General features: G+C 38.2%; 95 protein-coding genes and 6 tRNA genes (1 of these 101 running past the window's edge). 63 read left to right on the top strand and 38 right to left on the bottom strand.

What is annotated here, in order from left to right:
- From BMY50_RS26115 to BMY50_RS26065, 11 genes are all read left to right on the top strand, one after another.
- On the top strand, positions 1-427 hold the 3' portion of the coding sequence (locus BMY50_RS26115) for a CaiB/BaiF CoA transferase family protein (protein ID WP_093332206.1). The gene continues 725 nt to the left of window position 1, outside the view; only the last 427 of its 1,152 coding nucleotides appear in the window; the start codon falls outside the window, past its left edge; it ends in the stop codon at positions 425-427.
- The gene (locus BMY50_RS26110) at positions 424-1,569 is read left to right on the top strand and encodes a CaiB/BaiF CoA transferase family protein (protein WP_093332203.1); all 1,146 of its coding nucleotides are present in this window, start codon (positions 424-426) and stop codon (positions 1,567-1,569) included. Before BMY50_RS26115 ends, BMY50_RS26110 begins: the two co-directional genes overlap by 4 nt.
- A 1-nt stretch (position 1,570) precedes the next feature.
- On the top strand, positions 1,571-2,803 hold the full coding sequence (locus BMY50_RS26105; protein ID WP_093332199.1) for an ABC transporter substrate-binding protein: 1,233 nt from the start codon (positions 1,571-1,573) through the stop codon (positions 2,801-2,803).
- A 13-nt stretch (positions 2,804-2,816) separates the two neighbouring features.
- The gene (locus tag BMY50_RS26100) at positions 2,817-3,887 is read left to right on the top strand and encodes a Gfo/Idh/MocA family protein (RefSeq protein WP_093332196.1); all 1,071 of its coding nucleotides are present in this window, start codon (positions 2,817-2,819) and stop codon (positions 3,885-3,887) included.
- 22 nt (positions 3,888-3,909) lie between these two features.
- Positions 3,910-4,356, top strand: coding sequence for a MaoC/PaaZ C-terminal domain-containing protein (locus tag BMY50_RS26095; RefSeq protein ID WP_093332188.1), 447 nt, complete (start codon positions 3,910-3,912; stop codon positions 4,354-4,356).
- Positions 4,357-4,367: 11 nt separating this feature from the next.
- Complete coding sequence (fucP, locus tag BMY50_RS26090; protein ID WP_093332183.1) at positions 4,368-5,660, top strand: L-fucose:H+ symporter permease; 1,293 nt, start codon at positions 4,368-4,370, stop codon at positions 5,658-5,660.
- Between the two features lie 82 nt (positions 5,661-5,742).
- The gene (locus BMY50_RS26085) at positions 5,743-9,192 is read left to right on the top strand and encodes a glycosyl hydrolase (protein ID WP_238383895.1); all 3,450 of its coding nucleotides are present in this window, start codon (positions 5,743-5,745) and stop codon (positions 9,190-9,192) included.
- Between the two features lie 350 nt (positions 9,193-9,542).
- On the top strand, positions 9,543-11,579 hold the full coding sequence (locus BMY50_RS26080) for an aceric acid hydrolase (protein ID WP_093332178.1): 2,037 nt from the start codon (positions 9,543-9,545) through the stop codon (positions 11,577-11,579).
- Between the two features lie 56 nt (positions 11,580-11,635).
- The gene (locus BMY50_RS26075; protein ID WP_093332172.1) at positions 11,636-13,051 is read left to right on the top strand and encodes a sialate O-acetylesterase; all 1,416 of its coding nucleotides are present in this window, start codon (positions 11,636-11,638) and stop codon (positions 13,049-13,051) included.
- A 42-nt stretch (positions 13,052-13,093) separates the two neighbouring features.
- Positions 13,094-15,409, top strand: coding sequence for a DUF5703 domain-containing protein (locus BMY50_RS26070; RefSeq protein WP_093332168.1), 2,316 nt, complete (start codon positions 13,094-13,096; stop codon positions 15,407-15,409).
- Positions 15,410-15,492: 83 nt separating this feature from the next.
- Positions 15,493-16,806: an acetylxylan esterase gene (locus tag BMY50_RS26065; RefSeq protein WP_202907948.1), complete on the top strand. Its 1,314-nt coding sequence runs from the start codon at positions 15,493-15,495 to the stop codon at positions 16,804-16,806.
- Positions 16,807-16,975: 169 nt separating this feature from the next.
- Here BMY50_RS26065 and rplI read toward each other — a convergent pair whose 3' ends face one another.
- The 3 genes from rplI to rpsF are packed head-to-tail and all read right to left on the bottom strand — an operon-like array spanning position 16,976 to position 18,069.
- Positions 16,976-17,419, bottom strand: a complete 444-nt coding sequence (gene rplI, locus BMY50_RS26060) for a 50S ribosomal protein L9 (RefSeq protein ID WP_093332158.1) — start codon at positions 17,417-17,419, stop codon at positions 16,976-16,978.
- A gap of 18 nt (positions 17,420-17,437) precedes the next feature.
- Complete coding sequence (gene rpsR / locus BMY50_RS26055) at positions 17,438-17,701, bottom strand: 30S ribosomal protein S18 (RefSeq protein WP_093332144.1); 264 nt, start codon at positions 17,699-17,701, stop codon at positions 17,438-17,440.
- Positions 17,701-18,069 carry a 30S ribosomal protein S6 gene (gene rpsF / locus BMY50_RS26050; RefSeq protein ID WP_093332139.1) on the bottom strand — a complete coding sequence of 123 codons (369 nt, stop codon included), beginning with the start codon at positions 18,067-18,069 and terminating at the stop codon, positions 17,701-17,703. The genes rpsR and rpsF overlap by 1 nt, the downstream gene beginning before the upstream one ends.
- Positions 18,070-18,317: 248 nt before the next feature.
- Between rpsF and BMY50_RS26045 the strand changes: the two genes are divergently transcribed.
- The gene (locus BMY50_RS26045) at positions 18,318-20,117 is read left to right on the top strand and encodes a DNA polymerase III subunit gamma/tau (protein WP_093332135.1); all 1,800 of its coding nucleotides are present in this window, start codon (positions 18,318-18,320) and stop codon (positions 20,115-20,117) included.
- A 76-nt stretch (positions 20,118-20,193) separates the two neighbouring features.
- On the opposite strand, the gene BMY50_RS26040 is transcribed toward BMY50_RS26045, so the two are convergent.
- Positions 20,194-20,607, bottom strand: a complete 414-nt coding sequence (locus BMY50_RS26040; protein WP_093332130.1) for a hypothetical protein — start codon at positions 20,605-20,607, stop codon at positions 20,194-20,196.
- Between the two features lie 652 nt (positions 20,608-21,259).
- On the opposite strand from BMY50_RS26040, the gene BMY50_RS26030 reads away from it, so the two are divergent.
- From BMY50_RS26030 to BMY50_RS26010, 5 genes are all read left to right on the top strand, one after another.
- The gene (locus tag BMY50_RS26030) at positions 21,260-23,101 is read left to right on the top strand and encodes a 7TM diverse intracellular signaling domain-containing protein (protein WP_238383894.1); all 1,842 of its coding nucleotides are present in this window, start codon (positions 21,260-21,262) and stop codon (positions 23,099-23,101) included.
- A gap of 287 nt (positions 23,102-23,388) precedes the next feature.
- Positions 23,389-26,337, top strand: coding sequence for a SusC/RagA family TonB-linked outer membrane protein (locus tag BMY50_RS26025; protein ID WP_093332121.1), 2,949 nt, complete (start codon positions 23,389-23,391; stop codon positions 26,335-26,337).
- 11 nt (positions 26,338-26,348) lie between these two features.
- A complete protein-coding gene (locus BMY50_RS26020; RefSeq protein WP_093332116.1) occupies positions 26,349-27,827 on the top strand; it encodes a RagB/SusD family nutrient uptake outer membrane protein in 1,479 nt (492 codons plus the stop codon).
- Positions 27,828-27,839: 12 nt separating this feature from the next.
- Complete coding sequence (locus tag BMY50_RS26015) at positions 27,840-29,318, top strand: glycoside hydrolase family 30 protein (RefSeq protein WP_238383893.1); 1,479 nt, start codon at positions 27,840-27,842, stop codon at positions 29,316-29,318.
- 164 nt (positions 29,319-29,482) lie between these two features.
- Positions 29,483-29,995: an OmpA family protein gene (locus BMY50_RS26010; RefSeq protein ID WP_093332112.1), complete on the top strand. Its 513-nt coding sequence runs from the start codon at positions 29,483-29,485 to the stop codon at positions 29,993-29,995.
- Positions 29,996-30,070: 75 nt separating this feature from the next.
- Here BMY50_RS26010 and BMY50_RS26005 read toward each other — a convergent pair whose 3' ends face one another.
- Positions 30,071-30,874 (bottom strand): (Fe-S)-binding protein, encoded by an 804-nt coding sequence (locus BMY50_RS26005; protein ID WP_093332107.1) that lies wholly within the window; start codon positions 30,872-30,874, stop codon positions 30,071-30,073.
- 66 nt (positions 30,875-30,940) lie between these two features.
- Positions 30,941-32,233 (bottom strand): (Fe-S)-binding protein, encoded by a 1,293-nt coding sequence (locus BMY50_RS26000; protein ID WP_093332103.1) that lies wholly within the window; start codon positions 32,231-32,233, stop codon positions 30,941-30,943.
- A 380-nt stretch (positions 32,234-32,613) separates the two neighbouring features.
- Here BMY50_RS26000 and BMY50_RS25995 point away from each other — a divergent pair.
- Positions 32,614-32,686: transfer RNA gene (locus BMY50_RS25995), tRNA-Phe, on the top strand.
- Positions 32,687-32,769: 83 nt separating this feature from the next.
- On the opposite strand, the gene BMY50_RS25990 is transcribed toward BMY50_RS25995, so the two are convergent.
- Both BMY50_RS25990 and BMY50_RS25985 read right to left on the bottom strand, forming a co-directional pair.
- Entirely contained in the window at positions 32,770-33,651 is an 882-nt protein-coding gene (locus BMY50_RS25990; RefSeq protein WP_093332098.1) for an NAD(P)-dependent oxidoreductase, read from the bottom strand.
- 98 nt (positions 33,652-33,749) lie between these two features.
- Positions 33,750-34,148, bottom strand: coding sequence for a winged helix-turn-helix transcriptional regulator (locus tag BMY50_RS25985; protein ID WP_093332093.1), 399 nt, complete (start codon positions 34,146-34,148; stop codon positions 33,750-33,752).
- Between the two features lie 391 nt (positions 34,149-34,539).
- Here BMY50_RS25985 and BMY50_RS25980 point away from each other — a divergent pair, with 391 nt between their 5' ends.
- Together BMY50_RS25980 and BMY50_RS25975 are read left to right on the top strand one after the other, a co-directional pair.
- A complete protein-coding gene (locus BMY50_RS25980; RefSeq protein ID WP_093332089.1) occupies positions 34,540-35,016 on the top strand; it encodes a copper resistance protein NlpE in 477 nt (158 codons plus the stop codon).
- A gap of 104 nt (positions 35,017-35,120) precedes the next feature.
- Positions 35,121-36,419, top strand: coding sequence for a DUF3472 domain-containing protein (locus BMY50_RS25975; RefSeq protein WP_093332084.1), 1,299 nt, complete (start codon positions 35,121-35,123; stop codon positions 36,417-36,419).
- Positions 36,420-36,470: 51 nt separating this feature from the next.
- On the opposite strand, the gene BMY50_RS28010 is transcribed toward BMY50_RS25975, so the two are convergent.
- The 4 genes from BMY50_RS28010 to BMY50_RS25960 form a co-directional block, all read right to left on the bottom strand.
- Complete coding sequence (locus tag BMY50_RS28010; RefSeq protein WP_139202335.1) at positions 36,471-36,680, bottom strand: hypothetical protein; 210 nt, start codon at positions 36,678-36,680, stop codon at positions 36,471-36,473.
- A 312-nt stretch (positions 36,681-36,992) separates the two neighbouring features.
- Positions 36,993-38,369 (bottom strand): RagB/SusD family nutrient uptake outer membrane protein, encoded by a 1,377-nt coding sequence (locus tag BMY50_RS25970; protein WP_093332075.1) that lies wholly within the window; start codon positions 38,367-38,369, stop codon positions 36,993-36,995.
- 26 nt (positions 38,370-38,395) lie between these two features.
- Positions 38,396-41,893, bottom strand: a complete 3,498-nt coding sequence (locus BMY50_RS25965; protein WP_093332070.1) for a SusC/RagA family TonB-linked outer membrane protein — start codon at positions 41,891-41,893, stop codon at positions 38,396-38,398.
- 498 nt (positions 41,894-42,391) lie between these two features.
- Positions 42,392-42,967: a thymidine kinase gene (locus BMY50_RS25960; protein ID WP_093332066.1), complete on the bottom strand. Its 576-nt coding sequence runs from the start codon at positions 42,965-42,967 to the stop codon at positions 42,392-42,394.
- 250 nt (positions 42,968-43,217) lie between these two features.
- Here BMY50_RS25960 and BMY50_RS25955 point away from each other — a divergent pair, with 250 nt between their 5' ends.
- On the top strand, positions 43,218-44,447 hold the full coding sequence (locus tag BMY50_RS25955; protein ID WP_093332062.1) for a hypothetical protein: 1,230 nt from the start codon (positions 43,218-43,220) through the stop codon (positions 44,445-44,447).
- A 69-nt stretch (positions 44,448-44,516) separates the two neighbouring features.
- Here BMY50_RS25955 and rodA read toward each other — a convergent pair whose 3' ends face one another.
- The 7 genes from rodA to BMY50_RS25920 all read right to left on the bottom strand — a co-directional run bounded on the left by rodA (position 44,517) and on the right by BMY50_RS25920 (position 52,488).
- Complete coding sequence (gene rodA / locus BMY50_RS25950; protein ID WP_093332057.1) at positions 44,517-45,782, bottom strand: rod shape-determining protein RodA; 1,266 nt, start codon at positions 45,780-45,782, stop codon at positions 44,517-44,519.
- 30 nt (positions 45,783-45,812) lie between these two features.
- Complete coding sequence (gene mrdA / locus BMY50_RS25945) at positions 45,813-47,747, bottom strand: penicillin-binding protein 2 (RefSeq protein ID WP_093332052.1); 1,935 nt, start codon at positions 47,745-47,747, stop codon at positions 45,813-45,815.
- A 54-nt stretch (positions 47,748-47,801) separates the two neighbouring features.
- Positions 47,802-48,242 (bottom strand): rod shape-determining protein MreD, encoded by a 441-nt coding sequence (locus BMY50_RS25940; protein WP_317040867.1) that lies wholly within the window; start codon positions 48,240-48,242, stop codon positions 47,802-47,804.
- Between the two features lie 67 nt (positions 48,243-48,309).
- Positions 48,310-49,143, bottom strand: coding sequence for a rod shape-determining protein MreC (mreC, locus tag BMY50_RS25935; RefSeq protein WP_093332043.1), 834 nt, complete (start codon positions 49,141-49,143; stop codon positions 48,310-48,312).
- 67 nt (positions 49,144-49,210) lie between these two features.
- Positions 49,211-50,233, bottom strand: a complete 1,023-nt coding sequence (locus BMY50_RS25930; protein ID WP_093332038.1) for a rod shape-determining protein — start codon at positions 50,231-50,233, stop codon at positions 49,211-49,213.
- A 155-nt stretch (positions 50,234-50,388) separates the two neighbouring features.
- Positions 50,389-51,915, bottom strand: a complete 1,527-nt coding sequence (gene purH / locus BMY50_RS25925) for a bifunctional phosphoribosylaminoimidazolecarboxamide formyltransferase/IMP cyclohydrolase (RefSeq protein ID WP_093332034.1) — start codon at positions 51,913-51,915, stop codon at positions 50,389-50,391.
- A gap of 63 nt (positions 51,916-51,978) precedes the next feature.
- Positions 51,979-52,488, bottom strand: coding sequence for a TlpA family protein disulfide reductase (locus tag BMY50_RS25920; protein WP_093332030.1), 510 nt, complete (start codon positions 52,486-52,488; stop codon positions 51,979-51,981).
- Between the two features lie 159 nt (positions 52,489-52,647).
- Here BMY50_RS25920 and purN point away from each other — a divergent pair, with 159 nt between their 5' ends.
- On the top strand, positions 52,648-53,235 hold the full coding sequence (purN, locus tag BMY50_RS25915; protein ID WP_093332026.1) for a phosphoribosylglycinamide formyltransferase: 588 nt from the start codon (positions 52,648-52,650) through the stop codon (positions 53,233-53,235).
- A 34-nt stretch (positions 53,236-53,269) separates the two neighbouring features.
- On the opposite strand, the gene BMY50_RS25910 is transcribed toward purN, so the two are convergent.
- From BMY50_RS25910 to BMY50_RS25895, 4 genes are read right to left on the bottom strand one after another with little or no spacing between them, the layout of a single operon-like run.
- On the bottom strand, positions 53,270-54,721 hold the full coding sequence (locus BMY50_RS25910) for a serine hydrolase domain-containing protein (RefSeq protein ID WP_093332023.1): 1,452 nt from the start codon (positions 54,719-54,721) through the stop codon (positions 53,270-53,272).
- Positions 54,722-54,745: 24 nt separating this feature from the next.
- Positions 54,746-55,495 carry a LytR/AlgR family response regulator transcription factor gene (locus tag BMY50_RS25905; RefSeq protein ID WP_093332019.1) on the bottom strand — a complete coding sequence of 250 codons (750 nt, stop codon included), beginning with the start codon at positions 55,493-55,495 and terminating at the stop codon, positions 54,746-54,748.
- Positions 55,492-56,535, bottom strand: a complete 1,044-nt coding sequence (locus BMY50_RS25900; protein ID WP_093332015.1) for a sensor histidine kinase — start codon at positions 56,533-56,535, stop codon at positions 55,492-55,494. Before BMY50_RS25900 ends, BMY50_RS25905 begins: the two co-directional genes overlap by 4 nt.
- A gap of 21 nt (positions 56,536-56,556) precedes the next feature.
- The gene (locus BMY50_RS25895; RefSeq protein ID WP_139202334.1) at positions 56,557-57,477 is read right to left on the bottom strand and encodes a LiaF transmembrane domain-containing protein; all 921 of its coding nucleotides are present in this window, start codon (positions 57,475-57,477) and stop codon (positions 56,557-56,559) included.
- Between the two features lie 194 nt (positions 57,478-57,671).
- Between BMY50_RS25895 and BMY50_RS25890 the strand changes: the two genes are divergently transcribed.
- On the top strand, positions 57,672-59,819 hold the full coding sequence (locus BMY50_RS25890) for a glucoamylase family protein (RefSeq protein WP_093332009.1): 2,148 nt from the start codon (positions 57,672-57,674) through the stop codon (positions 59,817-59,819).
- Between the two features lie 29 nt (positions 59,820-59,848).
- Here BMY50_RS25890 and BMY50_RS25885 read toward each other — a convergent pair whose 3' ends face one another.
- A complete protein-coding gene (locus BMY50_RS25885) occupies positions 59,849-60,577 on the bottom strand; it encodes a DUF2490 domain-containing protein (protein WP_093332006.1) in 729 nt (242 codons plus the stop codon).
- A gap of 100 nt (positions 60,578-60,677) precedes the next feature.
- Here BMY50_RS25885 and BMY50_RS25880 point away from each other — a divergent pair, with 100 nt between their 5' ends.
- From BMY50_RS25880 to rpsU, 4 genes are all read left to right on the top strand, one after another.
- Positions 60,678-61,970 (top strand): MFS transporter, encoded by a 1,293-nt coding sequence (locus BMY50_RS25880; RefSeq protein WP_202907947.1) that lies wholly within the window; start codon positions 60,678-60,680, stop codon positions 61,968-61,970.
- A 28-nt stretch (positions 61,971-61,998) separates the two neighbouring features.
- On the top strand, positions 61,999-62,841 hold the full coding sequence (locus BMY50_RS25875) for a hypothetical protein (RefSeq protein ID WP_093331999.1): 843 nt from the start codon (positions 61,999-62,001) through the stop codon (positions 62,839-62,841).
- Positions 62,834-63,973 carry a DUF6588 family protein gene (locus BMY50_RS25870; protein ID WP_093331988.1) on the top strand — a complete coding sequence of 380 codons (1,140 nt, stop codon included), beginning with the start codon at positions 62,834-62,836 and terminating at the stop codon, positions 63,971-63,973. Before BMY50_RS25875 ends, BMY50_RS25870 begins: the two co-directional genes overlap by 8 nt.
- Positions 63,974-64,133: 160 nt before the next feature.
- Positions 64,134-64,325 (top strand): 30S ribosomal protein S21, encoded by a 192-nt coding sequence (gene rpsU / locus BMY50_RS25865; RefSeq protein WP_093332233.1) that lies wholly within the window; start codon positions 64,134-64,136, stop codon positions 64,323-64,325.
- A 354-nt stretch (positions 64,326-64,679) separates the two neighbouring features.
- Here the strand turns inward: rpsU and BMY50_RS25860 are convergent, their stop codons facing one another.
- The gene (locus BMY50_RS25860) at positions 64,680-65,753 is read right to left on the bottom strand and encodes a hypothetical protein (RefSeq protein ID WP_093331983.1); all 1,074 of its coding nucleotides are present in this window, start codon (positions 65,751-65,753) and stop codon (positions 64,680-64,682) included.
- Positions 65,754-65,884: 131 nt separating this feature from the next.
- On the opposite strand from BMY50_RS25860, the gene BMY50_RS25855 reads away from it, so the two are divergent.
- The 23 genes from BMY50_RS25855 (at position 65,885) to BMY50_RS25745 (ending at position 87,482) form a co-directional block, all read left to right on the top strand.
- Entirely contained in the window at positions 65,885-66,592 is a 708-nt protein-coding gene (locus BMY50_RS25855; protein WP_093331978.1) for an XRE family transcriptional regulator, read from the top strand.
- Positions 66,593-66,779: 187 nt separating this feature from the next.
- Complete coding sequence (locus tag BMY50_RS25850) at positions 66,780-67,661, top strand: tyrosine-type recombinase/integrase (RefSeq protein WP_093331973.1); 882 nt, start codon at positions 66,780-66,782, stop codon at positions 67,659-67,661.
- A 14-nt stretch (positions 67,662-67,675) separates the two neighbouring features.
- Positions 67,676-68,023: a ribosome hibernation-promoting factor, HPF/YfiA family gene (gene hpf, locus BMY50_RS25845; protein ID WP_093331968.1), complete on the top strand. Its 348-nt coding sequence runs from the start codon at positions 67,676-67,678 to the stop codon at positions 68,021-68,023.
- Between the two features lie 329 nt (positions 68,024-68,352).
- A tRNA-Thr gene (locus tag BMY50_RS25840) sits at positions 68,353-68,425 on the top strand.
- Between the two features lie 7 nt (positions 68,426-68,432).
- Positions 68,433-68,513: transfer RNA gene (locus BMY50_RS25835), tRNA-Tyr, on the top strand.
- 96 nt (positions 68,514-68,609) lie between these two features.
- Positions 68,610-68,682, top strand: a tRNA-Gly gene (locus tag BMY50_RS25830).
- Positions 68,683-68,738: 56 nt separating this feature from the next.
- Positions 68,739-68,810 (top strand) — tRNA-Thr (locus BMY50_RS25825).
- A gap of 58 nt (positions 68,811-68,868) precedes the next feature.
- Positions 68,869-70,056, top strand: a complete 1,188-nt coding sequence (gene tuf, locus BMY50_RS25820; RefSeq protein ID WP_093331963.1) for an elongation factor Tu — start codon at positions 68,869-68,871, stop codon at positions 70,054-70,056.
- A 52-nt stretch (positions 70,057-70,108) separates the two neighbouring features.
- Positions 70,109-70,179 (top strand) — tRNA-Trp (locus BMY50_RS25815).
- Positions 70,180-70,259: 80 nt separating this feature from the next.
- Entirely contained in the window at positions 70,260-70,454 is a 195-nt protein-coding gene (gene secE / locus BMY50_RS25810) for a preprotein translocase subunit SecE (RefSeq protein WP_093332230.1), read from the top strand.
- A gap of 19 nt (positions 70,455-70,473) precedes the next feature.
- A complete protein-coding gene (gene nusG / locus BMY50_RS25805; RefSeq protein ID WP_093331960.1) occupies positions 70,474-71,019 on the top strand; it encodes a transcription termination/antitermination protein NusG in 546 nt (181 codons plus the stop codon).
- Between the two features lie 211 nt (positions 71,020-71,230).
- On the top strand, positions 71,231-71,674 hold the full coding sequence (rplK, locus tag BMY50_RS25800) for a 50S ribosomal protein L11 (protein WP_093331956.1): 444 nt from the start codon (positions 71,231-71,233) through the stop codon (positions 71,672-71,674).
- Between the two features lie 24 nt (positions 71,675-71,698).
- Complete coding sequence (gene rplA / locus BMY50_RS25795; RefSeq protein WP_093331952.1) at positions 71,699-72,397, top strand: 50S ribosomal protein L1; 699 nt, start codon at positions 71,699-71,701, stop codon at positions 72,395-72,397.
- A 2-nt stretch (positions 72,398-72,399) separates the two neighbouring features.
- Positions 72,400-72,918 carry a 50S ribosomal protein L10 gene (gene rplJ / locus BMY50_RS25790; protein ID WP_093331948.1) on the top strand — a complete coding sequence of 173 codons (519 nt, stop codon included), beginning with the start codon at positions 72,400-72,402 and terminating at the stop codon, positions 72,916-72,918.
- A 66-nt stretch (positions 72,919-72,984) separates the two neighbouring features.
- Positions 72,985-73,365: a 50S ribosomal protein L7/L12 gene (rplL, locus tag BMY50_RS25785; RefSeq protein WP_090971519.1), complete on the top strand. Its 381-nt coding sequence runs from the start codon at positions 72,985-72,987 to the stop codon at positions 73,363-73,365.
- Positions 73,366-73,524: 159 nt separating this feature from the next.
- Positions 73,525-77,334 carry a DNA-directed RNA polymerase subunit beta gene (rpoB, locus tag BMY50_RS25780; protein ID WP_093331943.1) on the top strand — a complete coding sequence of 1,270 codons (3,810 nt, stop codon included), beginning with the start codon at positions 73,525-73,527 and terminating at the stop codon, positions 77,332-77,334.
- A gap of 82 nt (positions 77,335-77,416) precedes the next feature.
- Positions 77,417-81,697, top strand: coding sequence for a DNA-directed RNA polymerase subunit beta' (rpoC, locus tag BMY50_RS25775; protein WP_093331939.1), 4,281 nt, complete (start codon positions 77,417-77,419; stop codon positions 81,695-81,697).
- 197 nt (positions 81,698-81,894) lie between these two features.
- Entirely contained in the window at positions 81,895-82,203 is a 309-nt protein-coding gene (locus BMY50_RS25770; protein WP_093331936.1) for a DUF3467 domain-containing protein, read from the top strand.
- Positions 82,204-82,279: 76 nt separating this feature from the next.
- A complete protein-coding gene (locus BMY50_RS25765) occupies positions 82,280-83,083 on the top strand; it encodes an SDR family NAD(P)-dependent oxidoreductase (RefSeq protein ID WP_093331931.1) in 804 nt (267 codons plus the stop codon).
- A gap of 83 nt (positions 83,084-83,166) precedes the next feature.
- Positions 83,167-84,885, top strand: coding sequence for a lysine--tRNA ligase (gene lysS, locus BMY50_RS25760; protein WP_093331928.1), 1,719 nt, complete (start codon positions 83,167-83,169; stop codon positions 84,883-84,885).
- Between the two features lie 339 nt (positions 84,886-85,224).
- Positions 85,225-85,830, top strand: a complete 606-nt coding sequence (locus tag BMY50_RS25755) for an RNA polymerase sigma factor (protein WP_093331923.1) — start codon at positions 85,225-85,227, stop codon at positions 85,828-85,830.
- A gap of 11 nt (positions 85,831-85,841) precedes the next feature.
- Entirely contained in the window at positions 85,842-87,137 is a 1,296-nt protein-coding gene (locus tag BMY50_RS25750; RefSeq protein ID WP_093331919.1) for a hypothetical protein, read from the top strand.
- 15 nt (positions 87,138-87,152) lie between these two features.
- A complete protein-coding gene (locus BMY50_RS25745; RefSeq protein ID WP_093331915.1) occupies positions 87,153-87,482 on the top strand; it encodes a hypothetical protein in 330 nt (109 codons plus the stop codon).
- 75 nt (positions 87,483-87,557) lie between these two features.
- Here the strand turns inward: BMY50_RS25745 and BMY50_RS25740 are convergent, their stop codons facing one another.
- Positions 87,558-88,859: an OmpA family protein gene (locus BMY50_RS25740; protein ID WP_093331912.1), complete on the bottom strand. Its 1,302-nt coding sequence runs from the start codon at positions 88,857-88,859 to the stop codon at positions 87,558-87,560.
- A gap of 201 nt (positions 88,860-89,060) precedes the next feature.
- Complete coding sequence (locus tag BMY50_RS25735) at positions 89,061-89,540, bottom strand: DUF4293 domain-containing protein (protein WP_093331907.1); 480 nt, start codon at positions 89,538-89,540, stop codon at positions 89,061-89,063.
- A gap of 145 nt (positions 89,541-89,685) precedes the next feature.
- On the opposite strand from BMY50_RS25735, the gene truA reads away from it, so the two are divergent.
- The 6 genes from truA to BMY50_RS25705 all read left to right on the top strand — a co-directional run bounded on the left by truA (position 89,686) and on the right by BMY50_RS25705 (position 96,756).
- Positions 89,686-90,459: a tRNA pseudouridine(38-40) synthase TruA gene (truA, locus tag BMY50_RS25730; RefSeq protein ID WP_093331901.1), complete on the top strand. Its 774-nt coding sequence runs from the start codon at positions 89,686-89,688 to the stop codon at positions 90,457-90,459.
- A 25-nt stretch (positions 90,460-90,484) separates the two neighbouring features.
- The gene (locus BMY50_RS25725) at positions 90,485-92,248 is read left to right on the top strand and encodes an ABC transporter ATP-binding protein (protein WP_093332227.1); all 1,764 of its coding nucleotides are present in this window, start codon (positions 90,485-90,487) and stop codon (positions 92,246-92,248) included.
- A gap of 134 nt (positions 92,249-92,382) precedes the next feature.
- A complete protein-coding gene (sucD, locus tag BMY50_RS25720) occupies positions 92,383-93,264 on the top strand; it encodes a succinate--CoA ligase subunit alpha (protein ID WP_093331895.1) in 882 nt (293 codons plus the stop codon).
- Positions 93,265-93,404: 140 nt separating this feature from the next.
- Complete coding sequence (locus tag BMY50_RS25715; protein WP_093331891.1) at positions 93,405-93,920, top strand: methionine-R-sulfoxide reductase; 516 nt, start codon at positions 93,405-93,407, stop codon at positions 93,918-93,920.
- Between the two features lie 195 nt (positions 93,921-94,115).
- Positions 94,116-96,374: a GH92 family glycosyl hydrolase gene (locus BMY50_RS25710; protein WP_093331887.1), complete on the top strand. Its 2,259-nt coding sequence runs from the start codon at positions 94,116-94,118 to the stop codon at positions 96,372-96,374.
- Between the two features lie 4 nt (positions 96,375-96,378).
- Complete coding sequence (locus tag BMY50_RS25705) at positions 96,379-96,756, top strand: septal ring lytic transglycosylase RlpA family protein (protein WP_093331883.1); 378 nt, start codon at positions 96,379-96,381, stop codon at positions 96,754-96,756.
- 113 nt (positions 96,757-96,869) lie between these two features.
- Here BMY50_RS25705 and BMY50_RS25700 read toward each other — a convergent pair whose 3' ends face one another.
- The 8 genes from BMY50_RS25700 to BMY50_RS25665 form a co-directional block, all read right to left on the bottom strand.
- Positions 96,870-97,877 carry an outer membrane beta-barrel protein gene (locus tag BMY50_RS25700; RefSeq protein ID WP_093331879.1) on the bottom strand — a complete coding sequence of 336 codons (1,008 nt, stop codon included), beginning with the start codon at positions 97,875-97,877 and terminating at the stop codon, positions 96,870-96,872.
- 477 nt (positions 97,878-98,354) lie between these two features.
- Positions 98,355-99,239, bottom strand: a complete 885-nt coding sequence (miaA, locus tag BMY50_RS25695; protein ID WP_394332937.1) for a tRNA (adenosine(37)-N6)-dimethylallyltransferase MiaA — start codon at positions 99,237-99,239, stop codon at positions 98,355-98,357.
- 136 nt (positions 99,240-99,375) lie between these two features.
- The gene (locus tag BMY50_RS25690; protein ID WP_093331869.1) at positions 99,376-99,996 is read right to left on the bottom strand and encodes an IS1096 element passenger TnpR family protein; all 621 of its coding nucleotides are present in this window, start codon (positions 99,994-99,996) and stop codon (positions 99,376-99,378) included.
- Positions 99,997-100,075: 79 nt separating this feature from the next.
- Positions 100,076-101,485 carry a CCA tRNA nucleotidyltransferase gene (locus BMY50_RS25685; RefSeq protein ID WP_093332223.1) on the bottom strand — a complete coding sequence of 470 codons (1,410 nt, stop codon included), beginning with the start codon at positions 101,483-101,485 and terminating at the stop codon, positions 100,076-100,078.
- A 156-nt stretch (positions 101,486-101,641) separates the two neighbouring features.
- Entirely contained in the window at positions 101,642-102,229 is a 588-nt protein-coding gene (locus BMY50_RS25680) for an L-threonylcarbamoyladenylate synthase (protein WP_238383892.1), read from the bottom strand.
- Positions 102,186-103,016, bottom strand: coding sequence for a glycosyltransferase family 2 protein (locus BMY50_RS25675; RefSeq protein WP_093331865.1), 831 nt, complete (start codon positions 103,014-103,016; stop codon positions 102,186-102,188). The genes BMY50_RS25680 and BMY50_RS25675 overlap by 44 nt, the downstream gene beginning before the upstream one ends.
- The gene (locus BMY50_RS25670) at positions 103,003-103,833 is read right to left on the bottom strand and encodes a glycosyltransferase family 2 protein (RefSeq protein ID WP_093331860.1); all 831 of its coding nucleotides are present in this window, start codon (positions 103,831-103,833) and stop codon (positions 103,003-103,005) included. The genes BMY50_RS25675 and BMY50_RS25670 overlap by 14 nt, the downstream gene beginning before the upstream one ends.
- A 175-nt stretch (positions 103,834-104,008) precedes the next feature.
- Positions 104,009-104,827 (bottom strand): 2,3,4,5-tetrahydropyridine-2,6-dicarboxylate N-succinyltransferase, encoded by an 819-nt coding sequence (locus BMY50_RS25665; RefSeq protein ID WP_093331855.1) that lies wholly within the window; start codon positions 104,825-104,827, stop codon positions 104,009-104,011.
- Between the two features lie 109 nt (positions 104,828-104,936).
- Here BMY50_RS25665 and BMY50_RS25660 point away from each other — a divergent pair, with 109 nt between their 5' ends.
- Together BMY50_RS25660 and BMY50_RS25655 are read left to right on the top strand one after the other, a co-directional pair.
- Positions 104,937-105,920 carry a glycosyltransferase gene (locus BMY50_RS25660; protein ID WP_093331852.1) on the top strand — a complete coding sequence of 328 codons (984 nt, stop codon included), beginning with the start codon at positions 104,937-104,939 and terminating at the stop codon, positions 105,918-105,920.
- Positions 105,921-105,933: 13 nt separating this feature from the next.
- A complete protein-coding gene (locus BMY50_RS25655; RefSeq protein ID WP_093331847.1) occupies positions 105,934-106,338 on the top strand; it encodes an RNA-binding S4 domain-containing protein in 405 nt (134 codons plus the stop codon).
- A gap of 5 nt (positions 106,339-106,343) precedes the next feature.
- On the opposite strand, the gene BMY50_RS25650 is transcribed toward BMY50_RS25655, so the two are convergent.
- Complete coding sequence (locus tag BMY50_RS25650) at positions 106,344-107,153, bottom strand: glycosyltransferase family 2 protein (protein WP_093331842.1); 810 nt, start codon at positions 107,151-107,153, stop codon at positions 106,344-106,346.
- A gap of 406 nt (positions 107,154-107,559) precedes the next feature.
- Between BMY50_RS25650 and BMY50_RS25640 the strand changes: the two genes are divergently transcribed.
- The 3 genes from BMY50_RS25640 (at position 107,560) to BMY50_RS25630 (ending at position 111,634) form a co-directional block, all read left to right on the top strand.
- Positions 107,560-108,384, top strand: coding sequence for a glycosyltransferase family 2 protein (locus BMY50_RS25640; RefSeq protein ID WP_093331835.1), 825 nt, complete (start codon positions 107,560-107,562; stop codon positions 108,382-108,384).
- A 157-nt stretch (positions 108,385-108,541) separates the two neighbouring features.
- Complete coding sequence (locus BMY50_RS25635; RefSeq protein WP_093331831.1) at positions 108,542-109,477, top strand: glycosyltransferase family 2 protein; 936 nt, start codon at positions 108,542-108,544, stop codon at positions 109,475-109,477.
- 12 nt (positions 109,478-109,489) lie between these two features.
- A complete protein-coding gene (locus BMY50_RS25630) occupies positions 109,490-111,634 on the top strand; it encodes a glycosyltransferase (protein WP_093331826.1) in 2,145 nt (714 codons plus the stop codon).
- Here BMY50_RS25630 and BMY50_RS25625 read toward each other — a convergent pair.
- Positions 111,627-112,631 (bottom strand): glycosyltransferase, encoded by a 1,005-nt coding sequence (locus BMY50_RS25625; protein ID WP_093331821.1) that lies wholly within the window; start codon positions 112,629-112,631, stop codon positions 111,627-111,629. The genes BMY50_RS25630 and BMY50_RS25625 overlap by 8 nt on opposite strands.
- Positions 112,632-112,806: 175 nt before the next feature.
- On the opposite strand from BMY50_RS25625, the gene BMY50_RS25620 reads away from it, so the two are divergent.
- Positions 112,807-113,658 (top strand): alpha-1,2-fucosyltransferase, encoded by an 852-nt coding sequence (locus BMY50_RS25620; RefSeq protein WP_093331817.1) that lies wholly within the window; start codon positions 112,807-112,809, stop codon positions 113,656-113,658.
- A gap of 11 nt (positions 113,659-113,669) precedes the next feature.
- Here BMY50_RS25620 and BMY50_RS25615 read toward each other — a convergent pair whose 3' ends face one another.
- Positions 113,670-114,485, bottom strand: a complete 816-nt coding sequence (locus tag BMY50_RS25615; RefSeq protein ID WP_093331812.1) for a family 6 glucosyltransferase — start codon at positions 114,483-114,485, stop codon at positions 113,670-113,672.
- 117 nt (positions 114,486-114,602) lie between these two features.
- On the opposite strand from BMY50_RS25615, the gene BMY50_RS25610 reads away from it, so the two are divergent.
- Positions 114,603-115,343 (top strand): glycosyltransferase family 2 protein (locus tag BMY50_RS25610; RefSeq protein ID WP_093331809.1); only part of this gene is annotated, 741 nt, incomplete at its 3' end.

The raw sequence follows: 115,343 nt of genomic DNA, 5'->3' as shown, positions 1-115,343 counted from the left end.
TATTTACAAAACAAGCGATGGCTACCTGACACTCGCCATGGGAGATTTAATGAAAATAGGGAAAAGTATCGGTTGCGACTTAACGTTGTACCAAGATAAAGCTACCTGGTTTGAAAAAAGAGATGAAATAGCAACAAAACTTGGCGAACACCTAGGAGATAATAGCACGGAATATTGGCGAGCTCGCTTGGACAAGGAAGGGATTTGGTGTTCTTCGGTTTATAATTATCAGCAGGCATTGCAGCATGAAGCCTTTGATGCATTAGGTATGATACAAGACCTAAAACTGCCCGATGGTAAGAAATTGACGACCACGAGAAGTCCAATACAAATCAATAAACAAAAGTTATATGCTGATAAGGCTGCTCCTAAAACGGGTGAGGATACTGACAAGATTAATAGTGAATTTAATATAGCTGAACGATGAAGCCTTTAGCAGATTATTTGGTGGTTGATTTTAGTCAATTTCTCTCGGGGCCTTCTGCCAGTTTACGTCTGGCCGATCTGGGTGCACGGGTAATCAAGGTGGAAAAGCCTGGCACTGGCGACATCTGTCGTAGTTTGTATACTTCGGATGTGGTTATGAATGGGGAGTCATCGGTTTTTCATGCCATTAACCGTAATAAAGAGAGTTTTGCGGCGGATTTAAAGAAAGAGGAAGATATTGCTTTGGTTAAAACATTGATAGCCAAAGCAGATGTGATGATACATAATTTTCGCCCTGGCGTAATGGAACGATTAGGTCTTCATTTTGAAGAAGTTATCAAGATCAATCCAGCTATTGTGTATGCAGAAATATCGGGGTATGGTACGGAGGGGCCTTGGCGGGATAGACCTGGGCAGGATTTATTACTGCAATCACTTACAGGACTTACCTGGTTAAGTGGAAATGCAGCAGATGGTCCCGTACCGATGGGACTTTCTATTGTTGATATGTTGGCCGGAGCTAATCTAGTGCAGGGTATTTTAGCCTGTTTACTGGGTAAGGGTATCACCAAACAGGGAGCTTTGGTGCAAGTAAGCATGATTGAATCGGCCTATGATTTCCAGTTTGAAGCAGTCACCACTTTTTATAAAGATGGAGGTCTGTTACCACAGCGCACGCAGGTTAATAATGCACATGCTTATTTAGGAGCGCCTTATGGAATCTATCAGACACAAGACGGCCATTTAGCTTTAGCGATGGGTGCCATCCCTGTATTAGGTAAACTATTGGGCTGTGAAGCATTGGAAGTGTACACCGTGACGACAGATGCTTTCGATAAGAGAGATGAGATTAAGGCCATTTTAGCAAAGCACTTGAGAAATGAGATTACGCAGCATTGGCTGGCTATTTTAGAGCCGGCTGATATCTGGTGTGCGGATGTGCTTACATGGGATCGTCTATTGGTGCACGAGGGCTTTAAATCGTTAAACATGTTACAGGAGGTCATGATGAAAGATGGTTTTCAGTATCAAACTACACGGTGTCCTATTCGGATTGATGGCGAGCGCCTTTACTCACCCATTGGGTCACCCGCGCTGGGGCAGGATAATGACGCAATATTAAAAGAATTAACAGAAAAGTAATATGCCCGATAAACTGCGAATTGCTGTAAGAAAATTTGAACCATTTGAAAAAGCTATCGAGGAAGCTTGGGAAGCCTATTGTGCCTCTTCCGGATGTGATTTAGCACTTGAAATGGTAGCAATGGATCTACACGATCTTTATGAAAGCACTATTGAAAAAGAGGGCTTACGAAAGGGTGATTGGGATATTGCGCATATGAATACTGACTGGGTTTATGAAGCTTATACGCAGCAAGGACTAACAAGTTTAACATCGTATCTGAAAAAAGATCCCCCCACCGATTATCCCGCTGGCTGGAGCAAGGCTTTGTTGAACTTACAACAATTTGGAGACGATGTTGTCGGACTGCCCTTTCATGATGGTCCGGAATGTTTGGTATATCGAAAGGACTTATTTGAAGAACCAGGCAATAAAGAACGCTTTTCAGCTCAATATAGTAGGCCGCTATCAGTTCCACAAACCTGGGATGAATTTTTAGAGGTTGCTCATTTTTTTCATCAACCGGCTAAAAACCTTTTTGGCGTGGTGATGGGTATTTATCCTGACGGTCATAATGCTGTTTTTGACTTCTGTTTACAATTATGGAGCCGGGGGGGAAGTTTAATGGGAAATAACGGTCTATTAAATATCGACACACCAGAAGCAGTGGACGCTTTAGCTTTTTATAAAGGTTTAGTGCAAAACAAGGATGTGATGCACCCAGCATCTTTTACATATGATTCCGTGCAGGCTGGTGCTGCCTTTGCCCGTGGTGAAGCGGCGATGATGATCAATTGGTTTGGTTTTGCTGCTGTATGCGAGGTGTCTGACGATATAGAAGTGAAAGGTAAAGTGGATGTGGCACCCATACCAAAGGGATTGGGAGGGAAATCTACTTCACTGAATGTCTATTGGTTATATACCATTGGGGCCGGAAGTAAGCATAAAGAGATGGCATATGATTTTATTCGTTTTGCTGTAAATCCTATTCAGGATAAGAAATTAACAATGTCAGGAGGTATCGGATGCCGGCTCTCGACTTGGCAAGATGGAGAGATCAACCAGCTCATTCCATATTACCATAAACTCGAACAACTGCACCAATTATCAAATACACTTCCGCAACGTAAGGACTGGGCAATCGTAGCCGGACGGATTGATCAGCTTATTCAGCAGGCAATACAGAAGGACATTCCTATTCAGCAATTATTAAAAGAAACTCAAAAAGATCTGCATCAGTTAGATCTATTATGAAATATTTAGCATAATGAACATACCGTATCAACCCATATTACCACAAAAAACTCTTCCCATTGTAATGATTGGTGCAGGAGGTATTGTAGGTGACGCTCATTTGCCAGCTTATCAGAAAGCTGGTTTTGATGTAATAGGTATCACCAATCGCACGCGAGCAAAAGCCGAAAGTTTAGCAACTAAGTTTAACATTCCTTATGTGTATGATGATATTGCGGATGCTGTAAAAAATGCACCCGCTAACGCGGTATATGATATTACATTGATGCCAGAGCAGTTTGTAAGCATCCTTGAACAATTACCTGATGAGAGTGCGGTACTTATACAGAAACCAATGGGCGACTATTTTTGGCAGAGTAAAGATATACTGGCCATTTGTCGCAAAAAGAAATTGGCGGCAGCAATCAATTGCCAATTGCGCGTAGCACCTTATGTCAACGCCGCAAGATACTTAATCGAAAATGGATTTATTGGTGAGGTGTATGATATGGAAATAAAGGTGACGGTACAAACTCCATGGGAACTTTTTCCGTTAGTAAAAGTACATCCCAGATTGGAAATACAGTACCATAGTATTCATTATATCGACCTCATCCGATCTTTTTTTGGAGATCCGATCAGTATCATGGCCAAGACACTTAAACATCCAAAGAAAGAGCTCTCGTCATCTCGTTCGACTATCTTATTTGATTATGGAGATACCCTTCATGCGGTTATAAATACCAATCACGATCATGATTTCGGTCCGCAGCACCAGGAAAGCTATATCAAATGGGAGGGTACGCAGGGTGCTATAAAGGCAAAAATGGGATTATTGATGGATTATCCGCATGGTGTGCCTGATGACTTTGAATATTGTCTGCTTCAAGAAGGCGAAAAACCACAATGGAAAAAACTGGCTATCGAAGGCTCTTGGTTCCCGGATGCTTTTATAGGAAGTATGTCGGCATTAATGCGGTATAAGAATGGCGAATCCAGTCAATTAGCCGCGAGTGTAGAAGATGTGATTCATACGATGGCGGTGGTAGAAAGCGCTTATAGCAGTAGTGATAAGGGAGGAGTAATAATTGAAAAAACACTTTAGATTACCAAGCAATTATATTGAAATGTATTTTAAATCTATTTTTTTTGAAGATTATCAATTAAATGATAAACGGATAACCTTAGGCAGAACCATCACAGAGACTGATTTTGTGGTACACGCGGGGCATACAGGTGATTTTTTTCCGCATCATATGGATGCAGAATGGTGTAAAACACAGGACTTTGGGCAGCGCATAGCACACGGAACGATGGTATTCAGTATAGGTATTGGCCTCACCGCTTCGGAGATTAATCCGGAGGCATTCTCGAAAGGTTACGATCGATTACGTTTTGTAAAACCCGTTTTTATTGGTGATACCCTTCATTCGGAGATTACTATTAGTGAGAAAGGGGATGCAAAAAAACCGGAATATGGTACTATTACAGAGCATGTGGAAGTGATTAACCAGCATGGCGAAACGGTACTAGTAGCGGATCATATTTTACTCGCTAAAAGGAAAGCATACTAATTTTTGGGTTGATGGATGTAATCATAGAAAATCTGGAACCAGCAGAGCAGGAATACAAACAGGGACAGAAAAAATTCCTACTACCATTTATATTGGTGACAGGCCTGTTTTTTCTGTGGGGAATGGCCCATAATCTCGACTCTATTTTGATTCCTCATTTGAAGAAAGCATGTAACCTCAGTAATAGCCAATCAACATTGGTAGATACAGCGGTGTTTTTTGCCTATTTTATCATGGCGATACCTGCGGGGATGCTGCTTAAGCGCTTGGGATATAAATACTGCATCATCATCGGATTGTTAGTGTTCGCAGCAGGAGCCTATCTTTTTGTTCCTGCAGCCAACAAATTGAGTTATGAACTTTTCTTGGTCGCACTTTTTATCATAGGATGCGGCTTGGCTATATTAGAAACTACGGCTAACCCCTACGCTGCGGTACTAGGTGACCCGGCTACGGCTAGCAATCGATTAAACTTAGCCGCCTCTTTTAATGGGTTGGCAGCAATGGTTGCACCTATTGTTGGGGCAAATTTTATTCTCTCAGGGAAGGAGTATTCAAAGGAAGCATTGGCTGCTATGCCTTCCGTAGAACGAATGAGTTATTTTATAGAAGAAGCGTCGGCGGTTAAATTGCCTTATATCATTTTAGGGACAATTTTACTCATTGTAGCGCTGCTGTTTTGTTTTATAAAACTTCCCGAGATAAAAATTAAACAAGAGGAAAATGCGGAAAAGCCGGGCTTTTTTGCCGTGTTGAAACATAGACATCTTTCATTGGCTGTGCTTTCTCAGTTTTTTTATGTAGGCGCTCAGGTATGTATTACTAGTTTTTTTATCCGGATGGCTCAACAAGGGGCCGGCGTAGATGAAAGGACCGCGGGATATTATCTAGGAATCTACGGCTTTTTATTTATGCTGGGCAGATTTGTCGGTACTTTTTTATTACGTTTTACTAGCTCCCAGCGTTTATTGATCTGTTTTACACTGGCGGCAATTGTTCTTTGCCTTGTAGCGGTGTTTGGTACGGGTACATATGTCGTATACGCTTTGGGTCTTCTTGGCTTTTTTATGTCGATTATGTTCCCCACCATATTTGCTTTGGGAATAGTGGGACTAGGTGATCAAACAAAATCTGCCTCGTCTTGGCTGATTATGTCGATTGTTGGAGGGGCCATTCTTCCCTATGGTATGGGAAGTATGATCGACTATTTTCAAGACAATATACAGATAGGTTACCTTGTGCCTTTAAGCTGCTTTCTGATTGTGCTAGGCTATGCTTGGAAAGGATGCCATGTTCGTTACTAGTTGTTCGTTATTGGTTATTCGTTACTAGTTATTGGTTGTTTTACTAGAGGTGGTAGCTCATTAGAAATAAAAATTATCAGGGATGAATATAAAGAATAAAGTAGTAGGTGTGATGTGTTTGGTAGCATGTATGATGCTCATGTTACCATTCACCTTGCTTGCACAGCAAAAAGAACTTCCAATAAATATGGTGCGTGCTACACCTGCTGATTTTTCTGAGGCCAAACCTTGGGTGTTTTGGTATTGGATGCATGCAAGTTTTTCTAAAGAAGCTATTATTGCAGATTTAGAAGCGATGAAGGAGGCCGGGATAGCCGGGGCTTACCTAGCGCCTATAAAAGGAAAAACAGATCCGCCATTATTTGAGCCCGTTATAGAAACAATGAGTGCTGAATGGTGGGAGATATTGCGATATACCATGGAAGAAGCTGACCGATTGGGTGTAAAGCTCGCGCTGTTACCTAATGATGGCTTTGCAACTGCTGGTGGACCATGGATAACGCCTGAATTATCTATGCAAAAAGTGGTATGGACAGATACTGTTGTGAGTGGGGGCAAAAGACTGGATGTAAAATTATCATCTCCTGAAGCTTATAAAGGATACTATCAGGACATAGCGACATTTGCTTTTCCAAGTAATGGCGGGCAAAGGGATGAAATACCTACCGTGACGACGAGTACTGGTACGAACGCAGAATTTTTAGCAAATAAGAACAATAAGAAAAATTTCAGTAGCGGCGATCCCTGTTGGATTCAATATACATTCAAAAATATTTTTACCTGCAAGGCCATCAAAGTAAATGTACAAGGGTTCAATTATCAATCAGGTCGTTTAATGCTTCAGGTAAGCGAGGATGGAAAAAATTTTCGTGAGGTAACAAGGTTAAAGCCGCCTCGTGCAGGTTGGCTAGACTGGGATGTTGCGGTAACACATGCAATCGAACCACTTCGGTCTAAGTATTTTAGATTTGTTTACGATCCTGTTGGCAGTGAACCAGGAGGGGAAGACCTGGATGCAGCGAAATGGAAGCCGAATTTTAAAGTGTCAAATATCATACTTTCATCCGAGCCACGTATCAATCAATTTGAAGGAAAATCAGGAATGGTCTGGCGTATCAGTGAGCCGACTACGAATAGCCAGGTAAGCGATCGTGAATGCATCGATAAAGACAAGCTGATCAACCTTTCTGCTTTTGTAAAAGCTGATGGGACATTAAACTGGGAGGCGCCTGATGGACAATGGACAATCTTAAGAATGGGACATACTTCAACGGGCCATCAAAATGAAACCGCGGGAGCTGGGAAAGGATTGGAGTGCGATAAGTTTAATCCAGCTGCCGTTAGCATTCAATTTAATGAATGGTTTAATAAAGCTGTAAATGTCGCCGGTCCAACACTCGCTGCACGTGTATTAAAAAGTTTTCATGTGGATAGCTGGGAGTGCGGGAGTCAAAATTGGTCGGCCGTTTTTAGGGATGAGTTTAAAAAAAGAAGAGGTTACGACCCCGTGAACTATTTGCCGGCGATGGCCGGATACCCTATTGAAAGTGCGACTACTTCCGAACGTTACTTATACGATATCCGTAATACCATTGCTGAATTGATCACCGATAATTTTTTCCATACATTGAAAGGATTGGCGCATGAGAAAGGGGTGAACTTCACTTCCGAAACCACTGCACCTGTTATGCTTACAGATGGGATGGCGCACTTCAAAGAAGTCGATGTGCCCATGGGCGAATTTTGGCTAAGAAGCCCCTCACACGATAAATTCAATGATGTGCTGGATGCCGTTTCTGGTGCTCACGTATATGGTAAACCAATTGTTCAGGCCGAGGCTTTCACACAAATTCGGATGGAATGGGATGAGCACCCGGGGAATTTGAAAACATTGCAAGATCGTAATTATGCTTTGGGCATCAATAAATTAGTATATCATGTCTTTGTTCATAATCCATGGATGGATAGAAAACCCGGAATGACACTTGATGGAATAGGACTCTATTTCCAGCGCGACCAAACCTGGTGGAAGCAGGGGAAGGTATGGGTGGATTATGCGACACGAACGCAAGAAATACTGCAGGCAGGAATACCGGTAGCTGATATCGCGGTATTTACCGGAGAAGAATTGCCGAGAAGAGCCGTATTACCGGATAGATTCGTGAATACGTTGCCGGGTATTTTTGGAGCAAAAAGGGTAGAAGACGAAGCGATACGATTAGAAAATAGCGGTCTACCAATCCAGAAAATTGCAGGGGTAAGTACCGGTGCTAATATGGTGGAACCCGCGAAATGGGTAAATCCATTGAATGGATACGCATATGATTCTTTTAATCCAGAGGTACTTTTATCGCTCGCTACGGTTAAAGATGGTCGTATTGTGCTGCCTGGTGGCGGTAGCTATAAGGTGCTGGTGATACCCGGTAAACATGTTATGCAACCCAATAGTACAGGAATGAGCCTGGATATAATACGGAAGTTATGGCAACTGGTAAATGAGGGAGCTACCATCATTTTAACCGATAAACCTACGCATACGTTAGGATTAGCGAATGCTGCACGTAATGACCGAGCGCTAAGAGATTTTGCTGATAAGTTATGGAATGGGCCTTTTGAGGAGCTAACAGAAGGTAAAAGCACCCTGTTTATAAAAAAAATTGGCAAGGGGCAAGTGGTGAAAGCTCCTTATCAATTTCACACCTTTGATCAGCTAGATCTACCAAGAGATGTTATCTTTAAAGAGAAAGAGGGGACGCTGGCACCTGACTTCGCTTATACCCATCGTAAAGACGGTGAAAAGGAGATTTATTTCTTGAGTAATCAGCAAGCAACCGAGCGCGAGATAACGGTTTCCCTGCGAGTAGCAAATAAAATTCCTGTATTTTATGATGCGGTAAGCGGTAAGGAAAGCAAGGTGAAGCAGTGGCAGATAAAAGAAGGGCGAACAGAAATTCCGTTAAAGCTTGCGGCGAATGCCTCACTTTTTGTCTTACTGGAAGAACCTACTGATAAGGAAGAGGAAGATTTAGGTTTAAATTGGGAAGTCTTTAAACCTTATTTGGAAATGAAGGGCCCTTGGGAAGTGCAATTTGATCCCAACTTTGGAGGACCTGATAAACCGATCATTTTTGAAGAACTGACCGATTGGAGCAAGCATGTAAATCCTGCTATTCGTCACTATTCGGGCACCGCGATTTATCGTAAAACATTTGAATGGAGAGGTGAAGATCGAGCAATATGGCTTAATTTAGGTGAGCTCGCCAACATAGCTACCGTTAAAATAAATGGGAAAGATTGTGGCACTTTATGGACAGCCCCTTATCGTTTAAATATGAAGGATGCACTCAAAAAAGGTAAAAATCAGTTAGAAATAGCAGTAACCAATACCTGGGCAAATCGTTTGATCGGAGATAAGGATTTACCACAAGAAAAACTGATCACGCGTACCACAGCCCCTTATCGATTAGGCGACCGACCTTTGTTGAAAGCAGGGTTGATTGGGGTGGTGAAGTTGGAGGAGGAAATTAATTAGCCAGTGTGGTTGCGCGTTGTGCGTTTTGAGTTACGCGTTGTCTTTACGAGTTTTGAGTGACAGAAAGACTAACTAGCAAGAACGGCACGCTGGCGAGATCGGCCTCATGATTGCGTTGTGAGTTTTGAGTTACGAGTTGTGAGTGATGGAAATATTAACGGTGAAGCGTTAGCAAGAACAGCACGCTTGCAGGACCGGCCTCATGAGATGAGCGTTAAGAAAAATTTGTATGACGGAGCTGAGGGCAAGGACAAATTTTTTAGCGAAAATCATGTAGCCTTGAACTTTTGGTTCTTTTCTTTTAAGAGAAAATAACAATAAATAAAAATAACAAATACGAATCATAAGTTATGATGAAGAAAAAGATAATACAACTACTTATTCTATTTGGATGTATCTCCATTTTCAACTTAAAAGCTCAAGATGCTTCGTTAGTAAACACGTCTAAAAGTCCTTTTGCTAAATTAAAGCCAGTTGACATGAATAGCGTTCAATGGACGACAGGCTTTTGGGCAGAACGTTTCGAGGTCTGCAAACAGCATATGGTACCTCAATTATGGAAGGTCTATAATGACGAACATATCAGCCACGCCTATAAGAATTTTGAGATAGCCGCAGGTCTGGATACGGGGAGCCACAGTGGGCCGTCCTTTCACGACGGTGATTATTACAAAATGCTGGAAGCGGTAGCGAGTTTATATGCAACAACCAAAGATAAAAAGCTAGATACCATGATGGACCGGGTAATCAAGACCATTGCACAATCGCAACGGGAAGATGGTTACATTTATACGCTATCGATGATTGAGCAACGTAAAACGGGTAAGAAAAATCAATTTGAAGATCGCCTGAGCTTTGAAGCGTATAATATTGGACATTTAATGACTGCAGCCTGTGTGCATTATCGGGCAACTGGTAAACGCAATTTGTTGGAAGTGGCCATTAAAGCGACCGATTACCTGTACCGGTTTTATAAAACAGCTTCACCAACCTTAGCGCGCAATGCCATTTGTCCTTCCCACTATATGGGAGTGATTGAGATGTATCGGACCTTGGGTGATAAACGCTATTTGGAGCTGGCGAAGCATCTCATTGACATAAAAGGTGCAATTGAGGATGGTACAGATGACAATCAGGATCGACTTCCTTTCCGGGAACAACAAAAGGTAATGGGGCATGCGGTTCGCGCAAATTATCTGTATGCGGGAGTTGCCGATGTGTATGCGGAAACGGGCGATACAACCTTGTTAAATCAGCTTTATAAGATGTGGCAAGATGTAACAGCCCATAAGATGTACATTACTGGAGGGTGCGGATCCTTATACGATGGGGTGTCGCCGGATGGTACTTCCTACAACCCTGTGGAGGTACAGAAAATACATCAAGCCTATGGACGGGATTATCAACTTCCAAATTTCACTGCCCATAATGAAACATGTGCTAATATTGGAAATATGCTTTGGAATTGGCGTATGTTACAGCTTACAGGCGATGCAAAATATGCAGACGTTTTGGAATTAGCCTTATATAACAGTGTCTTGTCGGGTATCAGTTTAGACGGTAAACGTTTTTTGTATACAAATCCTTTAGCCTATTCAGACCAGCTTCCATTTAAGCAAAGATGGTCTAAAGATCGAGTGGAATATATTGGTTTATCCAATTGCTGTCCACCCAACACTGTCCGCACGCTAGCAGAGATCAATAATTACGTCTACAGCGTTTCTGATAAAGGACTGTGGGTGAACTTATACAGTGGTAATGAGCTCCAAACAGCATTGTTAGACGGTTCGAAAGTAAAATTGCAACAAAGAACTAATTATCCTTGGAGTGGGAGTATTGAACTGGTTTTAGACGAAGTACCCGCACATGCTTTTTCACTATTTTTAAGGATTCCAGCGTGGGCCGAAAAAGCAACAATCAACGTGAATGGAGAACAAGTGCATATGGATCCAACACCTGGACAATATGCACAAATTAACCGTACTTGGAAGAAAGGAGATAAGGTACAGTTGGAATTACCGATGGAAGCAGTGCTCATGCAAGCGAACCCTTTGGTAGAGGAAAACCGAAACCAGGTGGCAGTAAAGAGAGGTCCGATGGTTTATTGTTTAGAGTCGGTTGATCTACCTCAAGGAAAAACTATTTTTGATGTTGCCCTACCTTCTGCGATAGACTTTTCATCGTCTATGCGTACGATCGAAAATAGCAAGATACTTTGCTTGCAGGGGGAAGCGGAGATCGTGGATGCACACAAGGGGTGGGAAGGTAAATTATATAAAAAATTAGCAAAAGATACGCATCAAAAAGTTCAACTGCAGTTAGTCCCTTATTTTGCGTGGGGAAATAGGGGACATACAGATATGACGGTTTGGATGCCGGTGAGGTGATGTTAGTTGTTAGTTGTTAGTTGTTAGTTGTGAATATAACCCATAGAGGTAGCGAAATGAAACGAGTCCTTTTTATACTTTTTTTCCTGTTCGTTTGTTGCAGCGCTTTTGCTGAAATTAGGATGGGAGCGATTTTTACCGATAACATAGTACTTCAACAACGTACTAAAGCACCTATCTGGGGTTGGGCAGCTCCGAATACCAAGATTGAGATAATAAGCTCATGGGACCAAAAAAAATATAGTTCGGTGACGGATAAGAAAGGGAGGTGGGTGATAAAAGTACAGACACCGGCTGCGGGCGGTCCGTACGAATTAAAGATAAGCGATGGGGCACCACTTGTGCTGAAAAATGTACTCATAGGAGAGGTATGGTTATGTTCGGGTCAATCTAATATGGAGATGCCACTGAAAGGTTTCAAAGGACAGCCCGTCTGGAAATCCAATGAGACTATTCTTCATTCGAAAAATGGCCAATTAAGATTATATACCGTACCACGATCATCACAATTGGAAAGGCAAGAAGATAGCAAAACCTCCTTTTGGAAAGAGGCAAATCCGGAAAATGTGGCTAATTTCAGTGCGACAGCTTACTATTTTGGGAAATTATTACAAGAATTATTGGAGGTGCCAATAGGGCTTATTCATAGCAGCTACGGCGGTTCCACTATAGAAGCATGGATGGATAGGGAATTATTGGCGGATTTTAAAGATATCAAGCTTCCTAAAGATAGCATTCCAGTAAAAAACAGAACGCCTACAACGCTTTATAACGGCATGATCCATCCTATTATAGGTTATGCAATAAAAGGGTGTATATGGTATCAGGGAGAATCAAATTACGAACGGCCCGACCAATATGAGTTACTGTTTCCAGCAATGGTTAAACGTTGGCGGGAGCTATGGCAACAGGGTGATTTCCCTTTTTATTATATGCAGATTGCTCCCTATAACTATGCGCAGCTTCCTCCTTTTTATGCAGGCGGGAAATACAACTCAGCTTATTTAAGAGACGCACAACGCAAATCGCTCTCAAAAATACCAAATAGCGAAATGGCTTCTTTAATGGATGTTGGAGAAGAGAATTGCATTCACCCAGCTAATAAGAAAGTAGGTGGAGAACGTTTAGCCTGCATTGCTTTGGCTCAAACATACCATTTGAAGGGTTTTGGTTGGGCTTGCCCGACTTACGAAGCAATAGAAATTACGGAAGGAAGCGCGCTTGTGAAATTTAAAAATGCATCGTTAGGACTTACATCCTTTGGCAATACGCTGAAAAATTTTGAAATTGCGGGTGCAGATAAAATTTTTCATCCAGCCCAAGCGGCCATTAGGGGAAACGCCGTTATATTAACATCTCCATTTGTTACAACGCCAATAGCCGTTCGCTATGCTTTTAAAGATTTTGTTGTTGGAGATCTCTTTAGCACAGAAGGACTGCCGGTGGCCTCTTTTAGGACGGATGATTGGTGAAAAACTATGACGAATAATAACGACGAATCTGGACAATAAGCTATGTATGACAAACTGATTTTTTTAATCTTGATTTTCTGGAGCCTTTGGGCTAATGCACAAGAAGTAGATTTGTCGTCATATAATGTCGTATGGAACAGCCAAAGTAAAAACTCTAGTGAGTCGATGCCTTGTGGTGGCGGAGATATAGGTTTAAATATTTGGGTGGAAAATAATGATATTCTATTTTACATTGCGCGTAGCGGTACCTTTGACAACAACAATACCTTATTGAAACAAGGCAGAGTTCGTTTGCAATTATCTCCCAATCCTTTTACTAATGGAACGTTTAGACAGGAGCTCAAACTGAAAGAAGGTTATGTGGTGATTGAAGGAAAGAACAAAGAGACTGAGGCGAAGGTAAAAATCTGGGTGAATGTCTCCCGTCCGATTGTAAACGTAGAAGTGATGGCTGATAAGCCGATTTCGGTGAAAGCCGCTTATGAAAATTGGCGATTTAAAGACCGTGTTACCACAGGCAAGGAGAATAACGCCAACTCATATAAATGGGCACCGCCTGGAGAAGTCATAACGAAAGCAGATGTGGTGCGTTATGAAGGGAAGAATGGGGTTCTCTTTTATCATCAAAATGAAGACAGCACCGTTTTTGATGTGACGGTTAAGCAGCAAGGATTAGATACCGTAAAATCTCAGTTATACAATCCATTAGCCGATCTGCGGTTTGGTGGAATGATGGTTGGAGAAAACATGAAAACGATTGATGTCACGCAAGGAAGGTACCAAGATACGGAATATAAGGGATGGCAACTATCCAGTAAGGATAAAGCGAAGAAACATCAGCTAAAAGTATATCTCCATACCAGTCAATATGAATCTTTTAAACAATGGCGGGAAGGCTTAGCTGGGACTCAGATTGCGGACGAAGGTGAACTTAATAAGAAAGAGGTTGAAAGATGGTGGGAGGCATTTTGGGATAGAAGTTATATACTCATTAAGCCTAATAATAAAGATGTGAAGGATGTTGATTGGCAGATGGGGAGGAATTACCAGCTTTTTCGTTATATGTTAGCTTGTAATGCTTACGGAACATACCCAACAAAATTCAATGGCGGCTTATTTACCTATGACCCATCTGGTGTTGACACCGCGATGAAGTATACACCCGATTTCAGAAATTGGGGGGGAGGTACCCATACGGCGCAAAACCAACGGCTGGTTTACTGGCCGTTATTAAGAAGTGGCGATTACGATATGATGAAGCCACAATTCGAATTTTATAGAAGGTTGCTTGGCAATGCCGAGCTGAGGAGTGAAACTTATTGGGGGCATGGTGGCGCTTCTTTTACAGAACAACTGGAGAATTTTGGTTTGCCTAATCCAGCTGAATATGGATGGAAGCGACCAGCATCTTATGACAAGGGGATGGAATATAACGCATGGCTGGAGTATGAATGGGATACTGTTTTGGAATTTTGTATGATGATTTTAGAGCGATATCATTACAATGGTGATAATATGGAAAGATATCTTCCGCTGATCGAAAGTTGTGTGCAATTTTTTGATGAACATTATCAGTATCTGGCGAAGCAAAGAGGGAGCAAAGCGTTGGATGGTGAAGGTCATCTAGTGCTTTATCCAGGCTCTGCCGCTGAAACCTATAAAATGGCCTACAATGCAAATTCCACGATTGCTGGGTTGAAGACGGTGTTAACTGGTTTATTGACCCTGCCCCCTTCTTATCTCAAGGAGGAACAAAAAGAACGTTGGAGCACCCTATTAAAAAGAATTCCACCTTTAAACTTTAGATCAGTAGGAGATTTCACCTTGCTCGCCCCTGCGAAACATTGGGAACGTGTAAACAATACGGAAGCACCGCAACTTTACCCGGTTTTCCCTTGGGGAATATATGGATTGGGGAGATCTGGATTAGATACAGCTGTGAATACTTATAAGCATGATCCTGATGTGTTGAAGTTCAGAAGTCACGTTGGATGGAAACAAGATAATATATTTGCGGCTCGTTTGGGATTAACCCAAGATGCTTTGACATTAAATAGGTTAAAATTGAAAGATTCCGGTCGACGTTTTCCAGCCTTTTGGGGACCAGGATTTGATTGGACACCCGATCATAATTGGGGAGGATCGGGCATGATCGGATTGCAGGAGATGTTACTACAAACAGACGGAAGCAAGATTTATGTGTTACCCTCCTGGCCGCTGGATCGTGATGTAGAATTTAAGCTTCATGCACCCTATCAAACTACTGTTCATGTGAAAGTTGCGAAAGGAAGCCTTCAGAAGCTGGAGGTTTTTCCAGTACATCGAAAGGCTGACGTGGTATTGCCAAATGGCATCTAAGGAGGTATTCCGTTGGCACTGATTTAATAATTGGAAAGGAGTCTTCTAATTGCTATATTCGATGTTGTTTTCCAACCTTTCATATGATGATTTGTAACTCATTTTTTCTCAGCAGGATAGCATTCGTGTTCCTGTTTTTATGTGCAGCTAATTTTGTCGATGCACAATCTCGTCCCCCGCACCCCATTCAGGTATTGGTTTCACCGGACAAGCCAGATTGGAATTACCAGCCCGGAGAGGAAGCTACTTTTCGTGTTACTATTCTGAAGCATCAAGTTCCGATAACTGCCTCAAACGTAAAGTACAAAATCGGATTGGAGAAAATGGCACCAATGGACGAAGGTGATCTCATGCTAAAGCAAGGAGTGGGAATAGTGAAGGGAAAATTGGATCAACCCGGCTTTCTACGATGCGAGATCAAAATTAACCTCGATGGTAAGGAGTACAGGGGCCTAGCAACGGCTGCTTATACACCGGAGCAGTTGAAAGCTACACAATCGCTGCCAAATGATTTTCTTCAATTTTGGGAGGAAGCAAAAGCCTTGGCTGCGAAAGTTCCACTGGAGCCCAGAAGGCGGCTGCTACCGGAATTGAGTACTGAAAAAGTGAAGGTCTATGAGCTCAGTATACAGAACCAAGTAGAGGGATCACGGATTTATGGTGTTTTATGTGTACCTGCCGCCCCCGGGAAGCATCCAGCGGTGCTACAGGTTCCCGGGGCTGGCGTAAGGTCTTATCAGGGAATAGTAGACCTAGCGGAGCAAGGTATCATTACGCTACAGATCGGTATCCATGGTGTACCGGTAAGGTTGGCCGATGGTGTTTATAATGATTTACGTGCAAGTTCATTGAATAATTATATGTTCAATAATTTGGATGATCGTGATCAGTATTATTATAAACGGGTATATCTAGGTTGCCTAAGGGCCGTTGATTACCTGGTTGGTATGGAGGAGTACGACGGTACGAATTTAGCCGTCTGGGGTGGTAGCCAGGGCGGTGCTTTATCCATTGTAACGGCAGCATTGGATAAGCGAATCAAATATTTGGTGTCTTTGTATCCTGCGCTATGTGATTTAACGGGATATCTTCACGGTCGTGCAGGTGGTTGGCCACATATGTTTACAGAGACAAATAAAGCATTTACGGTAAAGGAGGATAAGATTACGACATCTGCTTACTACGACGTTGTCAATTTTGCTCGCTATGTAAAGGTGCCAGGCTTTTATACATGGGGGTATAATGATGAAACATGCCCGCCAACCTCCTATTATTCAGCTTATAATATAATACAGGCACCAAAAGAATTATTGTTAATGCAAGAAACGGGACATTGGACATTTCCAGAGCAGCAAGCAAAAATTTACGATTGGCTAAAACAGCACCTTGTAAAATAAGTGATGGTTGAGGCAAATCATCGAATGATACACGTTGTTTTCTAAAGAGATTAAGGGGAGACGGTCTATGTGTGTATGCTTGATTGAGACGAAGTTCGTATGCTCGTTCACCCATAAAAAAAGTCCTACAGGGAATGTAGGACCTTTTTGTTCGTGATATGCTTTACACTTATTCTGCTACAACTACAAAAGGAACTTGTACTTTAACTTCTTTATGTAAGTTTAAGTTAGCGATGTATTCACCAAGTTCTTTAGGTTCTACTTCGAAAGTGATACGGCGACGATCAACTTCAAAGCCTTCTTTTTTCAAAGCGTCAGCAATTTGAATAGTGTTAACCGAACCGAAAATTTTACCACTTTCTCCCGCCTTAGCACCAATTGTTAACTTTACAGATTCTAACTTAGCAGCAAGACCAGTAGCATCTTTCTTAATTTTCTCTTGTTTAAATTGTGCTTGTTTAATGTTTTCAGCAAGCACTTTCTTAGCTGAAGGGGTAGCTAAAATAGCTAAACCTTGTGGGATAAGATAATTACGTCCATAACCGTTTTTTACAGTTACAATATCGTCCTTTTCGCCAAGTTTTTTGATATCTTGTTTTAAAATAATTTCCATGTCGTTCTTACCTCCAGATTATTTTAATGAATCAGTTACATAAGGTAATAAACCAATGTGGCGTGCACGTTTTACAGCCTGAGCTACTTTACGTTGGAATTTCAAAGAAGTCCCTGTTAAGCGGCGAGGTAATATCTTACCTTGATCGTTCACAAATTTCAATAAGAAATTTGCGTCTTTGTAATCAATATATTTAATTCCGTTCTTTTTGAAACGGCAATATTTTTTACGGTTATCCTCTACTTTAGGGGCAGTAACGTATTGAATTTGATCTCTTGCCATTATTTTGCTACCTCCTCAGTTTTTGTTTCTGGTTTTTTATTGAAAGCACCGCTGCGTTTCTTTTCGTTATAAGCAATTGCGTGCTTATCTAAAGAAATGGTTAAGAACCGCATTATACGTTCATCACGTTTGTACTCAAGTTCCAGTTTGCTAATTAATTCACCTGGAGCCTTAAATTCTGTTAGGTGATAGAACCCTGTTGTTTTTTTCTCAATAGGGTACGCTAATTTTTTCAAACCCCAATTATCCTCTTGGATAATTTCGGCTCCGTTTTCAGTAAGGATGTTTTTGAATTTAGCAATGGTTTCTTTCGCTACATCCTCTGACAACAACGGGGTAAGAATTACTACGGTTTCGTATTGTTGCATTTTTTATAAAAATTTATTAATTTATATCCGCTTCAAGCGGAGCGCAAAGATAGGTGTTTGTTTTCTAAATTGCAAACCTTGTTTCGCTTATTGTTAAATAGTTAAGTAGTTAAATAGAAAAGTAGTTCGGTAATCGGGTTGGAGCTTAACAACTCAACTACTTAACTACGTTTACTACTCAACTAATAAAAGCCAATTAGCTAATTATCACATTGGCTAATTCCCGCAAAATACTTACCTTCGCAACGATGGATAATTTTATTGTTTCTGCACGAAAATATCGCCCTTCAACCTTTGAAACAGTGGTAGGGCAGCAGCACATCACTGGAACGCTTAAGAATGCTATTAAGAACAATCAGCTTGCACAAGCTTTTTTGTTCTGCGGGCCTAGAGGAGTTGGTAAAACGACTTGTGCACGTATCTTAGCAAAAACAATAAATTGTCAGAATCTGACTGTGGAAACAGAAGCTTGTGGTATTTGTGATGCATGTAAATCGTTCCAAAACGGTAATTCTTTCAGTATTCATGAACTGGATGCGGCTTCTAATAATTCAGTGGATGATATTCGAAGTTTGATAGAACAAGTGCGTATTCCCCCTCAAACAGGTAAATACAAAATTTATATCATTGATGAGGTACATATGCTTTCAACGCAAGCATTCAATGCTTTTCTAAAGACCTTAGAAGAACCTCCTTCCTATGCTATTTTTATTTTAGCAACTACCGAAAAACATAAAATACTTCCTACTATTTTGTCTAGGTGTCAGATATTTGATTTTAATAGGATTAAAGTTGAGCATATAGCAGGACATCTAGCGAATATTGCAACAAAAGAGGGAGTGGGCTATGACACGGATGGTTTGCATTTAATTGCACAGAAAGCAGATGGCGGTTTAAGAGACGCCCTTTCTATGTTCGATCAGATTGTGAGTTTCTCTAATAAAAATGTGAACTACCAATCGGTAATTGATAATTTGAATATTTTAGACTATGATTACTACTTCAAATTAACTGATGCCCTTCTAACAGAAGATACGTCTAGTACACTTTTAGTTTTCGATGAAGTATTGTCTAATGGTTTTGATGGAAGTCATTTCATCGCTGGCTTAGCTTCACATTTTAGAAATCTGTTGGTAGGAAAAGACGCAAGTACCTTAAAATTATTGGAGGTAAGCGAGAATATCAAACAGCGTTACCTACAGCAGTCACAGCAAGCTGAGGTAGGCTTGTTACTTTCTGCATTGAATATAGCTAACCAGTGTGAGATCAATTATAGAACTAGTAAAAATCAGCGATTACAGGTAGAACTAGCTTTGCTTAAAATGTGCCATCTCTCCACTGCGATTCAGCTAAGCAAACTTCCACTAGAAACTGTTAATCGGCCAGAGCCGGTAAAAAAAAAACCTGATACTTTAGCAAAAGAAATAGTCCCTGTTGCAACAAGTGCCTTGCCCGCTACTAGTGCTACAATTGAGCCAACGGCAACTGAACCAACAATAGATAGGCCGAAAGAGCCCGTTAAAGAGGTCGAACAAACGGCTACACCGATTGGTAAACCCAAAATCCCTAGCTTTAAGGGCTTTAAGTTGTCCTCATCCGTCCCCAATTTAAATGATGTCTTTAAGGATAAGCAGGAAAAGGATATGGATGCTGAGCCCGATTATATAAAGGGGGCTGAAACTCAATCTTTTGCTTATGAGGATTTTTTACAGGTTTGGCATGCTATTGCAGATAAAGCAAAAGCCGATAGCAAGATCAGTTTATTTACCTTGATGACGGCAAATGCACCGAAGTTAAGGGATGATTACAAGGTGGAGGTTACTGTAGAGAATGCTATTCAGGAGAATTTGCTTTCTATCTCTAAAATTGATATGTTGAATGAGATTCGGGTGAAACTTAAAAATTTTTCTATTGATTTGATACCAATTCAAATCGAATCAAATGTCGTTCGTAAGCCATACACAAATCAAGAAAAATATCAAGCCATGGTGGCTAAAAACCCATTGGTAGATAAATTGAGGCAAGATTTTAATTTAGGATTTGATTAGACATCCCGGAGTAGGAGTGTTTCCTGCTTATCAAATTAACTAGTTATGAAACATGATATACTATGCATAACCTCCTTTAAGGCTCTCGTTTAGGATACCCTTCTTCATCTAAATCGTCTCTCAAGTCTTCCGGTGTTTCAGCTAACTTCTCGTCTTTTTTATTTAGCCGGGTTATCCTTCCTTCAATATGCATGCCCAAGCTTTCCGCATCTGTTTCTAAAGATTTATTTTTGTCATATTCATCTCCAACATACTGATTTGCTTCATCCCAATCAGAATTATCGTCTTCCCCATTGGGCGCATCGGTGTCATAGGGATCATCATGTTGATATTCTGCTTCTTCATTCGGATAGACTGGATCCTCTTTCTCGATATCATATTCAAAGCTGTCCGATTTTTCGTTGTACCTTAGATTTTGATTATACGCGCTACTTGCTTGGTCATTTGGAATATCTTTGTTTTTCCTGATATTGGGCTTGTCCTTATTCATATTCAATTTATTTATAAGTTTTCCTTAATCGGATCGTACTATACATATAACAGCTATTTCTTAAATAGGTTTTATCTCTATATAAAGGTTTTTTTGTTGATAAAGGAACCTTTTTTGTATCAACTTTTTCTTGATCAAAGTTGAGCAAAAGTCAAGGCTGTGGTTGCTACGTTGCAGCCGATTGCAAAGCATCCATGGCGCGCATTGCAGCCGCTTCGCTCCCTCAATCCGCTTGTATATTGCAAAGATGAACGAAACTGCACATGCTTTGCTGCCCGCTGCCGCCGTATCCTCCAAGGCCGTTCTGCCCAGGCTCAAGCCCGATATGGCTGCTCGCAACTGCCCTCCGTTTGCTTAAAATATCGCCTAGGAAATTTGCGGTGTGCACGTGATGCACTACCATTGTAGCAAAGTTCCAAGCGATGAGTTTTTGAGTCACTTTTTGCGGAAAAAAGTGACACGATATTTCTTAAAAAATTGACTAAAGAAAAAGTTCATTAAAACAAAACAAATACTATTTTATTCTAGAAAACAAAAAACAGTTATATGACATCTAATGAAGGATTTTGAGCAATTGATTACCAAAAGAGTATCTTTGTACATGCTAAAAAGCCTTCGTCCTCTAACGTTACTTCTGGTAATAATTTGCTGTATGCACCTAAAGGCAAAGGCACAAAAGGAAGTCCACCTGACCGATAGCTTATTGCAACACATGTTCACTTTTAATGAAATAGAGGCGCTTCAGGATGAACATGGAAGATTGCGATTCAGCGATGTTTTGAGGCAGTCCAGCAAGCAGCGGTTTAAGACTAATAAGAAAAGCACTCCACAGAACGAAACTATAAATGCCTTCTACTGGTATAAAATTTCCATAGACCATTCCAATAGTAAAAACAAGTTGTTTGTACTTGAATTTTTTGATCAAACCATTGATCAAATTGATGCTTATGTACCTAATGGAATAGGTAAATATGATCATATAAAACTGGGGGATCATTATGACTTTTCTGTGCGCCCTATTAAACATAAGAATTTTGTTATCCCGTTATATAATGACCTCAAGGGTAAGCAAGATTATTACTTTCGAATAAAATCGTCTCAACTGGCGGATATCATTATTGTGCTACGTTCGATTGACTTTTTTATCGGATATGCGTTAGGTGAATACTTCAGTTTTGGGATATTTTATGGAATGATCCTGATATTTTCCTTTTATAATATTGTTATGTTTTTCGCTGTAAAGCAAAGGGCATATTTATATTACGTGTGCTATATGTTATGTGTTGCACTGTTTGAGATGTGTACGGATGGCATAGCTTATCACTACCTTTGGTCCAAGTGGTCGATTTGGAACCAATATGCCTTTGGAATAGTATTATGTTTTATGAGTGTCTCAGCGTTGCTCTTTACGCAGCGTCTGCTACTATTACAAAGGAAAGCACCTCGATTGCACAGCTTTATAACTATTGTTATTGTTCTCAGGCTATCGTTCTTGATATATAGCCTGCTGTTTAATAAAAGCCTATTTAATTATAAATTTTTAGAAGCAATACCGCTATTAGTAGCTTTTAGTGCGGGCATATATAGTTGGTGGTCGGGTTATAGGCCTGCTCGTTATTTTGTAATTGGTTATGGCTTCTTATTTATTGGTTACACGATGAAATTTTTGATTATGTTAGGTTTGACGTGGCTGAACTTTGGCGTGATCTCTTATTACAGCATGAGTTTCTGCTTCATCTTGGAAATGACCTTTCTCTCTTTGGCTGTAGGTGATCGGGTAAGGGTACTGAAGTTTAGTAAAGATAAGGCACAACAGCGTACCATTAAGCAAATGAGAATTAACCAAGAGCTTAAGGATAATATAAATCGAGACCTAGAAAAGAAGGTGCAAGAGCGAACGCAAGAGTTATCTGAAAAATCTTCCATTATAAGTGAACAAAATAAGGCCCTCTCAAAGGCAAATCTTGCTCTACACGCGCAACGGGACGAAATTGCCCGGATGAATATATTGCTTAACAAAGATAATGAGGTGTTGAAAGAAAATGTAGAAAAGGTTACAAGAGCTAGGGTTTTGTCGACTGGCATAAATTTTGAAGAATTTAGCAAAACTTATCCAGACCAGGAAAGTTGTTTGAAGTTTTTATCAGAAGTAAAGTGGAAAGGCGGATTTCAGTGTAAAAAGTGTTCATCTAAAAATTATTATAGTGGTCATTTGCCTCACAGTAGAAGGTGCTCACAATGTGGTTATGAAGAATCGCCTACCGCACATACCATTTTGCAGAATGTTCGTATCCCAATCAATAAAAGCTTCTACCTTATTTATCTTTTGTATTCCTCGAAAGGAAAAATATCCTCACATAAATTATCCGAAATATTAAGCATCCGACAAAGCACTTGTTGGTCTTATAGTAAAAAGATTAAACAGCAAATGGAGGATAAGAAGATTGATTTCAAAAAATCAAGCACTCAAGGATGGAGCGAATTGCTTTTTTAATTTTTATCTTTTATAAATAACGCAAAATAAGTGACGGTAAATAACCGTATTATAGTGTGTTTTGTACACATAGGTTTTTATAAATGATAAGTGATTGATAGACAAGATCCAACTGCTCATTTCTGTTTAGGTATTAAAGCGTATTAAAAATATTGTAAGTTGTTAATTATCAGTATTTTATGTTGAAAAACATTTGTTTTTAATAACTTTTCCTCTCTATATTTGCTTCTGTATCTGTATATAAGATACGTTGCTAACAATACATCATTAACCAATTTCAATTAAACATGTTGAGGAAATTTTTACTATTGATTTCCCTGTTCTTAAGCATCTCCATTGGGTACGGCCAACAGGCTACCATAAATGGCGTGGTAAAAGATAGTACGGGAAGTGTTTTACCGGGCGTTTCTGTTCGGGTAAAAGGCGCTAATACGGGTACCACTACCGACGGTAATGGGCAGTTTTCAGTTCAGGCAAGTGCCACAGGCATATTGCTGTTCTCTTATATCGGTTACACACAAAAAGAAGAGCCTATTTCAGGTAGAACGTCGATGGAGGTGACTATGGTAGCTTCCAATGAAACGTTGGACGAAGTTGTTGTAGTAGGGTATGGAACACAAAAGAAAGGTAATATAACGGGAGCGGTAGGCGTTGTGTCTCAAGAGGCTTTTGAATCACGACCAAATACACAGTTTGGAAGTATTATTCAAGGAAAAGCAGCGGGTGTTCAAGTCTCTTCCCCAGGAGGTAAACCAAATGCAGGCTTAAATATCAGGATTCGTGGAACGAGTTCTATTACATCAAGTAGTGATCCACTGTATGTGGTTGATGGTGTGCCTATTGCTGATACTCGTTCGATTAACCCAGCAGACATTGAAAGCATGTCTATCTTGAAAGATGCTTCTTCTGCTGCCATTTATGGTGCGCAGGGGGCGAATGGCGTTGTGCTTATTACCACTAAGAAAGGTAAGGAAGGTAAAACACGTGTGGAGCTGAATGCTTATGGAGGCTTATCTTCTGTATGGCGCAGATTGGACGTTTTAAACGCGGATCAGTACCGCACTTTAATGACAGAATTAGGTAGGAACACCGAATGGGAACGATATACAGCCAATACTAATTGGCAGGATGAAGTGTTCCAAAATGGTACTTCCCAAAATTACCAATTAGCATTTTCGGGAAAAAGTAATAATACAACTTATTATATATCTGGCGGTTGGATGCAACAGAAGGGAGCCATTAGAAGTGCAGAGACGGATCGCTATAACTTTAAAGTTAATTTAGAGCAAAAAGTGAATAATTGGTTGACACTCGGAACGAATGTTGGTTATACGCGCTATCATGATGTAGATGTTGCCGATAATCAGGCGGTTAATCAAGGTGGGGTCATTATGGGTGTACTTTCTACTCCACAGAACATTGGCATATACAACTCAAATGGCACTTTTACGAGTAATCCATTTCAGGATTGGGAAAATCCATTGGCTTTTACGGATGGTTCTGATCGTGGGTACAGAAACCAGCGGGTTATTGGCAATGCATATGCTGAGTTGACCTTGCTTCCCGGTCTAAAATTCAGGAGTAATTTCGGAATAGATGCTGGCAGTGGTGTTTACGATTATTTCCTCGACCCTATTCGCACAAGTTATGGTCGTGCCCAGAAAGGCATTGGCCGGTATAATACCGATCAACGGAATTTTTGGATAGCAGATAATACCTTGACTTACAATAAGCGTTTTGGAAAACATAATCTCGATGCACTACTAGGAATGGTTGCACAGAAAACGCAGTGGGAAAATAGTGAAATTGAACGAACTAATTTTTCAGGGACCTCCATTACTACCCCAAATGCCGGATCTATTATTAGAACAGCCAATGTTGGCAAAAGAGAAAAGGCTAATGCTTCCATCATCGGTAGGGTTAACTACGATTATGAAGGAAAATACCTGTTGACTGCTAATTTTAGAGCCGATAATAGCTCCAATTTTGGGCCATCATGGAAATGGGGTTATTTCCCATCGTTCTCTGCAGGATGGCGTTTATCTCAAGAAAGTTTTTTAAACAGCACCTCTTGGTTGAACGATTTGAAGCTTCGTGCAGGGTGGGGAATTGTTGGGAATGATAATGTAGGAGAGTTTGCCTATATAGGTCGTGTTGCCAGTGATGCCAATTACCCAATAGGTGGAGAAATTTTGCCGGGCACAAGGCCATCTACCATTGCAAATCCTGAGTTGAAATGGGAGGAGACTAAACAAACAAATATTGGAGTGGATGTGAGCATCTTAAAATCCCGCATTAATTTTAGTGTGGATGCATATATGAAAAAGACAACGGATCTACTATTGAATGTGCCGACGCCTCGATCTACAGGTTTCGATTTTGCTTTGCAAAATGCCGGCTCCTTACAGAATAAAGGGCTTGAATTTCAATTAAACACGCATAACCTAGTTAACGAGTTTAAGTGGGAAACCGATTTTAATATTTCCTTCAACCGAAATAAGGTAACGGAGTTAAGAGGCATAGAAATTTTTGGTGCAAATATAGCCAACCGTGATGAAGTGAGTTATACGACGGTTGGGCAGCCTATCGGTATGCTTTATGGTTACGTCTATACTGGAGTTGATCCAGCCACGGGGGATGCCTTATACCTCACCAATGATGGAACCTCTTCCAATTCTCCTTCATCTGCGGATCGTCGAATAATAGGTAATCCGAATCCAGACTTTATTTATGGTTTAACAAATACATTTTCTTATAGAAATTTTGGGTTGAGCGTGTTTTTACAAGGGAGTCAGGGAAATGACATATATAATGGAACAAGAGTGGAATCGGAAGGTATGACGGATGCTAAGAATCAAACCATAGCTGTTTTAGATAGATGGACAGCACCTGGTCAAATGACAGATGTACCCAGAGCAATGGCAGACAATATAGCTAATTCCCGCAATTCAACACGTTTTGTGGAAAATGGCTCTTACATGCGGGTTAAATCGGCTACTTTAAGTTATAATCTACCCGAAAATGTGTTAAGCAAATGGAAGATCAGTAATATTCGTTTATACGTTACGGGCGAAAACCTTTTTACTATTACGAATTATAATGGCTTTGACCCTGAAGTAAACGCATTTACGGGCGTAAATGATCCGACGCAAAATAAAAATACTTTTATAGGAATTGATTATGGAACCTACCCACAAACGCGGAATGTTATTTTCGGTGTAAATGTTTCATTTTAACGATTAAACCAATGAGAACGAACTATATAAACACACTATTAGTAGCAGGAGGCATATCAGTGAGCATGCTTTCCTGTAATAAATTTACAGATATAGATCCTATTTCTGAGGCGACAAGCGAAAATGCTTACAGCACCCGGCAGGAAGCGGAGGCGGGACTAGTTGGCGCGTATGATGCGTTGCAACAGGAATACTATATTTGGGATAATATCATTTTCAGTGACGTTATATCTGATAATTATTATGCAGGTGGTGATAATCCTGAAATATTTGCAGCAGATAAATTGCAAGTTGCACCCACCAATAGCCGACTTTTTAATAATTGGACACAGCTTTATAGCGGGATCTTAAGGGCTAATACCGTGTTGGATAAAGTACCTGCTATCCAAGATCCTAATTTGGACGACGATGGTAGACGTGAACAGATCCTAGGAGAAGCACATTTTTTACGGGCTTTGCATTATTTTAATTTAGTGAAAATGTTTGGTGGGGTGCCTTTGGTATTAAGCACTGGAGCTTCTTCACCAAATGAATATCAGATTCCCAGAGCCACCGAAGAGGAGGTTTATCAACAGGTTATTGCTGATTTAGAACAAGCATTAAACAGCTTGCCAGATAAATTTTCGGATGAAAGCAGCGTTAATAAGGCTCGGGCAACGAAGGGAGCAGCAAATGCTTTACTGGCAAAGGTTTATGCGCAAAAAGCTGATCGCGATTATAATAAAGTGTTGATTTACTGTGATGCGGTCATTAATAGCCCTGCCGGCTACAGTTTATTGAGCAATTTTGCTGACCTATTTGATGGCAGCCACTATAACAATGCGGAATCTATTCTTGAGGTGCAATTTGTGGGAGGGGCTGAAGCTAATTTTGGACCGCAAATGCTACTTCCTCCCTCATTAAGCGGAGATACGTGGCGGAAATTTATGACACCATCACATAATCTGGTGAACGCGTTTGACAGCGAATCAGATGTAGTAAGAAAAAACAGTAGTATACTGTTTGAAAATGTAAATTGGCTGGATGAATTTTGGTATAATAAGGCTAATTCCTCTATTCCATTTGCCTTTAAATGGAAAAGTGCAAGTGGTTGGGCAAGTACAAATCGACAATATGTCCTGCGTTTGGCAGATATTATTCTTTTAAAAGCTGAAGCGTTAAATGAGTTGGGAAGGACGGCAGAAGCAAGAGATGTATTGAATCAGATTCGCCAACGAGCTAAGATAAGCTTATCTACTGCCATGGATCAGGAGATATTAAAAACAGTTATTTTAAACGAAAGAAGACTTGAATTATGTCAGGAAGGACAGCGATGGGACGATTTGAAACGGATGGGAGAGGTGTTAGAAGTGATGAACCGCTTAAACGAAATTGATCTCAGAACAAACCAGCCTGTCGATTATAATATGACAGATAATAAGTTGCTATTGCCTATTCCCCAGCAGGAAATCAATAGAAATCCACAATTAGTTCAGAATCCAGGTTATTAACATGAAAGGCCAATGTTAAGCTTTTACCTTGGCCTATTTAACAATTTTATGATGCGTTTTAATATTCAATACTTCGTTTTTCTTTTAATTTTACCATTTTTTGCTTGTAAAAATGTTAATTCCAACGCTGACGGTGGACAACAAGTAGCTGGTCAAGTTCCCGGTGCCATAACATATTATCTTACCAAAGGTGATAAAACGGCACTTTTGGAAAAACAATCGGCCACACCGGATTTTAGTAAAGAAAGACGGGAAGGCCCTACTATAAAAGTCAATGAAGCTCAGGTTTTTCAAGAAATAGACGGCTTTGGTTACACCTTGACGGGTGGCAGCGCTGATTTAATCGCTTCTTTGCCCGCAAACAAACAAGATAGTTTAATTAATGAACTATTTGGTGCGAGTGAAAAAGCTATAGGAGTAAATTATTTACGTATTAGTATAGGAGCTTCAGACTTAAGCGCTTCAACGTTTACATATGATGAGGTTCCTAAAGGACAGACTGACGTTGAACTGAAACAATTTTCGATTGATGTTGAGCGGCAGACATTAATTCCTGTATTGAAAAAAATTGTTTCAGTGAATCCATCTATAAAAATCCTTGGATCGCCGTGGACTGCTCCCACTTGGATGAAAACCAATGGCGCATTTAAAGGCGGCAGTCTAAAAAAAGAATACTATAAAACTTATGCACAATATTTAGCAAAGTATATTCAGGCAATGCAAGCAGAGGGTATCATTATTGATGCAATTACTCCTCAGAACGAGCCATTACACGACGGTAATAACCCGAGTATGTATATGGAAGCAGAAGATCAAGCTGTGTTTATTAAAACCGCTCTAGGGCCTGTTTTTAAGGAAACGAAAATTGATGCTAAAATTATCGTTTATGATCACAATGCCGATAAACCAGAATACCCGATGGAGATTTTGGCCGATAAAGATGCAGCACAGTTTGTGGACGGCTCAGCATTCCATCTTTATGGTGGTAACATTGAAGCTTTATCAAAGGTACATGCAGCATATCCCGATAAACACCTCTATTTTACAGAACAGTGGGTTGGCGGTCCGGGTAATTTTCCGGAAGATCTCAAGTGGCATGTATCCACCTTGATTGTCGGAGCAACACGCAATTGGAGTAGGAATGTACTGGAATGGAATTTGGCTGCTGACGCACATTACAATCCGCACACACCAGATGGTGGTTGTACAAGTTGTTTAGGTGCCGTCACAGTGCAAGATGGTGAAGTATCTCGTAACGTCGCTTATTATATCATTGGTCACGCTTCTAAGTTTGTGCCTACTGGATCTAAACGTATCGACTCAAATCTTGCAGAAGGATTGCCTAATGTAGCGTTTTTAACTCCTGATGGGAGAAAGGTTCTTATTGTGGTGAATAATACTGATAGCGATCAAACTTTTAACATTGAAAATGCAGGTAAACAAGCTTCTATAGATTTAGTAGCGGGAGCTGTTGCTACATTTATATGGTAATTGTACCCATCGTTAGTTGTATGTTTTAAGGCGGTGTATATTGTAAAGAACTGGCAAATATAAAAGTATGAAGGATTGTTATATTAAAATTTGTCTGTTGTTTGCTTTTCACCCTACTTTTGAGTTAATTTACAGCCAATAATAAAGATTTAAAAAACTTAAGAATGAGATTGATGATTAATAAGTTTACTTTCATTTTGGCACTAGGTGCATCTACATTGTTATTTAGTTGTAAGAGTAAAAAGCTTATCGTAAACGACGGAGCCGAAGTGGTGACTTCAGGTAGTGCGGACCACATTGAAGGAGGAACGGTTTCAAAAACAGATGAGGGCGTGGTACTTACCTTCGAATCGGACGTGCTGTTCGCGACTAATTCTTCTTACCTTTCTGAAAAGGCTAAAGTTACTATGAAAAATATGGTGGCCTATATCAATAAGAATTACCCTAACGCAAGTATTCAAATTAATGGCCATACAGATTCTACGGGAGAAGCTGATTATAATCAGTGGTTATCTGAAAAGCGAGCCGCTTCTGTAAAAACGTATGCCGTAAGCTTAGGTTTGAATGATGGCAATGTTTCTACGAAAGGGTATGGCAAGAGCAAACCAGTTGCTACCAATAGCACAGCTGATGGAAGACAGAAAAATAGAAGAGTGGAAGTGATTATTCTCAAATAGCTTTTAGGATATTAGTATCAATACACAAGATGTAAGATATATAGTAAAATCTTATATCTTGTGTTTTAATTATGTCTATTTTAATCCATTAGCCCGCACAGTGAGCTCTGCAATATCTAAAACCTGAATGTCATTTTCCCGGTCATAATTTTTCACACCATCTTTCAGCATGGTCATACAAAATGGGCATGCGGCAGCAATGACTTGAGGGTTTAGTTGTAGCGCTTCATCTATTCTTTCGATATTGACATCTTTTTTTCCCTTTTCGGGCTCTTTGAACATTTGAGCCCCTCCTGCTCCGCAACATAGGCCGTTACTTTTGCATCTTTTCATTTCGACCAATTGGGCATCTAATATCTCAAGGGCTCTTCGTGGTGCTTCGTATACATTATTGCCCCTTCCCAGATAGCAAGGATCATGAAATGTTATCCTTTTGCCTTTAAAAGATTCGCCACCTTGGGCTTGAAGCTTGCCTTCGTTAATTAGTTGTTGGATGAGTTGAGTATGGTGTATTACTTCATAATTCCCACCTAAAATAGGATATTCGTTTTTAAGTGTATTAAAGCAATGGGGGCAAGCGGTAACAATTTTTTTTATTTCATAGCCATTTAAGACCTCTATATTCATCATTGCCTGCATTTGAAATAGAAATTCATTGCCTGCGCGTTTAGCCGGATCCCCTGTGCATCCCTCTTCAGTTCCTAAAATGGCGAATTTTAATCCCACATGATGGAGTATTTTGCAGATATCCCGTGTTGTACGTTGCGCACGTTCATCAAAACTTCCAGCACAACCTACCCAAAATAATATATCGGGCGACTCGCCTTTAGCTATCATTTCAGCCATGGTTGGCACTTTAAATATATTTTCTTCGTTCATTTTTTTGCTCTGTTAAATATTTAAAAGGTTGAGTGCCGAAACAATCAGTAAAAACAACCAATAAAATTAACCATTGTTCCAGTTTGCCCTATCGGCTTGCGCGTATTTCCAAGGAGCGCTATTGTTTTCAATGTTGCCAAACATAGCATTAATGCTAGATGGAGCCTGTGATTCTTCCATTATTGCGTAACGTCTTAAGTCGATAATAATTTCAAGTGGATTAATGTTTACAGGGCAAGCTTCCACACAGGCATTACAGCTTGTGCAAGCCCAAATTTCCTCTCTTGTTATATAATCATCCAACAGTGCTTTTCCATCTTCTGAGAAAGAACCCTTCTTATCGACTTGTTCGCCGATTTCAACCATCCGATCACGGGTATCCATCATAATTTTTCGAGGGGATAATAACTTGCCTGTTATGTTGGCTGGGCAAACGGCTGTACATCGCCCGCATTCGGTACATGTATAGGCCTCCAGCAGATTTTTCCACGTTAAATCAGGTACGTCTTTTACACCAAAACGCATGGGCTGTTCGGTCGCAGGGGGTGTATAAGAGGGGTCTAACATTGCTTTAACCTCATGCGTTACGGTATCCATATTCGTGAATTGTCCTTTTGGTTTTAGGTTGGAAAAATAAGTATTCGGAAACGCCAAAATAATATGTAAGTGTTTTGAATAGGGTAAATAATTAAGGAAGGCCAGTACTCCGATAATATGGAACCACCAACTAAACCGCTCGATAAAATGTAAAGAATCCGTATTTGCCGGAAGTAATGGAAGAAGCCAGCTGCTAATAGGGAAGGAGCCAATGATCGCTTCGTTTTGCACTTGGAGCTGGATCTTGTGGTCGGCAGCATTCATGAATAAAAAAGCTGTCATCAACAGGATCTCGGTTATCAATATTAAATTTGCATCCGTTTTGGGCCAGTTGGTCATTTCGACACCTAAAAATCGCTTAACATGTATAATATTTCTTCTAATAAGGAATAGAATGCATCCAACTAATACGCCTAGTGCAAGCCATTCAAAAGAGGCTATCAGAAAATTATAAAAAGAGCCAAGACCTGCAAATACTCTATGCGTGCCGGCTAATCCGTCTATCATGATTTCCAGCATTTCGATGTTAATAATAACGAAACCCAGATAAACGAAAAGGTGAAGTACGAATGCGGTAGGGCGTTTAGTCATTTTGCTTTGCCCAAACGCGACCTTGAGCATCTTTTTTAAACGTAAAGCAGGATTATCGCTACGATCTGTAGGACGTCCAAGTTTTATGTTCCTAATAATTTTCTTAGCGTTGAATGTGAACAAAACAATTGCTAAAATAAAAATGATAGCGAATAACAGTTGGCTTATCATAGTGGATAAATGGTTTTGTGACGAAGTTAAGCAAATAAATTTGCTATGCTTGCATAATAATAAAATTTAGAAGTAATTTAAATTGTTTTTTTTAATAAGCTAAAAACATTCGTTAAATATATGAAATTTGTTAAAATGAGATTTTACTATTAGTGTCAATAAGACCCTGGATGCGGCTTAGACAAGGGGAAGGGTGTCTGCTAATGCATATAAATTTGGTGTATGTTGATTTTTTTTATCTGTTAATCAGTAATATGCATTGCCAAGGCAAAAAAAAGTATTATTTTTTTTAAGAAAACTTTGGTGTATTCAAAAAAGACACTACATTTGCATTCCCAAAACAAATGAAACGGTTTAAAAAATCGCTTCAAAAGATGGAGGGTACCATAGCTCAGTTGGTAGAGCAAAGGACTGAAAATCCTTGTGTCGCTGGTTCGAATCCAGCTGGTACCACAAAAAGCCCTTTCCGTAAAGAAAGGGCTTTTTGATTTTTATGTTTTTTGCTAGACGACATTGGTGTCTGATGTTTTTTGTCTCTATTTTTGAACTACTTTTATTAGCGCTGCCAATTCTTGCCCTCCGTAGCCTGATGCTTCTGCTTTCTTTAGTAATAAGGCAATGTTTTCAGGAAACCTGGTATCCATGCTACTGTCTTTTATGGCATCCCATATCCGTTGCGTTGCGGCTACACTTATAGATAGGGGGCTTTGACTAATAGCATAATTACCCATTTCTATGACCTGAAGTTGATGCTGAAAGAATGCCGTAAAGCCTGGTGTAATTTCTGCTAGAATATTACTATATACATTTAGGTCAAGGTCGGCGTTGCGGGCTAGTCCTGCTCCGTATATTAATCCTATATAAGAGCCATATAGCCAAGTAAGTGTAGCTAGATCCATTGCTGAAGCGGCAGAAGCCTTTGGGCCCAAGTATTTGATATTGCCTCCTAAAATTTTAAGTAAGGTTTCTTGCTCGTTATAAAGATGCTGATCTCCTGATATAAGTATAGTGGTATCGGGCATACCCATTTGGTCTGGTGCTACCTGTATTGCTCCATCCAGATAATAAGCATCATAGTTTTTCATTCGCAAATCAAGATTATCTGCCTCCTGTGGACTTCCAGTGGTTAGATTGATGATCGTTTTGCCCTTTAAAGCTGCTTGAATTTCAGGACCGGATAAAATCTCGTTAATCGCCTTGTAATCATAAACACAGATAATAATAATAGCGCTTTGATCAATGGCACTGTTAAGATTTGCTATAACCTGAACATTTTTAATATCTTTTGCTTTGGCGATGCTTCTATTCCATACCGTGATAGGGATGCTTTGATCTCTTAATAGTTCGGCCAATTTGATTCCCATTTGTCCTAATCCAACAATGGTGACTTTGTGTTGAATATTCTTATCTTTTTCCATATTGATTAAATATATATCGGATCCAAAAGTCTACATAAGCTTTCGCGATATCAATAACAGAAAAAAGATTCGGTGACCGAGAAATTATTCGGTATGTCTTAAAGGGTTTTTCTTATAAAAGATTGGCTTTCTGAGGAAACCTGGCGAAGTGTGTCAACGTTTTTGACATGCTCAGCATTGATATCGCCCCATTGATCCATTAGATTTACGATAGGAAGCAGACTTTTTCCGAGATCTGTTAAATAATAATCAACCCTTAAAGGAAAGCCATTAAATATTTGTTTGTACACGACACCAAATTCCTCCAGCTCACTCAGCTGCATGTCTATAACCCTTGGCGTGGCTGACTTAAGTTCCCGATGAATTTCGCTTGGCCTTTTATGCCCCTGGTGTATAGCTGCGATAATGCAGGGCTTCCACTTTGCGCCAAGGACTTTCATAAATACTGTAATTCCGCAATCTAGGTCTTCAGGTGTCTTCCGTTCATATGTATTCATAAGCTAAATTTAATCTTTCTTTTTGTTTTTTTGATTTCCTAACAATGCAGATAATTCGTCACGTTATGTTTTTCTCTTTATAATGTAGAAGGATAAGAATAAAGATAACAACAATAAAATCTTACTGAAATTTTTTATTTTTTCGCGATGATTTATCTTATCTGACCTTCAATAAACTTAACAAGTAGGTACGAAGGATGAATCAGGTAGGAGTTACAAAGGTAATAAGCAGGATATATAAGTAGGTAAAAGGTAGGTGGGGGTATGTGATCAGTTAATCTCTTTCGTTTAGGTAAACACGATATTACAGGGGGGCTCCTATGTTGAAAGCAACCTCATTATACTCATATTTTGGTATTGCTTTTGCTCAGTAAACAAATAAATTATTGTTATGATTAAAAAGATATTAACCTTATCGATGATCAGTTTTTTACTATGGAGCTGTAATAATACCACTAATACTTCTAAAGATGCCAATTCAGCGGATACGACCGACACATTGGAAGAGTATGTTCCTATAGATGCTACAGGCGATACCACAGACATGCATAATGCACGAAATTCGTTAGATGTGGAGGGTACCTATAAAGGAGTGTTACCTTGCGCTGATTGTGAAGGTATTGAAACAGAAATTGAATTGAAAGACAGTGTTTATATTAAACGAACAAAATATTTAGGAAAGGGAGACGGTAAGGTGGACGAAGAAAAAGGTAGCTTTGAGTGGGTAGATGGTAGTACGATTGAACTTGAAGGAATTGAGGGGGCTTCCAATAAATATTTTGTAGGAGAAAATACATTGACACATTTAGATATGGAAGGGAACAAGGTAACAGGTGAATTGGCAGATCACTATATACTTAAAAAATAACCAATACGATTTTACGCAATCGTTTGATTGAATCGATCGCTTTTTATCTTCCCTTATTTCGTGTAGCTTGCTTTTCAAATCTAATGAAATAAGCTGTTTTCGAAATGAAGAGGAAAATTTACGTATTATTTTTAAGTGCTTTTTTTACACTAGGTAAAATTGCTGCCCAACAAAAAGAAGTAGCTGCAAATGCTGTTATTGTTCCAATTGGCGGAAATACTTGGCAAGTAGGAAAATATATCAAGGAGGATAGTGATATTATTTCTGAGGAAGGAATTGCCAAATGGGATAATCCAGAAAATGAATTTAAGACCTTTATCCGTCTGGCTAAAAAAGGGACCCTGGATGTTTGGTTAAAAGCATCGGTCGACGAACCAAGTAACCTAACGGTAAATGTTGGCCATCAAAAGAATACTATAAATATTTCCAATGGAAATGAAAAAAGCATCTACCTTGGAGAGTGGAATATTCAAGATACGGGCTATGTAGCGATTCATTTGAAGGCCAATAAACAGGTTGCGTTACGAGGTATGGTTTCTTTGATTGTTGCAGGAAGTGCGATAGATGCGGGTACACACTTTGTTAAAAACAATGAGGGGAATTTCTTCTATTGGGGCAGAAGAGGGCCTTCTACACATCTAAACTACCAAACACCGAAAGATAAGGACATTGCATATTATTACAATGAAATAACCGTACCAAAAGGTAATGATGTAATTGGATCTTATTATATGGCAAACGGATTTAGCGGAGGCTATTTTGGTATGCAGGTGAACTCCGCTACCGAAAGAAGAATTTTATTTTCAGTGTGGAGCCCCTTTAAGACGGATAATCCCAATGAAATTCCCGAAGATCATAAAATTAAGTTATTAAAAAAGGGAAGAGCTGTTCATACGGGTGAATTTGGCAATGAGGGGGCCGGGGGTCAAAGTTATCTTCACTACAATTGGAAAGCGGGAACTACTTATAAGTTTTTGTTGAAAGGAGAGCCAGTTGCAAATAATTATACTAATTATACCGCATGGTTTTTTGCCCCAGAGGTTGGGCAATGGCAATTGATAGCAAGTTTTAGCCGACCCCAAACAAATAGTTGGTTGACTGGATTTCACTCGTTTCTGGAGAATTTTTCTCCTATGCAAGGTATTTACGAAAGGAAGGTGTATTTTGGAAATCAATGGGTATTAGATAATACAGGTGATTGGTATCAGGTAAATAAAGCTAAATTTTCTGCTGATAATACCGCCCGTGTAGGTTATCGATTGGATTATAGCGGAGGCACTGAGCAAGGCAGATTTTATCTACATAATTTTGGTTTTTTTGATCATTATACGCCAATAGGAACAGTATTAGAAAGAACGTTAATGAAGAGACAGCCCAATATAGATTTTAAGAAATTACCTTAAATCATCTTCTAATAGTGGTTTATTTTGAGGTTAGATGAAAGATAAGAACCTTTAATTTAACATTCCACTTGGAAGCACCCAAGTGGAGCAAGGTGCCTTGGCTGGCTTATTCCGTTGCAATCCGTGGCCAACATGCCCGGTCGTAAAAGGAACCACTCCCGTACACAAGGCCACGCTTCGTTTGTCTTTTACTCTTATTTCGTAAGCTTTGCTGAAAAATAGGTTATGGGCATGCTTAGCTGCCGATTGCTTCCTCCACAAGCCTAGGCCATTTGCGTCCTTCGGAACGGCTCAGTATGTTCGCAACACCCCTCCGTTCTACAAAAATCCGCCTTAGTCAACCGCACTTGCAGGTGGATGCACTGGCGTTGAGCGGCTGTCTACAGCGGGAGCTTTATTCACTCGTTGTTTGCTTTTGAAGGTGTTCATGAGCTCACTGCGTTCGGTTTGCTTCTTTTTGCGGGAAAAAGAAGTCTAAATTAAAGGTTCATTTTTATTTGGCGCTAAGAAATAAAATTAAGCGGATTACTTTATCAATGCCCTCCGCATTTTTAATATCCTTTATAAGGAGTATTAATACCCAGGGTTTTGCGTTAATATCCCATTGCTAAGTACTATTTGTCCACTTGGAATAGGGTATAAAAAATAATTGCGATCTGGTTTTACCATCATGTCTGTCAAGGCCAACTCAGTCCTACAGAAATCAAACCACGCTTCGCCTTCAAACATAAGCTCTCGTTCTTTTTCTTTCTGTATTTCCTTAATGAAATCTGCCACACTTGCAAATGAGTCGGCGCTTTGAGTCGTTAATCCTGCTCTGTCTCTGATAACCTTATAAGAATTGAAGGCAGAAGCACTTACCGTGCCCTCTATTCTTGCCTGTGCTTCTGCATGAATGAGGTATATTTCAGCGATGCGTATGACGGGAAAGTTTTGAGTAGCAGGACTAAACTTTGGATATTTTCCAATATAATAACGCCCTTCGGTTGTTGTTCCTGTCTTCACTGTAAAGTCCCTTCTTTTATCTTCTGCGGTGTATTTGTCGAAAACGCTTGTTCCACGGGCATAGAAAAGCATACTTGGATTGTCGTTGCTGACTGATGCCAGTGGATTGGTCGCTTGGTCATCAAACTGTAGTTCAAAAATAGATTCCGCAGTGTTTTCAGTGGTCCAGATAGAAGCAAAGTCAGAAACGAGTGTGAATTTCCCGCTATTAATAACTTCTAGCGCTATTGAAGCCGCTTGTGTATAATCGCCAGATATTTTTGCATTATACAGCTGTACTTTTGCTAATAACGCTCTCGCAGCTAATTTTGTTGCACGACCTTTGTTAGTGGCATCATCTGAATATGAATCAGGAAGTGCTGTAGATGCTTCTTCAAGATCCGTAATTATTTGCGCGTATACTTCATTAACAGGCGATCGCGGGATATTGAAATCTTCGTCTTCAGTTGTTGCTGCTATCTTTAATGGAATGTCACCAAAAGCTCTTACGAGAAAGAAATAATTTAATGCCCTTACAAACTTAGCTTCTCCAACGAATTGTTGTTTCTTCTCATCTGTAATAGTGGTTGTAGCCATTTCAGGCACGCTTGTTATAATATTGTTTGCGGCATTAATGGATGTATAGGTGGCCTGCCAGAGATTATTAGTCCATGGATTATTAACCTGTGGATTATTGGTGCGGAAATTTTCATATTCAGGAAATTCAGAAGCATGGCTTACATGTCCTGCTGAAAACTCGGGCACAATAACAATAGATTGTCCATAAGAAAAGGAGTTTAGCATACTTCGATACAAACCTATAACGGCAGAATTGGCGTTCGTTTCAGAATTAAAATATTCTTCTGGTGTTATTTGACTAATTGGCTCTCTATCCAGAAAATCATTACAGGAGGAGAAACTCAAGGCTAATGCAGCTATTAATATTTTTTTAAAAATCTTCTTCATCGGTTTCGCTATACTAAATTGATCAATTAAAATGTGAGGTTAACACCTAAGGTAAAAATTCTGGGTTGCGGATAACTTCCATAGTCATACCCATAAATAAGACCTGTATTGGCTCCTCCATGACTAGAGCTAACTTCTGGATCGTACCCTCTATATTTTGTAAATACATAAGCATTCTGTACAGTAGCATATACCCGTAACTTGCTGATATTAAGTTTTTCAATCATCTCATTAGGGAAAGAGTATCCTAGTGTAACGTTTCGAATTCGGAAAAACGAGCCATTTTGCACAAAGCGATCAGAAATAGCACCTTGATTTAAATCTCCAGGAGAAGGTCTTGGCATATCGGTAATATCTCCTGGATTTCTCCATCTCCTTGTCCAATCAACGAATCCATTACTTGATGCGTTGTAGCCTTCCAGACCATTGGCCAAATTATAGTTGAAAATATCATTACCGTAAGAAAATTGCCCCATGATGCTGAGGTCGAAATTTTTATAACGGAAATTATTGGTGATACCGCCAAAGAAATCGGGATTTGGATCACCAATGATCTGGCGGTCATCTGGATTTGTAGGTGTTGTAGGATTTCCGTTTTGATCTTCATAATCTATAAGTCCTGTTTCGGGGTTTACTCCAATCATCTTCCAGCCATAGAAGGTTCCCAATGGTAAGCCTGCTTGCGCGAGATTGAGTTCGCCTACACCTCCTAAAATTCTTGCTACCGGAAGTTCAACTATTTTATTTTTGTTAAAGGTCATGTTCAAGGTGGTTGTCCATTTGAATGCCCCCACCAAGTTTTGCGTAGTTAGCTCAAATTCAAACCCTTTATTTTGAATTTCTCCAAAATTTGTGAATCTATTTAAAAAACCAGATTGCGTAAGAACAGGAATTCCTATTAGCAAGTCGGACGTGTTTTTGACATAATAATCGGCCAAAAGGGAGATTCTGTTGCCAAAAAGCCCTAAATCTAACCCAATATCTAATTGTTTAGTAGTTTCCCATTTTAGGTTTTTGTCGCCCAAAACATTCGGCACAAATCCCGGAAGACCTAAATAATTGCTTCCGCCGGAATAAAGCGAGTAGCTCGCATAATTGCCGATGTTCTGATTACCCGTGATACCCCAACTAGCTCTCAGCTTTAAATTATTGATAGCTTTAATGTTTTTTATAAAATCTTCATCTGAAGCTCTCCACGCTGCGGCAAAAGAGGGAAAGTAACCCCAACGATTATTTGGCCCGAAACGGGAAGATCCATCCGCTCTGAAATTAGCTGTAAAAAGATACTTTCCCTTATATCCGTAATTAACGCGTGTAAAACCTGACGCGATAGCCCATTCTTCTGGATACGAGTTCGCCCCTGTTATTACACCACCAGAAGAAATATATTCAATATCGTTAGAAGGAAAATTCGAGCGTTGGGCATCAACGAATTCTAATCGTGATTCTTGGACAGATACACCCGCCAACGCGTTTAAGCTATGATCTCCAAAAGTTTTGTCGAAACTTAAAGTCGTTTCATTTATCCAAAGCTGATCTCGCGTATTTCTTCTTGCACCTATTCCACCTTGGCTTGCAAATGAGCGTAAGCCTATTGGAGGCATAAAAAACGTTTCATCGATAAAACTCATATCGGTACCAAAACTGGTTTTTAATGCAAGCTCAGGTATGATTCGATATTCTGCGGAAACATTCGCCAGTACTCGAAAAGTTTGTGCATTGTTAGTTGGAAGTTGAAGCATTGCAATCGGATTTTCCCTACTCAAACTTACCTGATCAAAGGCATAACTTCCATCGGCGTTATAAACAGGGAGGTTTGGAGGAGAGACCACACCATTTTTGGTGGCGCCTTCCTTCGAATTTTCCTCTTGTATTCTGTCGTTAATGGCTCTTGTAAGGTTGATCGAAGTAGAGAACCGTAATTTCTCGCTATGTTGGTGGTCTAAATTTATACGGGCACTTAGCCTACTAAAATTGGAGTTTAAGATTACCCCACCCTGTTTCATGTAGCCAATAGAGGTGTAGTATTGGGTTTTCTCATTTCCACCACTAGCAGATAATTCATAATTACGGGTAGGAGCAGAGCGGAACATTTCATCTTGCCAGTTGGTATTTATGCCAGGGTTAGCTAAAATTTGTTCGGGAACGGGACTAGGATTACCATCTGCATCTAGTTTAAAACGATAGTAATCGCGCATATAATCTTGATATTGTTCAGTATTCATGAAGTCATACCAACGTTCTTTTGGTACTTCTGAGAAACCTTCATACATGTTAAAATTAAACACACTGGTTCCGGGTTGTCCTTTTTTGGTTGTAATAAGTACTACTCCATTGGCTGCTCGTGCACCGTAGATAGAAGAAGATGCCGCGTCTTTTAAAACTTCTACTGATTGTACATCAGAAGGGTTTATAGAGGAAAGAATATTAATACCTTGAGTACCTCCACCAAAGTTAAAGTTCGATCCACCTGTAAAATTAGTTGTACTATTAACAGGAATGCCATCCACCACATACAATGGATCAGAACTGGCATTAATAGAAGTTGTACCACGAACGCGAATATTTAGTCCACCGCCAGGCGAACCCGATTTTTGGGTTACCTGTACGCCCCCTGCTTTACCTTGTATTGCCTGTGTTACACTCGGCAATACATCATTTTCTATCTGATCTGAGCCGATACTGGAGACGGAGCTGGTCAGCTTAGAGCGGTCCATTGTACCGTAACCAACGGCCACTACTTCTACCTCTTGCAATTTCTGGGATTCTTCTTCCAGGCTAATGTTAATTATTTTACGATTTGCGGTGAACTCTTCTTTCGCATCATAGCCCAAAGAAGAGAATACCAAAACAGCGTTTCCTGGGGCTGCAATGCTAAATTTTCCTTGCTCATCTGTAATTACGCCTTCTTTCTTCCCTTTAATGGTAACGCTGACACCCGGTATGGGGCCTTTGCTATCTTTTACCGTTCCGGTGATTTTTTCTTGCGTGGAGTCTTTTGTCGTAGTGTCTGGGCTGGTTTGAGCAGCCTTTCGCGCGCTTGTATCCTGAGCGGCAGAATCTGTTCGCGTAGCTGTACCGGAATCGGCGTTAACAGTAGCGGTAACTTGTTCTACGGGTGACAGTTTAGTCTTAATCTCCGTTAAATTATTAATAGGTTCTTCTTTTATCTGAAAACCTTTTAGATTGAAGATTAAAACACCCGTTCCAAGGGTTTTAATTGTAAATTCTCCTTGCGCATTGGTTAAAATACTATCTTTAGCGCCTTTGTATTTAACTGATACTTGAGCTAATGGTTTTCCAGCCGAATCTGTTACAACACCATGACGCTCCGTTGAATCAGTGGCAGCATTTGCCTTAGCGGAATCCATCAAGGTGGTATCCTGTACTGTATTCTGAAGTATGACTGTGCCAGCCAATGTTTCGGAATTTTTAATATGGGGGTTTGAATGGCTTTTTAAGTTGGCTGCCGATAACGACAAACTCAAAAAAAACATCATGTAAAAGTAGGGCTTTTGTTTCATTCCAATTCTATTTCTTAGGTGCTAATATGTTCCAATAAGACCAAAATTATCTTATAGTTTACCAATTGGTCATTGATAATTATCATGGAATTTAAACAAAGTTTTTGCCGTAAAAGTTTCAGTTTGTAATAAATTGTTGTGTAACTATTTAGCTGATAGTCAGTGTGTTGATGTGTGGAAATATGTACACTTTTTGTAGAGAAAAATTCACAATTAGATTTTTTATATAAAAAAAGTAAAGCTGTCCGATGGGCGAACAGCTTTAACTTAACCAATTATAAACCTAAATTATGAGAAGGATCTTTATATTAAAACTCCATGCAAAAATGGAATTTAATTTTCTTTCACAAAGTTACGTAGTGTATAATTCTTGTATGTGTTTTTTGTGTTAATTTTGTGTTAAATAAGCTAAATCGTAAAAAATAGACCAAAAACTGGATCAGTATAACTTTAAAATAAAAACGCCGGCTTTAATTCAATATTGTGTAATTAGAAAAATTATTTTAGATAATAACAGTTTCTACACCTTGGCTCATAGCTTTCTTTTTCTCCTATTAATACTTTCCCTTCTTTAGAAGAAGTTCTGTACGAATAATTCGCTGGTGCGCCACAACAAACACAAACAGCATGCACTTTTGTTACGTGCTCAGCTATTGCCATTAATGCAGGTACAGGGCCAAAGGGTCGGCCTTTAAAATCCATGTCCAAACCTGCTACAATTACTCTAATACCTTTATTTGCCAATATATTGCATACTTCTGGAAGGTTGTCGTCAAAGAATTGTGCTTCATCGATTCCTACTACCTGCGCTTGGGTGCCTAGCAACAGCATGGTGGAAGAACTTTCAACAGCTGTTGAGTTAATGCTGTTTTTATCATGCGATACTACTTCCGAAAGAGCATACCGAGTGTCTACCAGCGGTTTGAAAATTTCTACCTTTAGCTTTGCGATCTGTGCCCGCTTCAATCTTCTTATGAGCTCTTCCGTTTTTCCGGAAAACATCGAGCCGCAGATTACTTCAATACTTCCCTGAGGTCCAATTTTATTAATAAAACTATGCTCACTAAATAGCATTCTTTGGTTTTTTATGTTTTTATTGTATAACAAAAATGAGTGCTAATATCGGTATTTATTCTCAGTTATTGTTTTCTTAAATGCTTGTTTGAATAAGCGGACATTGCCCGTATGGGCTTTATTAAGCTAGTAGACTAATAATTAAAGACTAAGGACTAAATAGCTGAGAGTTCTTGCCTATCAAAGCAATTTTATCTAAGTTTGACTTAATATTATCAACATTTTAGAAAAGTTTACGTTAATATATATTATGGTAACACAGCAAAAGATTTTTGAAAAGATTGGTAGTTTATTAGACGAGCTATCTGGGCAGTATGATTTTTTAAAGGAAAATCCTGAAGAACAAAAAGGTGTTTATTTAGAATTGTTTGAAGCAAATATGTCTTATTTAATGGGACATGTTACTATTTTAAAAAAGATTACTTCGATAGATAATTCCTCATCGGAAATAGAAAATAGCACCGCTGAGAGAAATACACCTATTGATGAAGGTCCTTTTAAAGATTTTGAAGAAAAGGATGATGCGCGCGAGGAACAAAAAAAGGAATATGATCATGCGGCTGATTTGGAAGAAGATGCAGCGAATGATTTAGATGACCATTCCGAAACTGAAACCGAAGCAGATACCTCAGATCAGGAGAAGCAGGAAAATGCGTTAAATTATGTTGAACAACAAGAGGTAAAGGAAACATATTTTACCCCAGCAACTGCGCATGCTGACGAAAAAGCCGAGGAATTTAAATTGGAAGATAAGAAAGATAAGGGAGAAGAAGCTACAACAGATGACACGAAAGAGGAAACGATAGAAGAGAAGGAGGCAGTAGGAAATCATTACGCTGACACTGATAATAAATTGGGGGATTCGAAGGAGCAAGATGTTATTGAAGGGGGAGATGAAGACTCCGACGACTATGCTGTAGAGGGCGATAAAGAAAACATGGATAAGGAGGAGCGTGAGATAGAGGAAGAAGCTTCACCGATACAGGAAAATACTGCTATTAGAGAAGATAAAGAGGAGGAAGAAGCGAAAGCTAGCCAAGTGGTAGAAGAAAGTAAATCTTTTGTTCTTCCTTCGGAAGAAGTTAAAGAGGAGAAAATTGTAGAGAAGGAAGAAATACAGGAGCCGAAGAAGCCAATGACTCTTAATGAGTTGTTTTCAGCTCAGCGAAAGCAAGAACAAACTAAATTTAACGAGCCTTCTGAACCTGCTACATCTCTTCCCCATCAAGAAGCTCCAACAAAAAGAATTACGGATATTAAATCTGCTGTAAGCCTGAACGATAAGCTTTTATTCATAAAAGATCTATTTAACGGCTATAGTTTAGCTTACACAGAAGCGATAGAATTACTCAGTAGATACGATAATTTTAAAGATGCTGATGCCTTTTTACAAAACAACTATGCTCAAAAAAATAATTGGGCAAACAAACAGACTACGGTTGACAAATTGTATGCGATATTGAAGCAAAGATTTGGTTAATTCTTCTAAATTGGTGAGTTGGGTAGTAAAAATCGAAGAGTTTCGCTATGCAACTCATCAAATGATTCATTAGACAACACCTTTTCTATTTGCATCAAATTTGAGCAAAATAAATAAGAGCATAGTAAAGCTTAGTAGCGAAGATCCTCCATAACTTAGAAAGGGTAATGGAATCCCAATGACGGGTACGATGCCGACGGTCATTCCAATGTTGATAAAAAAATGAAAGAAAAATATACAAGCGACGCCATATCCATAAATTCTTGCGAAAGCGGAACGCTGTCTTTCCGCTATTTGCGTGATACGTAGGAGCAGGCCAAGATAGAGTAACACAACAAACATTGATCCTACAAATCCCCATTCTTCTCCAACCGTACAAAAAATAAAATCTGTACTCTGTTCAGGAACAAAATTGTATTTTGTTTGGGTTCCTTGTAAATAACCTTTTCCAAATAGCTGTCCGGAGCCGATTGCAATCTTAGACTGATTGAGGTTATATCCTTGTCCTCTTGGATCATCAATCTTTCCCAAGATAACATCAATACGATTGCGCTGATGCGATTGTAAAATATGTTCGTAGGCAAAATCTACTGAAAGAACAAACAGCGAGGATGCAACGAATAAAATAATCGCAGATGGTAGTGCCTTTCTGCTTCTCTTAAACAGATAGGCCCCTATTGCGCATAAAATAGCTAATACACCAATGATATACCATTGAGAGAATAATAAAGTTAATATAAACAGTATGATGCAGATTAGGGAAAAAGCTAAAAATTGGCCTGAAAGATAACCTTCCCGATAAAAAACGAGTGCTAGCGCAAAGAACGTAAGAGCAGACCCAGTATCAGGTTGTAATAAGATAAGTACAATAGGGACCAAAAGGATTTGTGCGCCTAGTATAAGTGTCTTGAAATTGGGTGTTTTATTGCTATGAGAACTCAGATATCTCGCTAATAAGAGGCAGGAGCCAAGTTTAGCGAATTCAGAAGGCTGTAGCCTGAAGGTGCCAATAGGAATCCATGCTTGATTACCACCGACATTCCTTCCTACAATGAGCACAACCACTAGTAAGATTAACGTGATACCATATAAAATAGGCGAAACATAGTTGTAAAATTTTCCATCGATGATCATGATGGCTCCTGCAACTAATAAACAAGTCACGATATAAATAAACTGCTTTCCATAGTTGGTGCTTAAGCTTACTAAGCTAGCATGAGCAGGATCAAAAACGGCAGCACGTATATTGAACCATCCGATAATACACAGCGTAAACCATATAAATACTGTAACCCAATCTAATGATCCGCCGTATATTTTTTTTGTTTGATTCATTTTAAGATAGCTGCTTCGTAAATATTTCCTTTAATCCCATCGTTCGAGTATTGCTCGCTGACTATGGCTAATGTAAGTGACGTTATCTTCTGCTGATTTGGTTTTTTTTACCATCGTAATGGTTTCCTTGACCGGTTCTTTTGGAGGCTCAGGTACAATGAGATTGCTCTCTTTCAGCACCCTGTCTTGAACGGCCTTAGACATACTAATCGTATCTTTTAGATATTTCTCTACCATCATACTCGCAATGGGAGCAGCATAAGTTGCTCCGTATCCTACGTTCTCGACAAAAACGGCTATTGCTATTTTGGGGTTTACGCGAGGAGCAAAAGCAAAAAATACTGAGTGATGCTTCCCATGCGGATTTTGGGCAGTTCCCGTTTTTCCGCACATTTCTATCCCTGGTATACGGATATTAGCATTGTATTTGACAACTCTGCTCATACCCTCAATAACAGGCTCAAAGTACCTTTGCTCTACGCCTACAGGTAATTTTTCAATAAATTCCGGTTTAACTATTTTTTTTTCTCCAATGGATTTAATTAGATGTGGCCGATAATAAAAACCTCTGTTCGCTACGATCGCCATAATATTTGCCATCTGCAGCGTGGTGATTTCTACCTCTCCCTGACCTATTGAATTAGAAATGTTAAAGCCAGAACCCCATTTGTCATTCCCATATCTTTTAGTGTAAAAGTTTGCTGTAGGTAAAAGACCTTTCTTTTCGTTAGGTAAATCTACTCCTAAGTCCTGCGCAATTCCAAACTTCATTATTGCTTCGCGCCATAAGCCATAAGCCTGAGCGGCTTTCATTTTACGTTGATCAAGCATCCGAGCGTAGACATGACCAAAATAAGTGTTACAGGAACCCTGAATAGCTGCCGGTAAATCGATGGTTCCATGAACATGCGTGCAGCGCATAAATCCTCTGCCTCCTCCATAACTGTATCCCCCGGGGCAATTGTATCGTGTATGTTCTTCAATCATTCCGGCTTGCTGCGAAACCAAGGCACTTACAACCTTAAACACAGAACCTGGAGGGTATTGTGCTTGGATGGGACGTATGAACATTGGCTTGTTTGGATCATTTAGCAACTTCATATAGTTGTTTCCGCGTTCTCTACCCACCATCATATTGGGGTCATAGCTCGGCGTGCTGACAAAAGCGAGAATTTCTCCTGTAGAGGGCTCTATTGCTACGACTGATCCGCGCTTATTTTTCATGAACTTTTCTGCCAGTTTTTGCATTTCTAAGTCAAGCGATGATACCAGTCCCTCACCTGCAACAGCTAATGTGTCATATTTTCCGTCCATGAAATGTCCTTTAGGCCGGTTAAAGGCATCTACCATTAAATTTTGAACACCTCGCTGCCCCCTTAAAAGTTCTTCATAAGCTCGTTCTACACCACTTACACCTATGTAGTCTCCTGGTCTATAAAAATTATTAGATCGTTCGATGTCTTTTTCCGTTACCTCATTAATATAGCCCAAAAACTGAGCTGCAACAGAGTCAGGATAACTTCTAACCGTTCTATTCTGTACATAAAAACCTCTAAATTGGTAAAGCATTTCCTGAAGGCGGGCGTAGGTCTGTGAGGAAAGTTGTTTTTCAAATATAGAGGCCCGGTAAGGGGAGAAGCCAACAGCTTTTTGAAAGCGCTTATCAAAGCCTTCCTTGTCTATGCCAATTAATTCACAAAGGGCTAACGTATCAAAAGGTTTAACTTCTCTGGGTGTAACCATTAAGTCATAAACAGGCTCATTCTGCACCAAAATTTTACCCGTCCTGTCTAAAATAACCCCTCTGGCAGGATAGACCACAACCTTTCTTAACACATTATTATTAGCAGATAGCAGATAGGAGTCGTCAACAATTTGCAAGTAGAACAACCGTAGCGCTAATAGCAGTGCTGCTGCTATAAATATTCCCTGTATAATATATTTCCTTTCAAAAAAGCTATTCATTGTTAAAAATAGGTGTTTTTCGTAACAACATGCCTGCGTACAGATCAATATTTCTTAGCGTCTGCTTTTACGATAAAAGAGTAAAGAAAAAAGTAATATTAAAAGTATGGTAAATATACAACTTAAAATAACACGGATAAGTGTATAGTGTAAGTTGTTGAAAGTAAAAGCTTCTAATAGAAAAAGGACGAAGTGATGGACAAAAACTAATACCAAGTTGTATATGAAAAACCACCTGAACGACATTTCGCTAATACTGGGAGTAGCAAAGGTTTCATGGTTCTCTAGCTGAATTGTAATACTTATAAATGTTGTACGGATGGCTGCTAAAGCTACACATGCTGCGGCATTTACTCCTAGTGTGTCATAAAAGACATCTACGGTTAATCCAGTAAAAAAGCTTATTAAAAAAAGCAACCATTTTGGTATACCAAGTGGTAGCATTAATAAAAAGAGAACATAAGGAAATGGAGTAGCAAGATTATAATATCCCATATTTTTGAAAAGGAATACCTGCATAGTTATGAGAACTATGAATCTTATAATATTAAATAGCAAAACTCTACTCATTGATTACACTATCTCCTTCAAGTTTTTGTTTTTCTGCAGCAAATTTATCTTTAATCACATAAACGTATTGGATAGTATTGAAATCATTGTTCAATTTGATTTCAATATCTAAGAAACTATCTCCGCTCTTTCCTGTTTTGGTTACTTTTCCCACAGAAATGCCAGGAGGAAATAAAGAAAACCCAGATGTTACGACGTCCTCTCCAGGTTTCACCTTTATATGATTCGGAATATCTCGTAAGACAGCCATTTGGGAATTGTAATTTTCTGTGCCCCATACCAAAGATCCATAGGCATTACTATTAGCTAAGCTTGCGCTTATTCTTGTATCTGCATGTAATAAAGACTGAATGGTAGCAAAGTGAGGAGAAACATTTAATACAATACCTACAATTCCATGGGAGGAAATTACGCCCATTCCTTTTTCTATGCCCTGGTTGCTTCCACGATTAATAGTAAGATAATTATTCTTTTGATGAATGCTATTGCTAATAATTCGGGCAACAATATAAGTATATTGCGTATGGCCTAAAGTATCCAATACAGAATCCTGTTCAACTAGATCATTATACTGAGAAGTTTTTAATTGACTTCTTAAATAAGCATTTTCTTCAGACAGAAATCTATTGGTTTGCTTTAAATTAAGGTATTGCGTAAAATTGTCAATTTTCTGATAGACATTACCTATAAAGGCATTGGAGGAATTAAGAGCGCTGGCTCTTTGGAAGCCATTATTCCGGATTATTAGAATTACTGATAGACAAAAGAAAAGGATGAACAAAAAGAAGTTACTGAACTTACTGATGAATATCCAAAGATTCCGCATGTTTTGTCAAGTAATTAATAGCAATTAAGTATAGTTAGAAAAACTATACTTAATAATATTGCAGCTTTTACTGCATTAAAAATTTATATCCGCCTATATTTTTTAATGCTATACCTGTACCTCTCACAACTGCACGTAAAGGATCTTCAGCAACATGTACAGGTAGTTTGGTTTTCGCTTGGACACGTTTGTCTAAGCCGCGTAATAGCGCGCCACCACCTGTAAGATAAATACCAGTTTGATAGATATCTGCTGATAGTTCTGGAGGAGTGATTTCTAAGGCTTTTAGAATCGCTTCTTCTATTTTAGAAATTGATTTATCTAAGCAATGCGCAATTTCTGTATAAGAAACCGTTATTTGTTTTGGCACACCTGTCATCAAATCCCTCCCTTGCACAGCGAAATCGGCAGGAGGATCTTGCAGCTCTGGAAGAGCAGCCCCAACTTCTATTTTAATTTTTTCTGCCGTTCTATCCCCAATCATAATGTTATGCTGACGACGGATGTACTGAACAATATCTGAGTCGAAGTTGTCACCAGCAACTCGGATTGATTGATCGCACACTATACCGGAAAGTGCTATTACAGCAATCTCTGTTGTTCCACCACCTATGTCAATAATCATGTTGCCCATAGGCTCTTCCACATCAATGCCGATACCGACTGCGGCTGCCATCGGTTCATGGATTAGATAAACTTCTTTTGCTCCAGCAATCTCAGCTGAATCACGAACGGCACGCTTCTCAACTTCTGTGATGCCAGAAGGAATACAGATTACCATACGAAGAGAAGGAAAGAACCACCCTTTACCGTTATTGATCATCTTAATCATCCCCCTTATCATATATTCAGCAGCGTTAAAGTCGGCTATTACGCCATCTTTGAGGGGCCTAACTGTACGTATGTTGTCATGGGTTTTACCTTCCATCTGCATGGCTTGCCTACCAATGGCGATAATTTTATTGGTAGTGCGGTCAAACGCGACAATGCTTGGTTCATCAACAACTACTTTATCATTATGTATTATCAGCGTGTTTGCCGTACCTAGATCGATGGCAACTTCTTGAGTAAACCAATTAAATAACCCCATTCGGTAATTTGTTTAATGTTCTTGAATATAGTCCGCAAAATTAAAACAAAAATCTCACAATATGAACCTGATGGGAGACAATCGCATTAAAAAAATAAATAAAAAAAGGAGGTAAGGTCAAACCTTCCTCCTGCTAAACAGATTTTTTATTTTTTTTAATGCTTAAAATGTCTAATACCAGTAGTTACCATGGCTATACCTTTTTTATTTGCCATATCGACAGAATCCTTGTCTTTAATAGAGCCCCCTGGTTGTAACACAGCCACTATTCCAGCGTCGGCTGCAATTTCTACACAATCTGGGAACGGGAAAAAAGCATCCGAAGCCATTGCTGCTCCATTCAGGTTAAAACCAAAGGATTTAGCTTTTTCTATTGCCTGTTTAAGCGCATCTACTCGGGAAGTCTGACCCACACCACTTGCAAGAAGCTGGTTGTTTTTTGCAAATACGATGGTGTTGGATTTAGTATGCTTTACAATCTTATTGGCAAATACTAGATTGGCATAATCATCTTCACTGGGAGAACGATCGGTTACCGTTGCCATATCCTCTTTATCCTCCATGGTTGCGTCTTTATCTTGCTCGATGATGCCGTTTAATAAGGTTTTAAAGAGCGTTTTTGGAAGGGTTACTTCGTTTCGTTTCAATAAGATTCTGTTTTTCTTGCCGGTTAACACATGCAAAGCATCTTCATCAAAAGCAGGCGCGATCAACACTTCGAAAAATAATTTATTAATTTCTTCTGCAGTAGCTTTATCGATCACTCCATTACAAATTAAAACACCGCCAAAGGCAGAAACGGGATCGCAAGAGAGCGCATCTTTCCATGCTTCTAACAGTGTAGCCCTAGTTGCCACACCACAAGCATTCGTATGTTTTAAAATAGCGAAAGTGGGTTTCTCAAATTCATCAATCAATGCTACTGCAGCATCAATGTCAACTAAATTATTATAAGATAACTCCTTTCCATTCAATTTCTGGAACATTGCATCTAGATTGCCATAAAAGGCACCCTTTTGATGTGGGTTTTCGCCGTATCTGAGGCTTGTTTTATGCTGTTCACTATGCTTAAATACTTCCAGAGGCTCTTCTCTATTAAAATAGTTGAAGATAGCGGTGTCATAGTGGGATGAAGTGTTAAATGCCTTTTTAGCAAAAGATTTTCGTTGAGCTAGGGAAGTATATCCTTCGTTTTCTTTTAAAATGTTGGCAAGCTCTTCATAATCATTTTTCGATGAAATGATTACAACGTCATTATAATTTTTAGCTGCAGCCCGAATTAAAGATATTCCTCCGATATCAATTTTTTCAATAATATCATCTTCGGAGGCTCCGGATGCAACAGTTTCCTCAAATGGATAAAGATCAACAATTACCAAATCAATCTCAGGTATTTCATAAGTATCAATCGCTTCTTTATCTTCTGCTAATCCTCTTCGATTTAAAATACCACCAAATACTTTTGGATGAAGTGTTTTTACCCGACCTCCCAAGATGGAAGGATATCCGGTTAAGTCTTCTACAGGGGTAACATTTATGGCTAAGTCGCGGATAAATTTTTCCGTTCCGCCGGTAGAATAAAATTGTACTCCGTAACTATCTAGTAATTTGATAAGCGGTTCTAAATTGTCTTTGTAGTAAACAGAAACTAATGCATTCTTTATTTTAACAGGGTGGCTCATTGCAGTGAATTTAAAGGTTGCAAATTTAGTGTTTTTTTTTTGCTAACCCTGATTTCATCTCAACTATTTATTGATAGTGTTAATCATGTCTTGTTCGCTTTTATCTCCATCCCAATAAGCTTTGAGTTTCTTGTCGGCACCAAATACAAAAGTTGCAGGGTACCGTGTGGGTTTAAACTTTCCAATAAATTCATAATTCTTGTCATGTAATACCACTACATTTTTTTTACCCTTTAACTCGCCGGCGTACATTGCTATGAAAGCATTTATGAGATTTTTCTCTTGCATAGCCACAAAATATAAATTGATATTCTTAAGTTTATTGTAGTTTTTTCCAAGTAAACGTGCTTCTTGCTGGCAATGGCTGCAACCTGGATCAAAAAATAAGAATACTATATTTTTTCCATTATTTGCAAGATTGTTTCTTGTAAATGCAGCATCTTTCTCTACTGTATAGAAAGTGAATTCAGGAATATCTTTAGGAACTTGATTGCTTTTTTGAGCATAAATATCTGATTTTGTGGCAAATAATAAGATGATTAGGTAAAGAGTGGTTTTTATTTTATAGTTCATGAGTGTTTAAAAATTATTCAACTAAAATAAATATTATATATAAAGATATATGCGGTCAAAATCAAAATGACGTTTTGATGTTATTGAAATGTGTAAAATTAGGCATTATTAACTAACTTTGGGCTGAAATTAATATACAGTTAAACATTAAATCTGCCAATGAAAAAACGTATAGCTATTTTTGCTTCGGGGTCTGGATCAAATGCCCAAAAAATTATGGAGCATTTTAAGTACAGTCAAGAAGCAGAAGTTTCTTTAGTTTTAACCAATAACCCCGACGCGTATGTTCTTCAGCGTGCTGACAATTTTGAAGTTCCTTCCCACTTATTTGACAGGCATGATTTTTTTGAAACCGACGAAGTAGTTGAACTGTTACAACGCATGCAAATTGATCTCATTGTACTTGCTGGTTTTTTATGGTTGGTTCCTGAAAATCTATTAAAAGCATATCCAAATAAAATCATTAACATCCACCCAGCATTATTGCCACAATATGGTGGTAAAGGAATGTATGGTGATCGTGTACATAAGGCAGTCTTGGCAAATAAGGAAGGTGAATCTGGTATTACCATACATTTTGTTAACGAGCGGTTTGATGAAGGGGAAATTATCTATCAAGCTAGATTTAAGATTGAAAAGGGTGATACGCTTGAAATGATCAAATTTAAAGGTCAGCAATTAGAACATCAGCATTTTCCAAAGGTTGTAGAAAATCTATTAAAGAAAATAGTGCCGGAAAACAGTTAAGAAAAAGACTGGGACGGGAAATAATAAATGCTTATTAATTTCCCATTAGTTTTTTAATAATTGCCAAGCCAAGATCATCTACGGATTGAGCGGCATTAGAAAGGATAACGACAGCTACTTTTTTTTCTGGGACAAAAGCAATAAAACTACTACTACCAAATGTTCCGCCGTTATGCCAAAAAAGTTCTTGAAAATCATCTATCGTAATATGCCAAGCGAGGCCTAAATCTTCAATTTCAGATAATAACCAGGAAGGTTTATGAGTCAGGGTTATGGCTTTTCCCAATGTCGTGTTGGGTGCGTTAATATTAGCTTCAGCATATTTTAAAAGATCGGGCGCGGTGATCTTAAGAGAACCTGCAGCGCTTAAGGCTAGAAAATGCCAGTGAGGTGTTAATTCACCGTTCTTATTATAAGTAGGAACAAAGCTCTTTAAATTCTCACCATCAGGGAACTCCGATAGCGAAGGCAAATTTAAAGGTCTGCTGATTACATCCTTTATTAATTCATTATAAGAGGTTTTCATTTTATCAGCTAAAAGTTCGCCTAATAAGCCATAACCCAAATTGCTATATTCATAAATAGAATCAGGCTTGTGATGCTGCTCGTATTTTTTGAGATAGGAGAAGAGTGCGTTGCGATCATAGTTCTTATAGGGATCCAACGAATCAGCAGGCGTTAGATTGCTCGGCAATCGGGGTAGTCCTGATGTATGGGTGGCAAGGTTTCTAAAAGTAATTCCTTTTAAGTTGATGTTTTGAGCGATCGAGTCTGGCAAGTATTTAATAATCGGATCATCCAATTTAACAGAGTCTTGAAGGGACATGTGAGCCAAAAGGGTTGCGGTAAAAGTTTTACTGATCGATCCTATTTCAAATAATGTTTCCTGTCCGGGAAGCTCTTTGTTTCCCTTTGTTGTTTCCCCGTAATAATAATAACTTGTTTTTCCTTGATTAAATACACCAACTGCCAACCCGCTTGTGTTAGGCCGTAGGGTGTATTGTAATGCTAGTGAGTCAACAAGGTCATCTATTGTATGTTCGATGGAGTTAAGGTTTGTAGTACCTTTTTCCATTTGAAGCGTATCTCCATTATCTTTCTTAACTGAGTTCGTTTTTAAAGAGTCTTGTTTATAAGGTTGAAAATATAAAGTCTCTATATGTTGATTGGAGTCTGTGCTTAGGATAAGCTTCAAAGGCATTTCTTCAAAAGAAATTTTATAGTGGCTCAGATTTTCATCCTGTTTTAGGAATTCAAATTGCTGTATTTTTCCAAGTGGATAAAGTTGTTTTTCAAGCAATGTATCAAGCTGTTTTTTACTGACAGCAGCTCTCGCTTGTTCATTCCATTGAAGATAAATGGAGTCTGACTGATGTTTGTTGAAGTAGGTTTTAAACTTAGTTAATGCAAATTCAGTGTTTTTTGTTTGTGCAAAACTATTGAAATATATAAATAGGGCAAATGCTAACGTGATGTATTTTGTCATTTATTATGTTCGAAAAAAATGAAATCAGAGACCTAATATTTGTTTCAGACGAGCGTAGCCTGCTTTACTTACATTTACTCTCAAATTATTAGTGAGGATGGCAACGTGACTATCCTTTTCAAAGGGTTCAAGTCTTACAATACTATCAACACGTATTATATAAGAACGATGAATTCTGACAAATGTGTTAGCATCAAGTTCTTTTTCGAAAAAACTCATTGTTCTGTTTTTTAAGAACATACCATCGGCGGTATGTAAACGTACATAGTCATCATCGGCTTCTAAGCAAATAATAGCTTCTGTTGGAATAACATTTATTTTACTCCCAGTTTTTACAACAACACGCTCTAGAGGAGAGTAAGAGATATTTACATCCTCTAGTGTTTTTTTTGTTTGGTCATTTTCTGTTTTGTTTTTTAGCTCTCTATGTTCTAAAAATTTTGCAACAGCTTTATCAAAACGCGTTTTATTGATGGGTTTAAGTAAATAATCTATCGCGTGTTTTTCAAAAGCCCGTATGGCATATTCATCAAAAGCCGTCGTAAATATTACAGCCGGCTGCTGATCTAAGAGTTCTAACATTTCAAAACCACTTATTTTGGGCATTTGAACATCAAGAAAAATAAGATCGGGCTGATGTTGCATAACGGCTTTTGCTCCTTCAAACCCATCGTTACATTCTTCAACAATTGTTATTTCTTTATATTCAGCCAGATAATCGCTTATTATAGATCGAGCAAGAGGTTCATCATCAATTAAAACAACCTTAATCATGTTTGTGGAATTTTTATATTGCTTGTAAAGATATGTGCTGTATGGTGAGTTTGCAACAAATCTGTCCTACCAAATAATAAAAATAGTCTACGTTGTACTCCTCGTAGTCCAAAACCTGTTCCCTTATGTGGCTTATTACTTTCTTTATCGAAAGGATTTTGTATGGCAATGGATAAGTGCTGTTCCTCTTTTTTTGCGTGGATGCTAATTTTTACTTTACCTGTAGTATCATACAATCCATATTTTATGGCATTTTCCACTAAGGGTTGTAAAATCATTGCCGGCAACAAGCAGGTGTCGCACTCTATATCATAATTAATATCTGTATCTAGGCGATGGCCAAATCTCACTTTTTCTATTTCAAGGTAAAGCTTTAGATGTTCTATTTCATCTTTAAGAGATATTAACTGCTGATCGTCTTTGCGTAGCGTGCCTCTTAAGAAGTCTGATAGCTGAAATGTCATATTGCGTGCTTCTTCCGGTTTTCTTCCAATAAGAGCAATGATAGAATTTAAACTATTGAATAGAAAATGAGGTTGTAGCTGCTGTCGAAGGTTGTAAAGCTCAGCTTCACGAGCAAGTTTTTCCGCATCAGCTTTTCTTTGTTCATTTTCTTTCTGATCATGCAAAGTATTCCACAGTACATGCATGATAGCTACCCATGCAATCAGTAAGCTGTTTGTGCAATAGCGGATAGGCAGAGAGAGATCAAGAAACACGAGATAAGCTTTATCACTAATAGTATATTGTAAAGCGTATCGATTAATTGTCAAGCTTATAGCAGCGAGACACAGCCCCCATATAATAATATAAAAATAACGTTCTTTACGGGGTTGATAATAATTTAAGTTATTTCCAATAATATAGCAAGCTGCTGCTATGGTTGTTGAACTGATTAAGCTATCTACGATAGCAGGTCCAAAATTAAAATCGAACCAAAGCAGCAGACCTGTTTGAATAATTAAACTCCCTACCCATACAGCAACACAGCTTACGGCAATAAGCTTTTGCTTAGAGGTGATGAGTGGTGATGAGGCCATTTAATTTAGGTTTTTAAGATTCTATATGCTTTTAATTGTAATTCCTCCAAAGATAGATGTTCCACGAATGATTAGATTTTTCTGATTATCTACGGCGATATTATTTACAAAACGTTTATCCTCAACACCACCAAATATGGCTGTCATCTCCGGATTAACTTTCCAATGAGCGGGAACGATTATGGTTGTACCTCCAAAAATCTGAACAACTTCAAGCACCACAGGATGTTGAATGTCAGCTTGAATAAGGTTTATGTCTGCCCCTCCCATGATATTTACGACGTCGCCCCCCTTAAAATTCTTGGAGTATATGTTTTTTTTGACCTGTCCGAAGATAGAAACCGAATCAATAAAATCTTCACCAAACTTATCGGAAGGTCCTGTATGAGCCTCATTAAATGCGTGAGGTTCGGTCTCTTGTTGAGCCGAACCCTTGTTTTCGCTGTCATTTTCTGTGGGTGGTATGGGATCCGTTTCATTCGCGACTCTTTTATCCCAATCTGTGTCTGGGGTATAAACCTCCGTGTAGGCTGCGAAACCTTCTGCAGATTCACTTTTATGTTTATCTTTTGGACCTTTATAAGGATTTTCAGGACCAGGATGAAAGCGTCTATTTCTACCAGCAATAAGCCAGCAACCAATCAGTATGATGAATGCCGGCCAAAAAAAGCGACCAAGATTTACATCAAACATTCGTTCTGATAAAAAGAAGCATCCGATGATAATTAAGATAAATGATGATGGTTTTCTGAAATTATTTTTTGCACCCAAGATCAATCCGATCACGATGAGCCACATTGGCCATGAAAAGAGCCAGTTGGGGAAGTAAAACATAAAATCTAGTGTCCTCGACAACATGGCAAAACCAATGATGATGATGATAAGCCCTACCCATACTCTGCCGGAGTTTGACTTATGTTGTGGTGATTTATAGTTGTTCATATTTTTTTCTCTTATATATTCTTCCTCAAAGATAGCTCAATATACCATTTAGGTATAGAAGTATTAGGTATGTGTGCGTACTTTCTCGGTGAATATCCACTTTTTGTCGGTAAATAAAAAAATATATTGCTTTTGTCAGTCGTTTCTCATGGCTTGGTTTTTGCTCAGAGCTAAGATTGTTAAGATACGATACTATGAGCAATATATACTTAAAACCGTTTTTGTTGTTAATGCTAATAAGCCTTAAGGTAAGTGCGTCAAGTTATCCAGAGGTGCTTTTTGAGAATAGTTTAATGCCCAAGAGCTATTATTTTTCAGCATCTGATGCTGATGGAAATAGTTGGATAAACCATATGAATGGCCATCTACCTGTTTCAGATAGTGTTTTTTTTACTCCAGGTAATGCACTGCTGTTAAATTATGTTTCAGGCAATAGTGGAAACTGGAAAACCATTATTCATCACAATAACGAATTAGGATATTTAGCAAAAAAAAATGATCTGCTCACTTTGAAGATTTTTGCCAATAGCGATACGAAAAGTACTGAACTACCTGTAATGCAACTTATGCAGGGGGAGAATATCTCGCAAAAGGTAAATCTTCAAAAATACATCGAAAATTATCAAGATAATACTTGGTTATCCATAACAATTCCTATTAAAGATATTGACAGCTTAGATGAGCAGGCTCCCATAAGTAGTATTATGTTTAGTCAAGGGGGAGATGATGGTAAGGAACATCATGTATTTATCGATCAGATTGAATTTTTGCCAAGTAAAGCACCTGATATGAAATTAACAGGTAAGGCTGTTCTTTCTTCTGTGGTTGCCTATGAAAGGCATGTTGACATTGCTTGGCAATTACCACTCACACCGAGTATCCGATACATAAAGGTATACCGGTCGGAGGATAACCAAAACTTTGCACCTGTGGGAATAAGACCTATCTCCTTTAACAAGTTTACGGACTTTGTTCCTCGTACAAACGTTAGTTATTACTATAAGATAGCGTGGGTGGACTATCAATATCGTGAATCACCTTTTTCTGATATTAAAAAGGCTGACACCAAGGAAGCAACAGATGCCGAGTTACTTGATGCAGTAGAGAGATCTCATATTTCCTATTTCACGGATGAAACGGAATTCAATAGTGGAATGCATAAGGTATCTCCCCTAGTAACTGATCCACGCATTTCGGTGAAGTCTACCGGCTTGGGGCTACTTACCCAGGTAATTGGTGTTGAACGCAAATTCATTTCGCGTCAACTATTACTGGATCGATTGACACGGATAGTTAAGTTCCTGAATAGAGCAACAAAGTACCATGGCGCTTATCCTGAGTTATTGAATGGAAGAACAGGTGCGCCGGTCTTAAATGATTCTTGTGAAATAGCCGCAGATCTCAAGTCTACAGCATACTTAATGCAAGGATTACTAGTTGCACGTAATTATTTTGATAAAGATGACGCGAAGGAGAAGGAATTAAGAGAAAAAATAACTGCCTTGTGGACAGACGTGGACTGGAAGGCATTTGTGAAGGGGGAAGGGGGGACTCATTTATATGATGTATGGTCTCCTTCCTGTTTGTTTGATAAATCGATACCATTAGGCGGATATAATAGTAGTTTGATAACGTATATCTTGGCATTAACATCGCCCTCTCATGCAATTAGTAAAGAATCTTATTTTAAAGGATATAAACAGCCCTTGAAATATGTGGGACCTGCCATCGGTAGGTTCTCTACTTCTACCAGTGATACGCTAATTGTGAGTGATGATAGTAAGCAGAATTCGGTATACAGTAAGGAACGATTCGTTACAGATAGCACCTACTATGGAATACATTTAACCTTAGGAAAGCCGACCTTTTCTTTGATCGGACTACAACAGGCTTTTTTAGCGATCAATCCACATACTAAGTTGGATGATAGTATAGATTATTTTGATAGTCAGAAATCTTTAGCAAATGTATTTTATCGTTCGGCATTGAACAAAAGTGAACAATTTGTAAGTTTAACAAATATACTTTGGCCTTATAAAAATGATGATTCATTGGCTGTGAGTAAATTTAACCCAGCTGCTGCCATTGCTACTTACCCTTATACTTCAACCATCGCATTAGATGCCTTGAAAAATTATTATCGTAATTTGGGTTCGTTTTTATGGACTGAATATGGTTTTCGTGATGAGTTTGATTTTAAAAACAATTGGGTTTCGGATAATTATAATGCTGTCAACCAGGCGGCTGTACCCATTATGTTGGAGAATGCAAGAACAGGGCTCATATGGAACCTTTTTATGAAAGACCCAGATGTGAAAAATATTGTGCAATTGGTTGAATAAGATTAAAGATATATAGTTAAAACAGATTGTTACAATCTAGTATAGAAAGCGACCTGTGCAATATGAGTGAACTGGTTGGGGGTTGCATTTCTCTTTAAAAATTGGTTCATGTAGCCAAGCTCTAAATCATATTTTGGTGAAAATCTATACCCCAACGCAAGGTATGCTCTATTCTGATCGAATAAACTTCCATTTAGTTTGTCTTTATTCTGAATGTTAAAAAACAATTCATTCTGTATAGCCATGAATGGTCCAACAGTGAATGGTTTTTTTAACGAGGTATTTAACGGGACAATTCCTCTTATAAAATAACGGACCCTTTGTGCAAATACATCTTCATTAGACCTTTTCAAGAATCTCTGTTCCAATCTAAAACGATGCTGAACAGGGACGCTCGCTATTTTACCCGTGATAATGTATTGTTCCCAGATCCGATGTTCTGTTAATCGCGGTTGCCCTTCACTTAAATTATTGGTAAGGATTGTGGTAGCGTAACCTAGGGATGCTGTCTGTGTCTTGCTCACATAATAGTTTATGCCCGGCCGTATTAGAAACATGGAATTTTCCTTCCAGTTTTTTCCAGCTCTAAATTGAATGTCGTTATTTAGACCCCATTTTTCATTAAATTTTACATTATTAAACCAAGCATACCAATTTCCAAAGAGATTCTCCTGAGCGCGAACGGAGGAAATAGTTAGTAACAGACAAGAGCATAAAAGAAGAGAGGCTTTAAAGAATGGAAATATAAAGTGAATCATTATATAGACGATTTTTATAAAAATGTTTTAATGCCCTTAAAGTAAATAAAATTCTATAAAATTTATAATTTGCCCTACAAACTATGTAAATATAAATTCCATGTCGAATAAAATCTCGAAAAGACGGTTAAAAGCTATTATTGGAGGGTCCGTTGGTAATTTAGTTGAATGGTATGATTGGTACGCTTATTCTGCATTTACCATTTATTTTTCTTCTGTATTTTTCCCTGACGATAACCGGACCGTTCAGTTGTTAAATACAGCGGCGATTTTTGCAGTCGGCTTTCTGATGCGTCCCCTTGGAGGTTATATTTTCGGTTTAATTGGCGATAGACTTGGGCGGAAAAAATCTATGACACTTTCGGTTTTGTTGATGTCATTTGGCTCTTTAATGATCGCGCTTGCTCCTACCTATAATCAAGTCGGTTTGCTTGCCCCCATAATTTTGTTACTTGCAAGGCTTCTACAAGGATTAAGCGTTGGGGGCGAATATGGTGTTTCGGCTACTTATCTTTCTGAAATGGCTACGCCCGAGCGTAGAGGTTTTTATTCTAGTTTCCAATACGTGACGCTGATTGGCGGACAGCTAATCGCGTTAGGTATTCAGCTATTGCTGCAAAAAGTTTTATTAACAGAAGGAGAAATAGTTGCTTGGGGTTGGCGAATACCCTTTTTCATAGGAGCTGTTTTAGCCATTGTTGCCTTATATTTACGGCAGCATTTAGATGAGACAAGAGCCTTTCAAACACAACAGAAATATCATAGCCAAAAATCTTCCATTCAAATTTTGTTGCAACATCCTAAGGAAATATTAACAGTTGTTGGTTTGACTCTTGGTGGAACTTTGGCGTTCTATACCTATTCTACCTATATGCAAAAATTTTTGGTTAATACAGTTGAGTTTTCTAAAGCGGATGCTACATTAATTACCTTTATTGCCCTTTTTATTTTCGCATGTCTGCAACCTGTTTTTGGTATATTGTCTGATAAGATTGGAAGGAAGCCGCTATTGCTAGGTTTTGGTTGTTTAGGAACACTTTGCACGGTTCCAATACTTTCAACTTTGGAAACAGTGCAGAATAAATGGCAGGCTTTTTGGTTAATCTTGTTTGCTTTGGTGATTGTAAGTGGTTATACAAGTATCAATGCGATAGTAAAGGCTGAACTCTTTCCAGCAAAAATAAGGGCGCTGGGTGTTGGTTTACCCTATGCGCTAACAGTAGCCATATTTGGTGGTTCGGCGGAGTATGCTGCTTTGTGGTTTAAAGATATAGGACATGAGCATTTTTTTTATTGGTATATTACTTGTTGTATAGGCTGTTCCTTGTTTGTCTACTTATTTATGCAGGACACTAAACATACCTCTAAACTAAATGAGGAACCAAATGGATAGAAAATAAAATTAAAAACAACAAATCCCTATGAGTAGATTTTTTACCTTTTTAAGTTTTATTGTGCTTTTGTTTTCTGTTAGCGCCTGTGAAAGAGACAAATCTTGTGCATTGATGGATTATACCTATGTTCTCCCTCAAGAAACCTATCAAGAGGCTCCTTATATTAAGCTTTACGGCAGCGAAGATAATTTTGTGACGGGAAAGGACGCTGTTGGGATTATCGATTCTTCTGCAAATGACCTACGTTTAACTTTGCCGTCTCAAACGCAAGCCATACCTTTTTTAGATATTCGTTATCCTGATGGAACCAATAGTTGGTCTAATCAAGCAGCAATCGCTCAACTTAGTAAAACAACGGTTTCTTCTACAAATTGTGAAGTAACAGCCGGCTTTGACGACTACACTTCTTTGGAAAATATTGTCAAATCTTCTCCAATATATATGCATTTGGTTCTAGAAAATGGTTTACAAGATGGCGGAACAAAAAGCTGGCTGATTGACAAGATATACGATGAAGATGAATTTGACGTAAGTGACCGACCAGAATGGGCATGTCTAAAAACACTGGGGTTTACATTTTTCAAGGGAGGGAAGGGCGCTAAAGTAAAGATTACAATAGGGTCTGGTGAAAATGCTTGTGGCGTTCTTGGCGAGCTTTTTGGCGATAAGTCGGAGGCTTTTGCAACCTATTCCTTGGAAGGAGACGATCAAAAGGAATTGCGAATTACGGTACCAGCTGTTTCGGAGGAACTGAAAAAGCAATTGACTTTTAAAGTAATTGAATCAGACTATAATCATCTGAAGATAAGTTTAACAAATAATAATGCACAAATAGGTTATGCAGTTTTGATCCCCTTGAATCATGAATAAAAAAGCGATAGTATTTTCCTGTTCGTTGGTAATTAATATCCTATTATTTGGTCTATTTACCCCATTTAAAGGAGCGGCACAGACCATACAAGATTATGAAATTCAGGTCAGAGATTTAGAGCGTTTTGCAAATAGCTACTTGGCTGCCTATACAAATTTGTTCTCTTCAAATTTTGGATTTTCTCTGAATCAGGGTTGGCAGGGTGGAGCTATCCCAAAAAAAGCAGGACATATATCTATAAGTGTAGTCGGATCTTCTGCCATCATACCGATTAATGATGAGAACCGCTATATATTGGCCAATGATTTATACCAAAGTTCAAATATACATACCTCGCCGATTACACCTGGTATGTTTACGGATGCCAAAGGCGGAGCTATGCATCTCTTCTTATTAGATCCATCAACCAATAACAGGTTAGTAAATCCGGTAAACGGAGAATATCTAAGTGCTAACTTTAATATGATTGATGGAATTGGAACAGAGGTAGGAGTAACACCTTTTCTTATGCCTCAAATAAGCGTTGGCTTAGGTAAAAGTACGGAGATTTCACTAAGAGTGATGCCTGTTGCAGTTGGGCTGAACGAAGGGAAAGTAGATATTTCTGCCATAGGTGGTGGCATACGTCACAGCTTATCGCAATGGTTTACTGAAGAGGAAGATCCTGATTTCACGGTCAATATTTTGCTTTCCTATATGAGAAACAAGGTAAAATTCACACCTAATGGTGATCGTTTTTTAACTTTTAATAATGACTATTTTAGCACTGAGGGGACAAGGGTAGTGCTTTCTCATAAAACACAGACACAACAGGCATTGCTTTTTTTTAATTATCGAATCAACCCTTTTATTGAAATATATGGGCATGGAGGAGCCGTTCGACAGCATAGCGATTTAGGGAGTGATGGTGTTTTTAAGTTAAAGATCAATAATGAATTTATTCAAGACGCGGTAGACAACACAAGCTTAGAATATGCTGATTTATTCAATTCCAAAATTGAAAAAACCAAACCTGCAGGAGGCTGTGGCATCATTTTGGGGAACGGGTTTTTAAAAGCTGAAGTGCAATATACCTATGCTGATACCCATATTGCTTCGCTCGCTTTGCGTGCGAGTATTCTTAACCCTTAAATTGGTGATGATTCGAAGATCAAAACGCGCTAAATTATAGCTGATTTGTCTTTACAATTTTGATCGCTCGTAATGAAGTCTATTTTCAATTTTTATTTTTAAAAAAAAGATGTATCTTTGTTGTCCCAAAAATTATCAACGAAAGGGGGTATATAAGAATATGATTATCGTAAATGTAAAAGATGGCGAGTCGTTAGATAAAGCCTTGAAACGTTTTAAGAAGAAATTTGAGAAAACAGGAGTATTAAGAGAGCTTCGTTCGCGCCAGGCTTACGAGAAAAAATCTGTTACCCGCCGTACTCAAATTAAAAAAGCTATCTACAAACAATCGTTGAATCAAGATACGATTTAAGTTTTAGATACCAATCATAAAAAGCCATTCGCATTAGCTTGCGAATGGCTTTTTTTGTTTTATAACTGCTGTTTGCATCTTTTGATCCCCTTATTCGTATTAACTGTGCTGTTAAAAAGTATTAAATAGGAGAGTTAATCAGAAATAATTAGGAGTTTATTCGCTTTTATCCGAACAAGGTCCGAACAAACTCCTAATTAAGTCCAAAGCAGCTCCTATTTATTTTGCTTTATGGTGCGTAGTTAAAGGCCAAAGAGTATGCGAGCTTTCTCCGATAGTCAGTATTTTCAAAAAAGTAGAAGTTCTAGGGATAGAGGGACCCTGTTTGGGTTGACGACCGATTTTCATACCTTGCTAGTTCAGGCGATTTTCTTGAGGCCAATGCTGTGTTTCTTCTTCCGCCAATTCCAGTAGATCAAATAAGGCATCCATTTGATAGGTGAAATTTAAAAGCTCGTCATGATAATAAGGCGTTCCATTTGTGAAAATATGTTCAACAGAGTGTAGATAAATCCTCCTAAAATTTCTAGTTAGAAATTTTGGATGAAAGGTTTCAAAATATGTAATGATTTCTTTTTCTAATTCTTCTGATAACATTACCGGCCCATAAGTAGGTGTTGATGCACTGACTTCTAAATGATGCCAATACGTAGTTAGGTACTGTACTAATCCTTCCGTGAAATTGTCATCATCGAGACATTGTTCGGAATAATCGCCTATCATGTTTGGCGGGGTAGAGTGCTCAGGTTCTTTTGATACACGTTGTATTGTGCTGGTGTAATTTGCCAGGAGGAATGGATTGTTTTGTTCTTGTTTTGATATAGTTATATCTGCAATTAAAAAAATTGCTTCTGCTATCTTTTCAAGGTAATCCATTATAGGAATGAGCTCACTGCAGATCTCTGAACCATAGCCTAAACCTTCTTCGGCATGGGCATAATATAGCATATCATCGAGTACTTCTCTCCACTCTGACAGATCGCGATAATTAAAAAGATCTTGTAGGAAAAACATAATATTATTAATTTCTGCGTTTTCTAGTTTACGAAAATGTTTGACCGGACTGGCAAGTCTGCTTTCGATGTCAATGCGATCTTTCTTCCATTGAGATTTTTGATAATAGGGGTGAGTTTCTGATAACGTAAGATCTTGAGGTGATTGATGAAAAAACGCCCACAAAGCTTCGATTACGTGTATAGATTGTTTATAATCAAAGACATAATCTGAAGGGTTTAGGTAGTATTTCCCGTTGTTATCAATTTTTCGGGTACAGGCTGCCTGAAATAGCGTTAAAAGGTCTTGTCTAAAAAGCTCAATTGACGTGATGTTGTGGCAAAATTCTTCAATAAATATCAAAGGATTTTGAATGGCTTCTTCATTGAGATAGCGAAAGTGCATGGGATTGGTGGGGGATTGATTAGTTTTCATAATGTTTAATTTATAATGTTTAAATTTTGATCCCTATCTAGAATTATGTGTATATTGCTTATTGATGTTGTAAATGTAGGTAAAATGAAAATAAAAAGAAATTTTTTTGATATAAAAATATTTTTTAATATATGGATGAAACAAAATTGAATAATATTGGAAAATATCTTAAAGAAGCTAGGCTGTCCAAGAATATGACATTAGTTGAGTTTTATGGAGCCGTAACAAAGCATGTTAGTAATCTGTCGTCTGTTGAGAATGGTAATAGAAAGATAGGAAAAAGACTATTAAAAGACATTATAAAACACCACTCTATTAATACCAAATGGCTAGAAAAAGGAGAAGAGCCTATATTTTCCAATAATAAACCTTATCTAAAAGAAGGAGAAAAAAGTAGTAAGACGAGCAATTATTCAACGGTACGGAAAGAAGAGGTTCCTTATTATAATATTCAATTGACAGATATGACCTTTGATGGGCCCGATGTTTTTCAAGAGATGCCCGAATTTTATGTTAATTTTAGGCCATTTAATGATTGCACGGCCTATTTGCCTATATATGGCGATAGTATGTATCCTCGATTTGCAAGCGGAGAAATTATTGCCATTAAGGAGGTGGTGAATCATGAAGTAATTCAATGGGGAGAGGCCTATTTAGTAGTTACAAATGAATTGGCTAATAATATGGTGACTGTTAAGTTGCTTTATGAGCATGACGATAAAAATAAGTTAATATTAAGAGCTTCCAATCCTAGTTTTAAGGGTGATACGGTAATTGACCGGCACGCTATTGTGAAGCTTTTTATTGTGAAGGGTAAAATCACGAGAAATCAGTTGTAGAAGAAAGTGATGAGTTATAAGTGATGAACGATGAATCTTTAGCGAAAAGTAAAAGAGGGTAGCGCTTATAGCAAGTGAAGGTTAAATCGGTCTCACAAGTAATGATTAAAAGTATTTCCGTTGATGGTTAGCTACTTGAATTAACAACTGATAACGAATAACTAATAACTAGTAACTAATAACCAATATGTATTTAGAACGTTTTATATCGTTTTTAAAATTCGAAAAGCACTACTCAATGCATACGGTAAAAGCCTATGAAAAAGATATCGCTACCTATCTTGCATTTTGGGAAGGAGAGGGGATGGATTTTAAAGCACTTACACATAGAGATGTTAGGTTTTACCTATCTAGTTTGATGGATCATCAGTTGACCCCTACTTCTGTCAATAGAGTGTTGTCCTCACTGCGAAGCTATTATAAATTTTTGCAACGTGAAGGGCTGCACGGTGAAAATCCTACAGCCTTAGTTAAAGCATTAAAAACGCCAAAAAAATTACCCGTAGTTGTTCAAGAGGAAAAGATTGACGAGCTTTTGGATCATGATGCGATTTTTGACAAAAATTTTGCCGGGCAGCGAGACCGTTTGATAATGGAAATGTTGTTCGGAACAGGAATGAGACTTTCAGAGCTTATCCATTTAAGGGAAAGCGATATAGATTTTTACCAACAGAGTGCCCGGATTTTGGGGAAGAGAAATAAGGAACGAATAGTGCCTTTGCTCCCTGATTTGATCGATTTGATCAAGCAATATTTATTATTAAAAAAAGTTGAAAGTTTTGATAACAATTCCTTAACTTTAATCGTTACTAATAGAGGTGAACAAGTTTATCCAAAACTGGTTTACAAAGTAGTAACAAGTTATTTATCATTGATAACTTCTCAGCAAAAAAGAAGCCCTCACGTACTCAGGCATAGTTTTGCTACAGCTTTGCTGAATAGAGGGGCTGATTTGAATGCGATAAAGGAGCTGTTGGGTCACGCCAATTTAGTGGCCACACAGGTGTATACCCACAATTCAATGGAACGTTTAAAATCTATTTACAAACAGGCTCATCCGAAAGCTTAAAAAAGGAGGAAATTATGAACATTACCACGCAATCTATTCAATTTAAGGCAGACAAGAAATTGTTAGACTTTATTCAACGCCGTGTGGACAAATTAGATCAATTTTTTGATCAGATTATTGCAGGTGAATGCTATCTTAAATTAGAAAATGTTGAAGATGAATCAAATAAGATTACGGAGTTCAAGCTTAATATACCGGGAGGTCAGCTTTTTGCAAAAGGGCAAGCTAAAAGCTTTGAAGAGGCGACAGATTTAGCAGTAGAATCTTTACGTAAGCAAGTAAATAAGTACAAAACGAAAAACAGAGCAAAAGTGACCCATCAGAAGGAGGCATTGGTAATGGCCCAAGAAGAAGATTTTTAATGAATTAAAGAGAATTAATAGTATAAATACAGAACCCCTTAAAATAAATTTTAGGGGGTTTTTATTTAAGGATATTTTTAGGTTTCTTGAAATAACCCCTACAAGGAATAGAATACCGAGATCACGACGTTTGTATGAGAAAAATATTTGGCTGATAAACAAGCTATTTGCTGTTTAAGCGTTTTTTTTGTTATAAATATTTTCACTTTTTTTTTGATTTAATACTTTCTTGTCTATCTTTGCAGTCCCAAAGGGAACACAGGGGTTAAGAATTGAGAAGAAAGGTGGTTTCCTGAGGATAAAGTTCTTTTATTTAGCAAAGAAAATTTGCCTCCTTAGCTCAGCTGGTAGAGCAACTGACTTGTAATCAGTAGGTCGCTGGTTCGATCCCGGCAGGGGGCTCAAAGTTGGGGGGATACCAGAGCGGTCAAATGGGACGGACTGTAAATCCGTTGCTTCGGCTTCGAAGGTTCGAATCCTTCTCCCCCCACTCTATTTTAGATTGATCTTTTGATTAATCTGGAGTTGTCATGGTTTTTCTGTCTCTATGTAAGAGTAGATGCTGTCTAAAATCATTAAACAATAAGCGGAAGTAGCTCAATTGGTAGAGCGATAGCCTTCCAAGCTATAGGTTGCGGGTTCGAGACCCGTCTTCCGCTCTTGGAATCAAGAAGTTAAAACCGGTATCGGCTTTAGCTTTTTGTTGTTCAAACAAGCCGATGTAGCTCAGCGGTAGAGCACTTCCTTGGTAAGGAAGAGGTCATGGGTTCAAGTCCCATCATTGGCTCGTAAGTGTAAAATAAAAAAAACCAAAATAAAAATTAACTTACTAATTCGCATAAAAAATGGCAAAAGAGAAATTTGACCGCAGTAAGCCTCACTTAAATATAGGTACAATCGGTCACGTTGACCACGGTAAAACTACTACGACAGCTGCTATTACCAAAGTTTTGGCAGATAAAGGTCTTTCAGAAGCGCGTTCATTTGATTCAATTGACTCGGCTCCTGAAGAAAAAGAGCGTGGTATCACTATCAATACCGCACACGTTGAATACTCAACTGCTAGTCGTCACTATGCTCACGTTGACTGTCCAGGTCACGCTGACTATGTAAAAAACATGGTTACAGGTGCAGCACAGATGGATGGAGCAATCATCGTTGTAGCAGCAACTGATGGTCCGATGCCTCAAACACGCGAGCACATCTTATTGGCTCGTCAGGTAGGTGTTCCAGCACTTGTGGTTTTCATGAATAAAGTAGACATGGTAGACGATCCAGAGTTGTTAGAGCTTGTAGAGATGGAAATTCGTGAGTTGTTATCATTCTACGAATATCCAGGTGATGATATCCCTGTAATCAAAGGTTCTGCTCTAGGTGCATTGAATGGAGAAGCAAAGTGGGTAGATATAATTATGGAATTGATGGATGCGGTGGATAACCATATTCCGATTCCTCCACGTTTGACTGAGTTGCCATTCTTAATGCCAATTGAGGATGTATTCTCTATCACCGGTCGTGGTACAGTTGCTACAGGACGTATTGAGCGTGGTGTAATCAACTCAGGAGATCCAGTTGAGATCTTAGGTATGGGTGCAGAGAATTTGAAATCTACCGTAACAGGAGTAGAGATGTTCCGTAAAATATTAGATTACGGTGAAGCTGGTGATAACGTAGGTTTATTATTACGTGGTATTGAGAAAACTGATATCCGTCGTGGTATGGTTATCTGTAAGCCAGGTAGTGTAACTCCTCACACTGAGTTTAAAGCTGAGGTTTACGTGTTATCAAAAGCAGAAGGTGGTCGTCACACACCATTCTTTAACAAATACCGTCCTCAATTCTATTTCCGCACCACTGACGTAACAGGTGAAATTACCTTAGCGGAAGGTGTAGAAATGGTTATGCCAGGTGATAACGTTACTATCAATGTAAAATTGATCAACGCTATTGCAATGGAAAAAGGTCTACGTTTTGCGATCCGTGAAGGTGGTAGAACAGTAGGTGCTGGTCAGGTTACTGAAATTGTAAAATAATTTGACATATAAATCAGCTAATTGGTTAACCCCATTAGCTGATTGTTTTTACACGGGCATAGTTCAATGGTAGAATAGAGGTCTCCAAAACCTTTGATCAGGGTTCGAATCCTTGTGCCCGTGCTTAATAGAAATCGGTTTCCGTTAGCTTTATAATGTTGACAGCAGGCCGCGAAGTCTTAGAAATATATTTCATACTAACAATGGCAAACGTACTTGATTTTATAAAAGATTCTTATCACGAGATGACTCAGAAGGTATCTTGGCCTACTTGGTCGGAGTTACAGAATTCTGCTGTAGTTGTGCTCGTTGCGTCCATCATTATAGCCCTTGTGGTATTGGCGATGGATCAATCATCAAGTGCAATCTTAAAACTTATATACGGTACAACAACCTAAAAATCAGGAGGATTATAGAATGGCAGATCAGCAATTGAAATGGTATGTTGTACGTGCGGTTAGCGGCAAAGAAAAGAAAGTAAAGCAATATATAGAAGCTGAAGTTAACCGCTTAGGCATTAATCATTTGATCCCACAGGTTTTAATTCCTATGGAGAAATATTTTCAAATGAGAGAAGGTAAGAAAATAGCTAAGGAGAGAAATTATTATCCTGGTTATGTTTTACTGGAAGCTTCTCTTGATGGAGAATTAGAGCACGTAATCAAGAATATTAATAGTGTAATCGGATTTTTAGGAGATAATGCGGGTAATGCAATTCCCCTGCGTCAAGCAGAAGTAAATCGAATTCTAGGCACTGTGGATGAGATGAGTGAGCAGGGCGAGATGATGAATGTGCCATATTATGTTGGTGAAGCCGTAAAGGTTACTGATGGACCGTTTAATGGCTTCTCAGGTGAAATCGAAGAAGTTAACGAAGAAAAGAAGAAGCTTAAGGTAATGGTTAAAGTATTCGGAAGAAAAACCCCATTAGAGCTTAATTATATGCAGGTTGAGAAAGAGTAACGCTAACCATACGGTCGTTCTCAATGCAATCCAAGAACTTGATACAACAAAATTCAGAAAAAAGACAAAATGTTTTTGTTATTATCTGAATTTTGTTGTATTTTTGCGCTCTCTTAAAAAGAGCGTGTGTAATTATGCACATAATAAATGTTACGTTATATTGCTTCCAACTTACTAACAAACATTTAGTAATTAAAAATTAGAATCAAAAATGGCAAAAGAAGTCAGTGCGTTAGTGAAATTACAGGTGAAGGGTGGCGCAGCTAATCCGTCTCCTCCAGTAGGACCTGCTTTAGGTGCTAAGGGAGTGAACATCATGGAGTTTTGCAAGCAGTTTAATGCACGTACCCAGGACAAGCCAGGCAAAGTATTACCTGTTGTCATTACGGTTTATGCCGATAAGTCATTTGATTTTATCATTAAAACTCCTCCTGTAGCAATTCAATTAATTGAAGTGTCGGGTATCAAAGGAGGGTCTGGTGAGCCTAACCGTAAAAAGGTAGGAAAAGTAACTTGGGAACAGGTTGAAAACATCGCCAAAGATAAAATGACAGACTTGAACGCATTTACTGTGGAAGCAGCTATGAAGATGGTTGCGGGTACAGCGCGTAGTATGGGTATCACTGTATCAGGTGATGCACCCTGGAACAATTAATTTAACAGAAATCAATTTAAGAAAGTGGCTAGATTAACAAAAAATCAAAAAGCGGCACTATCCAAAATTGAAGCTGGTAAAGCATATACTTTGCAAGAAGCTTCGGCTTTAGTAAAGGATATTACTACCACTAAATTTGATGCTTCGGTTGATATTGACGTCCGTTTAGGCGTTGACCCTCGTAAGGCAAATCAAATGGTGCGTGGTATTGCTACTTTGCCTCATGGAACCGGTAAGACCGTACGTGTTTTAGTTTTATGTACTCCTGACAAGGAAGAAGAAGCTAAAGCAGCTGGTGCGGATTACGTAGGTTTAGATGAGTATATCAGCAAGATTGAAGGTGGATGGACCGACGTTGATATCATTATTACCATGCCTAGTGTGATGGCTAAAGTAGGTAGACTGGGTCGTATTTTAGGACCTCGCAACTTGATGCCAAACCCTAAATCAGGTACTGTTACCCAAGATGTGGGTAAGGCCGTAACTGATGTTAAAGGTGGTAAGATTGACTTCAAAGTTGATAAAACCGGTATCATCCATGCTTCGGTAGGTAAGGTGTCATTTGATGCAGATAAGATTTATGAAAATGCCTTAGAGGTTCTCCAAACAATTTCTAAGTTAAAACCATCTGCAGCAAAAGGAACATATTTCAAGAGCATCCATCTCTCATCAACAATGAGTCCGGGTGTTCAAATAGAAACTAAATCAGTAGCGGGGATTTAATCATGAGAAAAGAAGAAAAACAAGAAATTGTTCAAGCTTTAACTGATCAGATCAAATCTTACGGTAATTTTTATATTGCTGATACTGCTGATTTGACTGTAGCAAAAATCAACAACATTCGTAGAAAGTGTTTTGAAAGAGGCATTAAGATTCAGGTTGCTAAAAACTCATTAATTGAGAAAGCACTTGAAGGAGCAGGCGTTGATACAGCCGAATTAAAGGATGTATTGAAAGGTGCTTCAACACTTTTATTCTCTGAAGTGGGCAATCTTCCTGCTAAGCTTATCAAAGAACTTCGTAAGGAAGGTGATAAACCTCTTTTAAAAGGAGCTTATATTGATGCTGCTGTGTTTGTTGGGGATAACCAACTAGATACATTGGTAGCACTTAAATCTAAAGAAGAGCTTATCGGCGAAATTGTTGGGTTGCTTCAATCACCTGCTAAAAATGTTATTTCTGCTCTTAAATCGAGTGGTAGTACAATCGCAGGTTTAGTTAAAACTTTACAAGAAAGAGGTTAACGGAATCCTTAAACCGTTATAATAATTTAATTCATTACAAAAGTAAATTCAAAAATTTAAAATAAAATGGCAGATTTAAAAGCGTTTGCTGAGCAGTTGGTAAACTTAACAGTAAAAGAAGTTAACGAGTTAGCTCAAATCTTAAAAGATGAGTATGGTATTGAGCCAGCTGCTGCAGCTGTAGCTGTTGCTGGCCCTGCTGCAGGTGGTGATGCTCCTGCTGCTGCTGAAGAGAAAACATCTTTTGATGTAATCTTGAAAGAAGCTGGTGGTCAAAAATTAGCTGTTGTTAAATTAGTTAAAGACTTAACAGGTTTAGGTCTTAAAGAAGCTAAAGATTTAGTTGATGGCGCACCTAAAGAATTAAAAACTGGTGTAGCGAAAGACGAAGCAGAAGCTTTGAAAAAACAACTAGAAGAAGCAGGAGCTGTAGTTGAGATCAAATAATTCTCATCTAAAGAAGTCCTAGATGGTTTTAGACTCCGGTATTTTTACTGGGGTCTATTGCCGTTTTTTATAATCCGTGAAAATTGTTTGACTGTACAAAGCCTCGCATGAGGCGAAACATGTCGTCCGAAGTTTAATTTAAACTAAAATCTAATTCCCTTGGCAAACAAAGATATTCGTAACGAAAGAGTAAACTTTGCAACCAGCAAAAAAGTCATCGACTATCCTGATTTTCTGGATGTGCAATTGCAATCTTTCAGGGAGTTTTTCCAGTTGGAAACTACTTCTGATAACCGCCACCAGGAAGGGCTGTTCAAAGTTTTTTCTGAAAACTTTCCTATTTCTGATTCAAGAAACATATTCGTACTTGAATTTTTGGATTATTTTATCGATCCGCCACGTTATGATATTCAGGAATGTATTGAACGAGGCTTAACTTACAGCGTTCCGCTGAAGGCTAAGTTGCGTTTATCATGTAATGATGAAGAACACGAGGATTTCGAAACTATTGTACAAGATGTTTATTTAGGAACAATTCCTTATATGACACCTAAAGGTACTTTCGTAATTAATGGCGCTGAGCGGGTTATTGTTTCACAACTTCACCGTTCGCCTGGTGTATTCTTTGGCCAAAGCCGCCATACCAATGGCACCAAACTTTACTCGGCAAGAGTTATTCCTTTTAAAGGATCTTGGATCGAGTTCGCTACTGACGTAAATAATGTCATGTATGCTTACATAGATCGGAAAAAGAAATTCCCAGTAACTACTCTTCTACGTGCTATTGGTTATGATTCAGATAAAGATATTCTTGAATTATTTGAATTGGCTGATGAAGTTAAAGTTAGTAAATCTGGTCTTAAGAAATTAGTGGGCCGTAAACTGGCAGCAAGAGTACTTAAGAGATGGGTAGAAGACTTTGTAGATGAAGATACTGGTGAAGTTGTATCGATAGATCGTAATGAGATTATTCTAGAGCGTGAAACAGTTCTAGAAGATGATCACATCGATATGATAATAGATGCTGGTGTTAAATCCATTATTCTGACAAAAGAGGATGGGGCAAACAATGCAGATTATTCTATTATATATAATACTTTACAGAAAGATACTTCCAACTCAGAGAAAGAAGCTGTAGAACATATTTACCGTCAGTTGCGTAATGCAGAACCACCTGATGAAGAAACAGCACGCGGTATTATTGATCGCTTATTCTTCTCTGATAAAAGATATGATTTGGGTGATGTAGGTCGTTACCGCATTAACCGCAAATTAAAATTGGATACACCTGATGAAACGAAAGTATTAACGAAACAAGATATTATTGCGATCGTTAAATATTTGATAAATCTAATCAATTCAAAAGCTGAGGTGGATGATATTGACCACTTATCTAACCGTCGTGTCCGTACCGTAGGCGAGCAATTATATGCGCAATTCGGTGTCGGCCTTTCGCGTATGGCACGTACTATACGTGAACGGATGAACATTCGGGATAATGAGGTCTTTACGCCAACAGATTTGATTAATGCGCGTACTTTATCGTCGGTAATTAATTCATTCTTTGGAACGAATCAATTATCTCAGTTTATGGACCAAACGAATCCACTAGCGGAGATTACGCACAAGCGTCGTCTTTCTGCCTTAGGGCCTGGTGGTCTTTCTCGCGAACGTGCAGGATTTGAGGTTCGTGACGTCCATTATACGCATTATGGAAGATTGTGTACCATTGAGACACCTGAGGGACCTAATATTGGTTTGATCTCGTCGCTATGTGTACATGCGAAAATTAATAACCTTGGTTTCATTGAAACACCATATCGGAAAGTAGAGGAGGGAAGGGTAGTGGTTGAGGAACCTGTTATCTATTTATCGGCAGAAGACGAGGATGGTAAAACCATTGCGCAGGCGAATGCTGAATATGACGACAAAGGTAATTTCTCCACTCCAAAAGTAAAAGCACGTTTTGAAGGTGACTTTCCTATTATTGAACCGGAAAGGTTAGATCTAATGGATATCGCGCCAAACCAGATCACCTCAATTGCAGCTTCTTTGATTCCTTTCTTAGAGCATGATGATGCGAACCGTGCATTGATGGGGTCTAACATGCAACGTCAGGCCGTTCCATTATTGCGTCCGCAAGCGCCAATTGTAGGTACAGGTCTGGAAGGGCGAGTGGCAAGTGATTCCCGTACATTAATAAACGCTGAAGGAAATGGTGTAGTAGAATATGTTGATGCAAATGAAATTAAGATCAAATATGATCGAAATGAAGATCAAAAACTTGTTTCTTTTGACGATGATATCAAAACATATCGCTTAATTAAATTTAAGAAAACAAACCAAAGTACCTGTATTAATCTAAAGCCTATTGTTCGCAAAGGACAACGCGTAGTAGAAGGGCAGGTATTATGTGAGGGATATGCGACTGAAAATGGCGAGTTAGCACTTGGCCGTAACTTAAAGGTAGCTTTCATGCCTTGGCAAGGGTATAACTTTGAGGATGCGATTGTTATTTCCGAACGTGTGGTTAGTCAGGACATCTTTACATCTCTTCATATTGAAGAATTTGAATTGGAAGTCCGGGATACAAAACGTGGAGAAGAGGAGTTAACATCTGATATCCCTAATGTTTCTGAAGAAGCAACGAAAGATCTAGATGAGAATGGTATCATCCGTATCGGTGCTGAAGTGCGTGAGGGTGATATTCTAATCGGTAAGATTACACCTAAAGGTGAGTCTGACCCTTCTCCAGAGGAGAAACTTTTACGTGCCATCTTTGGAGATAAAGCGGGTGATGTTAAGGATGCTTCTTTAAAAACTCCGCCATCTATAAGAGGTGTTGTCATTGATACTAAATTATTCTCTAGAGCTAAGAAAACTGATAAAAAAGAAGAAAAAGCAGCTATTGAAAAATTAGATCTGAACCACGAACGTGCTGTACGTCAATTAAGAGAAAGACTTATTGATAAGCTGTTTGTTGTTGTTAACGGTAAGACGTCCCAAGGTGTATATAATGTGTATAAGGAGCTTCTTATACCTAAAGGAGCTAAATTTACTCAAAAAATGTTGGCAGAGTTAGATTTTGCTAATATTAACCCTATGAAGTGGACGACCGACGATGATAAGAATGAACTGGTAAAACAGGCATTGCACTTCTATAACATTAAATTGAATGAGGAGTTAGGCGCTTATCGCCGGGATAAATTTGCTATAACAGTTGGTGATGAACTACCTTCAGGCATTGTGCAGATGGCTAAAGTTTATGTTGCTAAAAAACGTAAACTTAAAGTGGGGGATAAAATGGCAGGACGCCACGGTAATAAAGGTATTGTTGCACGTATTGTACGTGATGAAGATATGCCTTTCTTGGAAGATGGAACACCGGTAGATATCGTATTAAATCCATTAGGTGTACCATCGCGGATGAACCTTGGCCAGATATATGAGACTGTATTGGGTTGGGCCGGACAAAAGTTAGGCATGAAGTTCGCAACTCCTATTTTCGACGGTGCTACCACTGAAGAAGTAGAGGGATGGGTGTCGAAAGCCGAATTACCAGCATCTGGTAGGACTTATTTACACAATGGTTTAACAGGTGAGCGCTTTGACCAGCCTACAACTGTTGGTGTAATCTATATGCTTAAACTGGGACACATGGTAGATGATAAGATGCACGCACGTTCTATCGGACCGTACTCCCTTATTACGCAACAACCTCTTGGTGGTAAAGCACAGTTTGGTGGTCAGCGTTTTGGTGAGATGGAGGTTTGGGCATTGGAAGCATTTGGTGCATCAAATATACTTCAAGAGATACTTACCGTTAAGTCGGATGACGTTATCGGTAGAGCCAAAACATACGAAGCGATCGTTAAGGGTGATAATTTACCAACACCGTCAGTACCAGAATCATTTAATGTATTGGTGCACGAGCTTCGCGGCTTAGGTTTGGATATCACGTTGGATTAATGTTTACAGTTATGGGTTATGAGTTACGAGTTGCAGGACAACTCATAACTCATAGCCCTCAACTCATAACTATATAAGAGCTATGTCTTACAAAAAGGATAATAAAATAAAAAGCAACTTCACCTCGATAACCATCAGCTTATCGTCTCCAGAAGCTATCTTGGAGCGTTCAAGTGGTGAGGTGTTAAAACCAGAAACCATCAATTACCGTACTTACAAACCGGAACGTGATGGTCTATTCTGCGAGCGTATCTTTGGTCCGGTAAAAGACTACGAATGTCATTGCGGTAAATATAAACGTATACGTTATAAAGGTATTGTTTGTGATCGTTGTGGAGTAGAGGTAACAGAGAAAAAGGTACGTCGTGAGCGTATGGGACACATTAATTTGGTCGTTCCCGTTGCACACATTTGGTATTTCCGTTCGCTTCCAAATAAGATAGGTTACTTGTTAGGACTTCCTACCAAGAAATTGGATATGATTATTTACTACGAGCGTTACGTAGTTATCCAAGCCGGTATTAAGGAAGAGGATGGCATCCAATATATGGATTTCTTAACTGAAGAGGAATACTTGGATCTTTTGGATACTTTACCAAAAGAAAATCAGTATTTGGATGATAAAGATCCTCAAAAATTTATCGCGAAAATGGGAGCGGAGGCATTAGAAGAACTATTGCATCGCATCGATTTAGATCAACTTTCCTATGATCTTCGCCATCAAGCGGCAAATGAAACATCGCAACAACGTAAAAATGAGGCATTGAAACGCCTTCAGGTAGTGGAAGCTTTCCGTGGATCAAGAGATCGTATTGAAAACCGTCCTGAATGGATGATTGTTAAGATCGTTCCTGTTATTCCACCCGAATTACGCCCATTAGTGCCGTTAGAAGGTGGCCGATTTGCAACATCGGATCTTAATGATTTATATCGTAGGGTAATTATCCGTAATAATCGTTTAAAACGTCTAATTGAAATTAAAGCTCCTGAGGTGATTTTACGTAATGAAAAACGTATGCTTCAAGAAGCGGTCGATTCCTTGTTTGACAATTCACGTAAAGTGAATGCTGTTAAAACGGAAGGTAACCGTGCTTTAAAGTCATTATCTGATATTTTAAAAGGTAAACAAGGTCGTTTCCGCCAAAACTTGTTAGGTAAACGTGTTGATTACTCGGCTCGTTCGGTAATTGTGGTTGGACCTAACTTGAAGTTGCACGAGTGTGGTTTGCCTAAAGATATGGCCGCCGAACTTTATAAACCATTTATCATTCGTAAAATGATTGAGCGTGGTGTAGTAAAAACGGTGAAATCGGCCAAAAAAATTGTGGACCGCAAGGACCCAATTGTTTGGGATATTTTGGAGAATGTGCTAAAGGGTCACCCCGTTCTATTGAACCGTGCTCCTACGTTACACCGTTTGGGTATTCAGGCTTTCCAACCTAAGTTAGTGGAGGGTAAAGCGATTCAACTACATCCATTAGTATGTACAGCGTTCAACGCCGATTTTGACGGTGACCAGATGGCGGTTCATTTACCTTTAGGTAATGCTGCAATTTTGGAAGCACAGATATTAATGTTGGCTGCTCACAATATCTTGAATCCTGCCAATGGTACACCAATTACAGTACCTTCACAGGATATGGTATTGGGTCTTTATTACATCACTAAAGGCCGCAAGACGGATGAATCGCGTGTAGTGAAAGGTGAAGGAATGGCTTTTTATTCACCAGAAGAAGTTATCATTGCTTATAATGAGAAGCAAATTGATTTACATGCGTTTATTAAGGTAAAAACCAACATTAAAGATAAAGATGGAAACATCGTAAAGGGCGTTATCGATACAACTGTAGGTCGTGTTCTCTTTAACCAGATGGTGCCGCTTGAAGTGGGTTATATCAACGAGTTGTTAACAAAGAAATCTTTGCGTGACATTATCGGAGAGGTAGTAAAAATTACCGGTATGGCAAGGGCTGCTCAATTCTTAGATGATATTAAAGAGTTAGGCTTCCAGATGGCATTCCGTGGTGGTTTATCATTTAATTTGCAGGATTTAAATATACCTGATGCGAAAGCAGATTTGATTGGCCAGGCTACTAAAGAAGTTGAAGAGGTAATGAATAACTATAACATGGGATTCATTACGAATAACGAACGTTATAACCAAATCATTGATATCTGGACACGTATCAATAACCGTTTGACAGCTAACGTAATGGATATCTTATCTAATGATAACCAAGGCTTCAATTCGGTATATATGATGTTGGATTCTGGTGCACGTGGTTCCAAGGAGCAGATTCGTCAGCTTTGCGGTATGCGTGGTTTGATGGCTAAACCTCAAAAATCAGGTTCGTCAGGTGGAGAAATCATTGAGAACCCTATTCTTTCTAACTTTAAAGAAGGGCTTTCTGTACTTGAATACTTTATCTCGACACACGGTGCCCGTAAAGGTCTTGCGGATACAGCTTTAAAAACGGCAGATGCCGGTTACCTAACTCGTCGTTTGCATGACGTTGCGCAAGACATGATTGTTGGTGAGGTAGATTGTGGTACCTTAAGAGGTATCTTTACCACTGCGTTAAAAGATAACGAAGATATTGTTGAGCCGTTATATGACCGTATTTTGGGTCGTACTTCACTACATGATGTGTACGATCCCTTGACAAACGAACTGTTGGTAAGTGCGGATGAGGATATTACGGAAGAAATTGCTGCAAAGATTGAACAGTCTTCAGTTGAAGGTATCGAAATACGTTCTGTATTAACTTGTGAAAGCAAACGTGGTGTTTGTGCATTGTGTTATGGGCGAAATCTTGCTTCCGGAAAACGTGTTCAAATGGGTGAAGCAGTTGGTGTAATCGCTGCTCAATCGATCGGAGAGCCTGGTACACAGTTAACACTTCGTACATTCCACGTGGGTGGTACGGCTTCTAATATTGCGGCGGAGTCTCAGGTTGTTGCAAAATTTGATGGTATCATCGAATTTGAGAATATGCGGTCTGTGGAGCGCGAGACAGAAGAAGGTAAACTGCAAATTGTGCTGGGGCGTTCGGGCGAGTTCCGTATTTTAGAGCCTGAATCTAAAAAGGTTTTGATGACGAATAACATCCCTTATGGTTCGTTCTTATATGTTGCTGACGGCGACAAAGTAACAAAAGGTGATCGAATCTGTTCTTGGGACCCTTATAATGCAGTTATCATTTCTGAGTTTGCCGGTAAAGTTGAGTTTGAATCTATTATCGAAGGAGTTACTTTCCGCGAAGAATCAGATGAACAAACTGGTCACCGTGAAAAAGTGATTATAGATACAAGAGATAAAACGAAAAACCCTGCTATTAAGATTTTAGATAATGTAGGAGACGTTATTCGTACTTACAATTTACCTGTTGGCGCACACATCAGTGTTGATCATCAGGGTAAAGCAAAAGTTGGAGAAATCATTGCTAAAATTCCTCGTTCTGCCGGTAAGACGCGAGATATTACAGGAGGTTTACCTCGGGTAACTGAATTGTTTGAAGCTCGTAATCCTTCGAATCCGGCAGTAGTGACGGAAATAGACGGTGTAGTAACTTTAGGTGGAGTGAAACGTGGTAATCGCGAAATTCAGATCGAGTCTCGTGATGGTCAAGTAAAAAAATACTTGGTTCCTCTTTCTAAACACATCTTAGTACAGGATAACGACTTTGTAAAAGCGGGCATGCCGCTATCGGATGGCTCTATATCGCCTTCTGATATTCTAGCTATCAAAGGTCCTGCTGCAGTACAAGAGTATTTAGTAAATGGTATACAAGAGGTTTATCGTTTGCAAGGTGTGAAAATCAACGATAAGCATTTCGAAACGATTGTACACCAAATGATGCAGAAGGTAATGATTGAGGATCCAGGCGATACGCGTTTCTTAGAAAAAGACGCCGTAAACAAGTGGGATTTCAATGAAGAAAACGATTCTATGTACGATAAGAAAGTGGTTACGGATTCAGGTGATTCCAATGAACTTAAAGCAGGACAGATCGTGTCATTGCGTAAGCTTCGTGAAGAAAATTCTAGTTTGAAACGCCGTGATCTAAAGTTAGTAGAAGTTCGTGATGCCATTGCCGCTACGTCTAGCCCTATGTTACAGGGTATTACACGTGCTTCATTAGGTACGAAGTCATTTATCTCGGCTGCGTCCTTCCAGGAGACAACGAAAGTATTAAACGAGGCTGCTATCAGTGGCAAGCGCGATGATTTATTAGGTTTGAAAGAAAACGTAATTGTTGGTCACCTAATTCCATCGGGTACTGGTTTACGTGCCTATGATCGTATTATCGTAGGATCTAAAGAAGAATACGACCAGCTTTTAGCTTCTAAAGAGGAAGTTTAACACTTCGAATGAAATCTTTTGATTTTAAATGTATAAACCCTGGAGATTTTGTCTCCAGGGTTTTTTTCTTATCAGTATTCCTTATCTTTACCCCTAAACAATATGACGGGATGCTTTTGTGGGATTGAAGAGCTGCTAAATATTTTAGGAAGAGAAAATTTTAATAAAGCCATTGATGGCTTTGGATATATTTGAACATGGAAGAAGAAAATAATAATCAATTAAATATCGAGTTGACAGAAGATATTGCCGAGGGCATATATTCAAATTTAGCTATTATAACACACTCTCATACCGAATTTGTAGTCGACTTTATAAGAGTGATGCCTGGCGTACCAAAAGCAAAAGTGAAGTCCAGAATTGTCTTAACTCCTGAACATGCAAAAAGGCTGATGAAGGCATTTCAAGACAATGTTGCTAAATATGAAGCAATGAATGGAAAGATTGATACGCATGAAGAACCTCCTTTTCCAATGAATTTTGGCGGACCAACAGCACAAGCCTAAATGGTTATTTATTGTTCGTTATTGGTTATCGATTACTTGCACCAAAAACTAACAACTAATAACTAATAACGATTGCATGAAACAGTTAGATTTTAGAAAGAAATGGGTGCTAATAACGGGTGCATCATCGGGTTTAGGCGAAGAGATGGCTCGGCAATTAGCTCAGCAATATGGAGCTAATTTGATTTTGGTGGCCAGAAGGCAAGAGCGTCTAGAAATACTAAAGAAAGATATTGAGCAAAAAACGGGTAGTCAAGTAGCATTGTTTGTAGCCGACCTATCAAAATCGGCCGAAGTGGGAGATTTATTAAAGACTATTTTGCAACAATATGAACCCTATGCTGCCATTTTAAATGCAGGGGTAACGCATTTGGGTAAACAGTTGGATTTAACAAATGAGCACTTCGATCAGATGATTCATACCAATGTTATCAGTGTTGTTTACATGGCTAACCAATTCGTGAAATATTTCGAACAAAAGCAGTTAGAAGGAGCGCTCATGTTTGTGTCGAGTATGGCAGCCTTATTTCCTACACCCTATCAGGCAGCTTATTCGGGTACAAAGGGTTTTCTACTTAATTTTGCTACTGCTTTGTCGCAGGAGTTATCTAACTCTAAATTTTCAATGACTGTTTTTATGCCAGGAGGTATCGTTACTGAAATGACATCAACAGAAGGGTTTAATGAATTGAGAGGCTATTTAATGCCAGTAACACAAGTTGCCAAAGAAGGATTAACCGCTTTCCGAAAACGTAAATTAACCTATATTCCAGGTTTCTTAAACAGATTAAGCAGTCGTTTTTCTTTTCTTCTTCGAAAAGAGTTCATCATAAAACAAACGGGCAAGGTTTATAAGAAATCATTGGATAAGAAGTCGTAATTGCATATAAAAGCAAAAATATCTAAGTTTGCAACACCTTAACCAACATCTCCATTTGGGAGGAAATTTATATAAAAAAACAAATGAGTAATATATTATCAGAACAAGAGATATTACGTAGGGAAGCCTTATCGCAGCTTATTAGTTTAGGGATAGACCCATACCCGGCGGAAGCATTTGAGGTAAATGCTAATGCAAAAGATATATCCGAAAATTATGAGCGAGATAAGCTGAATTACAAAAATATCAGTATTGCGGGGAGAATGATGAGTCGACGTGTTATGGGAAATGCATCCTTTATCGAGTTACAGGATGCTACAGGAAGAGTGCAAGTATATCTCAAACGTGACGATTTATGCCCTACTGATGATAAAACTTTATATAATACGGTTTTTAAAAAGCTATTGGATATTGGAGATTTTATTGGTATCAGAGGCGATGTTTTCACGACGCAGACGGGGACCATCTCTATTCATGCAACCGAATTAAAAGTTTTGGCGAAGTCGCTAAAACCCTTACCTATTGTAAAAGAAGCTGATGGGAAAGTGTTTGATGCGGTAACAGATCCTGAATTTAGATATCGTCAACGTTATGTTGATCTTGTTGTGAATCCGCATGTGCGTGAGACCTTTACAAAAGTTACTAAAATAAAATCTGCTATACGTAGCTTTTTGGATGAGCAGGGCGCTTTGGAGGTGGATACGCCTGTTTTACAAAGTATCCCTGGGGGCGCTGCAGCCCGACCATTTACTACCCATCATAATGCGCTGGATATTCCTTTGTATTTACGTATCGCCAATGAATTATATCTTAAAAGACTAATCGTGGGGGGATATGACTGGGTATACGAATTTAGCCGTAATTTCCGCAATGAAGGGATGGATAGAACACATAATCCGGAATTCACCGTCTTAGAGTTTTATGTTGCGTATAAAGATTATCTGTGGATGATGGATACTACCGAACAGTTGTTTGAAAGAGTTGCTTTAGCAACCAATGGGAGGACAACGGTACAAGTGGGAAATAAAGAGATTAATTTTGCAGCTCCTTATAAACGAATAAGCATTTATGACGCTATTAAAGAACACACCGGTTTTGATGTCAGCAGTTTAAACGAAGATGGACTACGTGAAGTATGCGTGAAGCTTAATATACCTGTAGATACTAGTATGGGGAAAGGGAAACTGATCGACGAAATATTTGGTGAAAAATGCGAGCATCACTATATCCAACCTACGTTCATAATAGATTATCCAGTAGAAATGAGCCCGCTTACGAAAAAGCATCGTAGTAAGGAAGGGCTAGTTGAACGGTTTGAATTAATGGTTAATGGAAAAGAACTGGCAAACGCTTATACGGAGTTGAACGATCCTATTGATCAACTGCAAAGATTTGAAGACCAGTTAAAGCTGATGGAACGAGGTGATGATGAAGCAATGTTTATTGACTACGATTTTTTAAGAGCATTAGAATATGGAATGCCTCCGACTTCAGGTATTGGTATCGGAATTGATAGACTGGCTATGTTGATGACCAATCAAGTTAGCATACAAGATGTTCTTTTCTTTCCACAGATGCGGCCAGAAAAAGTAATAAAAAGCGCCTCTATTACCGATTACGAAGCGCAAGGAGTACCTGCAGCATGGATTCCCGTACTGCAAAAAATGGGACTTAATACCATTGAAGCTTTAAAGGCAGCTAATCCAAATAAAGTTTTTAATGACTTAGGAGGAATGCGGAAAAAGATGAAATTGGAAATTAATATGCCTTCCAAAGAAGAAGTGATGGCTTGGTTTGAATAAAAGGTCTTTTCTTCTATTACTGTTTAAGAGTTAAAGAGCCTACTTTGGTAGGCTCTATTTTTATTTCCTTTATCCTTTAGCGGTCTCTTCTCGTTTATGATGTCTCATAAACTATGTAGCACTTGATGCTTACTTTACGTTACAATATCACAATGACAATTAATTTTTACTTAAAGGGTTTATATTACAGCTATTTGCTAATTTGATAGATATGACCTCCCTTTAAACCGGAACGTCTGGGAGGGCAAAAAAGGTTTGCTTAAATTATTATTAGGCTTTATGTATTTTTGAAGAGATTTATAATAAATAACCTTCGGATCATTAGTTTTTATTGCTGTAGTGAAGTACCGCTTAGGATACCTTAATAAAAAAGAAAGTTTAACACTAAACGGTGCATTGGACGGTTGTGCCCAGAAAAATGATGAACGGAGTAAAGAGTTCATTTATAAGAAATACTATGGTTATGTAATTGCGGTAATTACAAGGTATATAAAAAGCGAACATGATGCCGAGGAATTGGCAAACGAGACATTTATTAAAGCATTTAAAAACCTACCAAAATTCAATAAGGTAGGAGATGGAGAAGTGCTTGAAAAATCTTTTAGGGGTTGGCTGGCAAGGATTGCTGCAAATTTATCAATAGATCTTTTGCGTTCTCAAAAGAATATGATTGCAATAGAGGATATAGGTGAACATGATGTGAAGCCTGTGATGATAAATGCCGCGGACAAATTATTTGCTGAAGATATTTTAAAATTATTGGAACAGCTGCCGGAGATCCAACGCTTAATCTTTAACCTGTACGAAGTAGAAGGTTATGCACATGAAGAAATAGGAAAACTTTTAAATATTCCAGATAGTACATCAAGAACTTATTTAACACGAGCCAAGCAAAGATTAAGGAAGTTATATGTTGAACAGTTTGCGATTAGAAAAAATTTTTAGTTACGCAGAGAATGAAAGACAAAGAAAATAAGGAACTGATAACTCACATAGCAGAGACGTTGCGTGAGCATGAAGCTTCTTATAAAGAGGGGGCATGGGAACGCTTTGCTGCAAAAGATAAAGGATATAAAAAAATACTACCATTATGGTATTTAAGCGGTGCTGCCGCTATACTTTTATTGAGTGTGGGTATTTTCTTATACAAAGCAGGAAATGACGTTATCAATGTGCCTAAGGATATAGTTTATCAAGAAACTCCTCAAAGAGAAGAAGAGCAATTGAGTCTAGAAAAGAAACCAGACGATCAGCTTATTACTAAGAATGCTAAATCCGTACAGACCATTAAAAAAGGTAATACGCATGCTCGCCAATTAGTGTCAAACACTCCTCCTCCTTTTACTGTGAAAGAGTCAGGAAATAAAATAGAAAATTTTTCTTCACAGCATTCTGGTAAAAGTGCTGACACTGAATATTTTGAAAAAGACAGTGTGAAAAAAGCTGAAGAAAGGACCGCGAGTACAGATACCAAACAAGTAGCAAAAACGCAGCAAAAAAATGATGAAGATGCGTTGATTCGAATGTTGAGCGAGTCGAATAAGTCGGAGGGAGTAGATATTAAAATCGCGAATAACCGTTCCATCATGGATAAGCGTTGGGATATAGGGGTAGTCTTATCGCCATCAGTCACAGATCAACGTTTCAATATGGGTGGTGGTGTAGCTATTGCATACCGCATATCAAAAAAGCTATCAGTAGGTTCCGGCGTGTCTGTGGTAGATCTTGGGTTGAGACAAGCCCCTCCTCAGTCTAATAATGGTCCTTCAGCTTCTCCTGCGATGTTAAACAGCGAATCACCTATGTTGTCTGCCAAGTCAAGCGAATCGAAAGAATTAACTTCCGTTAATACAAATTGGTTGGCATTAGATGTACCTATTGATATTAAGTACCATATTTCTAAACAGTTTTATGCAAGTGCCGGAGTGTCATTTTTTGCTATTCTGAACGAAAATAGAACCAATAACTATGTTACGCATACACCTACCAATAGAACCGTGCAAAATGCTGAAGGTTATTCTTTTGCTCAGCAGGAATTTGAAGTGAAAAATGTAAGTGAGAAAACAGATGAAACACCCTTTGAAGGAAATAGTTATTCGGGATTTTTAAATTTTTCAGTTGGACGCCAGGTCCCTCTCTCAAAAAGAGTAGGTGTTTCGGTGGAACCCTTTTTTAAACTTCCAATAGGTAAGTTATCACGTCAGGATATGAACTTGAGATACGGTGGCGTTAGAATTATTACTAGCTTTTAGTAGCTAGGCATTTATATGAGAATTTACTTTGTTATCTCAGCACGCAGTAATATTGCAGCCATGGCTATATGGCCCATTATCATCGCGAACAAGACACTAAAAGCAAAGGGATTGTCGGCGCAAACATTGCTCCATGAGAAAATTCATCATCAGCAACAGCTGGAACTGCTTGTGATTCCCTTTTACCTATGGTATGTAATAGAATGGTTATTAAAATGGGTAATCTATAAAGATAGAAAACGGGCTTACAAAGAATTGTCATTCGAGCGGGAAGCCTATTCAAATGATAATAATATGGACTATCTTAAACAGCGTAGATTATGGGGATTTATAAAATATCTTTAAATTTTTTGTAAATTGTTTGTATACAAAGAGCGGCTACCACTAAGCAGCCGCTCTTTTATCGTATGTTCTTTATGATTAATAAAGTGTAAATTCAACGCGGCGATTTGCCTGACGTCCCTCTGCCGTAGCATTGGTTGCAATAGGTTGCGTTGGGCCGTAACCTGTAGCTTCGATACGTGAAGGATTTGCACCTTTACTTACTAAATATGATTTAACAGATTCTGCACGCTCCTTTGATAAACGCATATTAAGTTTCATTGAGCCTGTGTTATCGGTATGTCCAGCTAATTTCAAGCTAAAATTCTTCTCAACTAATAATTTAGCTACTTTGTCAAGACTAGGATAAGAAGTCGAACGAATAGTAGCCTTACTCAAATCAAACTCTAAATTTTTGATTGCCTCATCTACCACTCTTTTATCTTCCTCTGTCACCGTAATTTGTTGAACAACTTTCTTCGCCTCAGGTAAAGGACATCCCGCTCCATCTACTTTTGCGTCCGCAGCTGTACCTGGGCATTTATCAAATTTATTTGCAACACCATCGCCATCATCATCAGCTAAATCTGTGGCCCATTGTGCCTTTAATGCTTCATTTTCTTCTTTCTGTGCTTTTAATGCAGCCGCTAATTCATCATAGTTAGCTTGGTACTCTTTGCGCATATCCACTACTGGATTTCTGCTGCCTAAGAAAGGTTTTGTAGCATCACCAAGTGCAAATTCAAGTCCAGCGTGAACGTAAGAGAACACGTCTTTCTTGTTCGTACTTAACCCATCAAGCGTTCCAGTATTTACTAGGTTTACTTGATATCCCAGATCGATATTAATTCCGTTAGCAACACCGAATTTAAAACCAAGACCTGCTGGAATAAAAGCTTTTGTGCTTGATCCGAGTTCTCGTTCAGTTCCATTCATTTCTACAGTAGGGTTATAGTTGAGAGCTCCCACACCAACTGACAAATATGGTTTAATTACACCTTGCTGATGTCTCCAGCTAATGTTTGCTAATGTTATATTTGCGCTTAAAGCAGCAGACCATGGCAGTTTAGTGGAAAAATTATCACTGCTTCCTTCCATACCACCATTTAGTTTACCTCCTAGATATTCAGCCTGAAGGCCAAATGTAGGTGTGATTTGCTTTTTAACATAAAAGTTATAACCCAATTGGCTTTCGACAGATCCGTAATCCCTTCTAAATCCCATCACATTCCACTGATTGATTACACCTGCGCCTACACCAATTGACCAGGTCCTGAATTCAGTCTCAGGTGCAAAAGGTTTTACGTCATTTACCTCTGTTTGAGCAAAAGTAGGAGCTACAGCTAATAATGCTAAAGCGCTTAAATAGGTAGTTTTTTTGAGTCTAAAGTTTTTAATCATAAAATTTAATTTTGATTCCAGTTTAATTTGTGTTGTTAAATTTTGTTTCCTATTGCAAAAAACGAACCGTTTGTAGATTTAGTCGTAATTTGTTAATTATTAATGCATTAACTTGTTTTAGCGCTTATTTGGCTGTGTGCTAAAAAAAGGACGGTTCTTCGTGAGTTAAACAAAGAACCGTCAAAAAGTATATTTACTGATTTATCGTAGTCTATCGGCCGATTTGATAAGCTTCGTGTCTTTATTGATTCCTTTGAGTGCCAATAACTGAAACACGATAAATAGCGGAACAAGTAATGCTCCTATGCCTACATTGTCTATGGAAATAGTTTTATTGACCTCTTCAACAGCATTACTGGCGCTGATGAAGAGCCAAGAACTGAATAGGATAGTTAATACTATTGTTATGAGAATAGTTGTAATCTGTTTCTTTCTATTACTGTAATTGATAATGGTAAAAAGCGGTAATATTCCCAAAATTACAGTAGCAATAGCCTGAAGGATAAAGCCAAAGGAAGAACTCAATTGATTTTGTCCACCACTGCTATTTAGCACGCCATTTACCTTCAATGCCATAGCAATACCATTACTATCAAAGAATTGTACATATGGAAATAAAAATAAAGCAAAAATAGTTACACTAGAAAGTAACAGCCAGATCGTTTGTATGCGTTGTATCATGAGCGTTTTACTAAACCTTTGTTGCAAAGATAATATATAAGTATCAAGTATCAAGACACAAGTATCAAGACACAAGTATCAAGATTTGTGTATCGTCTGGGTAGACAATTGCAGATCAAGTCGATTTTATCTAAGTTTGCATATAGTGGATACAAATAAGCAAAGATTTTTTATTGAGCTAGCGTTTAACGGAGGGGCCTATCATGGTTGGCAAATACAAAAGAATGCTAAAAGCGTTCAAGAAGTTTTAAATAAGGCGCTTAGTACTTTATTGCGTAGACCTGTTGATACCTTAGGTTGTGGCCGCACGGATACTGGCGTACATGCAAAGCAATTATTTGCTCATTTTGACGATGAGGGAACAGTCGTTAAAGGAAACGAATCAAAGATAATAGGAAGCCTTAATGCCTTATTGCCGGCGGATATTGCTGTAAAGAGATTGTTTAGTGTTGCAAATGAGGCGCATGCCCGATTCGACGCTGTAAAGCGATCATATGAATATCATATTCATTTTGGCAAAAATCCATTTCTTAATGGATTGTCTTGGCAGTTAAAAGATAAGCCGAATATAAACACGATGAACGAGGCTGCTAAACTGATGCTGAATTATCAAGATTTTAGTTGCTTTAGTAAATCACACACACAGGTTTTTACCAATAACTGTAAGTTAATGCAAGCCGAGTGGCGATGGCTTTCGGAGGAGAGATTAGTCTTTCATATCTCTGCTGATCGATTTTTAAGAAATATGGTACGTGCTATTGTGGGAACATTATTGGAGATAGGAAATAATAAGCAGTCTGTAGATTACATTCACGCTGTTATAGAAAGCAAAAGTAGAAGTGCCGCAGGCGCATCTGTGCCGGCTTGTGGACTTTATCTTACAGAAGTAGTTTATCCATGGGATTCCAACTTTAATTAAGGCGCTTGATTAGCTAATGAAAAAAATGAGTGAAAAGAAAATAACAGGAAAAACATATGACTTACAGCTACTTGGAAGGTTGTCTAAATACCTAAAGCCCTACAAAAACTATTTTATTTGGTCGGTTTTTTTAACCATTATAATTGCCGGAATTGCTCCTTTAATGCCTATGTTGGTAGAGTATACATTGGATCGGTTCATTCTCAACAATGATTCGGGCGGGTTGACTATGATGACTGCTTTAATGGTTGGTTTATTAATATTTCAAACAGTTGTACGATACTATCATACTCTTTTAACGAACACTTTAGGGCAGTCGGTCATAAAAGACTTAAGACTCGACACTTTTAACCATATTACAAGTCTTCGTTTAAAGTATTTTGATAAAACACCTATAGGTAGGCTTATTACACGAACAGTATCTGATTTAGAAACAATAGCAGATATTTTTTCAGAAGGGCTAATACAGATAATAGGTGATATTTTACAATTAGTAGTTATCATCTCCGTTATGTTTTACAGCGATTGGGAATTAACTTTAATTGTCTTAATACCCATGCCTCTTATGATTGTAGCTACTTATTTCTTTAAGGAAGCCATGAAGTCGGCTTTTCAAGATGTGCGGTACTGGGTAGCTAATCTAAATACATTTTTACAAGAGCATATATCAGGTGTTAGCGTGATTCAATATTTTGCACGAGAACAACAAGAGATGAACAAGTTTAAAGCGATCAATGCTGAGCATAGAAACGCACATATCCGTTCTAATTGGTATTTTTCGATCTTTTTTCCTGTAATAGAAATCATCATGGCGATAGCTCTGGGGTTATTAGTATGGTATGGGGCTAAATCTATATTGGCTGAGCGCATTTCGCCAGGTGTTGTAGTGGCATTTATCATGTATATTAATATGATTTTTAGGCCCATTAGGGAGCTGGTAGATAAGTTTAATACACTACAGATGGGAATGGTAGGAGCAGAGCGTATTTTTAGTGTGCTTGACACAGATGAAAAAACTCCTAATCCAGGGGAATACAAACCCGATCATATAAGAGGCGAAATCGAATTTGACCACGTGTGGTTTGCTTATGATGATGAAAAATGGGTACTTAAGGATGTCAGTTTTAGTGTGCGGCCAGGCGAAACATTAGCCTTAGTAGGTGCTACTGGTGCCGGTAAATCTTCGACTATTAATATTCTCAGTAGGTTTTATGAAATAAACAAAGGTACTATATTGCTAGATGGTGTTGATATTCGTGCTTATGATATTAATTATTTGAGAAAGACAATCGCGACGGTATTGCAGGATGTTTTTTTGTTTTCAGACTCGATAGCGAACAATATAAATTTAAATAATCCTGAAATTAGTCGTAAACAGATCATGGAAGCCGCTGAAAAGGTAGGGGCACAGCATTTTATTGATCGACTGCCAGGTAAATATGATTATGAAGTAAAGGAACGGGGGGCGACACTTTCTGCCGGGCAAGCACAACTTATTTCTTTTATAAGGGCCTTGGTACATGATCCTAAAATCCTAGTTTTAGATGAGGCCACTTCATCAGTAGATACCGAAACCGAGTTATTAATACAACATGCTATAGATACGCTAATGAGTAATCGTACCTCTATTGTAATTGCTCATCGACTTTCAACAATTCAGAAGGCCGATAAGATTATTGTATTAGATCATGGAGAAATTAAAGAAATGGGGAATCATCAGGAGTTGCTTCATTTAAATGGTTACTATAAGAGGTTATATGATTTACAGTTTCATTCTGCCGGGATTTAATTTAGTTGTGAGTTGCCCGTTATGAGTTGCGAGCCGCCGATAACGAACAACTAACAGCTAGCATTGATTTTCTTCAATCTCTTTCCCTGATTTTGAAATGAATTTAGTAAGTTTGCGCTACAAAAATTCGACCAATGAGTGTACTTGTAAATAAAGATTCAAAAGTTATAGTTCAGGGCTTTACAGGAAATGAGGGCTCTTTCCATGCTTCACAGATGATTGAGTATGGTACCAATGTAGTAGGTGGTGTAACTCCAGGAAAAGGAGGCCAAAGCCATTTAGACCGTCCGGTATTTAATACTGTACAAGATGCAGTAGATACAACGGGAGCAAATGTTTCTATCATTTTTGTACCTCCAGCATTTGCGGCTGATGCTATTATGGAAGCGGCTAGTGCAGGTGTAGAAGTAATTGTTTGTATTACAGAAGGTATCCCAACTAAAGATATGATCACAGTGAAGGATTACCTAAAAGATAAAAAATCTAGACTTATTGGGCCAAACTGTCCAGGTGTTATTACTGCTGATGAGGCTAAAATAGGTATTATGCCAGGTTTTATTTTCAAGAAAGGTGGTGTGGGTATTGTGTCAAAATCTGGAACATTAACTTACGAAGCGGTTGATCAGACTGTAAAAGCTGGTTTGGGAATTACCACAGCCATTGGTATTGGTGGCGACCCTATCATTGGTACTACAACGAAAGAAGCTGTAGAATTATTAATGAACGATCCTGAAACGGAAGGTATCATTATGATCGGAGAAATAGGTGGAGGGATGGAGGCTGAGGCTGCACGTTGGATTAAGGAAAACGGCACCAAGCCAGTTGTTGGTTTCATTGCAGGGCAGACAGCGCCTCCAGGACGTAGAATGGGGCATGCTGGCGCTATTGTAGGAGGAGCAGATGATACCGCTGCGGCCAAAATGAAGATTATGCGTGAATGTGGTATTAGAGTGGTAGAATCTCCGGCCGAAATAGGTGCAGCAATTGCAGAGGAGCTAGCAAAAGTAAAAGCCTAGCACAAGCATAAAGCTATAAAGCAGAAAGCGTAAAGTACATGTGCGTTTAATAAATTACGATTAGCTGACAAGTTAAAGCAGAAAGCCCGTAAAATTTTCGGGCTTTCTGCGTATATTGCTATGTAGTAACGAATCTTATTATGAACAAGTTTTGGTTGTTATTGTTATGTATAAGTCTGTCTATTGTAGCATGTGCTCAAACGCCAGCTACAAATGTGACCTCTGCCCAAACAAAAAATAAAAAGGATATGGAACCTAAAGATAAAATAGATACTGTTGTAAAAAAAGTAGGTGAGTATAACGAGCTTAGTGCAGATGAAGCTTGGGTTATTGAAAAGAAAGGAACAGAGCGCCCATTTACAGGAGCCTTATTGGATAATAAGGCCAAAGGTGTATATGTTTGTAGAAAATGTAATGCTCCTTTGTATCGCTCAGAAGATAAATTTGAGTCCCATTGTGGCTGGCCAAGTTTTGATGATGAAATTAAAGGATCCGTTAAAAGAATTCCAGATCCTGATGGAATGCGTACAGAAATTGTGTGTACAAATTGTGGCGGCCATCTAGGACATGTTTTTTTAGGAGAAGGATTTACTTCGAAAGATACACGCCATTGTGTAAACTCCATTTCAATGAAATTTGTTCCTTTAGAGAAATAGCTTATTTTGAATAAGCTATAGTGAATGGGAGGTAAGTCAGCCGTCTGCAATAAAAATCTAACTTAAAGTAAGAGGTTTTCTAAAAGAGGAATAAAATTGCTTTATTTAATCTTTAAAACGTTTTAGTTACAAGTTTTTAAAAATATTATTTTAATTTTAGCGTTTAGAAACCCAACTAATACACAAAATTAAAACATGAATAAATCTATCACTCGTTTATTTTGCACGGCACTTTTATCGGTGCCGATGCTGATGAATGCACAGGAGAAGAAGTTAGTCGATTATGTAGACCCTTTTATTGGAACAGGCGGGCATGGACATACGTTCCCAGGGGCAGTAGTTCCATTTGGAATGGTTCAATTAAGTCCGGATAATGGGAGAAGCGATTGGGATTGGTGTAGTGGATACCATTTTAGCGATAACCATATTGCAGGATTTAGCCATACCCACTTAAGCGGTACAGGGATCGGCGACTGGTTGGATATTTCAGTGATGCCTCTTTTATATCCCTTGCGAGACGAAAGTGCTGATATTAAAGCGACTTTTAGTCATGCGAATGAAAAAGCTGCACCTGGTTATTATACCGTGCAACTTGATAACCAGATTACAGCTGAACTTACCGCTACAGAACGCGTAGGATATCATCGTTACCATTTTCCAAATCAAAGTGAACCCGTTATTCGTTTAGATCTAGCCTTTCATCAAAATTGGGACAACCCTACCGAGACGTATATCAAAGTTGTTGACGATTCAACGGTTGTGGGGTATCGCTACTCCACTGGCTGGGCTAAAGTGCAGCGCGTCTATTTTGCCCTGAGAACTTCAAAGCCATTTAAAGAGGCTATATTAGCTGGGCATGGCGTACAGTCGGCGCAAATTAAAGCCGCACGAACAGAAGAAAAAGGCAAAGGCGTTTCTGCCCAATTGCTTTTCGATGCGCAACAAAAGCTGGTTGATATGAAAGTCGCTTTGTCATCTACCAATTATGATAAAGCATTACTGGCACTGAATGAGATTCCCGACTGGAATTTCGAGCATGTTCGTGAAAGTGCTGAAGAAAAGTGGGAGCATGAGCTGCAAAAAGTACAAGTATCGTCATCCGACGAAAAATTAAAGCGTGTATTTTATACGGCACTTTATCATACCTGTATGGCTCCCGCATTATTTTCAGACGCAGATGGTGTTTATAAAAATGCGCAAGGCGATTCGCTTAAAATGCCAGCGGGAAATCAGCGTTACACTGAATATTCGCTCTGGGATACCTTCCGCGCACTAAATCCGCTGTTTACCATAACACAACCGGAAAAATATACAGCCATGCTGAATAGCATGCTGGCCTTTTATGATGAAAACGGATTATTGCCTGTTTGGGATTTGAGTACTTGGGAAACAAATACAATGACAGGTTACCATGCTATCCCTGTGATAGCGGATGCTGTGCTTAAAAATTGGCCAGGCATTGATGTTAATAAAGCTTATAAGGCAATGCTAGCATCTGCTTATCAAGAAGGTAGGGGTGTTCCTGAATATATTAAACATGGATACATGCCACAAGACAAAATGGGACATAGTGCGTCTGTGACCCTTGAATATGGTTACGATGATTGGTGTATTGCACAAGTGGCAAAAAAACTAGGACAAGAAGAAGATTACCAAAAATTTAGTAAAAGAGCGCAAGCCTATCAGCATATTTTTGATAAGAAAACAGGGTTCATGCGTGCAAAGAATAGTGATGGAAAATTCGTTCTTCCATTTGACCCCTATTTATCAGAACATGATGAAGTTAAAGCTCAATATGTAGAAGGTAATGCTTGGCAACATTCTTTTTTTGTGCCACATGATGTAAGAGGGTTGGCTGATCTTTATGGAAGTAATGAAAAGTTGAGTATAAAATTAGATTCATTATTTTCTGTGAGTTCTAAGTTAACAGGCGGAAATACTTCTCCAGATGTAAGCGGGTTGATTGGGCAATATGCGCACGGTAATGAACCGAGTCATCATATCGCTTATATGTATAGTTTTATAGGCCAGCCTTGGAAAACACAAGAAAGAGTACGTCAAATTGTGGATTCGATGTATCACGATCAGCCGGATGGTTATGCAGGAAATGAAGATTGTGGGCAAATGAGTGCATGGGCTGTCTGGAGTATTGCTGGTTTATACCCAGCAAATCCTGCGAGCAGCGAGTACATCATCGGAAGTCCAGCCGCCGATGAAGTGGTATTTAGGCCGGGTGGGGGGAAAGAGCTCCGTTTTAAAGCTATCAATAACAGTAAAAGTAATATCTATATCCAAGAAGTGAAGTTTAACGGAAAAAAATATAATAAAACATATTTTACGCACGAGGATATAATAAATGGGGGTGAAATTGAGTTTATAATGGGGGATAAGCCAAATAAAAAATGGGGAAAGAAAAAGGATTCCTGGCCCCTTTCTCAAATAGATAGCGAGTAAATAAATGAAGCATATAGATGTCATTGTTAAACAGGTACTAATTTTTAGTGCCTGTTTTATTTTTATAACTTCCTGTGCTCCCAAAATACATGAAAAAGGGGGAGCCTCTTATTATGCCGATAAGTTTAAAGGAAGACGTACTGCAAGCGGCGAAAAATTCAGGCAGCATAAACTAACGGCAGCACATAAGACGCTTCCCTTCGGTACGATGGTTAAAGTAAAAAACTTAGGTAATGGTAAAACAGTGAAAGTGCGGATTAACGATCGGGGGCCTTTTGTTTCAGGAAGAATTATAGATCTCTCTAAAAAAGCCGCACGTAGATTAGGTATCGTGCAAAGTGGTGTGGCTCGTGTGGAAATTAGTTATAAGAAAAGAAAATAGTTAAATCGTTGATTGAGTTAAGTCGTTATTGCATTTACATCATAAAGTGGTCTATTGATTACATTTTGCGTTATCAATAGACCAACAACTAACAACGAGCAACTAACAACTAGTTAGTTCCCAAAAGGAATTTTTATTCCTAAGTTAACTCCCAAACCACCTATATTGATGTATGATCTTAATTCATCCGCTGGTTTGTTGGGGTCGAAGCCTTCCCAGCCAGCTACGTTGTTCCCTTCGCCAATCGTTTTGTGGTAGTTAACCAACTTACTACTTTCACTAGCTGCATCTGTGCTGAGAGAACCATTTGCAATAGGCTGGCCATTGTTAACAATTGTATATTCTCCACTAAGTTCATGTAACTCTTTCTTTTTACCTCCAACTGATATATTGCGATATTCCAATTCAGCATAAATACTTATGCGGTCATTTAACATCCAGTCAAATCCAACAGCACTTTGAAAACCAACCGTAGGATTTGCTTTGATACGATCAACCCTTTTTACATTTGATAAAACCATTGTTGATCCGGGAGGAAGGTTAGCAGGAACCATGTGCATACTCTCCGCAATACTTCCAGTTCGGTCATTGACATCCGTGGCTATTTCAAGATATCCACCGATAGGTATGATAATACCTACCTTAGCGTATGGTTTTATCGGACCGTCCGACGGAATATGGGCAACAAGAGCAGGTGAAATATCGAATGCCCTCACATGTCCAGTATTATGTAGGTTTAAGACTTCATTGCCACCTATGCTTCCTCTCTGTCTCATCATATCTTGCGAACGACTTTTGTAATAGTTAAGCCCAACCTCAACACCGATGATTCTATTGAAGCGATAGCCCGGCGTTATACCCGCTTTCCACCCTTCACCAAAAGAGCCGGTTATGGTGCTCTCAGACACGGTTTGTTGTGTGGGAGGATTTCCAGGAATAATATTAAATACGCGATCTCTGGCGGGCTGTCCTCCGATTGCGGGAAACTCTACTGGTGTAACTTTAAGAAAATAACTACCACCAGCCTTTAAATAGAAACCTTTATTATAGTCGTCTTGTGCATTTGCTGAATAGAAACAGGTAATAGCTAGTATACTAGCAATGATCGTGATCTTTTTCATGAGCGAAAAAATTAAATTGGACAGTTTATATTGTTAGCGTAATGTTAAACAATACTATGCTTGCATAGTAAATACAAACGAAAATATAAAAGGTTTGTCTGATTTCCAAGTTTTTTCAATAAAAGATTCGGGGTTGTTGTGTTTCGAATGATAGATGTTAAAAAGACATTTATTGTTGTAAAATATCTTTAAGGGAATGCTTTGGCACATTCCCTTAAAAAATTTTAGGTTTATAATAGGTTAGCTAGTTACATTTTCAATGTAGCCAAATGTAAAATTTTTATTTCAATGCAACAAGAAAAAATTAATAAAAAAATGGCTTAAACGGATAAATGTTTAAAAATGTATAAAAGTTCTCATCGTACTCGTTTATCAGTTAATAACCATGCTAGCTATTGATTAACACTTCACTTAAGTAATATATCGCTGTGCTGCTTTTGATTAGACGATGCAAACGGCATTCACAACAAAGAGGTACTAATTCGCTATTTTCTCTTTAATAAATTGAATAATATCGGCATGTTGCGTAGGCTCGAACCAGACCGTATTGAGATCTTTTCTGAACCAAGTTATCTGACGTTTGGCAAATTGTCTGGTATGTTGTTTTATTTTTTCAATAGCTTCTTCAAAAGATACTTTTCCATCCAGGTAATCAAAAAGTTCTACATATCCTACCGTAAGTAAAGGAGCATAATGACGGTAAGGAAGAAGACTTTGCACTTCTTTTAGTAAGCCGGCTTCCATCATTTTATCAACACGTTGATTGATTCTGTTATATAGATGTTCTCTATCCGTATTCAAACCTATTTTAAGCATGTGAAAAGGCCTGTTTGACGGTTTATCTTTCCTGAAGTAAGAGAAGGGTTTGCCTGTACTTTCGTATACCTCCAGTGCACGGATAACCCGTTGAGGATTATTTATATCAACTTCTGCATAATAATCTGGATCTTTTATTTTTAATTCATTTTGTAGGTATAATAAGCCCTTTTCTTGATGTAGGTTATTCAGCTGATCTCTGATTCCGGGCAGCGGTTTTGGGAGATCATCTAAACCCTGGCAAACGGCATTTATGAATAAACCACTACCACCAACCATTACAACCACATCATGCTCATTAAATAGCGCATTTATTTGATCTAGTGCCTGTTTTTCAAAGTCGCCTGCACTAAAATTTTCTTGTATGCTGAGGTTATTTACGAAAAAATGAGGAGCAGCTGCAAGCTCGTCTTGAGAAGGTTTCGCGGTACCAATATTCATTTCACGATAAAACTGTCTGGAATCAGCCGAAATAATGGAAGTCTTTAGCTCTTGTGCAACGCTAATGGCAAGGGCAGTTTTTCCAATGGCGGTAGGGCCTACTATGGTGATGAGGGTTTTGATATTGGCTGAGTAGTTAAAAAGTTAAGTTGTTAAATAGTAGAGTAGGCAAGTCTGTGAATAACAAAAATAGTTGAATAACTAAACTACTTCACAACTATACTACTAAACTATTAACTAATTAATAATCGTCTTCAAAGTTCTCATTATCAGAAAACCCTTCCGAAAAGTTGTCCTTTTCTTCCTCGTTTCCATCTTGTGTTTCTTCATCATCCATTAAGTCAAGATCAAGATCTTCTGCGTCGTCAATACCATATTCAGTTTCATTGAGAAAATCAAAATCTTCCTTTTCCCCTTTCTTATCGGTATTTTCGGTCGGGATAATGGCAGCACCAAAAGGTTTAGGTGCCAAACCTACAGATTTACTGGTTAAGGGGTACTTTTTACCACTTTCCTCCTGCAATATTTTAATGAGCTGCACATGGAAGTCAAATGGCCGATCGAAATTATAGGTATAGTAAAATTTCTGATGCGGATCATCGATGAACTTATTGAGTTTGGCGTTTTCCATAAGTGTTATACCTCTTTCCTTTTTCCGTGCATTCGGTAGGTATGCAATCTCTTCACCCTTCATCCATTGTTCATTACTTATGTAAAAAGAAGAAGAAACTTCTGGATTATATTCTGTTGATTGATGGATTGCCTGATGAAGATCTAAAAACGTGTGACTAGAAAGCACGTCTATTTCCCGAATAATATCATCATAATCCTCAAAAGTAACTCTAAACCTATAAATAGCCATGGTGCAATATCCTTGTTAGTTTCTAGACCGCTAATATCACTAAAAAAGTAAAAAGTAAAAAGTAAAAATAAATTTGCCGTTAAGAATGAAGCGCCGTTAGCCCGAGTTCTTTGCCTTTCTGTTTCATAAAGTGCAATGCCTCTTCCCGATTATTTTTTATATCTCCTTCCAATATCGCCTCCCGGATGGCTTTCTTTATTAAACCAACTTCACGTCCAGGCGGAATTCCAAAAGCTTTCATGATGTCATCCCCGCTTATAGGAGGTTGCCAATTTCTCATTTGATCGCGTTCTTCAACATCCTTCAGCTTTTGTTTTACCAGCTCAAAATTTTCGCGGTACTTCTTTCGTTTATACTCATTTTTAGTGGTTACATCGGCGTGACAAAGCTTCATTAGGCCGTCAATATCATCGCCCGCCTCATATAATAACCTACGGACTGCTGAGTCGGTGACGATATCTTGTGCTAACACGATAGGTCTGAGGTGAAGTAGTACTAATTTTTGCACAAACTTCATTTTATCATTGAGGGGTAGTTTAAGGTCGGCGAATATTTTGGGCACCATTCTGGCCCCCTTATCCTCGTGACCATGAAACGTCCAACCCACTTTTTTATCAAAGCGTTTCGTAGCAGGTTTAGCAATATCGTGCAATATAGCCGCCCACCTTAGCCATAGATCATCACTTAGCTCCGCGATATTATCCAGCACCTCCAAGGTATGGTAAAAGTTATCTTTGTGTCCTTTACCATTTATCATCTCCACACCAAATAGTTGTGACATCAAAGGGAATATGAGTGGAAGCAGCCCCGTGTCGAATAGGTAATTAAATCCGATACTGGGTTTATCCGCTAATATAATCTTGTTAAGTTCATCGGTAATGCGTTCACGGGAAATTATTTTAATACGCTCTTTTTGCGCTTTGATCGCGTTAAATGTAGCGGAGTCAATTTTAAACTTCAATTGCGTCGCAAAACGTATTGCACGCATCATACGTAATGGATCATCAGAAAAGGTCTCCTGTGGATCCAACGGGGTGCGGATAGTGCGTATTTGTATATCTTTTATTCCATTGAATGGATCAAGGAGCTCACCATAATTGTTTTTATTTAAGCTCAATGCCATTGCATTAATAGTAAAATCCCGTCTTTTCTGGTCGTCTGCCAATGTTCCATCTTCCACTATCGGTTTACGGGAGTCCTTTCTGTAAGATTCTCTTCTTGCACCTACAAATTCAACATCGATATGATCATAGCGTAACATAGCAGTACCAAAATTTCGGAATACAGATACTTTTGTTTTGAGGTGATCTCCAACTTTTTCAGCAAAGTCAATTCCGCTGCCGAGAACTAGTATATCTATGTCATTCTTGAAGGATCTGTTCATCAACCGATCGCGAACGTACCCGCCTATAACATAAATATCTACCCTGTGCTCGTGTGCTAGATTGCTTAATTCTTCAAAAATCGGTAGTTGCAGGTGTTCTTTCATCTGTTCGGCAAACTTAGATAAAATGCCTTTTATATGCAATATACAAAATAGCATATAAAAGCATCTTATCGATCTCTCATCTGCCATCAGGGCTTTTAAATTTAGATGAAAAATACTAAAAAGCACAGAGCTTTAAAGCAAAAAGCGTAAAGCTTGTTATTTTCGGATAAAAGAGAAAGCACCGCTAGGATCTAACTTCATGATGGTGGACGCCTGTTTAGGTGTAAGATCTTCTTGTTCAAACTGTACGATGTAATCTACTCCCGCTTTAATTTCATCACTTATATCATGAAAATTTTTCGGTGATGGTTCGCCGCTTATATTGGCAGACGTGGAAACAATAGGTTTTCTGAAGCGTTGGATGAGTTGTTCACAAAAGCGATGTTTAACAATGCGGATGCCTATCGTGCCGTCGTCTGCTAAAAGGTTTGGTGCAAGATTTTTTGCTTTTGAGTAAATAATAGTCAAGGGCTTTTCCGAAAATTCAATTAGCTCATAAGCAACCTCCGGAATATCATTAACATAACCTGATAATCTATTTTCATTTTCAAGCAAAATGATAAGGCTCTTATCCTTTGAACGCCCTTTTAACTTATAAACTTTTTCCACGGCCTCAGGATTTGTTGCGTCACATCCTATACCCCATATAGTATCAGTAGGATAAAGTATAATTCCACCAGATTTAAGTACTTCAAGGGCGTTAGAAAGATCTTCCTTCATGATCATGTTCTTTTTTAATTCCATTTTTTACCCAGGTTGTTTTATTTTCAATTGCTCCCTTGAGTATTTGTTTATTCTTAGGCTGATTGGTTCTGTCACTTTCTTTATGGTAAATATGAAAAACTATTCCCATAAATTTGAGAAACCTTTTTTTTACACCACTATTTATTAAGCGCACAGCTAACTCAGCATCCTCACTGCCCCAACCGGTAATATCGTTGTTATAGCCATTGATACTTATCAAATCCTTTTTCCAAAAAGACATGTTGCAACCCCTTAAAACGGTCGGTTGGTTCCGTTTATAACGATCAGCTAATAAATGCCCCAATAGCGGTGATCTGAAACTATTCAACACATATCCAAATGACATTTCCTTTTTGCTGATAGAAAGACTGTTCTGTGCGAGTATTTTTTTACTGGGCAGCTCTTCTAACTTCACACGGCTTCCACAAATGAAAGCCTTAGGTTTGGCCATTTTTAGATGATCTTCGATAAAATGCTCCTCCATGATAATATCCCCATCAACTTGAATAATATAATCAAATTGTGCGGCGGCTATTGCTTTATTTCTTATCTCGCTTAATCTAAAGCCGTTATCTGTATGCCATATATGATGGATAGGTATGGGGGAAGGTAATGTGAGTGTATTGATTAACTGTCTAGTCTCCTCTCCAGAACCATCATCGGCAATAATGATTTCATTGGGTAACACTGTTTGTTTAAAAGCACTTTGTATACATTTTTCAAGTGCTTTTGGCCAATTATAAGTGGCAATAATTAGTGTTGAAGTAGGAAGCTTATTGGTGCTCATGATTAATCAAGTACTTATTCAAACCATTCTGAGTCCAAATGACCTTATTGCGGTAAGTTTCTTCTAAAAGTTTTTTATTGACCATTTCTTTTTCCGCCGACTTATTTTCTGGATGAAAAAGATGATAAGCTATAGCACTAAATTTCAGTACATATTTTTTACATCCATTATTTAACATCCTTAAGGTAAGGTCGCTATCTTCATGTCCCCAGCCTTCAAAACTTTCATTATATCCGTTAACCTTCAAAATATCTTCCTTCCAAAAAGACATATTTGCACCCCTCGCATAATAAATGGGGTACTTGTTTTTATACCGTGTTAATAAGTAGTTAGATAAGGCAAGGCATCTAATGGCATTTTCGCGTCGTTTTATATCGGTATTAAAAAAGGATGTATGTGTTTCTTTTTGTTTTAATAAAATTTTCGACCTGTTTTTGCCAAGCATTACCCTTGAACCCTGCAATAAACAATTTGGGTGAGCAAATGCTAAATGATCTTCCACAAATTTTGGATGTAAGATAATGTCTCCATCAATTTGGATAATATAATCTCCGGTTGACGCTGCAAAAGCTTTATTACGTATATTAGCCAACCTGAAACCCCGATCTTCGTGCCAAACGTGAACTAATTTAGTGGGAAAAACATTCTTATAATGCTTAATCAAAGTGCCCGTGTGGTTTGTAGAACCGTCATCAGCGATGATTACCTCGTCAGGTATTCTGTTCTGACGCATGATACTTTTTAGCGTAAGCTCCAGTGCTTCAGGCCAATTATAGGTAGAAATGATGAGCGAGCAGCTTCTAGGCAAATCAGACATTTTTGTCAGTTAAAATTACCTCTAAAAGGGGTCTAAGCAGTCTGTAGCCGTCATTTCGACTGAAGCAAAGCATAACGGAGAAATCTGATAAAGGAGTAGTTACCGATAAGGATTTCTTTACTTCAAATGTTTCGTTCGAAATGACGGTGTTTTAGACGCCCCAATATTTTCATTGCTATACAGCAACATTATGATCTCTCAATGCATTATTAAGAGATGTCTTTTTATCCGTTGATTCTTTTCTTTGGCCAATAATTAGCGCGCAAGGTACCTGATATTCTCCAGCAGGAAACTTTTTTGTATACGAGCCAGGAATTACTACTGATCTGGCAGGAACTACACCTTTGTATTCTTTAGGTGCATCACCTGTAACGTCAATAATTTTGGTAGAAGCTGTTAGTACAACATTTGCTCCTAATACAGCTTCTTCTTCGACACGTATCCCTTCGACTACAATTGCACGAGAACCAAGGAAGCAATTATCCTCAATGATTACCGGAGCCGCTTGTACGGGCTCTAAAACACCTCCGATTCCAACACCACCACTTAAATGAACATTTTTGCCAATTTGTGCACAAGAGCCAACAGTAGCCCAAGTATCAACCATCGTACCTTCATCGACATAAGCACCAATATTTACATAAGAAGGCATCAAAATAACACCTTTGGCTAAATATGCACCATAGCGAGCTAAACCATGAGGAACCACTCGAACCCCTTGCTCTTTATAGTTTGTTTTAAGTTTCATTTTATCATGAAAAACAAAAGGGCCAACGTGTATTTCATTCATCTGGCGGATGGGGAAATAAAGTATTACTGCTTTCTTTATCCAATCGTTTATATGCCAACGGCCGGCCACTTTTTCTGCCACACGTAAAGTGCCCTCATCTAAATGTAATATCGTCGTTTCAATAGCCTCACGGTATTCTTTGAATTCTATTAAATGCCTTTCTTCCCAGGCCTCTTCAATTAATTTTTTTAATTCTGCGGTCATCTTTAATATAAAAGTTTAACAAAGAAAGCAAATTTATCGTTAAAATAGGACAAAAACTAGGTGCTAATCTAGTTCGAAAAGAATTATCTTTGTATTTTTTAATTTTTGAATGAAAATAGTACTCGTAGGAAATGTCTGTATACCCGCTTTAAAATATGGCGCGATTGAGCGGATCATATGCTGGTTAGGGAAGGAGTTGAGCAAGATGGGACATGAGGTTACCTATTTAGTAAGCGAAGGATCGTATGGTCACTACGGAAAGATCATTGTGCGAGATGAAAAACGAACACTGGAAAGTCAAATTCCTGTAGATGCAGATGTGGTCCATTTTCATTATCCTATAAACAATTATACAGATAAACCCCATATTGTTACTATACATGGTAATAGCTCGTCTTCTAGGCCATTCTCCATTAACTCTGTATTTGTGTCGAATGACCATGCTACACGTTATGGCGCAACCGCTTATGTATATAATGGAATTGATGCAGAAGAATATGGGAAACCCAACTTTAGCTATAAAAGAAGCTATTTCCATTTTTTGGGAAAAGCTGCTTGGCGCACTAAAAATGTTCGAGGTGCAATTGATGTAGCAGTTGCGGCTAAGGAGACCTTATTTGTACTCGGCGGAACGCGTCTGAATATTAAAATGGGGTTTAGGTTTACATTTAATCCGAATGTTAAATTTAGGGGAATGGTAGGAGGAGAGGAAAAAAATAATCTTATTGCCAGATCAAAAGGAATGATTTTTCCTGTTCGTTGGCATGAACCTTTCGGGATTGCAATGATGGAGAGCTTGTATTTAGGCTGTCCAATATTTGGTACACCATATGGGGCTTTGCCTGAACTGATAGTACCGGAAGTAGGCCATTTGTCAAGTAGCTGTAGTGCTTTGGCAGATGCCGTGCGTGAAGTTGAAACATTTAATCGAAAGAGCTGTTACGAGTACGTCTGCGATAATTTTTTATCTAAAAAGATGGCGCTAGATTACCTAGAGAAATATAAACAGGTTATTGAGGGGCAGGCATTAAATAAAGCCATTCCTGTATTGCAGGAGATTAATACACCAAAATTTTTACCTTGGACGAATTAAAATTGAGAGCGTAATGACTAAGGAGATAGAGAAATTAAGAATTGATAAATATCTTTGGGCTATTCGTGTTTTTAAAACGAGAAGCTTGGCTACCGAAGCATGTAAGGCAGGCAAAGTGAAATTAAGTGGACAGAACATTAAACCGTCTTATGTAGTGAAGGTAGGTGAGGTGTATCATATACAGAAAGGTATTGAAAAGAAAGTGATTAGGGTGGTGGACTTACTGGAAAAGCGTATGGATGCTAAGACAGCCGCTCTTTATTATGAAGATCAAACACCTATTGAAGATACTTATGGGTACAAATCCGCTTTCCATGCTCCGATATTACGGAGAGATAGAGGAACAGGGCGGCCTACCAAGAAGGATAGGCGAGAAATTGATGATTTGAAGGAGGATTTCTTTGATGACGATAAATAGCACCGTTATTTTTTAGTAATACCGTTGTCTGTCCAAATTAATTTCATTTCAAGAGCCTTATTTAATATTTTACGATTTAGGGGCTCATTGAATTTTGATTCATCCTCTTTATGATATTGATGATATACTATTGCCGAAAATTTAAGATGAAATTTTTTAACGCCAATATTAATCAATCTTAAAGCAAGCTCGCTATCCTCATGCCCCCATCCTTCAAATGCCTCATTATATCCATTTACTTTTAGAAGATCACTCTTCCAAAATGAGAGGTTAGCGCCTTTAGTAAAATAAATTGGATATTTAGGTTTGTGCCTTTTGAGAAGCAATTTAGTGAGAAGAGGAAAACGAATAGCATTTTCTTTTCTAGTGAGGCCAGTATCTAGCAGACTGATAGAAATGGATTTTTTATTTTGTAGTTCTTTTGTGTACCGGTCGGTTAGTATTCCTCGCGATCCTTGAAGAAATACCCCTTTTTGGGCATAGCGACAATGATCGGCTATAAACTCCGGATGCATAATGATATCACCATCAATCTGAATGATGTAATCTTTTGTACTAGCAGCAATGGCTTTATTCCGAACGCTTGCAAGTCTAAAGCCCTTGTCTTCTTGCCATATGTGAGTAACAGGTATTCTTAGCTTGCTTTTATACGTATCAATTAGTGTTTTTGTATCCTCTCTAGAACCGTCATCTGCGATAATAATTTCAGCTGGGGGATTAGTTTGATTTATGGCGCTTAGAAGAGACAACTCAAGTGCTTCTTTCCAATTATAAGTCGATATAATTAATGTTGTGTTCGCGTTTGATACAGCCATTCTATTGAATTAGGTATACTTATAAATATTCTATAATGATAATATCTAAGAATTGTACAAAAGTAGGTATCTGTTGATCTATTTCAAGTGATTCTTGAAAATTTCTTGATCAATAGCTTTCAAGCTAAAATATTCTGTCTGCTTTTTAAAGATAATAACGATCATTTTGTTCAGTATCTTTTTTATTTGTAGTGTACGCTTATAAATAAACTCATTTTGTTCTTTGATAAGAAAGAAAACAACTTGGAAAACATATATTTGTCGTAATTTGCTACGTAGTAAAAATGTCAATGAATGAAACAAATCATTTTTGGCACAAAAAATGTTGATATTATGAGATTCAATTTGTAGCATTTCACAGTTGGTATCCGTTTCGTATCAGAGTGTTTTAAGATTAGAAAAATTTATGCATCCATCCGTTTCGTTAATAATATCTACATATAACTGGCCAGAGGCACTAAATCTTTGTTTAAAGAGTGTAATGAATCAGTCATATATGCCAAATGAGATCATAGTTGCCGATGATGGTTCTAGAGCATTAACGAAGGAACTAATAAAACAATTAAGAACGAAATTCTCCGTTCCTGTGCACCATGTTTGGCATGAAGATAAAGGCTTTAGGAAGTCTTTGATATTAAACAAAGCGGTAAAAGTTGCTTCGAGCGAATATATTGTTCAAATTGATGGAGATGTTATCTTAGATTCGAATTTTATCAAAGATCATCTGAGTGTTGTCGAAACAAAAACTTTTATTAGAGGGACGCGCGCGCATATAAAAGAAGAGTTACTTCCATCCATTTTTGAAGAAAAACGAGTTCATTTCTCTTATTATAACAAGGGAATAAAAAACAGATTTAATGCCCTGCGTATTCCATTTATGGCTTGGGTTTTTACAAAAAAGAGAAGCTGTTCCAAAAGTGTAAGAGGCTGCAATGTGGCTTTTTGGAAAAAAGATTTTGTCGCAGTAAATGGTTATAGCAATGATTTACAAGGTTGGGGCCATGAAGATGAGGAACTAGCAGCACGTTTAGTGAATAGTGGTGTTATGAGAAAAGGCCTCAAATTAAAGGCCATACAATATCACATAACACATCGAATTGCCTCGCGTAAACAGGAAAATAAACACGAGTTTTCTTTGAGAAAGACCTTAGAGGAAAATATCAAACGCTGTCAAAATGGGTATCATGAGATACACCCTGTACCGCAGGTGCCGCAGCTTGAAATGATCTAATATTTAGATTGGTATTGTGGAAGTCTCGAATTTAGTTTAATAAATCCTACCACTGGAGTTCATTTTTATACAATTTATGACAATTTTTGTAAATTGCCAAGGGAGTGTTCGTGGTATTACAGATATAACGTGAAATAAAAACCTTAAAATATAGGTTATGAGTGTGTTGGTAAGTGTAATAGTTCCAAATTACAACCATGGGGAGTTTCTGAAAGCTCGACTAGATTCAATTTTAAATCAAACCTTCTCCGATTTCGAAGTTATTATACTGGATGATTGCTCCACAGACGATAGTAAATACTACATTGAGCAATATCGTTCTCATGAGAAAGTGAGTAACATTATCTACAACACAACAAACAGCGGCAGTGCTTTTCAACAGTGGGATAGAGGAATAAACCTTGCGCAAGGTCAATATATTTGGATAGCTGAGAGTGACGATTGGTGCGAGCCGGGGTTTTTAGACGCTCTGGTAGGACAAATGGAAATAGATGTAAATTGTGCAATTAGTTATTGTCAGAGTTCAGTTTTATTTGGAGGCGAAATCAGATGGCAATCACATCATAATAAATTAAGTGAAGTGATTTCAGGCAAGGAGTTCATCAGAAGTTTCTTATCCGAGAAACCGGCAATATTTAACGCTAGTATGGCCATTTGGAGAAAGGCATTATATAATAAAATTTCTAAAGAATATATGGATTATCGCTATTGCGGCGACTGGTTTTTTTGGATTCAGTTAGCGCAATTAGGAAAAATACATATTAGCGGGAGGGTTTTAAATTATTTTAGAAAACATGGTAAGGATTTAACTACGTCTTCTAAAAGAAATTGTATTGATGTTTTAGAGGGAATGAAGATAGCTAATTATTTATATACCAATGGGCTTATTGTAGATAGAGAGTATTTTCTTTCGTATAAAAGGCATTTGAAGCTGTACTGGCACAGAAAAAGTCAGGTTAATGACAATAATATAAAAAGAGATATTGAGAATTTATTCCGCAGACCATTATCAAAAAAAGTTTCAAAATTAAAAGCATTGCTCAGTGCCTACTGGTCTAAGTTAAGTTCAAAGAAGATAGAACTCAATAACTAACTTAAGATATTAATGGCTTCAAAAAAATTTACTAGAAAAATAGATAGATTAGATCGAGGAGTCTCTCTATTATTAACTCAGATATATTTCATTAAATATGATAGAAGTTTTCTTAGGTGCCTGCTCAACTTCGTGTTTTTAAAAGCTTTAGTAGTTCGGATATTTGTATTACTTGTTACATTATTTAGATTTAATAGGATCAATTTCCAAGCATATAAAAGGCTGTCTTTCGGCAAAAAAATTGGGCGATTACTAGGCATATATAAACTGTGGAGAATGGAGACACTTTTCAAAGGCGAATTTAAGTTATTAAATCATTTTGACAGCGATACGTCTGAGGTTACGATAGTAATTTATGTTTGTGGCACGATTCAGAATGCGTTAAGAAGTCTACAATCAATTGACCAAAATTCAATGGGAATTTCATGCCATTTAATAGTAGTTGACTATATAAATCTTCAAGATTATCTATTACAGAATAAGATAGATATGCCGGGTGTTGAGTTTGTTGGAGAACATCCTGATGATATATCAGACTTGCATAATTTCTTAAGTCGAGCTACGAGCAAGTTTGTTTGTTTTATTACGAACCCCTTATTCGTTTGTGAAGATTATTTAAAAAACTTATTGAAAGTTATACGTAGTAAGGTTGATATAGGTTTGGTAGGAGCGAAGATTATATATGAGTTTGGCCTCCTCAAAGAGGCTGGAGGAGTTATTACAGATGATAAGCAGTATAAATATTTTGGCGAATTCAGTGATCCTGAAAAATACGAGTTCTCTTATATAAAAGAAACAGACTTTCAATCTTCTTTAGTATTGGTACGCAAGGCTGACTTTTGCAAAGCTTTGTCAAGGTTGCGTTACAACAACTGGTCTGAGTTTTCAGCCGTTGAATTGTCTGTTTTTATTAAAAACGAGCTATGTAAAAGGGTTGTTTTTCAACCGCTTGCATTGGGTGTTATTTTAGATTCTATAAAGAGTGTTCGCTATCATTTTTCTACTAAAAAGAATAAAAGAGATCTAATGACAATGGGTTATTCTTTTACACAAAAAAGTGCTAAATCTATTTTGTTTATAGATCCTTTCTATCCGACTCCAGATAAAGATTCCGGCTCGAGGAGATTAGACGAGATAATAAATATTTATTTGAATCTTGGTTACAATGTGTTTTTCTATGGACATAAAGAATATGCTAATTTTGGCGAATATTATAAAAATTTAATAAATAAGAACGTAAAAGTTATTTACAAACAGTTTAAAGATGATCTACTGGAAGATGAATACGCCTACTTGTTAGAAAACATAAATTTTGTGTGGATTTCTCGGCTGGAAATGAATCAATATTATGCATCGTTGATTGAGTCATTTGGTCATATAACGTGGATTAATGATACGGTAGATTTACATTTTTTACGAGAAGAGAGGATGATGAGGCAACAAAACCGACAGAGTGCTGATATTGAACATTATATTGCTAAAATTAAAGAGAAGGAAATTGGCCTGGCAAAAAGAGCAGACATTACAATTGCTATAACTTCTTATGAAAAGGGTATTTTAGAATCGGAAGGAGCTAAAAAGGTTGTTGTCGTTCCTAATATACATGAAGTTAGCAAAGATATCGAATTGCTAGATTACAATACTCGAGAAGGTGTCTGTTTTATTGGTGGTTACGATCATATACCCAATACAGATGCTGTAATATGGTTGGTTAACGAAATAATGCCATTGGTTTGGCAAACCCTACCAAACCTGCATCTAACTTTATTAGGAAGCAACCCTCCAGATTCGGTTAAATCGCTACGTTCCGATTTAGTAAGTGTTCCGGGGTACATTAAAGACGTCTCTCCATATTTTAACAAAAGCCGTGTTTTCGTAGCTCCGTTAAGAGCCGGAGCCGGTATGAAGGGGAAGATAGGTCAGAGTTTAGAATATGGTTTACCTGTGGTAACCACTTCAATAGGAGCGGAAGGGATGGATTTGGAGCATAATGAACACGTATTGATAGCGGATGATATTATAAGTTTTTCGAATGAGATAATCAGATTATATCAAAGCGAGAATTTATGGAGAAAACTTTCCAAAAACTCGTTTGAAGTTATAAATCGTTACTCATCGAATTCAGTTTCGAAAATACTGGAATCGATTTCTAAATAAGCTTTAGAACTTTAACTACGAATCGTACAGTCTTCGGTATGCATTTATTAAATGCTTGATAAATTCCATATCTATATGCAATAAAAGAAATTAACTTATATTGCTTAATTCGATCTTTTATGAAGTATATTTTTGCCATCGTAAATAGAGCCTTTTTAGAGAATCTAAAAATAGGGTACATGTCTTTTTTTAAATCAGATCCGAATTCAGGAAAGATCTGTAGTTGACTGATAGGAACAGCGACGGTTGTACCGAAAGAGATTTTTTTAAGATAGGAATGAGCGGTTCGCTTTTTAGGTATCATATGCGTAACCCTTAAGCCTGGTGAGACGCCCGCGGCCATGCCATTTTTTATGAAAAATAAAACCATTTGTAAATCTTCCCCGCTTGATAGCTGGCCCATTTTTCTTCCTGTTAAAGTATATGTTCCGTTTTTAACTAAATCAATGAATTTTAACAATAATGGTCGTTCAAGGCATAAACCTGTACCGAACGGATAGCATGTTTGCCAGGCTTTTTTATCTGAAAACCTCACATCAATTTCATTTCTTTCTTGAAATATAAATCTTGCATATTCTTCAACTTCATTATCAACACCATCTAAAAAATCAACGTCAACAATTCCCGGTCCCCAGCACCCAACTTCTGGATATTTTCGTTTTAATCTCTCGAGTTCTATCAGATATTCTTTTTCAGGCTCATTATCGTCATCAAAGAAAATTATATTCTTTCCTCGAGAAGATTCTATGCCCGTAATACGAGCATTCATCAAACCAGGGGCACTTTCTACTATAATTTTTATTTCTGAAAAGTGGTTTAAATAAGAAATTATATATTCTTGTTCTTTTAAAGGAGGATTACTGTTGTTATCAACTAAAATAATTTCTGTTTTGTAGCCGGACGACTCGAGATTACATATTGCTCTCAGTGCTCTATCAAGTAATCTTTTATCAGGATTGAATGAACAAATTATTACTGAGAATTCAATTTTTATCATTTCGTCGATTTGTTGTCAAGTTCGGCGGTAAAAGTATATCAAATTTTTAAATTTGTAAACCGTTTTGTTACAATACTTATATTCATTAAAATCTAATAAGTGATTTTATTCATGTATTTTAAGAAGACGGCTGAAAAAGGTATTTGTCAGATCTAGAAACATGAAAATATAGTAAATGAAAATTGTTGGTTTTGAAGGAGGACTGGGTAATCAAATGTTTCAATATGCTTTTTATAAACGGTTGGAATACAATTCTAATTTGGTTAAGGCGGACCTGACTATGTATGACCGATTAGCTGACCATAATGGTTTTGAGCTTTCAACTGTTTTCAAGATAAATGTGAACCTCGCTTCATCTTTTCAGCTCAGTCTTTATACAAAAAATAAAAAAAAATATCGTGTGTTGAGAAAACTCTTTTCTATTAGAGAGCCATATTATGAGGAGGAGGAGCAGTTTAAATACAACTCAACACATTTTGGTGGTGATTCTCGCTATTATAAAGGTTATTGGCAGCATTGTAATTATTTGCAACGCATAGAAAAGCTGCTGCATAAGGAGTTTGCATTTACTCCATTTAAAAGCTTAAGGAACATCGATATATCGCAAAAAATGCAGGGGACTGAAAGTGTAGCTATACATGTTAGACGCGGAGATTATGCGAAATATCCATTATTAAATGGATTGGCAGACAAAGAGTATTTTTTAAAAGGGATTTCAACAATTGAAGAAAAACTGATCGATCCAACTTATTATATATTTTCTGATGATATAAAATGGTGTAGAGAAAACTTAGGTGTTGAAAAATCAACTTTTGTAGATTGGAATCTCGGTGTCGAAAGTTATCTCGATATGCAGCTAATGAGCTGTTGTAAACATGCGATAATATCGAATAGCAGTTTTTCCTGGTGGGCGGCTTGGTTAAATAGAAGCCCCTCAAAAATAATAGTTGTTCCCAGAGTTTGGTATAGGTCACCCTACGGCACCGAAACCTTTAGGATGCACCCTGAAAACTGGATTAAAATTTAGAGTCGAACAGACTATTTCTTACGAAAATAACGAAATATTTTATCGATCAATCCTTGTTTTGGCATCCCTCCTTTTGAAATAGAAGTTGATCTATTGCTTAAATTTAACTCTTGTTTTTCATTTCTTAAAAACGAATGCCCACCGAATTTTGTCTTATCTAAGATGGTTATTTTCCTTTCTAAAGGAAGATTCCATCCCTGTGGATACCCATATTCAGGGCCGACAATTTTCAATCGTTCTTGGTGGTCCAGAAAATATCTATTAAGATGCGATTCATCGTGCCATATAGCGATAATATTGTTATCCAAATCCATTTGTATATTTGAAGAAAGCTGCTCAATAAGTTGAATGAAAGCGGATGATTTTCCGCCATTGAAGCCACCCATAAAATAATGATGACCTTTTCCTTGAGGAATGTAAGCAGTCGACTTAGAATTTCTTTCGTAGGTGAATTCGGCAGGGTCTTTATTATAGAAGCCCGGATGAATAACGCCAAATAAATCTTCTTTGTCGGGAAGTAGTGAACTGGATATTTCCTTTTCAACAATCAAGTTTGCGTTCATAAAAAAAATGTAGTCAAAATGTTTTAGCTCATCTTTAATTTTAGAGAAAAGATGGAAACGCATTAAAGTATCGTAAGGCCAACCCATTTTCTCCTGATAAATTAAATGAACATCGTTAGTAGAGACGTCAATATCTTGATCAGTAAACACAAAAAACTCTAAAGAACTATTTGCGAAAAGTTTGCTTTTGGCAGACTTATAAAAATCTTTCCAAAAGATCGAATATCTTCCCGTACATATATATAATACTGCAACTTTTTTCATTATAATGGTATCTATTGCTAATTTAATGGATTCTCGAATATTAACGTTATTTTCTCATACTTGCTACATTTTTTTAAATTTTGTAGCTTTCTAATGTAAAACATAGTTTATAATATTATGAATCTTACGGCTCCTCCTTCTATAACAGTTTTAATGGTGACTTACAACGCGGGTACATATATTTATGAATCCATAAATAGTGTCTTGAATCAGACTTTTACAGATTTTGAATTGTTAATTTACAATGATGGGTCAACGGATAATACTCAAGATATAGTCAATTCTATTAATGATCCAAGGATAAAGTATATTCACAATGATACGAATAAGGGGTTGTTTTGTGCCCGAACCGCTGCATTAAACGCATCCTTAGGAAGATACGTTGCCATATTAGACAGCGATGATATTGCAATGCCAGGACGTTTGAGCATTCAGTATGATTTTATGGAAAGAAATCCCGCTGTTGCCTTATGTGGTAGCAATGCAGTTGTTATAGATAGTGATGGAAAAATAATTGATAAGGCTGTAAATAAAAGAAAGTTGAAAAAAGCTAATTTCAAAGCAGAACTTTTCTTCACAAATATCTTTGTGAATTCTAGCGCTATTTTTAGGAAAGACATAGCATTACAAGTAGGAGGCTATCGGGAGATGGCTCCTGTTGAGGATTATGATCTTTTTGTAAGAATTGCAGAGAAGCATGCTATTTACGTCTTTAACCAAGCTTTCGTTTATTATAGAAGACACGACAATAATATTTCCACTAGACAAAGTAAAGTAGGGGATTCATTTTTGATCGAAATAAAGAGGAATCAGTTAGATACGTTGGATGTTGTTGGAAACAAGTATAGTCGCTTTTTC

It is taken from the genome of Olivibacter domesticus (assembly GCF_900109575.1).
In the GTDB taxonomy this organism is placed as follows: domain Bacteria; phylum Bacteroidota; class Bacteroidia; order Sphingobacteriales; family Sphingobacteriaceae; genus Olivibacter; species Olivibacter domesticus.
This window is presented reverse-complemented; position numbering and strand designations above follow the sequence as displayed.

Bases quoted from the DNA above. Each gene is read 5' to 3' on its own strand.
- BMY50_RS26110 (WP_093332203.1), top strand. From the start codon at position 424: ATGAAGCCTTTAGCAGATTATTTGGTGGTTGATTTTAGTCAATTTCTC.
- BMY50_RS26105 (WP_093332199.1), top strand. From the start codon at position 1,571: ATGCCCGATAAACTGCGAATTGCTGTAAGAAAATTTGAACCATTTGAA.
- BMY50_RS26100 (WP_093332196.1), top strand. From the start codon at position 2,817: ATGAACATACCGTATCAACCCATATTACCACAAAAAACTCTTCCCATT.
- BMY50_RS26095 (WP_093332188.1), top strand. From the start codon at position 3,910: ATGTATTTTAAATCTATTTTTTTTGAAGATTATCAATTAAATGATAAA.
- fucP (WP_093332183.1), top strand. From the start codon at position 4,368: ATGGATGTAATCATAGAAAATCTGGAACCAGCAGAGCAGGAATACAAA.
- BMY50_RS26085 (WP_238383895.1), top strand. From the start codon at position 5,743: ATGAATATAAAGAATAAAGTAGTAGGTGTGATGTGTTTGGTAGCATGT.
- BMY50_RS26080 (WP_093332178.1), top strand. From the start codon at position 9,543: ATGATGAAGAAAAAGATAATACAACTACTTATTCTATTTGGATGTATC.
- BMY50_RS26075 (WP_093332172.1), top strand. From the start codon at position 11,636: ATGAAACGAGTCCTTTTTATACTTTTTTTCCTGTTCGTTTGTTGCAGC.
- BMY50_RS26070 (WP_093332168.1), top strand. From the start codon at position 13,094: ATGTATGACAAACTGATTTTTTTAATCTTGATTTTCTGGAGCCTTTGG.
- BMY50_RS26065 (WP_202907948.1), top strand. From the start codon at position 15,493: ATGATGATTTGTAACTCATTTTTTCTCAGCAGGATAGCATTCGTGTTC.
- rplI (WP_093332158.1), bottom strand. From the start codon at position 17,419: ATGGAAATTATTTTAAAACAAGATATCAAAAAACTTGGCGAAAAGGAC.
- rpsR (WP_093332144.1), bottom strand. From the start codon at position 17,701: ATGGCAAGAGATCAAATTCAATACGTTACTGCCCCTAAAGTAGAGGAT.
- rpsF (WP_093332139.1), bottom strand. From the start codon at position 18,069: ATGCAACAATACGAAACCGTAGTAATTCTTACCCCGTTGTTGTCAGAG.
- BMY50_RS26045 (WP_093332135.1), top strand. From the start codon at position 18,318: ATGGATAATTTTATTGTTTCTGCACGAAAATATCGCCCTTCAACCTTT.
- BMY50_RS26040 (WP_093332130.1), bottom strand. From the start codon at position 20,607: ATGAATAAGGACAAGCCCAATATCAGGAAAAACAAAGATATTCCAAAT.
- BMY50_RS26030 (WP_238383894.1), top strand. From the start codon at position 21,260: ATGCACCTAAAGGCAAAGGCACAAAAGGAAGTCCACCTGACCGATAGC.
- BMY50_RS26025 (WP_093332121.1), top strand. From the start codon at position 23,389: ATGTTGAGGAAATTTTTACTATTGATTTCCCTGTTCTTAAGCATCTCC.
- BMY50_RS26020 (WP_093332116.1), top strand. From the start codon at position 26,349: ATGAGAACGAACTATATAAACACACTATTAGTAGCAGGAGGCATATCA.
- BMY50_RS26015 (WP_238383893.1), top strand. From the start codon at position 27,840: ATGTTAAGCTTTTACCTTGGCCTATTTAACAATTTTATGATGCGTTTT.
- BMY50_RS26010 (WP_093332112.1), top strand. From the start codon at position 29,483: ATGAGATTGATGATTAATAAGTTTACTTTCATTTTGGCACTAGGTGCA.
- BMY50_RS26005 (WP_093332107.1), bottom strand. From the start codon at position 30,874: ATGAACGAAGAAAATATATTTAAAGTGCCAACCATGGCTGAAATGATA.
- BMY50_RS26000 (WP_093332103.1), bottom strand. From the start codon at position 32,233: ATGATAAGCCAACTGTTATTCGCTATCATTTTTATTTTAGCAATTGTT.
- BMY50_RS25990 (WP_093332098.1), bottom strand. From the start codon at position 33,651: ATGGAAAAAGATAAGAATATTCAACACAAAGTCACCATTGTTGGATTA.
- BMY50_RS25985 (WP_093332093.1), bottom strand. From the start codon at position 34,148: ATGAATACATATGAACGGAAGACACCTGAAGACCTAGATTGCGGAATT.
- BMY50_RS25980 (WP_093332089.1), top strand. From the start codon at position 34,540: ATGATTAAAAAGATATTAACCTTATCGATGATCAGTTTTTTACTATGG.
- BMY50_RS25975 (WP_093332084.1), top strand. From the start codon at position 35,121: ATGAAGAGGAAAATTTACGTATTATTTTTAAGTGCTTTTTTTACACTA.
- BMY50_RS25970 (WP_093332075.1), bottom strand. From the start codon at position 38,369: ATGAAGAAGATTTTTAAAAAAATATTAATAGCTGCATTAGCCTTGAGT.
- BMY50_RS25965 (WP_093332070.1), bottom strand. From the start codon at position 41,893: ATGAAACAAAAGCCCTACTTTTACATGATGTTTTTTTTGAGTTTGTCG.
- BMY50_RS25960 (WP_093332066.1), bottom strand. From the start codon at position 42,967: ATGCTATTTAGTGAGCATAGTTTTATTAATAAAATTGGACCTCAGGGA.
- BMY50_RS25955 (WP_093332062.1), top strand. From the start codon at position 43,218: ATGGTAACACAGCAAAAGATTTTTGAAAAGATTGGTAGTTTATTAGAC.
- rodA (WP_093332057.1), bottom strand. From the start codon at position 45,782: ATGAATCAAACAAAAAAAATATACGGCGGATCATTAGATTGGGTTACA.
- mrdA (WP_093332052.1), bottom strand. From the start codon at position 47,747: ATGAATAGCTTTTTTGAAAGGAAATATATTATACAGGGAATATTTATA.
- BMY50_RS25940 (WP_317040867.1), bottom strand. From the start codon at position 48,242: ATGGGATATTATAATCTTGCTACTCCATTTCCTTATGTTCTCTTTTTA.
- mreC (WP_093332043.1), bottom strand. From the start codon at position 49,143: ATGCGGAATCTTTGGATATTCATCAGTAAGTTCAGTAACTTCTTTTTG.
- BMY50_RS25930 (WP_093332038.1), bottom strand. From the start codon at position 50,233: ATGGGGTTATTTAATTGGTTTACTCAAGAAGTTGCCATCGATCTAGGT.
- purH (WP_093332034.1), bottom strand. From the start codon at position 51,915: ATGAGCCACCCTGTTAAAATAAAGAATGCATTAGTTTCTGTTTACTAC.
- BMY50_RS25920 (WP_093332030.1), bottom strand. From the start codon at position 52,488: ATGAACTATAAAATAAAAACCACTCTTTACCTAATCATCTTATTATTT.
- purN (WP_093332026.1), top strand. From the start codon at position 52,648: ATGAAAAAACGTATAGCTATTTTTGCTTCGGGGTCTGGATCAAATGCC.
- BMY50_RS25910 (WP_093332023.1), bottom strand. From the start codon at position 54,721: ATGACAAAATACATCACGTTAGCATTTGCCCTATTTATATATTTCAAT.
- BMY50_RS25905 (WP_093332019.1), bottom strand. From the start codon at position 55,495: ATGATTAAGGTTGTTTTAATTGATGATGAACCTCTTGCTCGATCTATA.
- BMY50_RS25900 (WP_093332015.1), bottom strand. From the start codon at position 56,535: ATGGCCTCATCACCACTCATCACCTCTAAGCAAAAGCTTATTGCCGTA.
- BMY50_RS25895 (WP_139202334.1), bottom strand. From the start codon at position 57,477: ATGAACAACTATAAATCACCACAACATAAGTCAAACTCCGGCAGAGTA.
- BMY50_RS25890 (WP_093332009.1), top strand. From the start codon at position 57,672: ATGAGCAATATATACTTAAAACCGTTTTTGTTGTTAATGCTAATAAGC.
- BMY50_RS25885 (WP_093332006.1), bottom strand. From the start codon at position 60,577: ATGATTCACTTTATATTTCCATTCTTTAAAGCCTCTCTTCTTTTATGC.
- BMY50_RS25880 (WP_202907947.1), top strand. From the start codon at position 60,678: ATGTCGAATAAAATCTCGAAAAGACGGTTAAAAGCTATTATTGGAGGG.
- BMY50_RS25875 (WP_093331999.1), top strand. From the start codon at position 61,999: ATGAGTAGATTTTTTACCTTTTTAAGTTTTATTGTGCTTTTGTTTTCT.
- BMY50_RS25870 (WP_093331988.1), top strand. From the start codon at position 62,834: ATGAATAAAAAAGCGATAGTATTTTCCTGTTCGTTGGTAATTAATATC.
- rpsU (WP_093332233.1), top strand. From the start codon at position 64,134: ATGATTATCGTAAATGTAAAAGATGGCGAGTCGTTAGATAAAGCCTTG.
- BMY50_RS25860 (WP_093331983.1), bottom strand. From the start codon at position 65,753: ATGAAAACTAATCAATCCCCCACCAATCCCATGCACTTTCGCTATCTC.
- BMY50_RS25855 (WP_093331978.1), top strand. From the start codon at position 65,885: ATGGATGAAACAAAATTGAATAATATTGGAAAATATCTTAAAGAAGCT.
- BMY50_RS25850 (WP_093331973.1), top strand. From the start codon at position 66,780: ATGTATTTAGAACGTTTTATATCGTTTTTAAAATTCGAAAAGCACTAC.
- hpf (WP_093331968.1), top strand. From the start codon at position 67,676: ATGAACATTACCACGCAATCTATTCAATTTAAGGCAGACAAGAAATTG.
- tuf (WP_093331963.1), top strand. From the start codon at position 68,869: ATGGCAAAAGAGAAATTTGACCGCAGTAAGCCTCACTTAAATATAGGT.
- secE (WP_093332230.1), top strand. From the start codon at position 70,260: ATGGCAAACGTACTTGATTTTATAAAAGATTCTTATCACGAGATGACT.
- nusG (WP_093331960.1), top strand. From the start codon at position 70,474: ATGGCAGATCAGCAATTGAAATGGTATGTTGTACGTGCGGTTAGCGGC.
- rplK (WP_093331956.1), top strand. From the start codon at position 71,231: ATGGCAAAAGAAGTCAGTGCGTTAGTGAAATTACAGGTGAAGGGTGGC.
- rplJ (WP_093331948.1), top strand. From the start codon at position 72,400: ATGAGAAAAGAAGAAAAACAAGAAATTGTTCAAGCTTTAACTGATCAG.
- rplL (WP_090971519.1), top strand. From the start codon at position 72,985: ATGGCAGATTTAAAAGCGTTTGCTGAGCAGTTGGTAAACTTAACAGTA.
- rpoC (WP_093331939.1), top strand. From the start codon at position 77,417: ATGTCTTACAAAAAGGATAATAAAATAAAAAGCAACTTCACCTCGATA.
- BMY50_RS25770 (WP_093331936.1), top strand. From the start codon at position 81,895: ATGGAAGAAGAAAATAATAATCAATTAAATATCGAGTTGACAGAAGAT.
- BMY50_RS25765 (WP_093331931.1), top strand. From the start codon at position 82,280: ATGAAACAGTTAGATTTTAGAAAGAAATGGGTGCTAATAACGGGTGCA.
- lysS (WP_093331928.1), top strand. From the start codon at position 83,167: ATGAGTAATATATTATCAGAACAAGAGATATTACGTAGGGAAGCCTTA.
- BMY50_RS25750 (WP_093331919.1), top strand. From the start codon at position 85,842: ATGAAAGACAAAGAAAATAAGGAACTGATAACTCACATAGCAGAGACG.
- BMY50_RS25745 (WP_093331915.1), top strand. From the start codon at position 87,153: ATGAGAATTTACTTTGTTATCTCAGCACGCAGTAATATTGCAGCCATG.
- BMY50_RS25740 (WP_093331912.1), bottom strand. From the start codon at position 88,859: ATGATTAAAAACTTTAGACTCAAAAAAACTACCTATTTAAGCGCTTTA.
- BMY50_RS25735 (WP_093331907.1), bottom strand. From the start codon at position 89,540: ATGATACAACGCATACAAACGATCTGGCTGTTACTTTCTAGTGTAACT.
- BMY50_RS25725 (WP_093332227.1), top strand. From the start codon at position 90,485: ATGAGTGAAAAGAAAATAACAGGAAAAACATATGACTTACAGCTACTT.
- sucD (WP_093331895.1), top strand. From the start codon at position 92,383: ATGAGTGTACTTGTAAATAAAGATTCAAAAGTTATAGTTCAGGGCTTT.
- BMY50_RS25715 (WP_093331891.1), top strand. From the start codon at position 93,405: ATGAACAAGTTTTGGTTGTTATTGTTATGTATAAGTCTGTCTATTGTA.
- BMY50_RS25710 (WP_093331887.1), top strand. From the start codon at position 94,116: ATGAATAAATCTATCACTCGTTTATTTTGCACGGCACTTTTATCGGTG.
- BMY50_RS25705 (WP_093331883.1), top strand. From the start codon at position 96,379: ATGAAGCATATAGATGTCATTGTTAAACAGGTACTAATTTTTAGTGCC.
- BMY50_RS25700 (WP_093331879.1), bottom strand. From the start codon at position 97,877: ATGAAAAAGATCACGATCATTGCTAGTATACTAGCTATTACCTGTTTC.
- BMY50_RS25690 (WP_093331869.1), bottom strand. From the start codon at position 99,996: ATGGCTATTTATAGGTTTAGAGTTACTTTTGAGGATTATGATGATATT.
- BMY50_RS25685 (WP_093332223.1), bottom strand. From the start codon at position 101,485: ATGAAAGAACACCTGCAACTACCGATTTTTGAAGAATTAAGCAATCTA.
- BMY50_RS25680 (WP_238383892.1), bottom strand. From the start codon at position 102,229: ATGGAATTAAAAAAGAACATGATCATGAAGGAAGATCTTTCTAACGCC.
- BMY50_RS25675 (WP_093331865.1), bottom strand. From the start codon at position 103,016: ATGAGCACCAATAAGCTTCCTACTTCAACACTAATTATTGCCACTTAT.
- BMY50_RS25670 (WP_093331860.1), bottom strand. From the start codon at position 103,833: ATGTCTGATTTGCCTAGAAGCTGCTCGCTCATCATTTCTACCTATAAT.
- BMY50_RS25665 (WP_093331855.1), bottom strand. From the start codon at position 104,827: ATGACCGCAGAATTAAAAAAATTAATTGAAGAGGCCTGGGAAGAAAGG.
- BMY50_RS25660 (WP_093331852.1), top strand. From the start codon at position 104,937: ATGAAAATAGTACTCGTAGGAAATGTCTGTATACCCGCTTTAAAATAT.
- BMY50_RS25655 (WP_093331847.1), top strand. From the start codon at position 105,934: ATGACTAAGGAGATAGAGAAATTAAGAATTGATAAATATCTTTGGGCT.
- BMY50_RS25650 (WP_093331842.1), bottom strand. From the start codon at position 107,153: ATGGCTGTATCAAACGCGAACACAACATTAATTATATCGACTTATAAT.
- BMY50_RS25640 (WP_093331835.1), top strand. From the start codon at position 107,560: ATGCATCCATCCGTTTCGTTAATAATATCTACATATAACTGGCCAGAG.
- BMY50_RS25635 (WP_093331831.1), top strand. From the start codon at position 108,542: ATGAGTGTGTTGGTAAGTGTAATAGTTCCAAATTACAACCATGGGGAG.
- BMY50_RS25630 (WP_093331826.1), top strand. From the start codon at position 109,490: ATGGCTTCAAAAAAATTTACTAGAAAAATAGATAGATTAGATCGAGGA.
- BMY50_RS25625 (WP_093331821.1), bottom strand. From the start codon at position 112,631: ATGATAAAAATTGAATTCTCAGTAATAATTTGTTCATTCAATCCTGAT.
- BMY50_RS25620 (WP_093331817.1), top strand. From the start codon at position 112,807: ATGAAAATTGTTGGTTTTGAAGGAGGACTGGGTAATCAAATGTTTCAA.
- BMY50_RS25615 (WP_093331812.1), bottom strand. From the start codon at position 114,485: ATGAAAAAAGTTGCAGTATTATATATATGTACGGGAAGATATTCGATC.